Source organism: Terriglobia bacterium (assembly GCA_032252755.1).
Taxonomy (GTDB): Bacteria; Acidobacteriota; Terriglobia; order Terriglobales; family Acidobacteriaceae; genus JAVUPY01.
Genome location: JAVUPY010000052.1, coordinates 57,672 through 173,014 on the forward strand (window position 1 = coordinate 57,672; position 115,343 = coordinate 173,014).

The 115,343-nt window shown below is 58.2% G+C and carries 107 protein-coding genes (2 of these 107 cut by a window edge); 43 read left to right on the forward strand and 64 right to left on the reverse strand.

Translation table 11 applies throughout. The annotated features are described in order from the left end of the window. A protein-coding gene (cysS, locus tag ROO76_11625) for a cysteine--tRNA ligase (GenBank protein ID MDT8068801.1) crosses the window boundary here: on the forward strand, nucleotides 1-1,023 show its 3' portion. Its footprint begins 459 nt before the window's first position; only the last 1,023 of its 1,482 coding nucleotides appear in the window; the start codon falls outside the window, past its left edge; its stop codon occupies nucleotides 1,021-1,023. Between the two features lie 100 nt (nucleotides 1,024-1,123). Here the strand turns inward: cysS and ROO76_11630 are convergent, their stop codons facing one another. Then, nucleotides 1,124-2,080, reverse strand: a complete 957-nt coding sequence (locus ROO76_11630) for an EamA family transporter (protein MDT8068802.1) — start codon at nucleotides 2,078-2,080, stop codon at nucleotides 1,124-1,126. A 206-nt stretch (nucleotides 2,081-2,286) separates the two neighbouring features. On the opposite strand from ROO76_11630, the gene ROO76_11635 reads away from it, so the two are divergent. Next, on the forward strand, nucleotides 2,287-2,667 hold the full coding sequence (locus ROO76_11635; GenBank protein MDT8068803.1) for a PilZ domain-containing protein: 381 nt from the start codon (nucleotides 2,287-2,289) through the stop codon (nucleotides 2,665-2,667). A gap of 146 nt (nucleotides 2,668-2,813) precedes the next feature. On the opposite strand, the gene ROO76_11640 is transcribed toward ROO76_11635, so the two are convergent. From ROO76_11640 to tmk, 5 genes are all read right to left on the reverse strand, one after another. Continuing rightward, the gene (locus ROO76_11640; GenBank protein MDT8068804.1) at nucleotides 2,814-3,383 is read right to left on the reverse strand and encodes a CDP-alcohol phosphatidyltransferase family protein; all 570 of its coding nucleotides are present in this window, start codon (nucleotides 3,381-3,383) and stop codon (nucleotides 2,814-2,816) included. After that, entirely contained in the window at nucleotides 3,380-3,718 is a 339-nt protein-coding gene (locus ROO76_11645) for a hypothetical protein (protein ID MDT8068805.1), read from the reverse strand. The genes ROO76_11640 and ROO76_11645 overlap by 4 nt, the downstream gene beginning before the upstream one ends. 191 nt (nucleotides 3,719-3,909) lie before the next feature. Then, on the reverse strand, nucleotides 3,910-4,308 hold the full coding sequence (locus ROO76_11650; protein MDT8068806.1) for a hypothetical protein: 399 nt from the start codon (nucleotides 4,306-4,308) through the stop codon (nucleotides 3,910-3,912). A 297-nt stretch (nucleotides 4,309-4,605) separates the two neighbouring features. Beyond that, nucleotides 4,606-5,727, reverse strand: a complete 1,122-nt coding sequence (locus tag ROO76_11655; GenBank protein ID MDT8068807.1) for a DNA polymerase III subunit delta' — start codon at nucleotides 5,725-5,727, stop codon at nucleotides 4,606-4,608. A 206-nt stretch (nucleotides 5,728-5,933) separates the two neighbouring features. Beyond that, nucleotides 5,934-6,614: a dTMP kinase gene (gene tmk, locus ROO76_11660; protein ID MDT8068808.1), complete on the reverse strand. Its 681-nt coding sequence runs from the start codon at nucleotides 6,612-6,614 to the stop codon at nucleotides 5,934-5,936. A gap of 139 nt (nucleotides 6,615-6,753) precedes the next feature. Here tmk and ROO76_11665 point away from each other — a divergent pair, with 139 nt between their 5' ends. The 7 genes from ROO76_11665 (at nucleotide 6,754) to ROO76_11695 (ending at nucleotide 14,537) form a co-directional block, all read left to right on the forward strand. Next, the gene (locus tag ROO76_11665; GenBank protein MDT8068809.1) at nucleotides 6,754-7,008 is read left to right on the forward strand and encodes a hypothetical protein; all 255 of its coding nucleotides are present in this window, start codon (nucleotides 6,754-6,756) and stop codon (nucleotides 7,006-7,008) included. 332 nt (nucleotides 7,009-7,340) lie between these two features. Further along, nucleotides 7,341-9,092: a thiamine pyrophosphate-binding protein gene (locus ROO76_11670; protein MDT8068810.1), complete on the forward strand. Its 1,752-nt coding sequence runs from the start codon at nucleotides 7,341-7,343 to the stop codon at nucleotides 9,090-9,092. 62 nt (nucleotides 9,093-9,154) lie between these two features. After that, nucleotides 9,155-12,304 carry an FAD-binding and (Fe-S)-binding domain-containing protein gene (locus ROO76_11675; GenBank protein ID MDT8068811.1) on the forward strand — a complete coding sequence of 1,050 codons (3,150 nt, stop codon included), beginning with the start codon at nucleotides 9,155-9,157 and terminating at the stop codon, nucleotides 12,302-12,304. A gap of 109 nt (nucleotides 12,305-12,413) precedes the next feature. Further along, nucleotides 12,414-12,908 (forward strand): hypothetical protein, encoded by a 495-nt coding sequence (locus tag ROO76_11680; GenBank protein ID MDT8068812.1) that lies wholly within the window; start codon nucleotides 12,414-12,416, stop codon nucleotides 12,906-12,908. Then, the gene (locus ROO76_11685; GenBank protein ID MDT8068813.1) at nucleotides 12,905-13,267 is read left to right on the forward strand and encodes an EamA family transporter; all 363 of its coding nucleotides are present in this window, start codon (nucleotides 12,905-12,907) and stop codon (nucleotides 13,265-13,267) included. Before ROO76_11680 ends, ROO76_11685 begins: the two co-directional genes overlap by 4 nt. A gap of 8 nt (nucleotides 13,268-13,275) precedes the next feature. Next, nucleotides 13,276-14,283, forward strand: a complete 1,008-nt coding sequence (locus ROO76_11690; protein ID MDT8068814.1) for an EamA family transporter — start codon at nucleotides 13,276-13,278, stop codon at nucleotides 14,281-14,283. Nucleotides 14,284-14,294: 11 nt separating this feature from the next. Then, on the forward strand, nucleotides 14,295-14,537 hold the full coding sequence (locus ROO76_11695; protein MDT8068815.1) for a YtxH domain-containing protein: 243 nt from the start codon (nucleotides 14,295-14,297) through the stop codon (nucleotides 14,535-14,537). 63 nt (nucleotides 14,538-14,600) lie between these two features. Here the strand turns inward: ROO76_11695 and ROO76_11700 are convergent, their stop codons facing one another. Genes ROO76_11700 through ROO76_11710 form a run of 3 tightly spaced genes read right to left on the reverse strand, consistent with a single transcriptional unit; the run spans nucleotide 14,601 to nucleotide 19,291 of the window. Next, nucleotides 14,601-16,115, reverse strand: coding sequence for a NapC/NirT family cytochrome c (locus ROO76_11700; protein ID MDT8068816.1), 1,515 nt, complete (start codon nucleotides 16,113-16,115; stop codon nucleotides 14,601-14,603). A gap of 20 nt (nucleotides 16,116-16,135) precedes the next feature. Next, complete coding sequence (locus ROO76_11705; protein ID MDT8068817.1) at nucleotides 16,136-18,343, reverse strand: hypothetical protein; 2,208 nt, start codon at nucleotides 18,341-18,343, stop codon at nucleotides 16,136-16,138. A gap of 30 nt (nucleotides 18,344-18,373) precedes the next feature. Then, nucleotides 18,374-19,291 carry a DmsE family decaheme c-type cytochrome gene (locus tag ROO76_11710; protein MDT8068818.1) on the reverse strand — a complete coding sequence of 306 codons (918 nt, stop codon included), beginning with the start codon at nucleotides 19,289-19,291 and terminating at the stop codon, nucleotides 18,374-18,376. Between the two features lie 279 nt (nucleotides 19,292-19,570). On the opposite strand from ROO76_11710, the gene ROO76_11715 reads away from it, so the two are divergent. Further along, complete coding sequence (locus tag ROO76_11715; GenBank protein MDT8068819.1) at nucleotides 19,571-20,656, forward strand: DUF481 domain-containing protein; 1,086 nt, start codon at nucleotides 19,571-19,573, stop codon at nucleotides 20,654-20,656. Nucleotides 20,657-20,688: 32 nt separating this feature from the next. On the opposite strand, the gene ROO76_11720 is transcribed toward ROO76_11715, so the two are convergent. Together ROO76_11720 and ROO76_11725 are read right to left on the reverse strand one after the other, a co-directional pair. Continuing rightward, the gene (locus ROO76_11720) at nucleotides 20,689-21,141 is read right to left on the reverse strand and encodes a hypothetical protein (protein ID MDT8068820.1); all 453 of its coding nucleotides are present in this window, start codon (nucleotides 21,139-21,141) and stop codon (nucleotides 20,689-20,691) included. A gap of 81 nt (nucleotides 21,142-21,222) precedes the next feature. Further along, nucleotides 21,223-22,041 carry an MBL fold metallo-hydrolase gene (locus tag ROO76_11725; protein ID MDT8068821.1) on the reverse strand — a complete coding sequence of 273 codons (819 nt, stop codon included), beginning with the start codon at nucleotides 22,039-22,041 and terminating at the stop codon, nucleotides 21,223-21,225. A gap of 250 nt (nucleotides 22,042-22,291) precedes the next feature. Here ROO76_11725 and trpE point away from each other — a divergent pair, with 250 nt between their 5' ends. From trpE to ROO76_11745, 4 genes are all read left to right on the forward strand, one after another. Next, nucleotides 22,292-23,773 carry an anthranilate synthase component I gene (trpE, locus tag ROO76_11730; GenBank protein MDT8068822.1) on the forward strand — a complete coding sequence of 494 codons (1,482 nt, stop codon included), beginning with the start codon at nucleotides 22,292-22,294 and terminating at the stop codon, nucleotides 23,771-23,773. Beyond that, on the forward strand, nucleotides 23,773-24,354 hold the full coding sequence (locus ROO76_11735) for an aminodeoxychorismate/anthranilate synthase component II (protein ID MDT8068823.1): 582 nt from the start codon (nucleotides 23,773-23,775) through the stop codon (nucleotides 24,352-24,354). Before trpE ends, ROO76_11735 begins: the two co-directional genes overlap by 1 nt. Before the next feature lie 133 nt (nucleotides 24,355-24,487). Continuing rightward, nucleotides 24,488-24,820: a PilZ domain-containing protein gene (locus ROO76_11740; protein MDT8068824.1), complete on the forward strand. Its 333-nt coding sequence runs from the start codon at nucleotides 24,488-24,490 to the stop codon at nucleotides 24,818-24,820. A gap of 128 nt (nucleotides 24,821-24,948) precedes the next feature. Next, complete coding sequence (locus ROO76_11745; protein MDT8068825.1) at nucleotides 24,949-25,854, forward strand: hypothetical protein; 906 nt, start codon at nucleotides 24,949-24,951, stop codon at nucleotides 25,852-25,854. Between the two features lie 70 nt (nucleotides 25,855-25,924). On the opposite strand, the gene ROO76_11750 is transcribed toward ROO76_11745, so the two are convergent. Further along, complete coding sequence (locus ROO76_11750; GenBank protein MDT8068826.1) at nucleotides 25,925-26,473, reverse strand: dihydrofolate reductase family protein; 549 nt, start codon at nucleotides 26,471-26,473, stop codon at nucleotides 25,925-25,927. Between the two features lie 137 nt (nucleotides 26,474-26,610). Here ROO76_11750 and ROO76_11755 point away from each other — a divergent pair, with 137 nt between their 5' ends. Then, nucleotides 26,611-27,819 (forward strand): beta-ketoacyl-[acyl-carrier-protein] synthase family protein, encoded by a 1,209-nt coding sequence (locus tag ROO76_11755; GenBank protein MDT8068827.1) that lies wholly within the window; start codon nucleotides 26,611-26,613, stop codon nucleotides 27,817-27,819. Here ROO76_11755 and ROO76_11760 read toward each other — a convergent pair. Both ROO76_11760 and ROO76_11765 read right to left on the reverse strand, forming a co-directional pair. Continuing rightward, nucleotides 27,769-28,548: a lysophospholipid acyltransferase family protein gene (locus ROO76_11760; protein ID MDT8068828.1), complete on the reverse strand. Its 780-nt coding sequence runs from the start codon at nucleotides 28,546-28,548 to the stop codon at nucleotides 27,769-27,771. The genes ROO76_11755 and ROO76_11760 overlap by 51 nt on opposite strands. A gap of 10 nt (nucleotides 28,549-28,558) precedes the next feature. After that, on the reverse strand, nucleotides 28,559-29,359 hold the full coding sequence (locus tag ROO76_11765; protein MDT8068829.1) for a GNAT family N-acyltransferase: 801 nt from the start codon (nucleotides 29,357-29,359) through the stop codon (nucleotides 28,559-28,561). 358 nt (nucleotides 29,360-29,717) lie between these two features. Between ROO76_11765 and cysE the strand changes: the two genes are divergently transcribed. Continuing rightward, nucleotides 29,718-30,467 (forward strand): serine O-acetyltransferase, encoded by a 750-nt coding sequence (gene cysE, locus ROO76_11770; GenBank protein MDT8068830.1) that lies wholly within the window; start codon nucleotides 29,718-29,720, stop codon nucleotides 30,465-30,467. A gap of 124 nt (nucleotides 30,468-30,591) precedes the next feature. Then, nucleotides 30,592-31,242 carry a DUF3011 domain-containing protein gene (locus ROO76_11775; GenBank protein MDT8068831.1) on the forward strand — a complete coding sequence of 217 codons (651 nt, stop codon included), beginning with the start codon at nucleotides 30,592-30,594 and terminating at the stop codon, nucleotides 31,240-31,242. Nucleotides 31,243-31,318: 76 nt separating this feature from the next. Here ROO76_11775 and ROO76_11780 read toward each other — a convergent pair whose 3' ends face one another. The 7 genes from ROO76_11780 to ROO76_11810 all read right to left on the reverse strand — a co-directional run bounded on the left by ROO76_11780 (nucleotide 31,319) and on the right by ROO76_11810 (nucleotide 38,441). Beyond that, a complete protein-coding gene (locus ROO76_11780; protein ID MDT8068832.1) occupies nucleotides 31,319-32,488 on the reverse strand; it encodes an ABC transporter permease in 1,170 nt (389 codons plus the stop codon). Further along, the gene (locus ROO76_11785) at nucleotides 32,488-33,666 is read right to left on the reverse strand and encodes an FtsX-like permease family protein (protein MDT8068833.1); all 1,179 of its coding nucleotides are present in this window, start codon (nucleotides 33,664-33,666) and stop codon (nucleotides 32,488-32,490) included. Before ROO76_11785 ends, ROO76_11780 begins: the two co-directional genes overlap by 1 nt. Before the next feature lies 1 nt (nucleotide 33,667). Beyond that, nucleotides 33,668-34,366, reverse strand: a complete 699-nt coding sequence (locus tag ROO76_11790; protein ID MDT8068834.1) for an ABC transporter ATP-binding protein — start codon at nucleotides 34,364-34,366, stop codon at nucleotides 33,668-33,670. Nucleotides 34,367-34,372: 6 nt separating this feature from the next. Further along, nucleotides 34,373-35,572 (reverse strand): efflux RND transporter periplasmic adaptor subunit, encoded by a 1,200-nt coding sequence (locus ROO76_11795; protein MDT8068835.1) that lies wholly within the window; start codon nucleotides 35,570-35,572, stop codon nucleotides 34,373-34,375. Between the two features lie 233 nt (nucleotides 35,573-35,805). After that, nucleotides 35,806-36,546, reverse strand: a complete 741-nt coding sequence (locus ROO76_11800; GenBank protein ID MDT8068836.1) for a response regulator transcription factor — start codon at nucleotides 36,544-36,546, stop codon at nucleotides 35,806-35,808. After that, entirely contained in the window at nucleotides 36,543-37,418 is an 876-nt protein-coding gene (locus tag ROO76_11805; protein MDT8068837.1) for a HAMP domain-containing sensor histidine kinase, read from the reverse strand. Before ROO76_11805 ends, ROO76_11800 begins: the two co-directional genes overlap by 4 nt. A 135-nt stretch (nucleotides 37,419-37,553) precedes the next feature. Further along, complete coding sequence (locus ROO76_11810; GenBank protein ID MDT8068838.1) at nucleotides 37,554-38,441, reverse strand: fatty acid desaturase; 888 nt, start codon at nucleotides 38,439-38,441, stop codon at nucleotides 37,554-37,556. Nucleotides 38,442-38,692: 251 nt separating this feature from the next. On the opposite strand from ROO76_11810, the gene ROO76_11815 reads away from it, so the two are divergent. Genes ROO76_11815 through ROO76_11835 form a run of 5 tightly spaced genes read left to right on the forward strand, consistent with a single transcriptional unit; the run spans nucleotide 38,693 to nucleotide 47,138 of the window. Beyond that, nucleotides 38,693-39,409, forward strand: coding sequence for a DUF5666 domain-containing protein (locus ROO76_11815; GenBank protein MDT8068839.1), 717 nt, complete (start codon nucleotides 38,693-38,695; stop codon nucleotides 39,407-39,409). A 7-nt stretch (nucleotides 39,410-39,416) separates the two neighbouring features. Then, the gene (locus tag ROO76_11820) at nucleotides 39,417-42,782 is read left to right on the forward strand and encodes a TonB-dependent receptor (protein ID MDT8068840.1); all 3,366 of its coding nucleotides are present in this window, start codon (nucleotides 39,417-39,419) and stop codon (nucleotides 42,780-42,782) included. Further along, nucleotides 42,783-43,391 (forward strand): hypothetical protein, encoded by a 609-nt coding sequence (locus ROO76_11825; GenBank protein MDT8068841.1) that lies wholly within the window; start codon nucleotides 42,783-42,785, stop codon nucleotides 43,389-43,391. Next, nucleotides 43,318-44,931, forward strand: coding sequence for a VWA domain-containing protein (locus ROO76_11830; protein MDT8068842.1), 1,614 nt, complete (start codon nucleotides 43,318-43,320; stop codon nucleotides 44,929-44,931). The genes ROO76_11825 and ROO76_11830 overlap by 74 nt, the downstream gene beginning before the upstream one ends. 50 nt (nucleotides 44,932-44,981) lie before the next feature. Beyond that, complete coding sequence (locus ROO76_11835) at nucleotides 44,982-47,138, forward strand: prolyl oligopeptidase family serine peptidase (protein ID MDT8068843.1); 2,157 nt, start codon at nucleotides 44,982-44,984, stop codon at nucleotides 47,136-47,138. Nucleotides 47,139-47,255: 117 nt separating this feature from the next. Here the strand turns inward: ROO76_11835 and ROO76_11840 are convergent, their stop codons facing one another. The 12 genes from ROO76_11840 to ROO76_11895 all read right to left on the reverse strand — a co-directional run bounded on the left by ROO76_11840 (nucleotide 47,256) and on the right by ROO76_11895 (nucleotide 63,322). Continuing rightward, nucleotides 47,256-48,650: a heterodisulfide reductase-related iron-sulfur binding cluster gene (locus tag ROO76_11840; GenBank protein ID MDT8068844.1), complete on the reverse strand. Its 1,395-nt coding sequence runs from the start codon at nucleotides 48,648-48,650 to the stop codon at nucleotides 47,256-47,258. Next, a complete protein-coding gene (locus tag ROO76_11845; GenBank protein MDT8068845.1) occupies nucleotides 48,554-49,879 on the reverse strand; it encodes an FAD-binding oxidoreductase in 1,326 nt (441 codons plus the stop codon). Before ROO76_11845 ends, ROO76_11840 begins: the two co-directional genes overlap by 97 nt. Before the next feature lie 2 nt (nucleotides 49,880-49,881). Continuing rightward, the gene (locus tag ROO76_11850) at nucleotides 49,882-51,315 is read right to left on the reverse strand and encodes an FAD-linked oxidase C-terminal domain-containing protein (GenBank protein ID MDT8068846.1); all 1,434 of its coding nucleotides are present in this window, start codon (nucleotides 51,313-51,315) and stop codon (nucleotides 49,882-49,884) included. A gap of 198 nt (nucleotides 51,316-51,513) precedes the next feature. Beyond that, nucleotides 51,514-53,100, reverse strand: coding sequence for a citrate lyase subunit alpha (locus ROO76_11855; protein MDT8068847.1), 1,587 nt, complete (start codon nucleotides 53,098-53,100; stop codon nucleotides 51,514-51,516). Between the two features lie 65 nt (nucleotides 53,101-53,165). Next, on the reverse strand, nucleotides 53,166-54,374 hold the full coding sequence (locus tag ROO76_11860) for an aldolase/citrate lyase family protein (GenBank protein ID MDT8068848.1): 1,209 nt from the start codon (nucleotides 54,372-54,374) through the stop codon (nucleotides 53,166-53,168). 85 nt (nucleotides 54,375-54,459) lie between these two features. Next, the gene (locus ROO76_11865) at nucleotides 54,460-55,668 is read right to left on the reverse strand and encodes an isocitrate/isopropylmalate family dehydrogenase (GenBank protein ID MDT8068849.1); all 1,209 of its coding nucleotides are present in this window, start codon (nucleotides 55,666-55,668) and stop codon (nucleotides 54,460-54,462) included. Between the two features lie 47 nt (nucleotides 55,669-55,715). Next, nucleotides 55,716-57,674, reverse strand: a complete 1,959-nt coding sequence (gene lysF, locus ROO76_11870) for a homoaconitase (protein ID MDT8068850.1) — start codon at nucleotides 57,672-57,674, stop codon at nucleotides 55,716-55,718. A gap of 34 nt (nucleotides 57,675-57,708) precedes the next feature. After that, nucleotides 57,709-59,106 (reverse strand): MmgE/PrpD family protein, encoded by a 1,398-nt coding sequence (locus ROO76_11875; GenBank protein ID MDT8068851.1) that lies wholly within the window; start codon nucleotides 59,104-59,106, stop codon nucleotides 57,709-57,711. A 2-nt stretch (nucleotides 59,107-59,108) separates the two neighbouring features. Further along, nucleotides 59,109-59,516 carry a hypothetical protein gene (locus ROO76_11880; protein MDT8068852.1) on the reverse strand — a complete coding sequence of 136 codons (408 nt, stop codon included), beginning with the start codon at nucleotides 59,514-59,516 and terminating at the stop codon, nucleotides 59,109-59,111. A 25-nt stretch (nucleotides 59,517-59,541) separates the two neighbouring features. Further along, nucleotides 59,542-60,144 carry an HD domain-containing protein gene (locus ROO76_11885; GenBank protein MDT8068853.1) on the reverse strand — a complete coding sequence of 201 codons (603 nt, stop codon included), beginning with the start codon at nucleotides 60,142-60,144 and terminating at the stop codon, nucleotides 59,542-59,544. A gap of 223 nt (nucleotides 60,145-60,367) precedes the next feature. Continuing rightward, entirely contained in the window at nucleotides 60,368-60,700 is a 333-nt protein-coding gene (locus ROO76_11890) for a hypothetical protein (GenBank protein MDT8068854.1), read from the reverse strand. Between the two features lie 42 nt (nucleotides 60,701-60,742). Next, nucleotides 60,743-63,322 carry an AMP-binding protein gene (locus tag ROO76_11895; protein MDT8068855.1) on the reverse strand — a complete coding sequence of 860 codons (2,580 nt, stop codon included), beginning with the start codon at nucleotides 63,320-63,322 and terminating at the stop codon, nucleotides 60,743-60,745. A gap of 227 nt (nucleotides 63,323-63,549) precedes the next feature. Between ROO76_11895 and ROO76_11900 the strand changes: the two genes are divergently transcribed. From ROO76_11900 to ROO76_11930, 7 genes are all read left to right on the forward strand, one after another. Continuing rightward, nucleotides 63,550-63,783 carry a hypothetical protein gene (locus tag ROO76_11900; GenBank protein MDT8068856.1) on the forward strand — a complete coding sequence of 78 codons (234 nt, stop codon included), beginning with the start codon at nucleotides 63,550-63,552 and terminating at the stop codon, nucleotides 63,781-63,783. Nucleotides 63,784-63,806: 23 nt separating this feature from the next. Then, a complete protein-coding gene (locus ROO76_11905; GenBank protein MDT8068857.1) occupies nucleotides 63,807-64,592 on the forward strand; it encodes a DUF5668 domain-containing protein in 786 nt (261 codons plus the stop codon). 5 nt (nucleotides 64,593-64,597) lie between these two features. Continuing rightward, nucleotides 64,598-65,668 (forward strand): histidine kinase, encoded by a 1,071-nt coding sequence (locus ROO76_11910; protein MDT8068858.1) that lies wholly within the window; start codon nucleotides 64,598-64,600, stop codon nucleotides 65,666-65,668. Nucleotides 65,669-65,682: 14 nt separating this feature from the next. Next, the gene (locus ROO76_11915) at nucleotides 65,683-66,423 is read left to right on the forward strand and encodes a response regulator (GenBank protein ID MDT8068859.1); all 741 of its coding nucleotides are present in this window, start codon (nucleotides 65,683-65,685) and stop codon (nucleotides 66,421-66,423) included. Between the two features lie 102 nt (nucleotides 66,424-66,525). After that, nucleotides 66,526-66,924, forward strand: coding sequence for a hypothetical protein (locus ROO76_11920; GenBank protein MDT8068860.1), 399 nt, complete (start codon nucleotides 66,526-66,528; stop codon nucleotides 66,922-66,924). A gap of 254 nt (nucleotides 66,925-67,178) precedes the next feature. Continuing rightward, on the forward strand, nucleotides 67,179-68,813 hold the full coding sequence (locus tag ROO76_11925) for a M20/M25/M40 family metallo-hydrolase (protein MDT8068861.1): 1,635 nt from the start codon (nucleotides 67,179-67,181) through the stop codon (nucleotides 68,811-68,813). Nucleotides 68,814-68,971: 158 nt separating this feature from the next. Next, on the forward strand, nucleotides 68,972-69,613 hold the full coding sequence (locus ROO76_11930; protein MDT8068862.1) for a PilZ domain-containing protein: 642 nt from the start codon (nucleotides 68,972-68,974) through the stop codon (nucleotides 69,611-69,613). Nucleotides 69,614-69,631: 18 nt separating this feature from the next. Here ROO76_11930 and ROO76_11935 read toward each other — a convergent pair whose 3' ends face one another. The 11 genes from ROO76_11935 to ROO76_11985 form a co-directional block, all read right to left on the reverse strand. Continuing rightward, nucleotides 69,632-70,444 carry a M48 family metalloprotease gene (locus ROO76_11935; protein ID MDT8068863.1) on the reverse strand — a complete coding sequence of 271 codons (813 nt, stop codon included), beginning with the start codon at nucleotides 70,442-70,444 and terminating at the stop codon, nucleotides 69,632-69,634. Between the two features lie 307 nt (nucleotides 70,445-70,751). Further along, complete coding sequence (locus ROO76_11940; protein MDT8068864.1) at nucleotides 70,752-71,786, reverse strand: M48 family metalloprotease; 1,035 nt, start codon at nucleotides 71,784-71,786, stop codon at nucleotides 70,752-70,754. Nucleotides 71,787-71,987: 201 nt separating this feature from the next. Then, a complete protein-coding gene (locus ROO76_11945) occupies nucleotides 71,988-72,467 on the reverse strand; it encodes an ATP-binding protein (protein MDT8068865.1) in 480 nt (159 codons plus the stop codon). 151 nt (nucleotides 72,468-72,618) lie between these two features. Further along, the gene (priA, locus tag ROO76_11950; protein MDT8068866.1) at nucleotides 72,619-75,051 is read right to left on the reverse strand and encodes a primosomal protein N'; all 2,433 of its coding nucleotides are present in this window, start codon (nucleotides 75,049-75,051) and stop codon (nucleotides 72,619-72,621) included. 271 nt (nucleotides 75,052-75,322) lie between these two features. Beyond that, on the reverse strand, nucleotides 75,323-76,105 hold the full coding sequence (locus tag ROO76_11955; GenBank protein MDT8068867.1) for a uracil-DNA glycosylase: 783 nt from the start codon (nucleotides 76,103-76,105) through the stop codon (nucleotides 75,323-75,325). A gap of 50 nt (nucleotides 76,106-76,155) precedes the next feature. Beyond that, nucleotides 76,156-77,235, reverse strand: coding sequence for a hypothetical protein (locus tag ROO76_11960; protein MDT8068868.1), 1,080 nt, complete (start codon nucleotides 77,233-77,235; stop codon nucleotides 76,156-76,158). A 206-nt stretch (nucleotides 77,236-77,441) separates the two neighbouring features. Beyond that, nucleotides 77,442-78,659 (reverse strand): bifunctional phosphopantothenoylcysteine decarboxylase/phosphopantothenate--cysteine ligase CoaBC, encoded by a 1,218-nt coding sequence (gene coaBC, locus ROO76_11965; GenBank protein MDT8068869.1) that lies wholly within the window; start codon nucleotides 78,657-78,659, stop codon nucleotides 77,442-77,444. Nucleotides 78,660-78,872: 213 nt separating this feature from the next. Beyond that, complete coding sequence (gene rpoZ / locus ROO76_11970; GenBank protein MDT8068870.1) at nucleotides 78,873-79,118, reverse strand: DNA-directed RNA polymerase subunit omega; 246 nt, start codon at nucleotides 79,116-79,118, stop codon at nucleotides 78,873-78,875. A gap of 21 nt (nucleotides 79,119-79,139) precedes the next feature. Then, entirely contained in the window at nucleotides 79,140-79,853 is a 714-nt protein-coding gene (gmk, locus tag ROO76_11975; GenBank protein ID MDT8068871.1) for a guanylate kinase, read from the reverse strand. Next, nucleotides 79,850-80,737 carry a YicC/YloC family endoribonuclease gene (locus ROO76_11980; GenBank protein ID MDT8068872.1) on the reverse strand — a complete coding sequence of 296 codons (888 nt, stop codon included), beginning with the start codon at nucleotides 80,735-80,737 and terminating at the stop codon, nucleotides 79,850-79,852. The genes gmk and ROO76_11980 overlap by 4 nt, the downstream gene beginning before the upstream one ends. Before the next feature lie 2 nt (nucleotides 80,738-80,739). Beyond that, the gene (locus ROO76_11985; GenBank protein ID MDT8068873.1) at nucleotides 80,740-82,596 is read right to left on the reverse strand and encodes an ABC transporter transmembrane domain-containing protein; all 1,857 of its coding nucleotides are present in this window, start codon (nucleotides 82,594-82,596) and stop codon (nucleotides 80,740-80,742) included. 255 nt (nucleotides 82,597-82,851) lie between these two features. Here ROO76_11985 and ROO76_11990 point away from each other — a divergent pair, with 255 nt between their 5' ends. Continuing rightward, on the forward strand, nucleotides 82,852-83,289 hold the full coding sequence (locus ROO76_11990) for a rhodanese-like domain-containing protein (GenBank protein ID MDT8068874.1): 438 nt from the start codon (nucleotides 82,852-82,854) through the stop codon (nucleotides 83,287-83,289). 1 nt (nucleotide 83,290) lies between these two features. Further along, nucleotides 83,291-83,821 carry a TlpA disulfide reductase family protein gene (locus tag ROO76_11995; GenBank protein ID MDT8068875.1) on the forward strand — a complete coding sequence of 177 codons (531 nt, stop codon included), beginning with the start codon at nucleotides 83,291-83,293 and terminating at the stop codon, nucleotides 83,819-83,821. 62 nt (nucleotides 83,822-83,883) lie between these two features. On the opposite strand, the gene ROO76_12000 is transcribed toward ROO76_11995, so the two are convergent. Together ROO76_12000 and ROO76_12005 are read right to left on the reverse strand one after the other, a co-directional pair. Further along, entirely contained in the window at nucleotides 83,884-84,159 is a 276-nt protein-coding gene (locus ROO76_12000) for a DUF507 family protein (protein ID MDT8068876.1), read from the reverse strand. After that, nucleotides 84,156-84,434: a DUF507 family protein gene (locus tag ROO76_12005; GenBank protein MDT8068877.1), complete on the reverse strand. Its 279-nt coding sequence runs from the start codon at nucleotides 84,432-84,434 to the stop codon at nucleotides 84,156-84,158. Before ROO76_12005 ends, ROO76_12000 begins: the two co-directional genes overlap by 4 nt. A gap of 244 nt (nucleotides 84,435-84,678) precedes the next feature. On the opposite strand from ROO76_12005, the gene ROO76_12010 reads away from it, so the two are divergent. The 3 genes from ROO76_12010 to ROO76_12020 all read left to right on the forward strand — a co-directional run bounded on the left by ROO76_12010 (nucleotide 84,679) and on the right by ROO76_12020 (nucleotide 87,659). Further along, nucleotides 84,679-85,110 carry a hypothetical protein gene (locus ROO76_12010; GenBank protein ID MDT8068878.1) on the forward strand — a complete coding sequence of 144 codons (432 nt, stop codon included), beginning with the start codon at nucleotides 84,679-84,681 and terminating at the stop codon, nucleotides 85,108-85,110. 2 nt (nucleotides 85,111-85,112) lie between these two features. Further along, a complete protein-coding gene (gene recJ / locus ROO76_12015) occupies nucleotides 85,113-86,909 on the forward strand; it encodes a single-stranded-DNA-specific exonuclease RecJ (protein MDT8068879.1) in 1,797 nt (598 codons plus the stop codon). A gap of 312 nt (nucleotides 86,910-87,221) precedes the next feature. Further along, nucleotides 87,222-87,659 (forward strand): RDD family protein, encoded by a 438-nt coding sequence (locus ROO76_12020; protein ID MDT8068880.1) that lies wholly within the window; start codon nucleotides 87,222-87,224, stop codon nucleotides 87,657-87,659. A gap of 85 nt (nucleotides 87,660-87,744) precedes the next feature. On the opposite strand, the gene rapZ is transcribed toward ROO76_12020, so the two are convergent. The 6 genes from rapZ to ROO76_12050 form a co-directional block, all read right to left on the reverse strand. Beyond that, nucleotides 87,745-88,662 carry an RNase adapter RapZ gene (gene rapZ / locus ROO76_12025; GenBank protein ID MDT8068881.1) on the reverse strand — a complete coding sequence of 306 codons (918 nt, stop codon included), beginning with the start codon at nucleotides 88,660-88,662 and terminating at the stop codon, nucleotides 87,745-87,747. Between the two features lie 105 nt (nucleotides 88,663-88,767). After that, a complete protein-coding gene (gene raiA, locus ROO76_12030) occupies nucleotides 88,768-89,358 on the reverse strand; it encodes a ribosome-associated translation inhibitor RaiA (GenBank protein MDT8068882.1) in 591 nt (196 codons plus the stop codon). A 333-nt stretch (nucleotides 89,359-89,691) separates the two neighbouring features. Continuing rightward, nucleotides 89,692-91,365: an RNA polymerase factor sigma-54 gene (gene rpoN / locus ROO76_12035; GenBank protein ID MDT8068883.1), complete on the reverse strand. Its 1,674-nt coding sequence runs from the start codon at nucleotides 91,363-91,365 to the stop codon at nucleotides 89,692-89,694. Between the two features lie 299 nt (nucleotides 91,366-91,664). Further along, nucleotides 91,665-92,393: an LPS export ABC transporter ATP-binding protein gene (lptB, locus tag ROO76_12040; GenBank protein ID MDT8068884.1), complete on the reverse strand. Its 729-nt coding sequence runs from the start codon at nucleotides 92,391-92,393 to the stop codon at nucleotides 91,665-91,667. Continuing rightward, on the reverse strand, nucleotides 92,393-94,651 hold the full coding sequence (gene lptC, locus ROO76_12045; protein ID MDT8068885.1) for an LPS export ABC transporter periplasmic protein LptC: 2,259 nt from the start codon (nucleotides 94,649-94,651) through the stop codon (nucleotides 92,393-92,395). Before lptC ends, lptB begins: the two co-directional genes overlap by 1 nt. Nucleotides 94,652-94,796: 145 nt before the next feature. After that, a complete protein-coding gene (locus ROO76_12050) occupies nucleotides 94,797-96,962 on the reverse strand; it encodes an alkaline phosphatase family protein (protein MDT8068886.1) in 2,166 nt (721 codons plus the stop codon). Nucleotides 96,963-97,225: 263 nt separating this feature from the next. Between ROO76_12050 and queG the strand changes: the two genes are divergently transcribed. Then, entirely contained in the window at nucleotides 97,226-98,323 is a 1,098-nt protein-coding gene (gene queG, locus ROO76_12055) for a tRNA epoxyqueuosine(34) reductase QueG (protein MDT8068887.1), read from the forward strand. Nucleotides 98,324-98,345: 22 nt separating this feature from the next. Here the strand turns inward: queG and ROO76_12060 are convergent, their stop codons facing one another. Further along, on the reverse strand, nucleotides 98,346-98,621 hold the full coding sequence (locus ROO76_12060) for a hypothetical protein (GenBank protein ID MDT8068888.1): 276 nt from the start codon (nucleotides 98,619-98,621) through the stop codon (nucleotides 98,346-98,348). A gap of 192 nt (nucleotides 98,622-98,813) precedes the next feature. Here ROO76_12060 and ROO76_12065 point away from each other — a divergent pair, with 192 nt between their 5' ends. Next, nucleotides 98,814-100,601, forward strand: coding sequence for a hypothetical protein (locus tag ROO76_12065; GenBank protein MDT8068889.1), 1,788 nt, complete (start codon nucleotides 98,814-98,816; stop codon nucleotides 100,599-100,601). A 72-nt stretch (nucleotides 100,602-100,673) separates the two neighbouring features. Here ROO76_12065 and ROO76_12070 read toward each other — a convergent pair whose 3' ends face one another. Continuing rightward, complete coding sequence (locus ROO76_12070) at nucleotides 100,674-100,877, reverse strand: cold-shock protein (protein MDT8068890.1); 204 nt, start codon at nucleotides 100,875-100,877, stop codon at nucleotides 100,674-100,676. Nucleotides 100,878-101,272: 395 nt separating this feature from the next. On the opposite strand from ROO76_12070, the gene ROO76_12075 reads away from it, so the two are divergent. Then, the gene (locus tag ROO76_12075; GenBank protein ID MDT8068891.1) at nucleotides 101,273-102,199 is read left to right on the forward strand and encodes a YihY/virulence factor BrkB family protein; all 927 of its coding nucleotides are present in this window, start codon (nucleotides 101,273-101,275) and stop codon (nucleotides 102,197-102,199) included. Between the two features lie 23 nt (nucleotides 102,200-102,222). On the opposite strand, the gene ROO76_12080 is transcribed toward ROO76_12075, so the two are convergent. The 3 genes from ROO76_12080 to hpt all read right to left on the reverse strand — a co-directional run bounded on the left by ROO76_12080 (nucleotide 102,223) and on the right by hpt (nucleotide 106,038). Further along, nucleotides 102,223-104,586, reverse strand: coding sequence for a HEAT repeat domain-containing protein (locus ROO76_12080; GenBank protein ID MDT8068892.1), 2,364 nt, complete (start codon nucleotides 104,584-104,586; stop codon nucleotides 102,223-102,225). A 28-nt stretch (nucleotides 104,587-104,614) separates the two neighbouring features. Further along, nucleotides 104,615-105,313, reverse strand: a complete 699-nt coding sequence (deoC, locus tag ROO76_12085) for a deoxyribose-phosphate aldolase (protein MDT8068893.1) — start codon at nucleotides 105,311-105,313, stop codon at nucleotides 104,615-104,617. A gap of 209 nt (nucleotides 105,314-105,522) precedes the next feature. Further along, nucleotides 105,523-106,038: a hypoxanthine phosphoribosyltransferase gene (hpt, locus tag ROO76_12090; protein MDT8068894.1), complete on the reverse strand. Its 516-nt coding sequence runs from the start codon at nucleotides 106,036-106,038 to the stop codon at nucleotides 105,523-105,525. 313 nt (nucleotides 106,039-106,351) lie between these two features. On the opposite strand from hpt, the gene ROO76_12095 reads away from it, so the two are divergent. Beyond that, nucleotides 106,352-107,923 carry an adenosine deaminase gene (locus ROO76_12095; GenBank protein MDT8068895.1) on the forward strand — a complete coding sequence of 524 codons (1,572 nt, stop codon included), beginning with the start codon at nucleotides 106,352-106,354 and terminating at the stop codon, nucleotides 107,921-107,923. 173 nt (nucleotides 107,924-108,096) lie between these two features. Here ROO76_12095 and ROO76_12100 read toward each other — a convergent pair whose 3' ends face one another. Beyond that, on the reverse strand, nucleotides 108,097-108,315 hold the full coding sequence (locus ROO76_12100) for a hypothetical protein (protein MDT8068896.1): 219 nt from the start codon (nucleotides 108,313-108,315) through the stop codon (nucleotides 108,097-108,099). Nucleotides 108,316-108,676: 361 nt separating this feature from the next. Here ROO76_12100 and ROO76_12105 point away from each other — a divergent pair, with 361 nt between their 5' ends. From ROO76_12105 to ROO76_12115, 3 genes are read left to right on the forward strand one after another with little or no spacing between them, the layout of a single operon-like run. After that, nucleotides 108,677-109,021 carry a hypothetical protein gene (locus tag ROO76_12105; GenBank protein ID MDT8068897.1) on the forward strand — a complete coding sequence of 115 codons (345 nt, stop codon included), beginning with the start codon at nucleotides 108,677-108,679 and terminating at the stop codon, nucleotides 109,019-109,021. Beyond that, the gene (locus ROO76_12110) at nucleotides 109,018-109,578 is read left to right on the forward strand and encodes a DUF4252 domain-containing protein (GenBank protein ID MDT8068898.1); all 561 of its coding nucleotides are present in this window, start codon (nucleotides 109,018-109,020) and stop codon (nucleotides 109,576-109,578) included. The genes ROO76_12105 and ROO76_12110 overlap by 4 nt, the downstream gene beginning before the upstream one ends. Further along, complete coding sequence (locus ROO76_12115; GenBank protein MDT8068899.1) at nucleotides 109,575-110,081, forward strand: hypothetical protein; 507 nt, start codon at nucleotides 109,575-109,577, stop codon at nucleotides 110,079-110,081. Before ROO76_12110 ends, ROO76_12115 begins: the two co-directional genes overlap by 4 nt. 23 nt (nucleotides 110,082-110,104) lie before the next feature. On the opposite strand, the gene cdd is transcribed toward ROO76_12115, so the two are convergent. Then, nucleotides 110,105-110,521: a cytidine deaminase gene (cdd, locus tag ROO76_12120; protein ID MDT8068900.1), complete on the reverse strand. Its 417-nt coding sequence runs from the start codon at nucleotides 110,519-110,521 to the stop codon at nucleotides 110,105-110,107. Between the two features lie 18 nt (nucleotides 110,522-110,539). Further along, nucleotides 110,540-111,526: a nuclease gene (locus ROO76_12125; GenBank protein ID MDT8068901.1), complete on the reverse strand. Its 987-nt coding sequence runs from the start codon at nucleotides 111,524-111,526 to the stop codon at nucleotides 110,540-110,542. Nucleotides 111,527-111,694: 168 nt separating this feature from the next. Here ROO76_12125 and ROO76_12130 point away from each other — a divergent pair, with 168 nt between their 5' ends. Beyond that, nucleotides 111,695-112,543, forward strand: coding sequence for an FkbM family methyltransferase (locus ROO76_12130; GenBank protein MDT8068902.1), 849 nt, complete (start codon nucleotides 111,695-111,697; stop codon nucleotides 112,541-112,543). Between the two features lie 70 nt (nucleotides 112,544-112,613). Beyond that, on the forward strand, nucleotides 112,614-113,147 hold the full coding sequence (locus ROO76_12135) for a hypothetical protein (protein MDT8068903.1): 534 nt from the start codon (nucleotides 112,614-112,616) through the stop codon (nucleotides 113,145-113,147). Nucleotides 113,148-113,175: 28 nt separating this feature from the next. Here ROO76_12135 and ROO76_12140 read toward each other — a convergent pair whose 3' ends face one another. The 4 genes from ROO76_12140 to ROO76_12155 form a co-directional block, all read right to left on the reverse strand. After that, nucleotides 113,176-113,796 (reverse strand): thymidine kinase, encoded by a 621-nt coding sequence (locus tag ROO76_12140; protein MDT8068904.1) that lies wholly within the window; start codon nucleotides 113,794-113,796, stop codon nucleotides 113,176-113,178. 12 nt (nucleotides 113,797-113,808) lie between these two features. Then, on the reverse strand, nucleotides 113,809-114,315 hold the full coding sequence (locus ROO76_12145; GenBank protein MDT8068905.1) for a hypothetical protein: 507 nt from the start codon (nucleotides 114,313-114,315) through the stop codon (nucleotides 113,809-113,811). 181 nt (nucleotides 114,316-114,496) lie between these two features. Beyond that, a complete protein-coding gene (locus tag ROO76_12150; GenBank protein MDT8068906.1) occupies nucleotides 114,497-115,219 on the reverse strand; it encodes an NAD-dependent deacylase in 723 nt (240 codons plus the stop codon). A gap of 84 nt (nucleotides 115,220-115,303) precedes the next feature. Beyond that, a protein-coding gene (locus ROO76_12155; GenBank protein ID MDT8068907.1) for an alpha/beta hydrolase-fold protein crosses the window boundary here: on the reverse strand, nucleotides 115,304-115,343 show its final stretch. It continues 815 nt past the right edge of the window; 40 of the gene's 855 nt are visible here — the last part of the coding sequence; the start codon falls outside the window, past its right edge; its stop codon occupies nucleotides 115,304-115,306.

Below are 115,343 nucleotides of genomic sequence, written 5' to 3' on the forward strand. Positions count from 1 at the left end.
GGCAAGCTCTCGAAGAAGGACCTGTTGCGAATCGAAGATGGTGCACGTGTCGATTCCGACCGGTTCGACAAGGAAGAGGCGCGCGATTTTGCGCTCTGGAAGGCTCCAAAGGCGGGCGAAGCGTTCTGGGAGACGAAGATCGGTCCCGGACGTCCGGGCTGGCACATCGAGTGCTCGACGATGTCGATGAAGTATCTCGGGCAGACGTTCGACATTCATGCCGGCGGAGAAGACCTCATCTTTCCGCATCACGAGAACGAGATCGCGCAATCCGAGGCACTGACCGGGAAGATGTTCGCGCACTTCTGGGTTCACGTGCGCTTCCTGCTGATCGAGAGCGACAAGATGTCGAAGTCGCTCGGCAACTTCCACACGCTGCGCGACCTGATTCTTCTGGGTCACAAACCATCGTCAATCCGTTTCCTGCTCAGTTCGGTTCCCTATCGCAAGCAGCTCAACTTCACGTTCAATGGGCTTACCCAGGCGGCGAACTCGATCGAACGGCTGCGGAACTTCAAGCTGCGGCTGGAAACATCACAATTCCTCGAAGGCCGCAATGACGAGGTGGCGAAGATCGCGGAGACTGCGATCGCCGATATCGACAGCGGCATGAACGACGACTTGAACACCGCGCAAATGGTGGCTGCGGTCTTCGACATGATTCGCGATGCAAATGCTGCGGCTGATTCTGGTCAGCTTCGCAAGGATGATGTTCCGCTGCTGCTCGCGGCGCTGAAGCGGTTTGACGCGATCTTCGACGTGCTCACTGACAGCGACGGGGAAAAAATTAAGGCTGTCGTCGATTGGGCGAAAGCGGAGGGCAAGCAGATCAGCGCGGAAACTGAAGAGCTTGCGAAGTCCGCGGGGTTGAGCGAGACGCTGATTGAAGAGCTTGTCGCCAAACACTCTGCTGCCCGCAAAGCGAAAGATTTCAAAACGAGCGACGCGATTCGCAACCAGCTCGCCGAACAAGGCATCATGCTGGAGAACACGAAGGATGGGGTGAGGTGGAAACGGAAGTAATTGGTAATTGTTGATACCCAATTGACGATTGAAAAGCGTCGAGTCGCATCCGCGATATACAATCCGCAGCAGCTATCAGCGTACGTGCAAATCCTTTGAATCAGTCACCGGTGCTTTCGACGGCGGGCAATTCCACTCCGAGTTCACGCGGCCGCCTGGGGCGGGCTCCAGTGACGAGGATTACGCTGGCAATGATGATGGCGCTGCCGCCCAGCATCCACTTGTCAATGGTTTCGTTGCGGAAGAGCCAACCGAGAAAGACGGCAACGATTGGATTCACGTAGGCGTAGGTGGCAACCTTCGAGGTGGGAACGTTTTTCAGCAACCAGATGTAGGCGGTAAATCCTGCCCAGGAGCCGGCGATGACGAGATAGCTGATGGCGAGAACAGCGTCGCGATCCCAGTGGGTTCGCGGGAGTTCGCCGAGGGAGGCGCCGACGAGAAGGTTGACGATGCCAGCCATCAGCATCTCCCAGCCGCTGGCGCCATAGGCGTCGACGCCGACGTGCCATCGTTTCGAGAGGATGGAGCCGCTGGCCCAACTGAAGCTGGCTGTGAGAACCAGCGCCATTCCGAAGACTTCGCGATGCCCAAAGCTGGTGCCGAGCCGCAGTTTGGGCCACATAAGCACCGCGACACCGGCGACCCCGAAGACTATGCCGACGACGGCCCGCCCGGAGAAGTGCTCGCCCTTTCGGCTGAGGCGCTCAAGGAGCAAAAACCACAGCGGAGTAATGGCAATGAGGAGCGCGGCGAGGCCAGTGGGAATCATTTGCTCGGCCCATCCAAGAACGACGTTGCTGGTGACGAGAAGCAACGTGCCGATGATGGTGAGGCGGAGGAGTTCGCGGGCGGAGACGGCTATGGAGCTGCCGGATAGTTTGCGCCAGAGAAGCATCAAGGCTCCGGCGGTGATGAAGCGCGCGGCGCCCATCATCGGCGGGGAGACGTGATCGACAGCGACGCCGATGGCCAGGTAGGTCGATCCCCAAAGGATGTAAACCATGGCGAATGCGACGATGACCTTGAGCCGGAATTGTCGCTGAGCTTCAGACATTAGCTGGAGAGTGCCCAGAATCACGATAGCAGACAGAAAAGGGTCGCCCCAGGAAAAGAAGCCAGGGCGGGGGCCGAAAACCGCGGATCCCACGCCGCGCTCGGGACTTCGTTAGCGGGAGTACGCCCGCTAACGCCGAAGGTTACTTTCGTTCCTTGGCCGGATTGCGGTTTCGTCGTAGGGTATCGGTACAGTGGGGAAGGCGTATGACCGAAGGGACGATTCCGATATCTTCCGCAGAAGCTGAGCAGGCGCCGATGATTGAGAAGCGGCGTTATCCGCGTTACCGGATTGACGTTGCCGTCAAGGTGAAAGTCAAGACGAGCAGCGGAATCGCGAGCTATTGCTATGGACGAGGCGGCGACATCAGCGAAGGTGGAATGGCAATAGAAGTAGCGCACGAGCTTTCGCGCGGGAACCTGATTCGACTTTCAGTGACCTTGCCGCATTGCGAGCGTGCGATAGAGTGCGACGCCGTGGTGCGGCATCGCAATCAGTTTCACTATGGGCTGGAGTTTCGCGAACTCGCGGAAAAGGATCGGATGTTGTTGATGCGGGCGTGCCAGGCGATGGGAGTGGTGCAATAAAAATACACCTGAAGAACTGAGAGTCAGTCGTAATTATCCTGCCCAAAAAGAGCTTAAGCGGCGGCACGCCAAGCTCGCCTTCCTGCTGACGAAATAAAACAGAGTTAGAAAGGAATAAGGCGTGCGGGTCACTCCCGCTTCTTGCTTTATGTCGGTCGTCCCTGGTTGATGCTGTGCAGCTTTTGGCCGGTGAGCAAGATGTAGTGCACGCCAGACAAAGTGGTCAGGGCGAAGGTCGCGTACAGAAAAGACTTGCGGAGCAGAAACACGGCGTTGGCATCGCTGATATTGGCGAGCAGGACGAAGAAAATCGCACCAACCTGGGCGACGGTGTTCAGTTTGCCGAAGATGCTTGGGCGGAAGTCGTGGATGTTGGTCGTCATATAGAGCACGGCGGCGATGGCGAGGATGCAGAGATCGCGGCTGAAGACCAGCACGGTGTAACGCCATGGAATCTGGCGGGTAAATGACAACACCATAAACAAAGAGCTGAGCAGGAGTTTGTCGGCAATGGGATCAAGGAACTGGCCTACGCGGGTTCGCTGCTCGAGGACGCGGGCGAGGAGGCCATCAAGGGCGTCGCTGAGGCCGGCGGCGATAAACAGGCCGAGCGCCCAGACGTAGTCATGATCGAGGACGTTCATGACGACGAAGGGAACGAAGATCAACCGCAACAGCGTCAACTGGTTCGGCGCTGTCCAGAAGCGGTCTTTCATCCACCCACCTCGCGGTAGAAGACCTCGATGGCGTTGTGCCCGGACTTACCGAGGAAGCGCTCTGAGAGCGATGGGACATCGCCATAGCGGGCGTCGAGTTCGATGCGTTCGACGCGATGCATGGGGAAGAAGACGACGGCGGGATCGGCGTTTTCACCGGCCTTGATCTGGTGAGCGAAGTCGTCGAGGGATTCGAGCGAGATGCCGCGAACTGTGACTCCGGCGACTGTCATTGCCAGCACCGCTCCCCAGAACTTCTCGCGTGGAGAGTTCAGTGTGACCAGTACCATGGACCCGTGATCGAAGGGTGCCCCGGGCATCAGGGTGTCTGCCATATGAGAATTGTAATTCGAAGAAGGCTAACTGAGAATCGTGCCTTTAAGGATCGCTCCCATCGTGCCATTGGAAAGGCTCGCGGCAGGATCCCGATGGGATTCGTGCGCGCTTCGGGGTGCCTTAGATACGAAAGTAGAAAACCCGCGGCTTGAGCGCGGGTTCGTTGACGGCTGAACTGTCCGACAGTGGACTACTTGCGACCGGACATTTCGCCTTCCTTGTACATGTACTTGATCGACGGTTTATAAATCAGAAGATTTGCGGAATTATTGCGGGTTACCTTGATGCAGTTCTTGTCATACCACTCGATAACGCCGTGAATCTCTTCGCCGTCCTGCAGGACGAAGACCATGGACGTCTTCGACTGCATCTGCTTCTGGTAGTAGAAATTCTCGGCGTGTGTCTGATCGGGTGGCGGAGTTTTCTTGCCGGTGCCGTTTGTGCGACGCTCGCGATCGCCGTTTTCGTTGGCGCGTGGGGCGTTTTCGCGAGGCTCACGGGAAAGGGTTGGGCGAATCAGCTTGCGGTTTCCGAAGGATTCCGGCTCGGGTGCCCGCCCAACTGCGGTTGAATCCATTCCATTCTTCATGGTGACTGCTCTCCACCTGGAAATGAAACGCTCGCCCTGTCAACAACCAGGAAGAAAACCCAAGCACCACAACCAGCGCCGCTCTCCGGCGCACAGCTTTGGCTTTCCAGGAGTTTGAAGGCGTGAACTTTGGTTAAACCGTATCACAGGAGATGTGCGGTGACAATGAGGGAGAGTTACTAAAGACATGAGGAAATTGGACAATGGGAAAATTGGGCAAAAATGACGAAGGACCGATAACAAATCTTCATTCGGAAATGGCACTCGGAAAGACGCTTCTGGCGAGGGGTGCGCGAATCAGCCCTCTAGTGAGAGGGTTAGGGAGTCCAGGGAGAGGGAGCGCAGCAAGTTGCGGCGCATTCCGGATTGAACATCGGAGATGCGGTCGGTGGCGGTGGTGATCCAGTCGAAACTGGCGGATTGCGCCAACTTCCGCAGCTCCGGTTCGATGTCCACGTTACGGAGCATATCCGGCGTGTTCGAGCGAAGGAAAAGCAGGTCTTCCAGCAGGCCATAAAGAGCGGCTATCAGAGCATCGATCTTTTGTTTACCCTCGGCTCCGGCGCGATAGGCTTCGGTGGCCTTGAACAGCGCCGAGTGGTCGTTGGCGTCGATGGCGGTCTTGAGCATAGTGAGGGCATCGTTGCGTGCGGCGAGATAGACGTTCAGGTCGAAGCTGCGGGCGCGCCCTATGGCGCCGCCGCTGAGCCGGGCTACCAGTTGGCGCTGCTTCGCGTTCCAATCGGGGCGTTGTGAAAGGTCGTTTTCGATTTCGGCCAGAGGCAATGGCGCGAGATGCAGGGTCACGCAGCGCGAGCGGATGGTAGGGAGCAGCGAGGAGGCATTTTCGGCGAGGAGGAAGATCGTCGCAAATTCCGGCGGCTCTTCCAAGACTTTCAATAAGGCGTTAGCCGCCTCTTTCATGAACGCCGAGTCGGTGAAGATGTAGACCTTGTGGCGTCCTTCGCTTGGCCGGAAATAGATGGAATGAATCAGGTGCCGGACCTGGTCGACCTTGATCATCATCTGCGGCGGATCGGGCGGAATGATGAGCACGTCGGGGAAGGTCTGGACGAGGATTCTGGTTTCTTTCTTGTCAGTTTCTCGAAGGCTGTCGCGGACCTCTACGGCTTCGGCGCAACGAGATTCGAGATCGTCGGCCTGAGCGATGCGAACGCAATTGGAGCACCTTCCGCAGAAATCAGGCAGGTCGTCGGCTGGAACCGCGGCGCTGAATAATCCGCCCGGTTCGGGGCGGTCGAGGCAGTTCATCGCCTTTGCAACCATTTGCGCGAGAGTGTATTTGCCCGAGCCTCGCGTGCCGGTGAGGATCACCGCATGCGGGAAGCGGTCGTGGGCGAGCATTTCGCGGAGGCGAAGGACGATGTCGGCGTTGCCGTGGAAATCGGAAAAGGGCAAATGGACCTCAGGGGCTAAAGCCCCGTTTGCTTTTGGGTGATTCTCAATGCAGTCCTAGAGGCTTCTCCACCCGACCACATTCAAAGCGAAGCCTCAAGGCCGCTGAGGCAGAATCATTCAAAGTATAGAGCATCATGGTAAAGATCATCGGGGCTGGCGAGGCCCCGGCTCTCGAACCGCCGCCGTCGGGGGGGCCAATCCGAGGTCTAGTCAAGGACGGGTTCGAGGAGGCGTTGGCGGACGGCCTGGACGATGCGGGTGTGGGTGATGTCGGCAGCGGGTCGGGCGTCGATGATGGCGACCCGGTTGGGTTCGCGAGCGGCGATCTCGAGGTACTTCTCGTGGACTCGGGTGAAGAATGCGCGACTCTCGGTCTCGAAGCGATTCTCGTCGCCCTGCGAGACACTTCCCTTCTGCTGCTGGTTGCGGCGGCGCGCACGATTGACGCTGGCGGAGACGTCGGAATCCATAAGAATCGTCAGATCAGGTTGAAGATTGCCGCAGAGGACGCGGTGGAGAGTGAGCACGGATTCGCTGCCGAGACCGCGTCCGGCGCCCTGGTAGGCTTCCGAGGAATCGGTAAAGCGGTCGCAGAGGACCCAGACGCCGCGGTCGAGCGCAGGGACAATGTTTTCCTGAATCTGTTGGGCGCGTGAGGCGAACATCAGGGCCAGTTCGGCGAGCGGGGCAAGTCCGCGGGTGCGCGAATCGAGGACGACGGAGCGAATGCGGTCACCAATGGCAGTCCCCCCGGGCTCGCGCGTCGTCATCACCTCGAGGCCTTCCTGCTGCTGGAGCACTTTTACGAGACGCTCCATCTGGGTGCTTTTGCCGCACCCATCGAGACCTTCAAAGGTGATGAACTTGCCACGTTTTCGGGGACTCACAGGTGAATTCTAGCATTCGCTTTGCGGTCGCCGAAGCAGACGAAAGCACTGCGGGTCTTCGGCTCGCGGGCTGCGGCTGTGTTCGCAAGGACAGAACCGGGGCAGGTATTGTGCTATTCTCCGCCGATTGGAGGTTCTTATGCGGCTCGGCGATTATGTTGACGATTACTGCTCGCGGTGCAAGAGAACGACCGATCATTCGGTCGTGGCGTTGGTCGATGATCAACCCGCGAAGGTGTTGTGCCGCACGTGCAACAACGAGCACAAGTATCGCGGGAATCGAGGCAAGAAAGAGATGACGGCGCAGGAGGCTTTCCAGAAAGTCATGGCAAGCGTAACCGGGCAGATTGATGCGCTCACACCTGCGAAGCCGGGGCGAAAGAAGAAGAGCTAGAGGAAGCAAGCTGCTGGCCCGCGAGCATTCACTCGATTCGTGAGTCACTAAGTTCAGCGCTGCACGATTTCCATTTCAGCTCCGGCAGAGTTTCTGCTCCGCCGACCGGGTGTTCGCAAAGACTCTCGTGCCGCAGTCAAAATGCGCTTCTCCCCCGCCGCTGACGTTGAGTTGATCATCGAAGTGATCAAGAAACGAAGAAGGTCGCCTGAGTCACTGCAAGCGTGAGCCGCAGCCGACCAGTGTTTATCTCCTGCATTTTCACAGTTAACCAAAGAGCAGACAGCCACCCAATCGAAAATGCGGGACATCCTAAAAGATGAGGTTACGAAATGACAGCAGCAGACGTGTTGGTAGAAACACTCATCGACTGGGGTGTCGAATACATCTTTGGCCTTCCCGGAGACGGAATCAACGGAGTCTTTGAATCGCTTCGAACTCATGCCGACAAGATTCATTTTGTCCAGGTGAGACACGAAGAAGCTGCGGCATTCATGGCAACCGGCTACGCGAAGTTCACCGGAAAGCTTGGCTGTTGCATCGCCACCTCTGGCCCGGGGGGCATTCACCTGCTGAATGGACTATACGATGCAAAAATGGACGGCCAGCCGGTGCTTGCGATTACTGGAATGGCTTTCCACGATTTGATCGGTACACACGGGCAGCAGGACGTGGAAATGGATAAGTTGTACATGGACGTCGCCATTTACAACGAGCGCGTCATGGGCCCAACGCACGTGAAAAACATCACTGAGATCGCCTGCCGCACAGCCACGGCATTCCGAGGCGTCGCGCACATCGCGTTTCCGAAGGACCTGCAGGATACGGAGGTCCACTGGAAGTCACAGAGTTCCGAGCGCAATGTCAAGAACCACGTTTCCACGGTGCACGCCTGCTCTCTGCCAGTGCCACCTGAAGGCAGCCTGCATCAAGCGGCGGAGTTGCTGAACAATGCAAAGAGAGTTTGCATCCTTGCTGGGCGAGGCGCGCTCCATGCAACCGACGAATTGGAGCAAACAGCGGAGATTCTCGGGGCGCCGATTGTCAAAGCCCTGCTCGGAAAGGCAGCCGTTCCCGATGACAGTCCGTATACAACCGGTGGGATCGGTCTGCTCGGAACCAAGCCCTCTGAGGAAGCCGTCAAGAACTGCGATCTGCTGTTCATGATCGGAACGGCATTTCCCTATATAGAATTTTTGCCCAAGCCTGGGCAGGCGAAGTCGGTACAGATCGAGTTGAATCCCGCACGTATCTCGCTGCGTTATCCGGCTGACGTCGGTTTGGTTGGCGATAGTCGCGAGACGTTGCGCCGCCTGATGCCTATGTTGAAGCGAAAGAAGGACCGCAGCTTCCTGAAGAAAGCACAAGACGGCATGCGCGAGTGGTGGCAGTACATGGAGAACCTCGGAACATCGGACCACATGCCGATGAAGCCGCAGGTTGTCGCATGGCACCTTGGCAAGCGGCTCCGAAATGATGCGATTGTGTGCTGCGACAGCGGAACGATTGCGACATGGTGGGCGCGGCAGATCCCCGTTAAACGCGGACAGATGCATAGCCTGTCGGGCAATCTCGCCACGATGGCTCCCGGGCTGCCATATGCAATTGCTGCCCAAATAGCGTATCCCGACCGACAGGTGATCGCGTTCGTGGGCGATGGCGGATTCAGCATGCTCGGGTTCGAGATGCTTACGGCGGTGAAGTACAACCTTCCCGTTAAGGTGGTTGTAATCAAGAACGACTACCTCGGGCAGATCAAGTGGGAGCAGATGGTGATGGAGGGCAATCCTGAATTCGGAGTCAAGCTGCAGCCGATGGACTTCAAGATGTTCGCGGCGGCATGCGGCGCGAGCAGCCTCCGGGTGGATAACCCTGCCGACATCGCTGACGCGTTAGACCATCTGCTGGAGAGTCCGGGCCCGGCACTACTGGAAGCAGTTGTGGATCCGCTCACGGCTCCTCTGCCACCGTCGATCAAGGCCAGCCAGGCGATCAAGTTTGCAGAGTCGCTCGCCCGGGGAGAACCGAAGGCGCGGAAGATCATGCAGGAAGCGTTTATGGATCGTGCCCGCGAGCTCGTTTAATTGCATCCCGCCGATGCTGCCTCCCGGCAGCATCGGCCTTACCTGCCCAGGAGAGCCCCGCCATGAGTACACTTCGTATTCTTTCGCCCAACCTTGAGAAGCGCCATCATGCTCCTCGCGCCACCAAAGTTGACACTAAGGGATTGCAACATGAACTCGAAAAGAGCGTCGAAGGCGAAGTCCGTTTCGATCGTGCCAGCCTGGGGCTCTATGCGGTCGACGCTTCGAACTATCGTCAGGTACCGATCGGCGTTGTTGTGCCGAAGACGGTGGAAGACGTCGTCCAGACGGTTCGTGTCGCGCGAGAATTCGGTGCACCTATTCTCTCGAGAGGCGGCGGAACCAGCCTCGCCGGCCAGTGCTGCAATACGGCGATCGTTATGGACTGGAGCAAGTACGCGAACGAGATTCTAGAGATCGATCCGGTCCGGCGAATTGCGCGCGTCCATCCCGGCTGCGTGCTGGACAAGCTGCGAAAGGCTGCAAACGCTTACGGGCTGACGTTCGGTCCTGATCCAGCCACTCACGATCACTGCACGCTCGGTGGAATGCTCGGCAATAACTCTTGCGGTGTTCACGCGCAAATGAATGGCGCAGTCTCGAACAACGTGGAATCGATGGAGGTTCTGCTCTATGACGGAACTCGGATGAAAGTGGGGTGGATGACCGAGCAGGAGATGGATCGCGATATAGAGCGCGGCGGCAGGGTCGGTGAGATTCTTGCCGCGCTGAAGCGGCTGCGGATGCGTTACGAGAAACAAATACGCGACAAATATCCGCCAATTCCCCGCCGAATTTCCGGCTACAACCTTGACCAACTCATCCCTAATGCCGAAGGAAAGATCAATCTCGCGCGTGCCCTTGTCGGCTCCGAGTCAACCCTCGTGACGATTCTCGAAGCTGAACTCGAACTGATTCATAATCCGCCGTTTCAAACTCTTGTCGTTCTCGGGTATCCGGACGTGTATCAGGCCGGCGATCACATTCCCGAGGTTCTCGAGTTCAAGCCCATGGGACTTGAGGGCATCGATCAAATGCTGATCGACAATATGAAAAAGAAGGGCATGCACACGAAGTACCTGAACAAGCTGCCGCCGGGTAAGGGCTTTCTCGTTGTCCAGTTCCCGGGCGAGACCCGAGAAGAAGCCGATTCGCGGGCACACGCGTTGATGGACAAATTGAAGCACAAACGAAATCCGCCGTCGATGAAGCTCTATGACGATCCCAAGGAGGAGAAGGCCGTCTGGGAGGTTCGCGAGTCCGGATTGGGTGCAACTGCATTCGTTCCGGGACAGCCCGCGTCCTGGCCTGGCTGGGAAGATGCTGCTATCCCGCCTGACCAGGTGGGCGATTACCTTCGGGATTTCTGCAAGCTCATGCAGAAGCATGGCTACAAGGCCGCGCTGTATGGACATTTTGGCCAAGGCTGCATCCATTGCCGCATTACGTTCGACCTGACGAGCAAGGCAGGGATCAAGAACTGGCGATCGTTTTTGACGCAGGCGGCGGAACTTGTCACGGGTTATGGCGGGTCGCTCTCTGGAGAGCACGGCGATGGGCAGGCGCGCGCCGAACTGCTTCCCATTATGTTCGGGAAGGAGATCATCAACGCCTTTAGAGAGTTCAAGACTATCTGGGATCCGGATTGGAAGATGAATCCCGGCAAGGTGGTGGATCCCTATCCGATCGATTCGAACCTCCGCCTCGGCGCGAATTACAACCCGTGGGAACCGAAGACGCACTTCAAGTATCCCGAAGACGACGGCAGCTTCGCACATGCGACGCTGCGTTGCGTCGGAGTGGGCAAGTGTCGCCGGCACGAGTCCGATGTTCCGAACAACCAGACGATGTGTCCGAGTTACATGGCAACACACGAGGAGCGGCACACGACTCGCGGGCGGGCGCACCTGCTTTGGGAAATGCTGCAGGGAGATCTCATTAACAAAGGCTGGCGCGATGACAACGTCAAGGAAGCGCTCGACCTGTGTCTCTCGTGCAAAGGCTGCAAGGGCGACTGTCCCGTAAACGTGGACATGGCCACGTATAAGGCTGAGTTCCTCTCGCACTATTGGGAAGGCCGCGTTCGCCCGCGGTATGCATATGCTTTCGGCTGGATCGATAAATGGGCGCAGCTCGCTTCAATCTGGCCGGGCCTGGTAAACCTGGCTGCGACGACGCCTGGGGTTCGCGAACTGATGAAGTCGGCGGCGGGAATGGCACAGCAGCGTTCGATTCCCGAGTTTGCACCGGAGACTTTCAAGGCGTGGTTCCGGAAGCATTCCTCGCCCAAAACTCACGGGAACAAACGCGTCGTTCTCTTCCCTGACACATTCAACAACTTCCTGCTGCCTCGCACAGCACGTGCAGCCGTGCACGTTCTCGAAGACGCCGGGTACGAGGTCCTGGTACCAATGCAGCACGTCTGCTGTGGAAGACCGCTGTACGACTACGGCTTCCTGGACATGGCGAAGGAGTATCTCGAAAGGATTTTCCGCGTGCTGATGCCCTATGTCAGCCAGGGAATACCGATCGTGGTACTCGAACCGAGCTGCTGGTCGGTGTTGCGCGACGAAATCAACGGGATGTTCCCGGAACGCAAAGAAACGCACATGATCATGGAGAACACTTTCCTGCTGAGCGAGTTCCTGATCTCGAAGGCTCAGTACCGCCCACCACAGTTGCGTCTCAATGCGGTAATGCATGGACATTGTCACCACAAGGCCATCATCAAGGACATGGAGCACGAGGAGAAACTGCTCAACCAGATGGGAATGGGACTCCGGACGCTCGCCGATGGCTGCTGCGGATTGGCTGGATCGTTCGGCTACGAAGAGGGTCACTACGAGGTTTCGAAAAAGATTGCTGAGCATGCACTGGTTCCCGCCGTGGAGAAATCTGGACTGAACGAAGTGATCATTGCAGATGGGTTCAGTTGCCGCGAGCAGGTGACGCAGATGACGGAGCGGCATGCGTTGCACATCGCGGAAGTGCTCGACCTGGGGCTACGGCATGGTCCGGGCGGCCCCGGAGGAGTGCTCCCTGAAGCCGAATTGATTCGGGAGCATACGGCGGCATTGCGGAAATCGAAGTTGGAAGCCGTAGCGGTGCTGGGCGGAGTCGCGACCACCGTGGCGGCGTTGACCGCTATCTTCAAGAACTCCAACGGGAATGGCCGGGCGCGCGACCTGCACCCGGTGGACAAGATCGACTGACGACTGCTTGCGGAGAATTGCTGGCGTCTCGTCCGCGTGAATGGAAAACGATCTCAGTATCCCGTAAACTTCGACGGGAGCACCGAGATCCAGCACGACGAGGGCGAGCGTGGCGGAAATCCGTTCTGACGAAAATTCCAAGCGCAAGCCGGCGACACCGCACCATTTATCCCTGCAGGAAACCAGGAAGCTGGAAGTTGACGCCGGAATTGTCTGGAAAACCGGCATTGCCAGCGTGGTAGTGATCGCCGCGAATGTGATCGGAAGTTACGCGCTGACGCGCGGCTTGCGAAATGTGGGCGTCATCGAGAGTTGGTCGCCCGTACCGTACATAAGAGCGTTCGCGAATCCATGGGTGTTGGCGGGTGTCATCTTCATGGTTGGCTGGCTGGTCTCACGACTGGCCCTGCTCAGTTGGGCTGACCTGAGCTATGTCCTTCCTGTAACTGCTCTTTCGTATGTTCTTAGCGCCATCACCGGGGCCGTGTATTTGAAAGAGAAGGTCACTTATCTGCACTGGGTTGGGATTTCGCTGATCGCGTTGGGAGTCGCGCTGGTCGCACTCACGCCTCCGGAAACGCTTAAGGAGAACGAAAAAGAATGATTCCCCTGCTCGTGGCACTGGTGGTGATACCGGGCACAATTGGCGACTTGATGAATAGCGCCGGGATGAAGCGCCAGGGAGAGATCACCGACTGGAGTTTCCGCGGCTTGCTGCGGGTGGCCCGGAGCCTGCTGAACAACTTCTACATTATGGCGGGCATCCCGGCGATGGCAGTGTCGTTCTTTGCACTGATGGCATTGCTCTCGACCAGCGCTATGAGTTTCGCAGTTCCTATTACCGCCAGCAGCTACATCCTGGAGACTGCCCTGGCTAAGTACCTTCTGCATGAAGACGTCGAGTGGCATCGCTGGGCTGGAGCAAGCCTGGTAGCCATCGGAGTTGCACTGCTGGCCATCTAAAGAAACTCTTGTTCGACTTCATAAAGAACGGCATCTTTATCGCGATCATCGCGCACGGACTGATCGGCATATCGCTCATCTGGGATAAGGTGCTGCTCAAGAACCCCGGAACCAAGAACCTGTTCAGCTATGTCTTCTGGCTGGGAGCGATTAGCGTCTTCGGCGTCCTGTTAGTTCCGTTCGGGTATAACTCACCTTCGTGGGCGGTGATCGGGATCGGGTTTGGAGCGGGAGTGGTTCACCTCATAGGCGTCTTTTTTTATTATGCCGCGCTCAAACGAGGCGAAGCCTCCGAGTCTTTGGCAATCATGGGCGGGTTCTCGCCGGTTGCTACGGCCGGAATCTCGTATGTGATGCTGTCGCGGGTGATGGCCTCGGGCGAACTCATCGGATTCGCCCTGATGACATTCGGCGGATTCGTCATGTTCTTCTCAGAGAAACTTCCAATGAAAAGGCTACTTCCGCCAGTGCTGCTCGCTTCCGGACTCCTTGGATTGGTCAATGTGCTGGAGAAGGTAGTTTACGACCGAACGAACTTCGTCAGCGGATATGTATGGTTCACGGTCGGAACTTTCGCCGCTGCTCTTGCGCTCCTCATCCGCCGGTCGTGGCGCGAACAGATATTTTCCGAGTCCAGCCAAGATAAGCCAAAGAACCGCTTCTGGTACTTCGTAAACCGGTTCCTTTCGGGTGTGGGATCTTTCCTGATTTTCTACGCGATTAGCCTGGCACATCCCGCGATTGTCGACGCAATCTCGGGAGTGCGATACGCGGTGATTTTCATCGGCGCTTACATGCTCACCAAAATGCGACCCAACTGGCTGAGGGAGAACTTTCGCGGCGGACAATTGGTGACGAAGCTAGTCGCTACGTGCCTTGTCGTGGCGGGCCTTGTGATGGTGGGACTCCGGGGGAGAGGAAATGGCGCAAGCAGCCAAACAGCAGGAGTAAGCACCGCTCACAGCGATCGCATCCAACTGTCTGAAATCTCCAGAGTCGAACAAAAACGAAAGTAGGGGGATCACCAATGAAGTTCCTGCTTGGATTAGGGATTGGGGTTGCGCTTGGAACAGTTTTCGCACCAGCGTCCGGGGTGGAAACGCGCCGTTGGCTCAAGCAGCAAAGCCGTGAGATATCCAGACTACCGATACGGAAGGTGCGCGAGGCGTTCGAAAACACACGCGAGAAGGCTGGAGAGATGGGTGCGCGAGCCGGGCGTAAGGCCACCGAGTCAGCAATTGAGGCTGTCGAAAACAAGATCGTCGGCTAAGGCGCGAGCGCCTGTACCGGAATACCAAGAACAGACGCAGGCACGGCCCGAGAACATCTTCCGTCAGTCCATACCGGCGCCTGTGTGGCAATCGCTGCACGTCACTTGCGACAGATCGCCGATATCAACAGGGTGCTTAAATGGCTGAGATGGCGCGGTAGCCGTAACTGGCAATTGCGTTTCTGACTGTGCCAGTACGGAGTGGCAAGTATTGCAATCCTTCGGAATCACCTTGCCGTCTGCGCTGACGTGATCCCCATCGTGGCACCGGAAGCATCCAGGGAAGTAGTAATGCCCGATATTGTTCGGGTGCGTGCGCCAATCGACCTTCATGTAAGGGAAGATCGTGGTGTTGTACACACGTTCAACTTCACTAATAGCCTGCTGCAGCACCGGCGACGATGCGGAATACTGGGATGAATACTTCTGTGAATAGAAGTCCGTCAGCGATTTTGCGATGCCGGCGTCCGCCTGCTGATCGCTCTTGTAGGTTGCGGTCAGCGCGGCGACTGCCTGCTGCTTGATATAAGGCATCGAGGGATCGAGTCGATGTGCCAGAAGCGAGCTGTCGATCGATTGATCCGGCGGGGTAAAGATGTGCGACGGCCGGGTGTGGCAAGAGATGCAATCCACAAGGTGCTTCGTCCCGTTCTTCACCTGCTGCGGAGTTAAGGGCGAAGTCTTTGATTGGTAGATAGTAATGTGCCCCTGGCGGTCTTCGATCTGCACCCAGGGGATCACCTGTTGCTGCGGGTCCTTGGCAATGTACGTCACCTTGTTGCCGATGTTCATGTGCCAGTGAATACCCGAGGGCATACCGGCGCTCGGTTCCGCTCCCCCGATGTTAATCAGCATCTGGATCTGACGCGGCGTGTTCTTCTCGTCATAGCCAAAATGCGTGAAAACCTTGAGTTGCGCGCCGTAAAAGCGGCGCGGCCAATGACACTGTTCGCAGGTTTGCTGAGCTGGACGAAGGTTTGCTACTGGCGTCGGTATCGGTCGCGGATACTTATCGAATGCGGCGGCATAGACCTGGTAGGCACCGGAGAGTTTCGATCGGACGTACCAGCCCGCGCCGGGACCGACATGGCACTCAACGCAGGCGACGCGCGCGTGAGGAGACTGTAGGTACGTGGTGTACTCCGGTTTCATCACCGTGTGACAGGTCAATCCGCAGAATCGCACCGAATCCGAATATTGATATGCGCGATAGCTGCCGGCAGCGCTCAAGGCGACGAAGACGATTGCAAAGACGAAGAACGTGACGACGGATCGCCGTACCGCAGGCGAGTTCAGGTCTAATTGCGGGTAGGCCGAAACCTCGCCTGGGCGCAATCGGTGGCGCCGGCGGCGCTCCAATGCCATTCCGACCGGAATCAGCACCAGTCCGCTGATCATGATGGCCGGCCAAATCATGTAAGCGAATATCCCGACGTAAGGGCTCGGATGGAAGTAGTCTACGAACACCAGGAAGACGATGTTGATGGCAGCCAGCGACGCAATACAGATTCCAACGATTGTGATGGCGTTCCGGATAAGACTTGGCTCTCGCCCGGAGTTATTCGTTTCTTCGCTCAATGTGTGCGGCCTCAGTCAGTCTAGAATGCATACCTCGCGGACAAGAACGTGCGGTTATCGTGGAAATACCTTGGCAAAGTCGGTCCTACGAATGAGTTCTCATTGTATTGATCGTAATGCCAGTAGGCATTCAGACTTACGTTCTTGGTGACATCATAGCTGACCGAGCCGTTTGGCTGGTGATAAGTGAATGCCAGCGTTCCCAGCGGTTGCAGCGGATTCAGGATCGTCGTTCCACCATCGTTCGTTTTAACCAGTCCATAGCCGAGGCTAAGCCTGACCCGCTTCATTGGGTTCGTAATTACGCTGGCGTTGAAGTAATGCGTGTTGTCCGCGTACTTCGAGTAGATCCAGTTTGGATTGGGGTTGTCAGAAACGGCGGTCGGGTCGTAGGTCGGGCATCCCAGCGCAACTGTTCCCGGCGCGAGATACGTCCCGTTGTAACAGATGTAGGCGCTCTGCAGCGAGTCCGTATAGTTGTAGGAGAGGTCGAGGTTAAACTTCGCGCTTGGCAGCAACATCACTTCAAAACCAGCATTGCGGTAATGTTGCTTATATTCCGTGTCTGCCTCCCCGTTCCGCGATTCCCAGAAGTTCACCGATCCCGTCAGGGTGGCCGTCCGCGCGGCCTTGTAGGTTACACGCACGCGATAATTCTGCTGCTGTCGCGGGCTGATTCGCGTATAGAAGTTGTCCGCGGTAGTGAGCTCCACATCGGCGTTCGCCCGTAATTTTTCCGTCGGACGGAACCACACGCCAATGAGGCCAGTACTGTCATTCACGTCTATCGAGTCGCCCTCAAATCCTTCAAAAGGTGCTTCGGGATCCACAGTTTCGGGTTCGGACTTGAAGAGGTGCCGGTGGTAGAACCTGTATCCGATATGACCGCCTATGTGTTTCGACGGCGCATAGTCGAACTGTATCTGGTTGTAATAGGACTTCATCCCCATGAAGTTCAGGATGAAGTCGCTGGTGACGGTCGTCGGACCGAGACCGCTCAACAGTGTCGCCGGAGGAATGGCTGCGGTAGCGGTCGAGGTCGAATTCCACTGTCCTGGAATTCGGAAATTGTAGAGCCGGAAAGTATCATTCAGATTGAGGGAGTCGGTAAGCTTATAGGTGGCGCTCAACTCGGCCATCGTGGATATACGCCGTATGGAGGCTGGACCACTGAACGTGAACTGTCGTTCGCTGGTTCGAGTCACCAGACCGTCGAAGAATTCGTTGTAAGGCGAATCGCTATTTCCGGAGCTGTAGCTTGCACTTGCCACAATGTTGAGGCGTCGGAAGTAATTTGAGATGACGTTTACGCGCTCCGTGGGAGTTGTCGTGCGTACGCGTTGTGTGCGGGTGTAGGCGAAGTATCCGTTGCAGGAAGGATTGACGGTCGTGCCGATGAATGGGGTGCTGCAGGGGGAGCCCGCCAAGGGGTTCCACGGCAGTCCGAGCTCGACCGGTGTTCCGTTCGGCAATAGATACGTCGTGAATGACGCGAGCGAGTAGTCAGTGTCGTTCTTGTCGGTCATGACGAACTGGTCGTAACTGATCGTCGTTGCGCGCAAGCCGCGATAGTCAAAGCCGATCCGATACTCGTTGCTCGTGAAATTCCAAGGCTGGTTCAGAAGGACATCGGTTCCCTCGTGGAAGGTCGAATACGTTGGCCCCTCGGCGCGATTGCGCGAAAATCCAAGCCGGATACGGAACTTCGATTGCGGCAGGATCGTCAGTCCGAAGTCATACATCCTGCGGGTCGTGAACATCGAGTGCGGCGAAAAATCGACCGGGATGCTGGGTGTTGCGGTGGGCGTGTTCAGCGGATTCGCGAAGAGATTGTAATCGAAGTAGTTCTTGTCGCGTCGGAACAGAGCGGTGAAATCGTACTTCCCGTACTTCGACATGCGAGCTCGCGCCACGTTCTCCGGATCGCCGCCCCAGCCAAAGCTACTGACCGATAGATCGTCGAACAACGCACCAGTGTGCTCCGGCGAGATCATAGTCAAGCTTTGGTCGAGGATTCGGGGACCCTGATGCTCGTTCAGGAAGGTGTTATACATTTGGCTGCTGCCAGTCACATCGGTGAAGCGGTAGCCCAGTTCGATGCTCTGCTGCACCTGGTACCCGCCGAATTGACCAGCATCGTCACCGGAGGCCGAACTCTGGGACTGCGCAACTGCCGCAGCCGAGAGGGAGATCGCTAGAATTCCGCACGATAAAAACTTCCAACGCATGCATCGCCTCCAACAGTAACCCTGTATAACTCAGGGCTTGAAGAACACTTCACTGAAGTTGGACCCATGAATGAACGCGTGGCACATGGTGCACGCCTGATATTTCATCGTTTGGTTGTGCGCTGGGCCGATTGGAGGCTGCGAGGGAACGTTGCTCATGGCGAGCGTGTGGCACTGGAGGCACAGCATATTGACCTGCGCCACGCGCAACATTCGCGGATTCGTTGATCCGTGCGGCATGTGGCAGCTCGTGCATCCTTCCGTCTTCACCGGCAGGTGCTCATAGACAAACGGGCCGCGAACGTCGGTATGACACTTGACGCAAACCTGGTCCCCGGTTGAACTGGTTCGCAACTGTTTCGGAATAACGCTTCCGTGCGGGTTATGACAATCACTGCATTCGAGCAGGCCCGCTTTGATGCGGTGGCGAAATGGCCGACTGAACTCGGCGATCTGCTGCGTGTGGCATCCGAAACACAGGTCGGGCTGCTGTTGCTTCAGCAAGCTTCGCTCGATCTTCGCCTGGTGCGGCGAGTGGCACGTGATGCACCCCACACCATTCGTGAAATGGACAGAGCGCAGGAAATTCGACTGCTCCATTGCGCCTTCATGGCACGTCAGGCAGATCTTGCTTGCATCCTGGGTGCTGAGCCGCTTGAAACTGATGATTTTCGAGACGTCGCCGCCGCCCTCCACGTGCGCCGAGCCAGGACCGTGGCAATCCTCGCAGCCATGCTTTCCATTCTTGATCAGGGCATAATGCGGGGTGCCTTCGAAGTGCTTGGTATAGATATCCTCGTGGCAGGTCTTGCAAGTATCGGCGCCCACATAATGCGCATTCGGTGCGGGACTCAGAGCCAGCACGGCATTCTGCGGTGGCGACGGCTTGGGCGCTTGCGAGAGACTATTAGAAGACGCGACGAGAAAGAAGATTACGACACTCGCCAAGATGGGAATTCTTCCGTATCTGCTAAATCGGGGCCCACGATGCTCTCTCATCGGCGAGTCTCCTGTCAGTGAGAGTGGTTCTGTGGTTAGCCGCTACTTCAAGGATAGACTACTTCTCTGATCCCGGGACATAGATGCCGCGACACTTGGGACGGTTGCGCATTTTGTCGTTCCATTCAATTTTTTCATTTACAACAAATGTCCCTTTAGCTTACCCCACCTTGCGTGTAAACGCCCCAGGCTTTAAGAATGAATATATATCTTACGCCGGAGTCCCTGATGTTGCGTTGGTTGTGCTTCGTCCTGGTATTTCTTTCTTTTTCATCACGTAGTTTTGGTGACCGGATTCTGCTCAGGAATGGCGATTCCCTTTCTGGAACAGTAATTGCATGGCAAGACGGTAATTTTGACATCAAGACTGCGTTGCTCGGAGATGTGAAAGCTCCCTGGAGCGCTATCGCCTCCATTGAGGCAGAGAGTCCCCTCTATATTGTCCTCAAGGATCACTCATATCAGTGCGCCCGGATAACGGTCGAGGACAATGGGGTTCACCTTACTGGCCCTGATTGCGACGATCAGTTCATCGAAAAGACCGCGATTCGATCCATTCGGTCGGAGGCCACGGAGCGCGAAGAGGAGCACCTGGAGCATGCAGACATCCTGCAGCTCTGGAACACCGCTTTTGACCTGGGCGTGAGCGAAGCGAGCAGCAACGCCAGCAGCACCAACGTGAATGTCGGTATGAATGCAGCTCGGGCAACCCCGACCGATAGAATCACCGTGAACGCGACGTCAATCTATTCTCAGACCACCGCTGCCAATAACCAGCAACTGGAAACTACCGCCGTTCGTGCGGGCGCCCGCTATGCTCGGAACATCAGCCTCCGGTTATTCAGTTTTGGTTTCGCTGATTTCGAAACGGATGAGTTGCAACTGCTGGATCTACGTCGCGTTATGGGCTCAGGTCTTGGTTACCAGGTTACGAATTCGCCGCACGTACGCTTCGATGTGTTCTCGGGTGGGTCGTTCCTGCAGGAGTCATTTTCCGGACAGCCGCAGCGCACTGCCGGGGAACTCCTTTTCGGACAGGAACTTGCCTTCAAGCCAAAGAAGACCCAATTCGCGGAAACGTTCACCTTCTACCCGAATCTTACGGATCGGGGCGAATACCGGGCTTCGCTCGACTCATCCACGACCATAGCGTTAAACAAATGGCTGGGCTGGCATACGACCCTCAGCGAGATTTTCATTACCAACCCACCTCTCGCCACTCCCGGAAACACATTTCTCCTGACGACTGGATTGCAAGTGAAGATCGGGAAGGAACGCACGTTCAAACCGAACGCTAAGGTAGAAGGATTTTAGGGAAGGTACGGGAGTACCAAGGGGATCGCGAGTCAATCAGTAGCATTCTGATTAGGATTTTTCTTTGCCATATAGATGCCATGCTTAGCATGGCACTCCGTGTTGGGATCGTCCGTCGCGACGCCTCTCAGAGTGTCGGTAGTTGCCTCAAAGAAGAGTCCTCCGTCAACACTCTCCGGTAATCCGATGAAGCGGGCCCTGCCGTGGGAATCTGTCGCGACTTGCAGGTCCAATTGACGCCCGCCGAGAAAACCGTAACTGACATGCACACGGATCCGCGCATTGCTGACAGGCGCACCGTTTGGGCCGGTTGCCGTGAATTCGACGGTGCATGGGCCCGCGGCGCCGTCGACGGTCGGAACCGTATCCTGGGCGGAAGCGTTCGTTGACCCTCCGCAGACTATCAAGGCCGCGAAGATGGCGCCGAGGCGAATTATGTGCAGGGCTTTCGTTTTCAGAGCTCCTTCTAAATTGTATGGATGCATGACAACCAGTTCACGTTACTCAACGGCACTTTGCGGACCATTATGGCAATCTGTTGCGTTCGTGACCCGCGAAATCTGCCACTAAAGCTGGATTTCCATGCCTTCGCTGGCGGCGCGAACCTTTGGGTAGTGATCGCGCGCAGCCTTCACAATCGAATCGATACAGGCGTCATCATGGTCGGGATCATGATGAAATAACACCAGTTCTTTCGCCCCACTCTCCATCACTATGTTTACCGCTTCGCGCCAGTGACTGTGTCCCCAGCCGCGCTTCTTGGCTTCGTACTGGTCGGGCAAGTACTGCGCGTCATAAATGAGAAGGTCGGCGCCTTCCGCGAGTTTGCGAACGCTCTTGTCAAAGACCGGGTGGCCCGGCTCATTGTCGGTGGCGTAAACCAGTACGCCCTCATCCGTCTCCAGGCGGAACCCGAGGCAGCCCTGCGGGTGATTCAACCAGCGCGATTGGATCACGCAATCGTCGAAGGCGATGCGATCCTCTTCAATGTCATAAAAGTGGCGGTGCCCCGCCATCTCCGTCATATCTACCGGGAAATACGGGTCGGCCATCTGCTCTTCCAGTGCGCGCTGCAGGCCGCGCGTCCGACTGGACGAATGGAAGAAGAAGTAGTTTTCGGGCGAATCGTAAAGAGGAGAGAAGAACGGGATGCCCTGGATGTGGTCCCAGTGGAAATGCGAGATGAAGATATGGGCATAGAGCGGCTTGCCGGCGAACTCTTGGGTTAATTGCTTGCCAAGGTTCCGGAACCCCGTGCCGCAATCGAACACGTAGATGTGCCCGTTGACACGCACCTCGACACACGAGGTATTGCCACCGTACCGCATGTTCTCGAGCTGTGGGGTGGGCGTCGAACCGCGGACACCCCAGAACTTCACATGCATGCGTTACCCGCCAGAATAAGAGCTAGAGGTTGGCAAAGTATACGACATCCCTCGCCCAACCCGCTAATCATAAGGGTTTTACACGAGACCACCTCAGTGCGCCATTGGTTAGAAGGGTTCCCGTGAAACGTGCGTGGATACGGCTGTTTTACTGAAAAGTTAAAGTTTCCGATGCCACCTCAATTTATAATGAACCTTCCGAACCATTCTTCATGAAGACCCGCTGGTAAATCCTCGAAGCCGCCCCGCTATGACATCCGAGTATTCCCAGTTCGCCGAGCTCGCCAAGACCCACACGCTTATACCCGTGGTGCGCACGTTGCACGCCGACCTTCTCACGCCGGTCTCGGCATTCCTCGCCATCGCCGGGCACGAGACCCAATCGTTCCTCCTCGAGTCCGTCGAGCGCGGCGAACATGTTGGCCGTTACACCTTCCTTGGCGCACGGCCGTACATGGTGATGACCGCCACCGGCGACGAAATTACGCTTCAGCGTGGGCGCAAGAAAGAAATCCGCCGTGGACAGATATTGCCCATCGTGCGTGAACTCCTGGGCGAGTACAAACCGGCGCACATTCCCGGACTTCCACCCTTCCTCAGCGGCGCTGTCGGGTACATGGCTTACGATGTCGTCCGCCAATTCGAGCGGCTTCCTGACAATGCGAAGCAGGGCGTCAAAGTTCCCGACTGCGTACTGATGTTCTTCAATCGCGTGCTCGCCTTCGATCACGTGCGGCACCAGATTCATCTCGTCGTCTCGGCCGATGTGCGCGGCACTACTCCTAAGAAGGCATACGCACGGGCCACCCGCGAACTCGATCGGCTGCAGAAGCAACTGATCAGCGGGTTGCGGACGCAACGAATCGCACTGGAAGATCGCGCAAGTTCCGCGCCGATCCGTCCGAACTCGCGAACGAAGCAGGCTGCTTTCGAAAAAGCGGTGGAGCAATCGAAAGAGTACATTGCGGCCGGCGATATCTTCCAAGTCGTGCTATCGCAGCGCCTGGATTTCCGTCCCAAGGCCGAGCCGTTCGAGATTTATCGCACACTGCGCATGGTCAACCCTTCGCCATACATGTATTACCTGCGCCTCGGCCCTGACTTTCACATCCTTGGTTCGTCGCCGGAGATGCTGGTGCGCGTAACCGGCAGAAGGATCGAGTACGCGCCAATTGCTGGGACGCGTTGGCGCGCCGAATCGCCGGAAGAAGACCTTCGCCTAGAGCAGGAATTGCGGAATGATGAAAAGGAGCGTGCCGAACACGTGATGCTGGTCGATCTCGGGCGCAACGACGTCGGACGCGTCAGCCGCTACGGTTCCGTCCGCGTGACGGATCTCATGCGGGTTGAGCGCTACTCGCACGTCATGCATCTCGTATCTTCCATTGAAGGCGAGTTGCGCAACGATCTCGATGCGCTCGACGCTTTCGCCTCATGCTTCCCGGCAGGAACTCTTACTGGGGCACCGAAAGTTCGGGCGATGGAGATCATCGATGAGCTTGAACCGGTGCGGCGCGGCGTCTACGGCGGGTCGATCCTGTACGCCGACTTCGCAGGCAATCTCGACTCCTGCATTGCCATCCGCACCATGGTGTTGAATCGCGGGAAAGCCTACGTGCAAGCGGGCGCCGGGATAGTCGCCGACTCCGTACCGCGCAAGGAGTTCGAAGAATCCATGAACAAGGCCGGAGCACTGGTTCGGGCGGCGGAATTGGCCGGAAGAAGGAAGTAATGCGCGTCTTCGTACTCGATAACTACGATTCGTTCACCTACAACCTCGTTCAGTATCTGGGCGAGTTGGGCGCCGAAGTCGAGGTGCGTCGAAATGACCAAATCTCTCCCGAACAGATCGAAGAGCTTCATCCCGACCGCATCCTGATTTCCCCCGGGCCTTGCACTCCGCAGGAAGCCGGACAGAGCATTCCGATCATTCGTCACTTTGCTGCGAAGACTCCAATCTTGGGCGTATGTCTTGGACACCAGGCGATTGGTGCGGCGTTCGGCGGTGAAGTCGTTCGCGCTGCAAATCTTATGCATGGCAAGACCAGCGAGATCGAGCACGACGGCCGGACGATCTTCCGCGGCATTGCTTCCCCAATGACCGCAACTCGTTATCACTCGCTCATCATTTCGGAAGAATCTCTCCCGGAAGACCTCGAGATCAGCGCCCGCACAGTTGACCGCGATGGGCGCACCGTCATCATGGGCCTTCGCCACCGCAAGTTCCTGGTGGAGGGCGTCCAGTTCCACCCTGAGAGCGTCCTGACTGTCGATGGCAAACAGTTGATCGGTAACTTTCTTCGAGGCCGGTAACCCCTATCGGTAACCACTTTTTCGCGTTACTCCACATTTGGGAACCCCTACCGCGAAACCTCCACTAATTCGTTGACATTGTTGAGTATGAGGCCGCATTCTTCTCTCACTTACCAGGTTCTTGGAGGAATTCATGGTCCCGGGGCAGGAACAGAGGGCCACGCGCCGCTTTCCGCTCAAGTTGCCCGTCACCGTTAAGTCGCCCATCGGCGGCGTCGAAGCGGCGGCGATGACGCGTGATGTCAGCGCTCGCGGTGTCTGCTTCTTCCTTGAAACTGCGATCGTTGAAAAGGGATCGTTCATCGAGTTCACGCTTACGCTCCCGCCTGAGATCACGATGACCGATTCGATTCGCGTACGTTGTCGAGGCCGCGTGGTTCGCGTGGAAAGCACCGCTTACGAGGGCCGCACGGCTGTAGCTGCGCAGATCGAAAAGTACGAGTTCCTCAGCGAGCACAACGCGTAGTCCCAAATTTCATCACACGGGTTGAAGGTTCGCCCCCGGAGTAGTTCCCCGCCTGGCTTCGGAAGGCGATTCGTCCACCCACGTGCCCGTGCCTTCCGTCTATTTTTGTGGTTCAATAGACCCTTCCCATGCGGCGGGTCCTGCTCACCATCGCTGTTTGCGTGTTCGCGTTCACCACGCTGGCAAATGCCCAGGGACCTGTCGGCGAGGTCTTCGCCTCCGATGCCTCCGTGCATGGTTCGGTAACTCTCGCCGCCGGTGGCGCCCAAGTCATGAGCGGATCGCAGGTCGCTGCTGGCGACCGACCCGCCCTTCTGAGGCTTGCGCGCGGTGGAACCGTGCGCATCTGCCCAAAGACGATCGTCACGGTATCATCATCGCTAAGCGGACGGAGTCTCCTCTACAGCCTGAGCAAGGGCCAGATTGAATTCCATTTCGATCTTTCGTCGGAAGCAGATGCGGTACAAACACCCGACTACCGGGTTCAGTTCATTGGCCCAGGGCATTTCGATCTTGCGATGTGCGCTAACGATCGCGGCGAACTCCGACTGCGCGGGAAGAACAGCAGTGCCGCCATCATTATCAGTGAGATGCTCGGCGACGGCGTCTACCAGGCTCCCGCCGGCAGCTCGCTCGATTTCCACGGCGGGTCGGTACGCGACGTGACACCGCCGGATGGCACTCTTTGCGGTTGTGACGAGCCACCGGTGATCAAACCGGAAATGCCTCCGGTAGAAGTGGCGAAGCAAGAACCTCCCTCACCGCCGGCAGCAGTTGAGTTGCCACCTGAGACCCACGTCCAGGTGGACGCACCATTCGTTTACCGCGGTGACGAACCCAACGACGAAATGATGTACACGCTCGCGAAGTTGGGCACCGACGATTCTCTGGTCGCGAAACTGGCACCCACCGTTCTACCGCCGAAAAGAGGAGCCAAACTCCAGGCGGTTAGTGACACAGTCCCGCAGAAGCCAAAATCACGCGGGTTCTTCCGTAAGATTGGAAGATTCTTCGGCAAGATCTTCGGCGCGTAAGCTCGCTTCAAGAAGCGGGAACAGTCAGTGCGAACGTTTCGCAGCCTTTTTACCCGGCTTTGTTCGCACACTACCGTTCCTTGTTGCCCGCAGCGTAGACCAGTTCCGTTACCCCGCCTTTGTATTGCTTACACTCAAGTAGTCGAAGCTTCGTCTCCGGAAATCCTGTTGCAAACGTTTGTATGCCGCTGCCGATCAGGATCGGGATCACTGCCACTCTGATCTCATCCAGGGCACCTTCTCGCAACGCTTCTCTCGCAAGTTCTCCGCCCCCGCAGAGCCAGATATCCTTGCCTGGTTTCTTCTTCAATCCCGCGAGCAAGTCCCCCACGCCGTCTGCTACGAAGGTGACTCCATCTCGCTGGCCGGCCGGCAAGGTTCTTGAGAAGACATAGTTTGCCAGTCCCGGCATTCCGCTCTTTTCCATGCCCATCTTGAGCGCGATCTCGTAGGTCTTGCGCCCCATCAGCACCGTGTCGACGGTTTTGAAGAACGCTGTCATTCCGAAGTCCTCGCCCGGAACATCTTCCCGGAATCGATTCAGCCAATCCACCGAGCCATTGGAAGCGGCGATGTAGCCATCCAGGCTCGCGGCAACGGAATATCGCACTTTACGCATGACTACCTCCACGGCGAAGCTGGTGGTCACAAATGGTATCGGGAAGCACGTCGTTGGGCTAGGTCCCCGGAGGCAATTCGTTGGGGGCTTTCCACTCTCGTTATAATCACGACTTCTTCTGATTGAGGCGTGTTTCGATGCGACGCGTAGCCATTACCGGTCTTGGTGTCGTTTCGGCGCTGGGCAACAACGTGCGCGAGTTTTGGGACAACCTCTCGCACGGTGTTTCGGGGATCGCGCCGATACGCCAGGTCGACTGCTCCCGCATGAAGTTTGGCAACGGGGCCGAGGTCAAGAATTTTGATCCTGCTAATCACTTCGATCCCTCGAAGCTCGCGCTGCTCGATCGCTTTGCCCAGTTCGCGCTCGTGGCGGCACGAGAGGCCATCCGGGACTCCGGAATCGAATTTGACGCCGAAACGAAGAGGCGGACTGCGATCGTCACAGGTTCGTCGCTAGGCGGGCAAAGCACGCAAGACGAACAGTTCGTTGAAATTTACCGAAATTCTCGCGACCGTGTTCATCCCTTTACTATTGCTCGGACCATGGCGAATGCCGGGGCGAGCCAGATTTCGATGGAGTTTGGCATCACCGGCCCTGTCCTCAACATTTCGACCGCATGCTCTTCTTCCAACCACGCCATCGGGAACGCCCTCTGGATGATTCGTAATGGCCAGGCCGACGTGGCAATCACAGGTGGCAGCGAATGCCCGTTCAGCTACGGTCTGTTGAAAGGATGGGAATCGGTCCGGGTAGTTTCACCGGATACTTGCAGGCCATTTTCAAAGAATCGTTCAGGCATGATTCTCGGTGAAGGTGGCGCGATGCTCGTGCTGGAAGACTTCGAACACGCCCAAGCGCGTGGCGCGAAGGTTTATGCGGGGGTCGCCGGGGTCGGCATGTCGTCGGACGCGGGGCACATCATGGCTCCCTCGGCAGATGGAGCAGCCGCCGCCATACTACGAACCATCGAAGATGCGGGAATACCGGCGGATGCGATTGGCTATATCAATGCTCATGGTACGGCCACGCCTGCCAACGATTCCGTGGAAACCCACGCAATTCGCAAAGCGTTGGGAAACCGCGCGGACAAGTTGGCGGTCAGCTCCACGAAGTCCATGCACGGACATGCGCTTGGGGCGGCAGGCGCCATAGAGGCGGTCGCCACTGTCCTTGCAATCAAGAACGGGGTGATCCCACCCACCGCAAATTACGATGAGCGAGATCCCGAATGCGACCTGGACTACGTTCCCAACATTGCACGCAAGTTGGCGGTGGAGTATGCGCTCTCGAACTCATTTGCGTTCGGAGGTTTGAACGCAGTGCTTGTCTTTCGCGCCTTGTAGCTGCCGGTGCAGCGCCGCGACATCGGTATGCAGCAGCTTTGCCGCTGTCTTGCGGTCCTTCAAGCCGTCGCGTGATGTTCCGAAGACGATTTGAGCGTGAACGTTGCCTTTCCCCAGCAAGCCCAGGAAGTGCGTCGCAAAGGTCATCTCTCCCCAATAACAGACATCCCGTTTTGGATCGCCGCCGTCGATCGCGTAGGCGATAGCGGCTGGCGTGCTTGGAGAGCGGGCGCTGATGGCGCTTTCCAGCAGCGGCGCATGGAATGGAAGAACGGTGTCGCCGCCGGAACTGGTCCCTTCCGGAAATAGTACGACACGCATGCAGCTGCGCAGTGCATCCTCGATGGCCTTCGCTGCTCGCACCGCATCCGTCCGGCTCTTTCGATCAACATAGATCGTGCCGCCGTTCGTCGCAAGACGTCCGAAGACTGGCCAGCTACGCACCTCGGATTTGGCGACGAAAAGGCAGGGGGCAATCGAGGCGTAGCAAAGAATGTCGAGATAACTGAGATGGTTCGAGACAATGAGTCCGCGGGCCGGCATTGAGCCCTCTGTGGAGACCGTTACACCGAGGCTGGCGAGAACTCCCCGGCAGGACTCAGTCAACCACTCGGCACGTTCCGGCAAACCGGGTGGCTGCTTCGCGGTCCTGATTCCCCGGTTAAATTCGCGAAATGATTTATGAATTGCGTGCGCGAACATGGAGCCGCGCCGCAGACGCTTCCTCATGGCCTATACACTAACGCAGGAAGCGCGTTTTTGCCGCCGCCGACATCTTCTCGAAATCGAGCACGGTAAGGAAATCGATCGTCTTGAACTCGCGGTCCAGACCAGGCGTACCGCAAATCTGAGACCCAACAGCGAGATAGGCCCGCAACAACCGCGGCACTTTCGCACCTGGCTTTGGGGACCCTAACGGCATCGAAAATTCTGGTGTCGGCACAGTCTGGAGTTCCGGGTCAGACTGGAACATCGTCAGCTGCTGGTGCACAGACCAACCTTCGCCGGGATCCTGCGACGTCAGAGATGAGCAGCCGAGCAGGTAGCGCGCATCGAGGGTTTTGGCATAGATGACCAGTCCGCGCCACAGCAGATTCAGAACTTCGAAGCTGCGGTGATTGCGCTGAATGCACGCCCGGCCAAGTTCCACTATTTCGGCTCGCCTCGACTCGAATGGCGTCAGCACAAACTCACGCTCGCTGTAATAGCCAAGGTTCGCCGCCGCTGTAAGGCCGGACTGCACACGATAGGTTCCGACCACTTCGCCGGTGATCCGATGCTGCACGTACAAGTGGTCGCAAACCGAGTCGAACTCGTCCTTGTCTTCGCCGGTGGCGAATGACGCGTCCAGCCCCTCGTTCAGTTCGAGGTTGAAGACTCGAAAGCGCAGGCGATAGATCGCCGAGCGCTCCTCGTCGCTAGCGGCGAGCAGAACACTGTACTGCGGGCAGGCTGCCAGTTCTCGGGGATTCCTGGGTGTAACGACTGGTAAGGCCAGAGACTGTGATGTGATGGGGCCTGAGGGTGCCGCTGTGGTCATTCCGGTCTCCGACGGCGTGAGTTGGCGGAACTGGGCTGAGTGTAAAACGAACTCTTGGCCTGGTTCTCATTCGTGACGCGCATTTCACGGGCTTTTCACGTCCGTGCAACCACAACTTCACGCCACGTTCACAAACCGTCTCTTCCGCAACCTCTGGATACTTTGGTTCGCACGATATAGGCTAATCCACCAGAGTTCCGAAACCCAGAGTACCCTGAAGCGGGTGCCCTGACATCACACAAAGGTACATGTCACTTGCTGGTCATGCGCCGTGGATGATCTAAGAATGCCTATTTTCTGAGCCTTGGGGCCGGGCTGACCATCTGATAATGCAGGAGATATGGGATTTTTCGAGTCAATGCGCGAAGACATAGGCTCGGTATTCGAGCGCGACCCGGCAGCTACGTCCGTGTTTGCGGTACTCCTATGCTACCCGGGAATCCACGCCCTCTGGGTGCATCGGTTCAACCACTGGTTATGGACGCACAACCTCCGGCTTCTTGCGCGTTGGGGATCGCAGATTGCGCGATTTTTTACCGGCATTGAAATTCATCCGGGAGCGCGCATTGGACGGCGGTTATTCATCGATCATGGGATGGGAGTGGTGATCGGCGAGACAGCGATTGTCGGGAACGACGTTACGCTTTACCAGGGCGTGACGCTCGGCGGAACCGGCAAAGAGAAGGGCAAACGACATCCCACGCTTCTCGATGGAGTCTTCGTCGGCAACAATGCCAACATCCTTGGCAACATCACCATCGGCGAGAACTCGCGGGTCGGCGCTGGATCGGTGGTGCTGAGGGACGTCCCGCCGAATTCCACGGTGGTTGGCGTTCCGGCGCACGTGGTTTATCGCGACGGCCAGCGCGTTCTCATCACCGATCCCCGTGATATCCAGGACCCGCTGTCAAACGTGATCGTTGCGCTGGCGGAACGCGTGAACGAAATTTGCGACAAGCTTGGAATCATGGCGGCTGAGTCGGAAGCGGTGCGAAGAGAAATTTCGGCGGTTCGGGCGCTCGCTACCGAGGACGAAGAACGGGAGCAATATCGACAGAATCAGTTGACAGAGTCCGACGCCCTTCACAATTTCGGCGGTGGAATCTAGACCAGACCTATCCTCGAAGCCACGAATGCACCGTGAGTACTCACCGAGGTACACCGACCGCCGATTGCGCCAGTTCAACACGGTCGAGAGTACAATTCTGCAAAATCCTATCGGAGGATAGACAATGAAGAGCCTGGCTCGCTTCGTTGCCGCTGCACTGCTCGGAGTGCTCGCAAGTTCAGCGGCATGGGCACAGTTTGGAAATACCCGCCCGAATTCCGGCGCGTGTTTCTATGTTGATTACAATTTCCGCGGCGAGTCCTTCTGCATGAATGCGGGACAAGAAGCCGCCAGGTTACCACCGGGGTTTGGTGACAGGATCCGGTCGATACGCGTTTTCGGCCGCGCACAAGTGACATATTTCAATGATTCCGATTTTGGGGGCGCGAATGGCACAACCTCCAGCGACATCAATGACCTTCGCCAGTTCCCGCTTCCCAATGTGCCGAGCAAGAATTGGAATACGCGAATTTCGTCAGTGCGAGTTAGCGGCGGGCAGGGGAATTGGGATCGCGACCGAGGACGGGATTATGACTATCGGGGCGGCGCCCGAGATGATCGTCGGTGGCACAGCAACGATCCCATAACTACGGTTACCTGCGCGTCAGACTACGACCGCGATCGTGACTGGTGCAGAACTCCGGGGCGGATCAATAGCGTCCGTCTGGTTGAGGAGAACGGGCGTCGTGACTGCATCTGGAATCAGACCTTTGGGATTGATAATGGCCGCCTGTGGACCTCACGGGGGTGCGCGGGAACATTTGAGGTCAGATAGGGATCCAGAAGTTGATGGGCGAGTCATGAGACGCCAGCAATTCGCGCTGGCGTCTTTCTCTCGTTCTTCGAGCCATCTAAGCTTCGCGCAAGGCGATAGTAATCGGTAGGCGTGCGGCTCGAAGTGCCGGCAGCAAGCCGCCAACCAGACCCATCACGGCTGAGAACACCACACCTGCGACCAGGATTGTCGGCGTCACTCTAAACGCGAATGACAACTCGGCGAAGGCGGCCGTGTTTCCGGTCGCACCGGTGAAGCCGTTCATCGGGATCGCCAGCAGGCAGCCGAGCACGCCGCCGAGGATGGCGATCATCACAGATTCGATCAAAAACGAGAAGAGGATGCTCAGCCGGGAGAATCCGAGTGCACGCAGAGTTCCGACTTCGCGGGTGCGCGCGGCCACGATGCCGTACATGGTGTTCATGGCGCCGAAAACCGCGCCAATACCCATAACGATGGCCACGAATCCCGCCAAGGCCAACAGCGCTGTTGCGACTGGACCAGCCTGATCCGCGTAATACTTCCGCTCGCTGTCCATCTGCACCTGCATCTGGGGGTTGGCGCGCAGGTCCTTGTCGAACTGCGACAGCACATCTTTGTTCGTCAAGCGAACGGTCAGGGATTCGCAGCCGCCGTTACGGTCGAAAGCTGTGTTCATGACGTTGAAGTCGCCCCAGATTTCGCTTTCGAATGAACTGTCTCCGGCGGTGAATATCCCGACGATCTTCCAGTTACGCTTCTGCATCCAGACGTTAGAGCCGAGGTCGAATCCGCGAATGCGGTCAGCCGCTTTCTTCCCGACAATAATCTCGTTGAGACCGGGCTGGAAATTCCGGCCCTCCACGATCTGGATACCCCTTCGGACCTGGAATGCGACCTGTTGTACACCACGGACGGTGATATTCGTCATCTCGCCGTCGCTGCGACGAGGTTTGCCGGTGATGACGACGATATCGCACGCCGCGAGCGGCTGGCCGTCAGGGCCTCGCGCGACGCGCGAATCCATTATGATGGTGTTCGCATTGCTGCGGTTCATCCACGAGGTCAGTTCCGATGCTGAGCCGCGCTGCACCACGATTCCATTGTCATCCGAACCCGTCGCCGCTAGCGCGATGCGGAACCCCGAAGCCATTGCCGCGAGGCTCACGAAGACAGCGACGACCAGGGCGATACCGCCAATGGCGAGCAGCGTGGTCTTCCAGCGCTCGCGGATGTTTCGCAAGGTGTACGTGATGGGCAGTGCCATTACAGTTGCCTCAACATGTCTGTGATTCGCGCCCGGTACGCTAGTAACGCCGGAACGAATCCCGCCAGAAGTCCGAGCAGTACGGCTCCCGAGAGTCCCAGGACGACGATGCGCGGCTGAAGGCCGAAATCGGGGAAGCCACGCACCACGTCGCCGATGAATGGAATTCCGGGAAGCGCAGTGATTGCACCGCGGCTCAGAAAGACGCCAAGGGCACCGCCGATGATTGCCATTGCCAACGCTTCGGCAAGTATCAACGCCATTACCAGCCCGCCCGAGAAGCCCAGCGTCTTGAGCACGGCGATTTCGTTGCGACGCTCGCGAACCGACATGCTCATTGTGTTGGCCGTGACCAGTAGAATTGTGAAGGTCACGGCGAGCCCGATACCGCGCAACAGCAGGGCCAGGTTCCCTGCCATCGCGACGAACCCGGCGCGGAATGCAGCCTCGGTTTCCGTCCGCGTCTGCACGGCGCTGTTCTCGAACATCGCGTCGATCTTCTTGCTGATCTCTCCCGCCTTGCTGGGATCATCGACCTGCACGACGTAAATTCCGGTCTGCACCCGGCGGCCGGTGGATTCGTACAGGTATTTGTGATGGAAGTACATCATTGTCAGATCGGTACCCGGGTTTTTCTGAAGATCCGCGTCGTAGATGCCGCGAATGACAAATTCGAAGGGATGGCCGATGCGGTAGGGCGGAATAGCGCTTTCCATCTGGAAGGTGTCGCCGACCTTCCATCCCCAGCGCTCGGCGGTCTTGCGGCCGACGATACAGCCGCGCATGTCTTCGAGGAAAGCCTGTTTCTGGTCTGCCGGAAGCTGGAACTCGGGATACATCGCCAGGAAGGGTTCGGCCTCGACGGCTAGATTGGGGAAGAAATACTTGAAATCGCCTTTGTAAACGCCCATGAACCAGGATTCGCGTGCAACCGATTTCACGCCGGGAATGGTTGCGATCTCCTGTTCGTATTTCAGTGGCAATTCAAAGGCGAGGCTAACCTGGTGACGCGTAACCAACCGAGCGGCGCTTGCGCTCTTCAAACTCCAACTCACAGCAGCGAGAACCGACTCCAGCGTGCAGAGCAGGAAAATGCACAGGGCCAGTGCCAGTATCGTGCTAGTGGTGCGCACCCAGTTGCGCCGCAGATGCTTGAGGACAAACGGTAGGAAACGCATATCAGTTCGTCAGCACGCCCTTCTCGAGATGATGCTGAACGTGTGCCCTTGCGGCCGCGCGCGGGTCGTGCGTGACCATCAGAATTGTCTTCTGGAACTCGCGATTCAGGACCTCCATTAGCGCAAGAATTTCCTCCGCGCTCTTGGCGTCGAGATCGCCGGTAGGCTCGTCGGCGACGACGATCTGCGGATCGGTGACGACGGCGCGCGCAATGGCGACGCGCTGCTCCTCACCGCCGGACAATTGCCGCGGATAATGTTTGGCTCGGTGCTCCAACCCCACCACCTTGAGCGCGAGCATGGCGCGTTCGCGGCGCTGCTTACGCGAAAGGTGTGTCAGCAGGAGCGGCAGTTCGATGTTCTCAAGGGCATTGAGAACCGGAATGAGGTTGTAGAACTGGAAGATAAATCCCACGGTGCGGGTCCGCCACCTCGCGAGTTCTCCCTCGGAGAGGCGCGACAGTTCCGTGCCGGCGATGTGGAGATTGCCCGAGGTCGGCCGGTCGATGCCGGCGATCAGGTTCAGCAGCGTCGTCTTGCCCGACCCGGAGGGCCCCATAAGAGCCACGAATTCGCCCTGTTGCACCTGCAGGTTGAGCCCGTCGAGCACGGTCAGACGAATGCTGTCGCGCGTGTAGACCTTGCGCAAATCGCGCACGTCGACTGCAACTGCCCTGGTTTGTGCCCCGGTGTCAGGCATGAATTCTCATCCTTTCAGGTGAACGCGGTCGCCGCTCTTCAGTGAATCCGGCGGCTTGCTCACGAGCAGTTCCGAACCGGTGAGCCCGCCCTTGATGACGACGTTTCCGCCGCGTTCTCCGCCAAGCGTCACTGGTTTCTCCTGCACGGTTCCGTTCGAGATCTCAAATACGATTGGGTTTCCGTCCCGGGTTGCGACGGACTCTTTGGGCAAATACATCACCGGTTGCGGCTTGTCGTCTTTCGCAACAGGCCTGGTCTTCTCAAGGAAAGTGACATTTGCGCTCATCTCCGGCTTGAGGTCCTTGTCACGATCGAGGAACGCAACCTTCACAGTGACGGTGGCCTTGGTCCGGTCAGCCGTCGGAATGATCTGGCGCAACTCACCCCGGAAGCGGCGATCGCCGAAGGCCTGGACCACGATTTCGGCCGGTTGGTGCGGCTTCAGTTTCGAGACATTCGCTTCGTTGACATCAACCTCGACTTCGAGGGAGTTCATATCTGCCATCGCGACGATGGCGCCTGAAGAGGTTGAGATATTCACACCGGGAGGAATGGGGGCGACGCTCTCGCCGACCTCCGCCATCTTCTTTACAACCACGCCGGAGAAGGGCGCGCGTATCAGAGTGAAGTCGTACAGAGACCGGTTATAGGCGAGATCGGCTTTTGCCTGCGCCAGCGCGGCTTGCGCCAACCGTACCCGACTTTCGGCCGCGTCACGCTGGTCGGTGGAGAGGACCTTTTCATGCGCCAGCTTTTCGGCGATTCCGGCCTGGCGCTGCGCCTCGCCAAGATCGGCCTCCGCGTGGAGAATAGCGGCCTTGGAGCGTTCTATGTTGGCGCTGTAGTCTTCACTTTCAAGACGCGCGATCACCTCGCCTTCGCTGACGCGACTGCCTTCTTCGACACGGAGTTCCGCCAGGCGGCCTTGGATCTTCGCCGAGACGACCGCCTTGCGCCGAGCAACAACGTATCCGGAGGCGGCAAGGACGGGAGCGGCCGGTTGCGGTCCGTTCACGGTCTGAATCGACGGACGAACCACCTCCACCTCGGTGCCCGTGTGGGCGTCCCGATACTGGAGTCCAAAGCGGACTCCCGCCCCGAGCAGCATCAGGACAACTAACCAGATGAGCCATTTCCAACGGTTCGAGGGCGGCGGATTACGATCAATCTTTAATGATTGCAGTTGCTGCTTAAGGTCTTCCACAACCTTCTCCCGATGGCGAACATGCTAGCAAGCATCCGACGGTTTGGCACGAAAGTGTAATAACTCAAAAGCTGAGCCTCCGAGGCTGGTTAGAACTATGGATTTAGGTAAATGGCAGGGCGTTACCGGCGAAAGGAATCGCTCCACCGTCACCTGCAAAGGACATGCGCCGAGTCGAAAACCGTTTTCGTGGTAGCTCTAAGGCCTCACGCGCAGGCCAACTCAATTGGGGATCAGTTCTTTTGCGGTTCCGAAACAAAGCGATACCCCACCCCCCGAACGGTAAGCAGGTGCTTGGGGCTGGAGGGCTGGTCTTCCAGATACCGCCGGAGGCGGACGATGAAGTTGTCGATTGCGCGGGTGTCGGTGTCTTCGCGCAGACCCCAGACTTCGTCGAGAATCTGCTTGCGCGAGACGGCGCGGCCTTCGTTCTTGATCAGGTAGCGCAGGAGTTCGGCTTCCATCAGGGTAAGGTGCGTCTTCTGCTTGCGCGCGGTGAGTTCGAGCGCTCCGAAATCGATCTTTCGTCCGTTGAATGTGATGATCTCGGGCACGCCGTTCTTGGCGGCCTCGGGTACGCCGTTCGGAACAGAATGGCGCATCCATTCGGTGCGTCGCAGAAGGCCATTGACGCGCGCCATCAGGATGGAAAGATCGAATGGCTTGGGGAGGTAATCGTCGGTCCCGGATTCGAATCCCTTGAGCACATCTTCAGGGCGTCCGCGGGCGGTAAGCATCAGGACAGGAACGTAGTTCTTCTTGCGGCGAAGTTCACTCGCGAGCCAAAAGCCATCTTTGCCGGGGAGCATGACATCGAGCACGATGACGTCCGCGGCTTGAGGTTGGTTCGAGAGTATCTGCCAGGCGGCTTCCGCGGTCTCAAATACCTTGACTTCGTGCCCGTCGGCCTCCAGGTTGAACTGCAATCCCTGCGCCAGGTGCATTTCATCCTCAACGACGAAGACGCGGCTCAAGCTTTCACCCTCGGCAATCGAATTGTCACTGTTGCTCCTTTGCCTTCACCATCGCTCTCCGCCCACGCGGCACCGCCATGGCGCTCAGCGATCGCACGCACGATGAACAGGCCAAGCCCCGTCCCCTTCACTTTCGCGATTGTGCGCAATGGCACACGATAAAAACGTTTGAATATTCGCTTCAACTCACCGCGGGGAATGCCGACACCGTGGTCGGCAACGCGCACCAACGACTGACCGCCTTCGCTTATGAGCACAGCTTTAATTCGCTTTTGCTGTGGCGAATACTTGACCGCGTTCTCCAGCAGGTTGGTAATCGCCGTCCGGAGATCGTCAAGATCTCCACGTACAACCGATTCTTCCTGGCTGACGAAATGATTCTCGATATTCATCTCATCGGTGCTCAGGTGGTTACGCACGCGCGAAACTTCGACGCACTCCGCTGTCAGTTCTGCCAGGTCGATTTCCTGCCAATGCTCCTGGCCGCGCTTGTGCCCGGCCTTGCTGGCTCGGAGAACCTGCTCGACCGTGGACATTAGGCGATCGGTGTCGTCCAACATGATGTCGTAGAACTTCTTGCGCTGGACTTCGTCGAGCTTCCGGCTCTGCAAGGTTTCGAGATAAAGGCGGATGGAAGCGACCGGTGTCTTTAACTCGTGCGTGACCGCGTTGATGAAGCTGTCGTGTTGCTCGTTGCGCCGGATTTCGCGGACGAGAAAGATGGTGTTCCAGACGACGCCGGCAATCAGGATGGCGAAGAAGATGATTCCCAGCACGAGCGGAACAATTTCGCGCCAGTGGATGATCCACGAAATGTTCAGGACAACGGCGGTCGCGACCAGGCAAGCGCCCAGTACGATTGCGAACGCCATCGCTTTTCGCCGGCTGGTAATTTGCATAGAAAAGCCCATGGAAATTTTACTCCCATGGGCTTAAATCACTGAGCAGAGCCGATCTTCCGGCCTGCTGGAAAATGGCAGAAAGTTCAGGTGTTTGGGGCCTGAACGCTAGTCGTACGCTTGTGCGAGTCCTTCGTCTGCAACCTTAAGCTTGGGCTGTATTCGGCTATCTGGGCGAGGCAGCTTGATGTTCTTCGCCAGGCCGAGCACCCTCATTGCCTGGATTCCGTACCAGTTCAAGTCGATCTCCCACCAACGCAGCCCGTGGCGAGCCGAACTCGGATGAGCGTGGTGATTGTTGTGCCAGCCTTCACCGAAGGTGAGCACAGCGATCAACATGTTGTTCGTGGAGTCGTCGCCAGTCTCGAAGCGCTGCGAGCCCCACAGGTGCGTCGCCGAATTCACAAGCCAAGTGGCGTGCAGCCCGACGGTCGTTCGCAGGAAGATGCCCCAGAGCACGGCCTGCCAACCCATCGTGAGCAATATCACGATCCCGAGCACGGTCAATGGAACCCAGTGCCACTTGCTGATCCAGACGTGAAACTTGTCTTTGCGAAGGTCTGGGACATATGGCGCCAGTTCCGTCGTGGACTGGTGCATGGCCTTGCCCATCAGGATCCAGCCCATGTGCGACCACCACTTGCCGTCGCGTGGAGAGTGCGGATCGCCGGGCTTGTCGGTAAGCTGATGGTGGATGCGATGCGTCGCCACCCAGAATATGGGACCGCCTTCCAGCGCCAGCGTTCCGCAAAGCGTCAGGAAATATTCCATCCACTTCGGCGTGGTGTATCCGCGATGCGTCAGCAGGCGGTGATAGCCCATGCCGATTCCGAGGCTTCCGGAAACCCACCACAAGAATGCTGCGAGCGCGGCAGCTTTCCATGAGAAAAAGAAGAGCGCGATGACCGCGCCGACGTGGAAAGCCACCATGAAAGATGTCGTGATCCAGTTTATCTGGTTGCGTTCAGGACTATTCTGATCGAATACCATTGCCATCCTTACCCAAACAAGCAGTGCGGCACGTCTTCACCCGCCGTGCCTCTTGATGTAAAGATATATTTCTTAAAGCTCACGGTTTGTAATAGTTGTGTAAGTTAGGAGAACGAAAGTAGTAGCCCAGGTTCCGCCGCTGCTTGCGGGCGCAACTGGACGAAGTGCCCCGGGTTATTTCCAGTGCTCCCATCCGAGTTGCCGCTCCTCCCTCGAGAAGTTGCAAACGCGAATCGAGCAACTTGCAAGGAGATTTGATGACCCGCAAACTTACTGTTCTTCTCCTGTTCACAGCTGCCATGGCGTGGGCTCAGTCCGAGCCCGCCGCTCCGCGCGAACACTATTCCTGGCAACAGCAAGACACAACCCACACCCAGGTCGTTCGCGGACCATTCTGCGGCACGGGCGGCACGATCACCGCCATTGAAGGCGACACCATCACCATCAAGACCATGGACGGCAAGCAGGCCACGGTGAAGGTCACGCCCGAAACGCGCTATCGCCGTGACCGACAGGAAGCCAAGCTCTCCGACTTCAAAGTCGGCGACACGGTTTTCGTTCGCGGCGAACCCAGCGGCGAGAACACCTGGACGGCGCAGGGCATCATGTCTAACCAGAATATGGGTCGGGGCATGATGATGCGCGAGGAAATGGGCAAGAAGGTCATCGCGGGAGAGGTCGCGAAAATCGATGGCACCAGCCTGACGATCAATCGTCCCGATGGGCAGACGCAGGTCATCCAGGTCGATGAGACTACATCGTTCCGTAACGCGAAGCGCGAAAGCATCACGCTCGCGGATATCAAAGTTGGCGACCGTGTGTTCGGCCGAGGTGAACTGAAGGACGGCGTTTTCGTTCCCGCGGTGTTGAACGTCGGCGCTCCGGGCGAAATGCGCATGAGGCGTCGTGGAGGACCTGAGGGCCAAGGCCAGAATCCGCCACCACCCCAGGGCGGGGAGCAGCAGCCCCAGTAAGTTGCCCATGACGCTTCGCTCCATCGTTCGCCACGCAGCTTTGCTGATGTGCGCCTGTGCAGCTGGTTTTGCGCAGGCATCCCCGCCGGCCGAAGTCCAGGCCTCGACGGCTGCACCCGCGCCAGCGGCAACCCAGGAGTTTGAAATCCACGGAACGGTCGTCTCTGGGAAGATGCCTCTTCCAGGGGTCACGATCAGCGCCGCGAATTCGCTCACCGGCAAGAAGGTCACGACCTCAACCGATCCGGACGGCCGCTACGTACTCAAAGTGCCGGGACGAGGCCGCTATGTCGTGCGGGCGGAATTGACCGCATTTGCAGCCGCTACTTCGGAAGTCATCATTAACCCAACAACGCCACAGCAGAAAGTCGATCTCCAGATGGTTCTGCTCTCTCGCGTTCCAAAGGAGAACACCGACGAAACTGCCACGGCGGCGCAGCAATTGGCCGGGGCGTTGATGGGACGCAACGCACAGACTCTCTCACTTAGTGCCGACCTCGGCGCCAGCCAGAACGGTAGTGAGGGCGAAGCACCGTTGCCGGGCATGAATCCACTCGCCAGCACGGCGGATGCCGGCAATGATTCCGTATCCGTTTCAGGGCAGATGGGGAACACGCAGGATTTCGGCGTGCACAACATGGACGAACTGCGCGAACGCATTCAGGAGATGCGCGACCGAGGGGAACTCCCACAAAACGGAATGGGCCGGGGCGGCATGATGGGCGGACCCGGGGGTGGTTTCGGTGGACCAATCATGATCATGGGTGGCCCGGGAATCATGCGGGGTGGTCGCGGCGGATTCAATATCAACCGTCCGCACGGAATGGTTTATTACTCCATGGGCAATTCCGCCCTCGATGCAGCGCCCTACTCGCTAAGCGGAATTCCCGCGGATAAGCCGCAATATGGCTCGGGTCGATTCGGTGGGGTCGTCGGAGGTCCGCTGAATATACCGCACGTTTACGAGGGTGGGATGAAGACGATGTTCTTCGGCGGATACACGGGCACGCGTTCGACGACGCCGTATGACGTCTTTTCCCATGTCCCCACGCAGGAAGAACGCGCCGGCAACTTCGGCGACACAACCTACACGTCAGGGCCGAACAAAGGACTGCCGGTCCAACTGTTTGATCCGCTCACAGGCGCTCCGCTGGGCAGCAACATCAACGGCATGATCAATCCCGCGGCGACCGGGTTGCTCGCGTACATTCCCGAGCCCAACCAGACCGGCAATCCAGCTCAGAACTTCCGCTATTCTTCTTCCGCGCAGAGCAACAGCGACTCCGTTTTCTTCCGCTTGATCCACAACTTCGGCGAGATGCCAACGTTCGGCGGACCGTTCCGCATAGGCCCCAGTGGAGCGGGTGGCCCTGGCCGTGGTCGGCACGCCCGCAACAACATCGCGTTCGGCTTCAACTGTCAGCGCAGCAAGAGCGATGACCTGGTACCGTTCCCTTCCCTGCACGGCACCAATTCGACGGATGGGTACAACGGGAACGTCGCGTACAGCCTGAGCCGCGGGCACTTCAACAACCGAATCACGGCCAGCTACAACGTGCAGCGCGTGAATGTGTCGAATATTTTCGCGGGACTCACCGATGTAGCGGGAAATCTCGGCATCACTGGTGTGTCCAGCAATCCGGCCGACTACGGAGTTCCCGGCCTCTCCTTCTCCGATTACAGCAGCCTGCGCGACATCACACCGCAATACCGTTACGATCGCACATTCCGGCTTGGGGACATGTTCTTCGTGTCGCACGGAAAACATAACCTGCGCTTTGGGGGCGATTTCCGGCGACTGATGTCCAACATCCGCTCGGACAACAATCCCAACGGAACTTTTACCTTCAGCGGTTATGCCGCGGCAGCACGCGACGCGAATGGCAACCCCATCGCCGGCACCGGGTACGATCTAGCCGATTTCCTGCTTGGTTATGCGCAGCAGACGACGATCCAGTACAGCCCGCATACATTCAACCTTTCCGCAAACTCGTACGATTTTTTCGCGATGGACGACTGGCGTGCTCGTGGAAACCTGACTCTGCAACTTGGGCTGCGTTACGAATACCTCGGCCTCTACCGGGAAGCGCACAACCGGATCGTCAATCTGGCCCCGGCTCCCGGGTTCACGGCGGTCGTGCCTGTCTATCCTGACACGACGGCTCAGTATGGCGGATTCTATCCGGCCTCTCTGATCAATCCTGATCGCAACAATTTTGCCCCTCGGCTGGGCATTGCGTGGAGGCCGTTCGGCGAGAAGACCGTCGTACGCGCCGGATACGGAATCAACTACAACCTCGGACAGTACCGGCAGATGGTGACGAACCTGGCCTATCAGCCGCCGTTCTCGTTTACGCAGACCAACATCGCGAATTCACCGACAGACCTCAGCCTGCAGAACGGGTTTCCTCCGCCGAACTCCAGCACGCTCACCAACAACTATGGCGTGGATAAGAATTACCGGCTCGGGTATGTGCAGGTATGGGACCTGAACGTCCAGCGCGAAATCTTCCGCAACGTCATTCTCAACGTCGGGTACAGCGGCAGCAAAGGAACGCGACTCGATATGGTCCGCGCGCCGAATCGCGGTCCCGAGGGCTTGCTCATCCCGAACGTGCAACCCTTCCTCTGGGAGTCGTCTGAGGGTTCGTCGATCCTGCACGCGGGCACCGTAAGCCTGCGCAAGCGGATGACGAACGGTGTCTCGATCGGCGGACGATACACGTTCTCGAAATCGATCGATAACGCGTCCTCGATCGGAGGCGGAACTACGATCGTCGCGCAGAATGACCTGGATCTCGCGGCAGAGCGCGGCCTCTCCAGCTTTGACCAGCGGCAGAAGTTCACAGGCGATTTCATGTACGAACTTCCGTTTGGAACCGGCCGCCACTGGATGGCGAATCCGGGCGTGATGGAAACGATTTTTGGCGCGTGGACATGGAGCGGGAGCTTCACGCTTGCCAGTGGAAATCCTTTCACGGCTCGAGTGGTCGGCGCATTCACCGATGTGGCGCGTGGCACGAGCGGCAGTCTGCGAGCAGACTACAACGGCGCACCGATTTCGCTTACGAATCCATCGGTCGCACAGTGGTTCAACACCGCGGCATTCACGGTTCCGCCCGCGGGACAGTTCGGCACAGCAGGTCGCAACACCATCGAAGGTCCGGGCACAATCCTGTTCAACTTCGCGCTGTCGAAAGACATTCCGCTGCACGACATGATGGCCTTTGAGATACGCGCCGAGGCCAACAACGTCTTCAATCATGCGAACTTCACAGGGATTGATACGAATGTGAACTCGCCGACCTACGGCCAGGTAATTTCTGTGGGCAGCATGAGAAAGCTGCAGATCTTTACGAGGTTCCGCTTCTAGATGTCGAGACTGACGGAATTCGCGAAGCAGTGGACGACGGCGGCGCTGAGTGCCGCGATGCTCCTGAGCTCGCTCTCGGCGCAGCAATCGTCAGCGCCGCAGGAGCCGACGCGAACGCACGAGGGTCTCTATAAGTTCCATGTCACCAGTGATCTCGTCCTCGTCAGTATCACCGCCCGAGATAAGTCTGGCCAGCTCGTTCGCGATCTCAAGCAATCAGACTTCACGGTACGTGAGGATGGCAAGCCACAGCACATACTCAGTTTCGACACAGAGAATGTCGATAACTACGCCGAGAACACCGGGCCTTCGCAGACTGAATCGCAAGGTCCGATTCCGGCGGGTCTGCTCACGTCCAAGAATGTTGCAAAAGACGTTTTCCGGGACCGGCGTTTCATTGTGCTCTTTTTTGATTTCAGTGCGATGGAAGCCGATGAGGTTGAGCGCGCGATGAACTCTGCTCAGAACTTCGTAGACAAGCTAATGACACCCCGCGGATCTCGTTGCAATCGTCTCGCTGGATACGTCGCTCGTAGTGAACCAGGACTTTACGAACGACAAGGCTCAACTGGCTGCGGTTCTCCGCGGAATGCAGGGGCTCGACGCTAACGGGCAGGAACAGACGAACACGAGTGACGTTCAGGAAGATACAGGCGCGGCCTTCTCACCCGACGACTCCGAGTACAACATCTTCAACACCGATCTGCGCTTGCAGGCGATTGCGCAGGTCTCGCAGGTGTTGTCGCGGATCGACCAGAAGAAGTCGATCCTTTACTTCAGTGGCGGCATTCAGAAGACAGGCGTCGAGAACCAGGCGCAGTTGCGCGCCGCCATCAACGCCGCCGTACGTTCGAACGTTTCTTTGTACACCGTCGATACGCGAGGCTTGGAAGCGTTCGCGGCTGGCGGAAGCGCTACTTCAGCAAGTCTTCGAGGGACCGCGGCTTACTCAGGCCGAGCGGTCGAACAGCAATTCGACTCCAATTTCCAGACGCAGGAAACCCTGGCGACGCTCGCCACCGACACCGGCGGCCGCGCGTTCTTCGACACCAACGATTTCACGAAGGCTTATCAGCGCGTGCAGGATGATACCGCCCTCTACTACGTTCTCGGATATCGCAGTTCCAATCCCCGCATGGATGGCCGCTACCGTCACATTTCGGTGAAGGTGAACCGGCCTGGTGTGAAGCTCGAGTACCGCAGTGGATACTACGGCCCCCGTGACTTCCAGCACTTCACGAAAGAGGATCGCGAGCAGCAACTGGAAGACGAAATGGCATCCGATCTCCCGGATACCGATCTTCCCGTCTATCTCTCGACCGAGCTTTTCCGAGCCCAGAACGACAAATACTTTGTGCCCCTGTCCGTCGTGGTGCCCGGCTCGGCGATTCCGTTTACGCCGGCGACGGAGAAGGACAAGTCATCGCTCGACGTTCTGGGTATCGTTCGCGAAAAGAAGACCAAGTTTCCGGTAGGCACTATTCGCGACACGGTAAAGGTTCCGCTCGCTGGCATGCAGGCGCCGCATCGGCAAAACGTTCAGTACAACACAGGATTCCTGCTCGCAGCGGGCACGTATCACCTCAAACTGGTGGTTCGCGAGAACCAGAACGGCGTGCTCGGATCCTTCGAGACCGACCTGACCGTGCCCGATCTCAAGAAGGCGCCGCTTCGCATGAGTACAGTTGTTCTTGCGAATCAGAAGGAGCCCGCGCCGAAAAAGAGAACGCCGAATCCGCTCATACGCGACGGAGTCGAGCTCATCCCCAACGTCGCGCATGTGTTCCGCACCAACCAGGACCTCTACTTGTATTACGAGGTGTACGATCCCACGAAGGCGAAAATCGAAGAGAATGGCAAGTCGGTCGAAGGCATCCGTGTCATCAGCAGCGTTCAGTTCTTCCGCGGAAAAGTGAAGGCGTATGAAACACCGGCGGTCGAGGCGAAAGAACTGAACACCCCGGAGCGCAAGGCGGCCGCCTTCCAGCTCGACGTTCCGCTCTCAAAGCTTAAGCCCGGCTGGTACACCTGCCAGATCAACGTTATCGACGATGCCGGCGGCACATTCGCATTCCCGCGCTTGCCGATCCTCGTCCGCCCGGCTTCTACCCTGAAGCCGAGTCCGGCCACAGCTACTCCCGGAAACTGACGGCGGAAGCCTGTGCGGTTTATCATGTCCTTTCGTCTCAAGGACCAACCATGTTCCGTCGAATCGTACTCATGCTCATCAGTGTTCTTGCGCTCGCCTCCCTTGGAGTTCTCACCCTCAGCGTTTACGCCGGTCAGGAAAATCTGAAATACCCAGTCGCGAAAAAAGTCGCACAGGTTGACGATTACCACGGTGTCAAGGTCGCAGACCCGTATCGTTGGCTCGAGGACCCCGACGCGGCCGACAGCCGGGCATGGATCGAGGCCGAGAACAAGCTCACGTTCGGATACCTCGAACAGATCCCCGCGCGAAAAGCTATTCAAGACCGTCTCACCCAGCTTTGGAATTACGAGCGGTATGGCGTTCCCAAGCAGCAGAACGGCCGTTATTTCTACACGCACAACACCGGCCTGCAGAACCAGAATCCCGTGTATTGGCTCGACAGCTTGCAGGGCAAGCCCAAACTTCTCATCGATCCGAACACGCTTTCGTCCGACGGAACCGTCGCCCTGACGACGACTGCGGTTTCGAATGACGGCAAGCTGTTTCTTTATGGCGAATCCGCTTCGGGTTCCGACTGGCAGGAGTTCCATGTTCGTGACGTTGATACCGGCAAGGACCTTCCGGACGTAATCAAGTGGGTGAAATTCTCGGGCGCCTCCTTCACTCATGACGACAAGGGGTTCTTCTACAGCCGCTACGACGAACCGAAGCCGGACGCCATGTTGCGCGCGGCCAACTATTTTCAGAAGCTGTATTTTCACCGACTCGGCACGCCACAGTCGGAAGACGTGCTCGTATACGACCGGCCGGATGCGAAAGAGATGGGCTTTGGCGGACAAGTCACGGATGACGGGCACTACCTCATCATCAGCGTCTGGGAAGGCACCAGCCCGAAGAATCGGCTCTACTACAAAGACCTGACGCAGAAAGATGCGCCAGTCGTAAAGCTGCTCGACAACTTTGACGCCAGGTATCAGTTCATCGACAACGACGGACCGATCTTCTGGATCATGACTGACCGGGATGCGCCGCGTCAGAGAGTAATCGCGATTGACATCCGTCACCCAGAACCCGCGAACTGGAAGGTGGTCATCCCCGAATCGAGCGACAAGCTCGAAAAAATCAACATCGTCGATGACAAATTCATCGCGAGCTACCTGAAGGACGCGCACTCTGAGGTCCGCGTGTTTGATCTCGATGGAAAATTTCTGCGGGACGTCGATCTTCCAGGAATCGGAACCGTCGAAGGCCTTGACGGCAAGCGCACCGACAAGGAAACGTTCTACTCCTACACCAGTTTCACGACTCCGGCGACGATTTATCGCTACGATCCCGCCACGGGAAAGAGTTCCCTGTTTCGCGCGCCTAAGCTCAACTTCAACCCCGCCGAATACGAGACCAAACAGGTGATGTACACGAGCAAGGACGGCACGCGTGCGCCGCTCTTCATCACCTACAAGAAAGGCACCAAGTTGAATGGCCAGAACCCGACCTTGCTCTATGGCTATGGCGGCTTCGACGTCAACATGACTCCGGCGTTCCGAGTGGCACAGATCGTCTGGCTGGAGATGGGCGGCGTCTACGCGCAGGCAGTGACGCGTGGTGGCGGCGAATACGGCGAGGAATGGCACCTCGCCGGAACCAAGCTGCACAAGCAGAACGTGTTCGACGATTTCATTGCTGCGGCCGAATGGCTCGAGAAGAACGGGTACAGTTCGCGCGAAAACCTCGCTATCCAGGGCGCATCAAACGGCGGCCTGCTCATCGGCGCCTGTATCACCCAGCGTCCCGATCTGTTCGGCGCAGCGCTTCCGGCGGTCGGGGTGATGGACATGCTGCGCTTCCAGAAATTCACCATTGGCTGGGCGTGGACGAGCGATTACGGATCATCGGACGATCCCGAGCAGTTCACGGCGCTCTACGCTTATTCGCCGCTGCACAACCTGAAGCATGGAACGAAATATCCGCCGACACTGATCACCACCGCCGATCATGACGATCGCGTTGTCCCGGCGCACAGCTTCAAGTTCGCGGCTACGATGCAAGCCGACCAGGCCGGTGACGCACCCGTGCTGATCCGGATTGAAACCAAGGCCGGCCACGGCGCCGGCAAGCCGATCAGCAAATCGATCGAAGAGATCACGGATCAGTGGGCGTTCCTGGTGCGCAACCTCAACATGCATCCAACATTTGCTGCAAAGTGATTGGGTAATTCAAGAGGGGTACCCTGCTCTTTGCGCGGATTGTTGGCGCGAAGGACGGGGCCTTTTTGTTTGTGAATGGAATTCCCGGTGCCTCTGTGTCTCTGTGGTGAATTGGCTCTAGAACGCCCGATCCAGCAGTTCAACTACGTGAACCACCTCGGCGTTGAGGCGGGCGCGCTTTTCGCCGGCTTTCAACTGCAGCATGCAGCCGACATTCGCCGTGGCTATTATTTCCGGCTTCACGCTCGCAACATTCGCCATCTTCTCGTCCAGGATCTTCATCGACAACTCGTTCTGCACGATGTTGTAGGTGCCGGCGCTGCCGCAGCAATCGTCAGCGCGCGGCATCTCCACTACCTCGATCCCAATCGCCTTCATCAACTCGCGCGGGGCACTCCGCACCTTCTGCCCGTGCGCGAGATGACACGGATCCTGGTAGGTTACGCGTGATGCAAGTTTTCGCGCCGGCGCCCGCAGGCCCACCTCATAAAGGTATTCATTGACATCCCGGACCCTCGCCGCGAAATCCGCTGCCTTCACCGAATACTCCGGATCGTGTTCCAGCAGTTCGCCGTACTCTTTCAACATGCAGCCGCAACCGGCGGCGTTGCTGATGACGGCATCTACGCCGGGCGCCATCATGGCATCGATATTCTTCTTCGCCAACTCTCGGGCCTTCGGCAGTTGGCCGGCATGTGCATGCAAAGCGCCGCAGCACGTCTGTTCTTTTGGGACGACCACTTCAATCCCGTTCTTCGTTAGGACGCGCACTGTGGCACGATTCAACTCCGCGAAAGCAACGCTCGCGATACAACCGGCCAGCAGCGCCACTCGTCCGCGCCGTTCACCCACGGCGGCATAGACATTACCGAACTCCCGGAAGTAGAAATCCGACTCAATCTTCGGCGAGAGTGCATCCAGTTCTGCTACGCCGAACAGTTTCAGCAACCCTGTGGCGCGAAGCACGGCCTGGAGGCCCGAGCGCTGGTAGAACCCTACCCACTTCGCATATCGGGCCAGCTTCTTGAAATCATGCAACACCGAGCCGTAGAAATGCTCCCGCAGCTTGCGGTCGAGCCACGGCCGTTTGTAGTTCTGCTCGATCTCCGCACGCGCCCGTTCCAGGATGCGGCCGTACGATACGCCCGACGGGCATGCCGTCTCGCACGCGCGACACCCGAGACAGCGGTCAAGGTGAGTCACAAATGACTCGTCGATTGTCAGACGCCCCGCGTCTACCTGCAGGATCTGGTAAATCCGCCCACGTGGCGAATCCGCCTCGCGTCCCAGCACCCGATACGTGGGACACTGCTGCAAACACAATCCGCAGTGAATGCACCGCGAATACAATTCCCACGTGGGACGATCCGGCGTCGTGTAATTCGATCGCGTTTCGGTCTTGATCCCGGCTGTGCTCAGAACAAAAACCTCCCGCGATTCATGATCCCGTTCGGGTCCAACGCGCGCTTCACGGCTTTCATGGCTTCCATGTCGTTTGCGGTCTCGCCCCAAACGGAAAAGTACGGTTTCGCTTCGCGCGGACATCGCACCACTACGGCCGACCCATCTTTCGGCATCGACTTCCGTATGGCTGTAACCACGCTCGCATACTGGCTGACCACCGGCGGATCGACCGAGAGTGGCACCAGGGCGACAATCAGCGACGCTAACCCAGCCCGGCCCACACTGGCGAACAAGAAGTTGTGGTCTGTCGCAGCCTGCTCTGCCGCTCCCAACACTTCACAAACCGCACTCGATCGCAAATGTACTTCCATCAACATCGCATTCTGATGCTTCCTCGGCACTGCCTCGGCGAACTCCCGCACGCCATTGCAGAACCGTTTCTCTTCTGCCCCCACCAACTCCCGGTTCGTGTTCGCGCTCAACTCTCGCCGATATCGCTCGAGCACCGCGTCCGATCCCGCCGCTCGAGTCAGAACCGACCAGGCTTCGCTCGAATCCCCGATGTACTCGAGCGCCCGCGGAGAGATCACTTCCATGCAGATGGGACTCAGCGGCGAACGCCTCACGGCGCCGCAGAACTCCATCGCGGACTCACAATCCTCGAATTCTCCGATAAACGTCGCCGTCTGCTTCGGCGCTGGAAACAGCCTGAAATTCGCCGAAGTGATCACCCCGAGCGTCCCTTGGCTGCCGATCATCAACTTCATCAAATCGTAGCCGGCGACGTTCTTCACCACGCGGCCACCGGCTTTCGCGATTCGACCATCGCCGGTAACGAACGACACTCCTATGCAGTACTCACGCGCGCCGCCAAACCCGTTTTTCAAGGGTCCAAAGGACGACGTCGCCAGCGAGCCGCCTATCGTGGCCTGCGCTGCGTTCGGGGGATCAAGCGGCAGCAGCAGACCTTTTTCCGCCACGCGCACAAGGATTTCACCGAGCTTGCAGCCTGCCTCCATTCCGATTGTCAGGTCACCGGGATCGAAGTGCAGAACGCGAGTGAGGCGATGAGTGCGAAGGAGAATATTCACCTGCTCCGGAACCTTCCCGATGGATTGCCTCGTGAACCCACCCGCGACAGTAACACTCGCGTCGCGCTCGTTCGCTAGCCGAAGAATCGCAGCAATCTCTTCCGCCGACGCCGGGACCACCCACATTCCTGGCCGCACGCCGTCGATGGCAAACCCTGTCAGCGCGCCGGGATCGTCGCATACGTACGCGTCGCCGACAATCGCTGCCAGTTCGCGTCCGAGTTGGGCCGTCGCTGTGCTTGCCACCGTCATCGTTTCCTAAGCTCTGGCGGAATCGCGGCCGCGCCCGTTTCCCGGCAACTTCTCGTGGTTGGGAAAATCTTCCGCGGGTTGAAAAGCGAATCAGGATTGAAAGCTTCGCGCAGGCTCTTCATCACGTCCATATCGGTTTCGGTGAACAGCAGCGGCATCAGCTTGTCCTTCTCCATGCCCACGCCGTGTTCGCCCGTAATGGTGCCTCCCACGCTCACGCAGTAGCCCAGGATTTCCCCGCTGGCGGCGATCGTCTTTTCCAACTGCGCCGGATCTCGCAAGTCGAACAGGATCGCCGGGTGCATGTTGCCGTCGCCCGCGTGAAAGATGTTTGCGATACGCATTCCGTACTTCTCGCTGACCTTGGCGATGAACTTCAGCGTCTCCGGAATCTTCGTTCGCGGCACCACGCCATCCTGCGTGTAATACGAAGGTGCGAGCCGCCCGATCGCGGCAAACGCGTTCTTCCTTCCCTTCCACAGCAGCGCCCGCTCCGCGTCATCCTTTGCGCGCCGAACTTCCCGCGCACCGTTCACCGCGCATAGCCGCCGCACCGCCTCGGCCTGTTCTTCCACCGCTTCGCGCAACCCTTCCAGTTCGATCAGCAGCACGGCCCCGGCGTCCATCGGATACCCGGCATGCGTCGCTTCTTCCACCGTGCGCAGCGTCAGGCCATCGAACATCTCCAGCGCCGTCGGAGTAATCCCCTCCCGGGTAATGTCGACGACAGTGTTCGCGCCATCATCAATCGTGTCGTAGATCGCCAGCAGGGTCGCGATCGTTTCAGCTTTTCGTGTCAGTTTGACGGTGATCTTCGTGACGATTCCGACGGTGCCTTCCGTGCCAGTGAAGAATCCGCACATGTCATAGCCACAGGTATCGACCGACTTGCCCCCGAATTGCGCGACGCGGCCGTCGCCAAGCACAACTTCCAGGCCCGTCACGTGATTCACGGTCACGCCATGCGCCAGCGTGTGCGGGCCGCCCGAGTTCTCGCCCACGTTGCCGCCAATGGTCGACGCTTTCTGGCTCGAAGGGTCCGGCGCGAAGTACAACCCATGCTTCTCCACAGCATTCGACAATTCGAGATTCACGACGCCCGGCTGCACCGTCGCCCTCTGGTTTTCCAGATCGATCTCAAGGATCCTGTTCATGCGCGTGAAGACGAGGACGATGCCGCCATCGCGAGCGATCGACCCGCCGCTCAGCCCCGTTCCCGCACCACGCGGCACAATCGAAACCCCTTCCGCCGCCGCAATCTTCACAATCGCCGAAACATCCTCAGTCGTCGCCGGAAACACCACGGCACCCGGCGTCCCCTTGTCCACCCCCGCGTCATACTCGTAGAGCATCACGTCCCCGGCTTTATCCAGGACGTTCCCACTCCCCAGCGCTTTCCTGAGTTTCGCGATTGCCTCAACCAAGGCCATGGACACCTATCTTACTCCGTCACGGTGTCGCGTCCCACATGTACGGGTGCTCCATCCAACGCCCTTTTGGCGTTAGGGTGCGGCAGGTCAATCTTCTGCGGACGTCAACAACAGAGCGCGCCTTCTCAGGCGCGCTCGACTTCAAGCGTCAATAAGAAAATCGTCAATCGAAAATTGCTTTTCCCATTCGTCATTCCTTCATTCTTGCTTCTGCTTCCAAATCGTATCGAGCACCGTCCCATCCACCCACTTCACCACGGCCACTGGTTCGTCGGTGAGTCTCGGTTTGGCCGATTTTCCGCCGCAGATTTTCTCGACTTCTTCCTTGATCTGCTCAAGTTTGCGGACGGGCAGGCCGCTCCCCTTCACCGCATCCAGCAAATCCTGCCGTCTCGGGTTGATCGCAATTCCGCGCTCCGTCACGATCACGTCGATCAACTCTCCCGGTCCGGTCAGGGTCGTAACTTCGTCGACGATCACCGGAATACGGTCGCGGAACGAGGGCAGCGCCAGTATTGTGCATCCCGCAAAAAGGCAATTCTGCCAGCCACCGATTCCATGCAGCATCCGCCCATCCGAATGCGTTACGACGTTGCCGTTGAAATTGACGTCCACTTCCGTAGCCCCAAGAATCACTGCGTCGACCATCGACGCGAAGTTTCCCTTCCCGTGAAAGTTGTAGGACGTGAACGGCGAGGTCGGAACATGCCGCGGGTCAGTGGCAATCGACTTCACCGCATCGAGGTCGAACGTCTGCCCGTCCAGGATGTAACTCGTTAATCCTTCCTGCAGCATCTCGACCAAGTATTTCGTAGAACCGCCGCGCACGAACCGTGCCTTTACTCCGGCCTCGCGCATGTAGCGCCGCAGGTAATCGACGAACGCCAGTGCGATTCCTCCGGCGCCTGCCTGGAACGAGAACCCGTCGCGCATGATTCCCGTCACTTTCAGGAACCGCGCGACCATCTCGGCAATTCGCAACCGGTCGGGCGACCGCGTGATCTGCGTCGTCCCGCTGACGATCTTTGCCGGATCGCCGATGCTCGGCACTTCGACAACGTGGTCGACGTTATTCCCCTGGATCTGCCACGGAATACATGGAAACGGCACCAGGTTGTCGGTCACCACGATCACCTTGTCCGCATACATAGAGTCCGCCAGCGCAAATCCCAGCGACCCGCAAGCCGAGGGCCCATGCGACCCATTCGCGTTACCGAACGGGTCCGCCGTGGGCGCGGCGATCACCGCGATGTCAACGTGAACCTCGCCATCCTGGATCGCCTGCCATCGCCCGCCATGCGACCGCAGCACACCGTATCCGCGCATCTTCCCGTGCGAGCAGTAATCCCCGAGCGGCCCATTCATTGACCCCTCGATGTGGTGCACCGCGCCTTTTTCCATCAGGTCGATGACGGGCTCATGACATGGGAATGAGGCGCTGGGGAACCAGCGTAGATCCTTAACGCCCATTCGCGCGGCAACTTCCAGCGCAGGCAGCGCTACGCGATCACCTTCGCGAAGATGGTGATGCGACGAAATTGTCATTCCATCGCTCAACCCGCACAGCCGCAGCGCCGTCTCGAGATCGGGCACACGCTTGTCACCGTTCTCCGGGAAATCCGCATTCGTGCGCACCGGTGGAGATGCCTTCCGTCCAGATGGCTTGTACTTGCCGACTCCCTGGTACGCAACCTGTTCGCACCCATTCACGAATGTGGGCACCTTGCGCCCCGCCGCATTCTTGACCAACTCGACCTGCTGCTTCGCTTCAACTGTCATAGTCATTCGTCATTTCGACATTCGTAATTTCGTCATTACTTTTCAATCGTCAATGCGAAAATCGCCAATCGTCAATTCACGAGACCCATTCTTCTCGCCCGCTCCACCAGTTTCACCGCCCGATTCACCACCGGCGGATCAATCATCTTCGAGCCCAGACTTACTACTCCGAGTCCCTTCGCCTTCGCGTCCTCGAATGCCGCCACGATCTTCAGCGCCTTTTCGATCTCCGTTTTCGACGGCGCATACGCTTCGTGGATGACTTGGATCTGCAGCGGATGGATGCAGCCCATGCCCTCGAATCCCATCGCCCGCGACTGCTCGCCCCAACGGCGCAGGCCGTCCATATCGGCGACGTCCCCGAATACAGAATCGATCGCCTGCACGCCAGCGGCTTTTGCGGCATTCACTACGCGGAACCGCGCAAAAAGCGTCTCTTCACCGGTCCGCGTTCTCACGATTCCGAGATCAGCGGTGTAATCTTCCAGTCCGATGGTCAGCGCGCAAACGCGATCCGACGCCGTCGCAATCGCGAACGCATTCTCAATTCCCAGCGCCGACTCGAGGATCGGCATGATCCAGATCGGCTGCTTGATCCCCTCGCGTGTCTCGATCTCCGAAATCTTCCGATCGACCTCGAGCACTTCGCGCGCATGCTCGACCTTGGGAATGAGAATGACGTCCGGCCGCTCCGGCACGACCTCTTCCAGATCCTGGTACCCCAGCGGCAACTGATTAATCCTCACCATCCGCTCCGCCGCGCCGAAATCGACCCCCCACAGGGTGTTGCGCACCAGCACTCGCGCTGAATCCTTTTCGCTCGCGTGGACGGAATCTTCAAGATCGAGAATCACCGCGTCAGGCTCATGCAGTCCGGCATTGATGAAGTACTTGGGCTCGCTCCCCGGCAGATACAATCGCGAGCGCCGCAAACGATCCTTCGTGGAGTGCTCCGGATGCGGCACGGGTTCCGGCAACCATCGCTTCCCATTCCCCAGGCCCGACCGTCGTACCGCCGCCTCGGTCCGTGCCGCGATGACAAACGGCAAGGCGCCTTCATCAATGATCGTGAGTTTGCCGATTGTGACTCCCAGCGATGCAAGAACATTCTTCGCCTGTTCGCGAATTTGCTCGCCATAGTAAAGGCCAACCCTAGACTGCAACTCGATTTCCAGGGGCCTCTCGCCGGGTTCATAGCGGACGAACAGATCACTCCGCACGTCTGTTCCCTGCCGCCCAGCCTCACCAATCCTTGCCCTAACTTCCGCCGTCATCGCCATAGTTATCTCGTCTTCACCACTGTGGGTGCCCCATCCTAACGCGCGTTTTGTGCGCGTCAGGGTGGGATAGTTTCCTCGGTTGACCCTACGCACCAACTCCGACGCCCGCCTCAACCTTCGCCAGGATCGCATCCGTCATCTGGTTCGTCGATGCCGCTCCCTGCGCAATCGACTTTCCGCCACCGGAGAGCCGCATCATGTCGTACGTCCGAATCTTGCCTTCGGCGACGACATCCGCGATTGCCTTCCGAATGCGATTCGCCTTCTCGGTCTCGCCCACGTGGTCCAGCATCATCGCCGCCGAAAGAATCATTGCGATCGGGTTCACGATTGGCGGATGAAGTTCGGCGTACTTCGGAGCCGACCCATGCGTCGGCTCAAATACCGCAACTTCCTCGCCGATATTGCCGCTCGCCGCAAAGCCCAGTCCGCCAATCAATCCCGCAAAGGCGTCCGAGATCACGTCGCCGAACAAATTGGACGCAACGATCACGCCATACTCTTCCGGATTCTTCGTCAGCCACATCGTTTGGGCGTCGATATTCGTCGACCACAGCGCCACGCCGGGATACTGCTTGCTGACTTCCTTCGCGACCTCTTCCATCATCCCCGAGGTCTCGCGCAGCACATTCGGCTTCTCGCAAATGGTCACCGACTTGTAGCCGAACTTCTTCGCGTATTCGAACGCCGCCACGCAGATCCGCCGCGCATTCTTCCGCGTGATAACCCGAACGCTCACTGCAAGGTCCTCGCCCGGCACATCCGCAAACGGCTTGAACTTCGAGTGTGTCGCCAGCGCCGTTCGCACGTTCGCCGGAGGATTTGTCCACTCCACGCCCGCGTACAGACCCTCGGTGTTCTGCCGGAACACGACGACGTTCACCTGCGGTTCCTCGAACCCGCCATCCCCGCGTTTGCGAATGAAGTTCAGCGGATTGCCCGGGAACCCGATGCACGGCCGCATGCAGATATCGAGATTGAAAATCTGCCGCATCGAAACGATCGGACTGAAATACGAGAACCCCTTGCCCTGCAACTCCGGCTTCAACTCCGCCTCAGCAGCCTTCTTCGGCTTCGACGTAATCGCGCCAAAAAGCCCAAGCTTATGCTTCCGCAGCAACTCCACCGTGCGCTCCGGCAGCGCGTTGCCCTCGTTGCACCACGCCTCCCAGCCAATGTCCGCATGCACGTATTCGGCGTCGAATCCAACCGCATTCAGTACCCGGATCGCCTCCGGCAGGACCTGGTTCCCAATCCCATCGCCCGGCATCGTCACAACCGTGTATTTCGCCATAACCTTCGCGACCTCCGCGTTCCTCTGCGTTAATCTTTTGATACTCTCTACTTCGCAATCACTTCCGGCACTAAGCCCAGCCTCCTCGCGACGAGTTTCTCCACTCCGCCCGCGACGACCAGCGATTGCGGCACTGCTCCCATCGCTGGAAACTGGAACTTCTCATCCATGCACGTTATCGTTCCGGTAGTGAAATCAATCGCGACTTCAATCCCTGGAATAATCGTCTTCTCTTTCGCCGCAACCCTCGGCGCGAAGACCTGCTTCAACCACTTCACGTACTCCGGCGACTCAATGCACAGGAAACCGTTGTTAAATGCATTCCGCAGATACGTCTGCGAGAAACTCCCCGCGATCACCAGCGGCAACCCCTTCGCCTGCAGCGCCGTCACCGCCTGCTCGCGGCTCGACCCCGTACCAAAGTTGAATCCGCCTACGATCACATCGCCCGCCTGCGTGCGCGACGCAAATTGCGGATCGTAGTTCTCAAACACCACCTTCGCCATCAGCTCGCGCGTCATGTCCTCGCGATAGGTGTAGTCCTTGCCGTAGATCCCGTCGGTGTTCAGATTGTCCTGCGGCACGAAAATTAGCCGGCCCTTCACCACCGCCGGGAAACCCGGAAGAATCTCGACCTTCTCCGCCGTAGCAGCTTTCGGGGTTAGCTCCACGAACTCCCGTTTCGGAATCTCCTGTGCAAACTCCACCGGCCCCGTTATGTACCCAGCTACAGCACTCGCTGCGACCACGGCCGGCGACCCGAGATAGCATTTCGCATCGCGCGAGCCCATCCGGCCCTTGAAATTACGGTTCGTCGCCGAAATCCCGACCTCGCCCGCCTCGAGCAATCCCGTCCCGAGTCCGATGCACATACCGCAACTCGGCGGAAGCGCAATCGCGCCTGCTTCCATCAGCGTCTTCCAATAACCCTTCGCCTCGGCACGCGATTGAACATCCTTCGAGGCCGCTGCCACATAGAAGCTCACGGTCGGTGCGACTTTCCTTCCCTTGAGCACCTCGGCCGCGGCAGCCAAATCCTCCAGCCGTGAATTCACGCAGCTCACCAGGTACGCCCTCTGGATCGCAACCTTCTTCGGCGCGATCTCTGCCACCGACGCCATCGTCTGCACCGTATCCGGCCCGCTCACATGCGGCGTCACCGTGCTCAGATCGAGGATGATCTTCGCCGCATACTCCGCTTCCGGATCTGGCATCGGTGGATTCGCTTCCAGGTTGCGCAACTCATCTTCCGATATCCGCTCCGCCGTCGCTCCGACCGCCCGGCGCTCGCGCAAGTATGCGAAGGTCTTCGCATCCGGGGGGAACCACCCAACCAGAGCGCCCCATTCGGTGGACATATTGGCGATCGACATCCGCTCTTCCATCGAGAGCGCCGCCACGCCCTCGCCCGCGAACTCCGCCGCCGCGTTAAGCACCTCTTCCTGGTTGTAGAGCCCGCACAAGGTGATGATCACGTCCTTGCCACTCACGCCTTTGCGCAGACTGCCCGTTAGCTTTACCTGCACCGTGCGCGGAATCTGCCACCAGAACTCACCGGTCGCCCAGATCGCCGCCGCGTCCGTTCGTACCACCGGAGTTCCAATCGCCCCCAGCGCGCCATACATGTTGGAATGCGAATCGCTCGCGACAACAAAGCTCCCCGGCAGCACGTATCCCTTTTCCATCATCAACTGGTGACCGATGCCTGTGCCCGCCGGATAGAAATCGATCCCCTGCTCCTTGGCGAATGCCTCAATGGACGCATACTGCTTCAGGTTCTGCTCGCTCGTGTTCTGGATGTCGTGGTCAAGCGCAAATACTGGCTGCCGCGCATCCAGGACCTTCTTCACGCCAATCGCCTTAAACTTCTTCAGCACTGCCGCCGTGTTGTCGTGCGTCATCACGTGCTTCGGCCGGATCGACAGAAAATCTCCCGCGCGCAATGCCCGCTTCGGCCCTTCCGCCATATGCGCCTGCGCCAGCTTCTCCACAATCGTCTGTGCCATACCTTCCCTTCGTGCTCGTGGTGATTAGCTTTTCTTACGCGTGCACCGCCAACCCGACCGACATCAACTCCATCAACTCCGACACACTCTTCTGTTTCTCCAGGCCCCAGATCGCCCCACTCAACTTCTTCCGCTTTTCGGCCCCCATGATCGGCTCCGCCAACGCATGGAACTTCTCCTCGATCTCCCGATCGCTCAGCGGATTCCGCGGGTCTCCCTTCGGGAAATCCATAGTCTTCTCGAACACTCGCCCGTCAGTCGTCGAGATCTTCACGCCGACCCGTTGCAGCGCCGGAAACACCTTCTCGATCTCCGGATCCGCGACGACTTTCACTTTCTGCAGTTGCGCACGAATCGTCGGGTCCATGATCTTTCCCATAGTGAACTGGAGCGGCGTCACCTGCCGCTCCGCCACCGCCGCCGCAATGCAATAGGGCAGCGAATGATCCGCCGTCTCTTTCGTGCGCGGATCGTACTTGCTCGGGTCGCTCAGGATGTCCGCGCCACGCGCCGTCGTCCTGATATGAACTTCCTTCACCATCTCCGGCCGCAGGTCATTCGACTTCACCAGGTCCAGCACGCATGAAATCGGCGTATGCGTCAGCGCCTCCGTCGGGAAGAACTTCATCCCGCACTGCGTGATTCGCCACGATTCGCCGAGCCCATCGGTCAAGATGTTCAGCTTCCATTCCGGCCCAAACACGTGCACCAGGCCCTCTTTGCCGTCGATCACGTGTTCCGGCCCCGTATATCCCTTTTCCGCCAGCAGCGCCGCCAGCACACCGCTCTCGGTTGCCATCGGATCGACCGTGTTCTTCATCATCGTCAGTTTGCCCGCCGTCACCGCGCCCAGCGTGCACCGTGCCGACGCTGAAATCCCTATCGCGTGCTGAATCTTTTCCCATGTCAGCCCGAGCATCCGCCCCGCAACGATTGGCGAGACGAACGCCGTCAGCGTTGCATGATGCCAACCTCGTTCCCGAACCCCCGGGAACGCCACCTCGCACATGCGCTGCTCGAACTCGTGTCCTAGAACCAGGCCGACGATCAGTTCGCGCCCATCGCTCTTCGCGCGCTCGGCGCACGCCAGCGCCGCCGGAAAAATATCCGAGGGATGCGACGGATCCTGTTTCCAATAAATATCGTTGTAGTCCATGCAGCGAATCATCAGCGCGTTCGCCAGCGCCGCATGAACCACGTCCATCTTCGCTCCCGACCCGATCACCGTCGCCGGGCCGCTCTTCGCGACTTCCTCCAGCACTTCCAGCGCGATCTTCACGTCGTGCTGCTGATACCCGCCCAGCGCGCACCCAATCGAATCCAGCAGAAACCGTTTCGCCTGGTACACCGCGTCTTGCGACAAATCCTCGAACCGCACGCCCGCCGCCCACCGCGCCATCACCGCCGTAATCGTTTCCTGTTTCTCCGCCATCGCTAACTCCGCCTCCGCCATTTGTCTTCGAGCCTCGAGCTACCCGGCCGCTTCTTCTCCGGAAGGCTGACAATCCCTGAACCCGACTTCTTCGCCGTCGTAATCGCCAGGGCTACTGCCGTGATCACAAAGCCAATCCCGAATGCGATAACGACATACAGGTTCTGTTCATCGCCGTTGAGAGTAACCAGCGCCTGCGCATCCAAAGCCCAGCGATAGAGCCAAAGGCCCACAATCGCCACGCCCAAAACCACGAAACCACCCAGAACAGAGAGCAGTACGATCTCCCCCCAAGGCACATAGTTCTTCGCCATCCTCAACCTCATCCTTAAAACTTTTCCCGGCTTTTCCCCGGGCTTGAGCAACACGCCGCTGCGCCACCCCGGCGCAACAACGTCCGACTTCTTCATCTCAACAATCACTGCAACATCCGCGTCACGACTTTTGGGCTACGACTTTCGACTTTTCTGGGAACTTCACATTCTTGAACGGCAGATAGGCCATGAAATCCGCGTGGTGCACGATATATGCTTCCGTCGTGCGCTTGACCAGGTCGCCCTCCGCCGCATGGGCCGCGATGATGTGGCACACCGCATCCGGCAACCCGCATTCCATGGCAAGGGCTACTCCCGTGAACGGATGCCGCAGCAACTCGCCGCGTTCGCTCTGCACCGTCTTGCCATCCCGGTTCTCGTACTCCAGCAACTTACCAACGTCAGCGAGGATGGCTCCCGCAATCACGGTGTCGAAATCGATCTTCAGCGCATTGCCCATGAACTCCCGCATCGACTCCGCCGCGCCCCGCGCAATATGCACCACGCACCGCTTGTGCTCCATGAAAGTCGTAGGGCAATTCGGAATCAGCAGCGTGAAAGGAATTTCGTTCAGGTCGTCTGGCTTGAGTGGACTTAACTCGAAGGCGCGCTCCCAACAGCGCGTCGTCTTCTCCCGAAGCTCCGCATCCTGAATCCAGGCAAGCTCCGGCCATAGACGTAAAACGTCTTCGCGGATCAAGTTGTCCTCCACGTCATGACTCATCTCAAGGAGTCTCTGACGGAGGCTCGTGGCCCACACGTCGCCGCCTCGGTTGTGACGATATGTGGGGTCTTTCCGGCGGACTATCCCGCCATACGAGCTATTCCATTCCTAATGGAGGTGCAATCGACCCGCTGTGACCGAAATCACGAGTAGTGGTGAGGAGATAGCTTGAATAAATATGCAGTATGCAGCGGCGAACTGTATGTCTATATTGGTCAGCCTTTTAGAGCGGAACGAACTCGCGCGCAAAACCGTCCGGCCAGAGTACTTCGATCGAATCCTCGACAGTAATTGCGATGACAGCGCCTTCTTGGAGGCTTGCTGTTGCCAGGGCCTGCACCATCGCTGGGAGAGCCCGCTCAACGCTGTTCACGAAACAGAATACGTTCATCGACCGGTCGCCCATGTCGCCTCCATCACAATAGCCAAGCCCTTCCCGGCCGAGGCATTCGATCATCAGTTCTTCGACGCGAACACGTCTATCGAAATCGTCCACCGTTCCGGTTCCAAGCCTGTATTGAATAATCAGTTGATGAACTCGATCGGGTGTTGCCATTTCCGTCCTCTGTGCTCTCTGCGTCTCTATGGTGAACCGGTCCTAAAGGTTTCTGACTCTCCGCTCCAGATCCCTCGCGATGCTCTCCGCAGCCGCATTCGCCGGATACTTCACCGGCTCCCCAATCCGAACCGTGATCGTTCCCTTCCGCGAGAACCGCTGCTTCTTCAGGCGTAGCTCATACAGCCCGTCGATCCGCATCGGCAGCACTGGTAAATCCAGCTTCTGCGCGAGCAGTCCGACGCCTGATTGGAACGGCTGCATCTCGCCCGTATCCGTCCGGCGACCTTCCGGAAAGACGACGACGCTATACCCCCGATCCACGGCTTCGCCGGCGAACGCGAAGCTCTCGCGGAACCCGTACTTCTGGAATATCGGAAACACGTTGAACAACGTGACGACGAGCCCGTAGTCGAGTTTCTCGCGAATCCGCTGGAACCAGTTCATCTCTTTCGGCGGATGCCGCATAGCGACCAGCAACTCCCCGAGCATCGCCACCGCCAGGCGCGTCCGATACCGCCAAGGTAAGGCCCACAGCAGGAACCCGATATCCAAATACGCGACGTGATTGGAGATGATCAGCAGCGGCCCCTCGACGCCCTTCAGTTTGTCGCGCGCGATCACGCGCGGCCAGGTCATCAGCAGCGTCGCCGGCCACGTCACGCCCTGGTACACTAGCGCTCGCAACCACCGCAGCGGCGCCGCCAGCGCCCACGTCGGAAACTCGTAGCGAGGCCGCTCCTGCGGCGACTCGCGCAGCATCTTCTCGACCTGCGCCACCGTGGTCGCGTTCGAAAACGTCTGCTCGTTCAGCGAGACCTGGTACCGGTCCTCAATCGCCGACATCAACTCCACGCGATCGATCGAGCTCAAATTCAAATCGCTCTCCAACTTCGCGTCCGGAGCCAGCGCCTCCACCGGCTTCCGTGTGACCCGCCCAATCAGTTCCGCCAGCGCGCTCTGTGGAGTCTCACCCGTCGGCCCCGCCCCAAACTTCGCCCTTGCATACGCCTCGATCTCACCGATCTTCGGCTTCTGTGTCGACGTTCTTGGGAAATCCTCATCCGGCCACACCAGCCATCGCCGAATCTGCTGAAACTCCGCGAGCCGCGCATTCGCCGCCGCTACCGCCTGCTTGCCGTCACTCCCATCCTGCATCAGCAGCACCGCGCAAGGCTCCGCATTTCCCTCTACCGGCAGAGCGACAACAACGCAATCGCGAACCTCCGGCTGCGCCCGCAGCGCCCCTTCCAAATCCTCCGGATAAACCTTCATCCCCGCCGGCGTAACGATCACGTTCTTTCGCCGGCCCTTGAAATAAAGGTTCCCCTCGGCATCCAGTTCTCCGAGATCGCCGGTGTGGAACCATCCCTCTTCCCCGCCCACCGGCTCAAACTGTGCCCCGCTCTCGGTTGCCCTACCCTTGTCGCCGTCTTTAGGCGACAAGGTGGGGCTTTTCGCTGTCCAATACCCCGCCGCCAAATTCGCTCCGCGCACCAGGATCTCGCCGTTCTCGTCGAGCTTCATCTCCCGTCCCGGCAGCACCTTCCCAATCGATCGCTGCCCGACTTTGAACGGATGATTCAGACTGATCAGCGAAGTCGTTTCGGTCAGACCATATCCCTGCACGACGGCATACCCGAGCCGGTTCCAGAACTTCTCCGTATCAGCATCCAGCGCAGCACCGCCCGAGATGAACGCCCAGAACTTCCACCCAAGTTTTCGGTGCACATCGCGGAAGCGCCACATGCGCTTCAAGAACTTCTTTCCCTCAGCTTCTGCAAACCGCCGCAGAAACCTTTCCAGTTTCCCTTCCGCCTCGAGATCGCGTTCGAGTTTCTGGCGCAATGACGCCAACATGCGCGGCACCGCAATCAGAGCCGAAACCTTCTCGTGCTTGATCACCTCCATGATCTCGCCCGGGCTCAGCGAGTTGTGGAAGACGACCGTCGCCCCGAGCGCCTGCGGGATGAACAGCCCAAGAAACTGTCCGAACACATGGCTCAGCGGAAGCAGATTCAGGAATGCCAGCGGATGAAACCACTTTTCGTACTTCCGATACTTCGCGATTTCGCGCTCGATCGGCTCCAGGTTCGCCAGCACGTTCCCATGTGAGATCACGACGCCCTTCGGCTCCGAAGTTGTCCCCGAAGTAAAGACGATCTCCAGCATGTCCTCGCGCCCGATCTCCGGACTCGCATACGGTCCGGAATCGTGCTTCGCCACCCGCTCGCGCAAATCTTCCATGACGAGCACATCGCGGGTGCCGCACAACCCGGCGATCTCCCTCGCAACCACCATCAGTTTGGCATCGACTTGCTCCGCCACCCGCATCGCGAAGTCGTCACTCGCCACTCGATCCATTGGAACCGATACCGCGCCACGCAGCACGCAGCCAAAAAAACCCGTCGCCCACTCCGCCGAGTTGTCCCCCCACAGCACCACGCGATCGCCCTTGGCGACTCCGCGCGCCTCCAATTCGCGAGCGAACTGCCGCGCCGTGCGCAACACCTCGCCATAGCTCCACCGCTCCGTGCGATAGCCCCGCCGATGCGCATACGCTGGCCCCTCACCCCACGAAGACAGCCCTTCCACCACCGCGACCAGCGACTTACGTTCCATGGGCTCTAGTGTAAACGTCTTTGCCGTTCTCTTACCCGATTACCGGATTTCCCGATTACTCGATTTTCATTCGTCATTTCCCTCAATCGTCAACGAGAAAATCGTCAATCGTCAATTCGTTTTCCCCCACTCACCGGCCCCCACCCGCCACTCACCGAATAACCGCAGCGCCGGGCTCTTCATCCTCGTATCTTCGCCATGACAACGAAATTGCAAAGGAGTTCGTTATGGCTCACCTGACCGGTATCCGACAGATCCTCTGGACCGAAGAGAACCTCAGCGGCGTACTCATGCTTGTCGTCGGTCTCGTCACGCTCCCAGTACACGCAAAGATTCTTGTCATGATGCTCATACAGCCCTCAAGCTATAGCTGGCTGCACTGGTGGCCCGTCGTGCTTATCGCTTCCGGACTCGCCGTACTGATCAGCGAAGTCCGTTTTCAGAAGCGGCTGAAGAACTGAGCGGCCGAAAGAAAGGAACCGCCATGATCACCCTGGTCTTCATCTTCTTAGCGATACTCATCGTGGCCGCCCTGTTCGCGCGAACGACACCGGTGGGTAAATCACCGGAGAAATCCACCTGCAAACCGGCCGTTACCAGTAGCCTCATCACCGGCCTCGTGCTCATCGGCATCGGTGTTACGTTTCTTCTTGATCGCTTTGGACTCGTAAACGCCGAGCATATCTGGAACTTCTGGCCTCTAATCTTCGTGGTTCCCGGGCTCATCAAACTCACCGGTCCCGGCTCGGTCGGTGATCGCGTCTGGGGCGCTTTCCTCGTCCTCTTCGGAGCTGTCCTCATCCTCCACGAATTTGGAAAGTTTCCTTACGGATGGAACTACCTGTGGCCTCTTTTCCTGATCGTCGCCGGTGGCCTCCTGATGTGGCAGTCCTACCAGACCAAGCGCGATGGCCTTTCTTTGTCCGGCGAAGACGATGTTCGCGTCTTCAGCGTGTTCGGGGGCAGCGAACAGCACGTCAACTCGCAGCGCTTTCGCGGAGGCCAACTCGTCGCCGTCTTCGGCGGATACCAGCTTGACCTCACGCAGGCCGAAATTGAAGGCGAGCAGGCCGTTCTCGACGCCACCTCGATCTTTGGCGGCGGCGAAATCCGCATCCCTCGTCACTGGAACGTCCTGATCAAGGGCATCGGCGTCTTTGGCGGCTACGGTGATGAAACCGGAAAGTATCCGAAAGATACTTCCAAGCCCGCGAAAGCCCTGGTCGTCAAAGGCATCGCTATGTTCGGCGGAGTTTCCGTCAAGTACTAACACCTATGCACCCGATACTCAGCCACCCACGACGTCTCGGCTTGTACTTGGCAGCGTGGACCCCGATCGTGTTCCTGCTGCTCTACCTGCTCTCCAGTCGTGGTGCCCTCAGTCCCACCGAAGCCCCAATCTTCGCCATCCTGCTTTGCGTCGTCTACGCCTTCGTCTGCCTTTCCGCCTGGTACTCTTGCCGCGCCACTCCAGTTGAGTCATCCGGTTTCCTCCAATTGCTCGCCACTCACTTTCTGGCCGCCATGCTCCTGAGCGGCCTATGGCTCGCATTCGCCCACGGCGTCGCCTACGGTCTCTCCTTCGTCCAAGTCTTCCGCGGCCTGAATGAGCGTCTTCGCCAAGTATCGACGGTTCTCTGGACCATCGGCATTCTTCTCTATCTTCTATCTGTCGGACTCCACTACGTCCTGCTCGCCCTCGAACATTCCCGTCAGGCCGAGCAGCGTGAAGCCGCCGCCCGCGTTCTCGCCCGCGACGCCGAACTTCGCGCCCTCAAGGCCCAGATCAATCCGCATTTCCTCTTCAACAGCCTGCACTCCATCAGCGCTCTGACCTCGATCGACGCCGCCCGCGCCCGCGAAATGTGCATCTCGCTTTCTGACTTCCTCCGTATGACCCTCGGCCTCGGCGAGAAAACCAGCGTTCCCCTCAGCGAGGAGCTGTCCCTACTTCACAAATTTCTCGTCGTCGAAAAAATTCGGTTCGGCACCCGCCTCGACATGCAGGAACAGGTCGAGCCAGAGGTCCTCGACTGCATCGTCCCCCCGCTGCTGCTCCAGCCCCTGGTGGAGAACGCGGTCACACACGGCATCTCCGCCCTTCCCGAAGGCGGCTGGATCCGTTTGAACATCGCTCAGCCTTCCCCTGAAACCTTGCACGTCGAGGTCGAAAACACTTTTGATCCCGACGCCCCCGCACGCCGCAAGAGCGGCTTGGGCCTCAAGATCGTCCAGCAGCGCCTCGAAGCGCGCTACGGAACTCGCGCCGCCTTCGCCGTCGTCCGCGACAACAGCCACTTCCGCGTTACCATGGACTTCCCCGCCGAAAGGACACCGCTCTCGTGAACGCCCCGGCAAGAATTCGCGCCATCATCGTCGACGACGAAGAACTCTCGCGCGCCGTCCTTCGCGAACTTGTCACCCCGCACGCCGACGTCGAAATCGTTGCCGAGTGCATCAACGGTTTCGATGCCGTCAAGGCCGTCAACGAACTCCACCCCGACCTCGTCTTCCTCGACATCCAGATGCCTAAACTCGACGGCTTCGAAGTCCTCGAACTCATCGGCAGTGATCACGTAGTCATCTTCGTCACCGCTTACGATCAGTACGCGCTCCGGGCCTTCGAGGTCCACGCCGTCGACTACCTGCTCAAGCCTTTTGGCGCCGAGCGCTTCGAAGCCGCGCTCACGCGCGCCCGCCAGCGTATGGGCCAACACCAACCCGTTCCCGCCGATCTGGCAACGGCCGCGCGCGCGCCTGGACAGCACGCCGACCGGATCGTCCTCCGCGACGGCAGCGATGTGCACATCATCCCAATCGCCAAACTCGACTATGCCGAAGCCCAGGACGATTACGTCGCGCTCGCCTCAGAAGGGAAGAAGCGCCTCAAGCAGCAAACCATCTCCAGCCTCGAGCAGTCGCTCGATCCCGCGCGTTTCCTGCGCATTCACCGCTCCTACATCCTCAACCTCGACCGCCTGAAGAAACTCGAACCCTACGGCAAGGACACCCACGTCGCCATCCTCACGGATGGCACCCGCCTGCCGGTTTCGCGCAGCGGCTACTCACGCCTGCGCTCAATCCTGGACGCGAAGTCGTAACCTCTCCCTGAGCAAACCTTTCCTCAGCCTCTCGCAACGGATTTGCGGGGCCGGACGGTCCAATCGCTCGTCTTGTACAATCCGGAGTTCCAAGGAGATGAAGTGCGCTCAAAAATCCTAATGGTAACGAGCAGTATTCTCATGATCGCTGCCGGCCTCGTCGGCCTCTTCGGGCCTGCCGAAATCCTGCCCGCAATCGGATCGGCACCGACGGCCTCGCTCGCCATCCTTCTGCAACTGTTCGGCGCACTGTACTTCGGCATGGGACTTATCAACTGGATCGCGAAAGACAACGCGATCGGTGGAATCTACTCGAGGCCGCTCTGTGCGGGAAACTTCGCGCACTTCGGCATCGGCTCCCTGGTGCTGCTCCGCCCCATCTTTCACAATCCGGGAGTCGCCGTCATGGTTGGGCTCGTAATCTATGCCGTCTTCGCCATCTTCTTCGGGTCGCTGCTGTTCAGCCAGGGCCCGGTCGGCACGACGGCACCAAACCGCTGAGCATGGATTCCTGACGCGCGGCTACTCTCATCTGGTAAGCTTTCCGGCACATTCCTATGGGAGGATGAGCGTTGCATCTACTGAAAAATCGACTTGCCTCGTATTTAGCATTCACTTCTCTCTGTCTTTTGATTTCCATTCCGGGAGCCGCTCAAAAGCATAAGAAGACCGCCCCGGCCCCGGAAGGCACCCAGGTAGCCCAGACAGCCCCCTGGGAGGCTCCCCAGCCGGAAAAAGAAAAAATCGATTTACAGATGTATGACGAGATCCGCAACGAAGGTCTCGCGCACTCGCACGTGATGGAGTATGCCTCGGCGCTGATGGACGGCATCGGACCGCGCCTCACCGGCTCGCCCAACATGATGAAGGCCAACGAGTGGACGCGCGATCAACTCACCGCCATGGGCTGCTCCAACGCTCACCTCGAGGACTGGGGCGACTTCGGCATGGGCTGGCAGCAGCTCAATACTTGGGTGCGCATGACCTCACCCGATACCGCGGTGTTCATCGCGCAGGCCGCACCCTGGTCTCCGGCCACCAATGGCCCCATCCACGGCGATGCCGTCTGGATGGACGTTAAGTCGGAGAAGGACTTCGACAATTACAGGGGCAAACTCGCCGGCAAGATCGTCTTCCTCGGCCCAATGCGCGACGTGAAGCCGGTCGACAAGCCGCTCTTCCGCCGCTATGACGACAAGGATCTCAGCGATCTCGAGAACTATCCCACGGAGCGTCCGCGCGATCTCCGCGAGCGCATCGCACCATTCCTCAAACGGCTCGAACTAATGCAGAAGCTTAATGACTTCCTTGCCAGCGAACACGTTGCCGCAGTGGTCGTTCCCAGCCGCGATGGCGCGAATTCCGGAGGGTCCGGCGGCACCATCTTCGATGACAGCGGCGCCGCTCTCGGCTGGTTCGTCTATAAGCGCGAAGATGCGATGAAGGTTCCCGTCGTCGTCACTGCGATCGAAAATTATGGGCGCGTTTATCGCCTGCTCCAGGAGCACGTTCCGGTAACGATGGAAATGGACGTCCAAACCAAGTTCACCGGCGACCACCAGCACGGCTTCGATACCATTGCCGAAATTCCCGGCACTGATCCCAACCTGAAGGACCAGGTTGTAATGGTCGGTGGCCACCTCGATTCTTGGGCTTCTGGCACTGGCGCCACCGATAACGGCGCCGGCAGTGTCGTCGCGATGGAAGTCATGCGCATCCTGAACGCTCTGCACGTCAAGCCGCGACGCACCATCCGCATCGGCCTTTGGAGCGGCGAAGAAGAAGGAATTTTCGGATCCGAAGGCTACGTCAAGCAGCACTTCGGATATGCGCCTCGTTCAACCGCTCCGGACCAGATGGCATTGCCGGAGTTTATCCGCGACTATGCCGGTCCGTTGCAGTTGAAACCCGAACAGAAACTGGTCTCCGGTTACTTCAACATCGACAATGGCACCGGGAAAATTCGCGGGGTCTACCTCCAGGGCAATGCGGCGGTTGCGCCGATCTTCCGCCAATGGATCGAGCCGCTGAAAGATCTCGGCGTTACCACGTTGACTATGCGCAACACCGGCGGCACCGACCACCTGTCGTTCGACGCCGTCGGCATCCCCGGCTTCCAGTTCATCCAGGACCCGATGGATTACGACTCGCGCACGCACCACAGCAACATGGATACATACGAACGACTGCAACCGGCCGACTTGGCACAGATCGCGACCGTCGAGGCGATCTTCGTCTACAACACGGCCATGCGCGACCAGATGTTGCCTCGCAAACCGTTGCCGCATCCGGAACTCGAACGGGAGAAGATGGCGCCGTTGAAGAAAGTCATGCCGGGAGCGCCAGAGGGTGGCGTCAACGAGGTGCACCAGTCACAGCCCCAGCCGTAACTGATAGATTCACGACCAGTTGGGTACCCCATCTTGGCCTACGTCGCCAAGATGGGGCTTTTCTTGTTTTTGAAATCTTAATTCGATATTCCGTTTTCAACAGTACGCATCACTTCAGTAACGTGCACCGCTGTCCGAAACGGGCCATAGTTACACTCATGGGTGGGAACATCATCAGCCGTCTCCTGTTCGATTGCCGTCACCAGTTCTCCTGGCCACGCCGCGACGAAAATGGCGACTATTACCAGCTTTGCGTCGCTTGTGGCGCAAAGTACCAGTACGACTGGACGCGAATGCGCCGGCTCGAACCGGTCGATGACACCCCAAAACCCGAAGATAACAAGTCAGGCCTGCGGCGGTGCGGACGCAAGTCGGCGTGGACGCCGCGCGAACGCCGTCTGCGACATGAGGTCCCCGTGCAATTCCGCGTGAAGGGTACGGAAGAATGGTTGCAGGGCACCACTGAGAACATCAGCAAGTCAGGCGTGCTGTTCCGTTCGCCGCTCTCGATGGAACCGGAAACGAAGCTCGAGCTGAAGTTCGAAATGCCGAAGGAATTGACGGGCGACGCTCCAGCCGAAGTCGTCTGCCAGGGCTCGGTTCGCCGCGTCATCGCGAATCCCGCCACGAAGAAGCAGCCTCCGACGTTTAACATTGCCTGCGCCGTTGCGGGATACGACTTCATAGCCCTCAACCCGCAGCCTCAGGCCCTTGTTGACAAAGCCAAGAGCCCAGAATCGGTGTCGTCCCCCGGTGCGACAGTCGTGGAATTCATGAAGCGCCAGCGACGCGTTCGATAATTCCCTTCCACCATTTCTCTACTCCGGGGGATCCCACTTGCTCCGTTTCTTCAGCACAGGGCGCTTTTGCGGTTGCTCCGCGGCGAGTATCCTGCCGTCGAGAATCGCCCTCATGCGGGCCTGCATTTCTTCGAAGGAACTGCTCGTGACTAGGTATTGATCGCGGGCCGGCAGATAGTCCTCGATCACGCGTTGCACTTTCCTGATACGCGACTCCGTTGCCGGGTGCGACTCGAACATCTTGGTGACCACCGAAGGCTTCGACTTCTGCAGTGCCTTCACTTTCTCGAAAAGGACGACGTACTCCGCGGGATCGTAGCCCGCCGCATAGGCATATTCGACCGCCAGCAGATCGGCCTCGTCCTCCGCGCCGCGCTGCATTCTTGCAAACAGCAAATTCGCGCTGAAATCGGCGCCAACAATCTTGGGGAACTCCGCCACGGCACCCCCGGGGCTCATGACCGCGGCCGTGCGCAGAATGCTCGCCCAAAAGGTCGCCTTGCTAACCGTCCGCGTTCCGTGACGGGCTGCGATGTGTGCTACCTCGTGACCGATTACACCCGCGATCTGAGCTTCGTTATCGGCTTCGTTCAACAAGCCGGTTGTGACATACACGTATCCCCCAGGTAATGAAAAAGCATTCACCTGGTCGTCATTCACGATCTTCAGCACCAGCGGCACCTTGAGGTCTGAGTTCAACGCAATGTTTTGCGTAATGCGGTTCACGTACTCGTAAACCTCGGAATCGTTGAACAGCTTCATCGTCGTTTCCGCCGCGCGCGACAACTGCTTGCCCATCTCGCGCTCGCGATCGAGCGTAAAGAAGTTCATGCCCGACCCAATCCCGCGGTGGCCAATTCTCGATAGGTCATATCTCGCCGGTGGCTTCTTGAGAGGTCGGGATGGGCTCGGAACCGGCGCCTCAGACGCCATGGAGTCCGGCTCGAGGTTCGCCACAACTTTGTGTTCCCGCGATAGACAGGCTGAAGCAGAGCCTGCGAGCAACAGAACGAGAAAGAGCAGTCGAAATGAGATTGGGCGCATGGTAGACATTTGGGACAGTCCCAAACGCCTACATCGGCCAAGTAGTCAGAAATCTGAAATTACTTTCGTACTCCGAGGTTCGTGGTGACAGGGATCAGTTCCTATCTGCCTTCTTCAGTGCGGGCCTATCGTTCGATTCTTCGTGCTTCGCCAATTTCCTGTCGAGCAACCGGTTCATGCGCGCCTGCACCTCCTCGAATGAACTGGTCGAGACCAGGTACTGGTCACGGTCGGGGAAGTAATCATCAATGACCTTCTGCACGTGGGCGATTCGCGACTCGGTGGGCGGATGCGAGGCGAATATCTTGCCGAGGGCCGACAGTCTCTTCTTCCGCAGAACCTTGATGTGCTCGAAGAAACTTACGTACTCGCTCGGATCGTATCCGGCGGCATAAGCGTATTCCGCCGCGAGTAGATCAGCCTCCTCTTCGGCACCACGTTCCATCTTGGCGAAGATCATAATGGATCCGAGATCCGCGCCAATGATCGAGCCAATCTGGGCCGCACGACCTCCGGGCACGGCAACCGCGGCACCCCGCAGAACAATGGTCCAGAGAATACCTTTGCTGACGCTTCGGGTTCCGTGACGCGCGGCAATGTGCGCGACCTCGTGAGCGATCACGCCGGCAATCTGCGCTTCGCTATCGGCTTCGTTCAGCAACCCCGTTGTAACGTACAGATATCCACCCGGCAAGGAGAAAGCATTCACTTCGTCTTGCTTGACGATCTTCACCGTCAATGGGACCTTGGCATCCGAGTTCAACGCAATGTTCTGGCTGATCCGGTTCACGTATTCATTCACTACGGGATCTTCCAGGAGCACCATTTGCTGATCTGCCATCGCGGAGAGCTGTTTTCCGAGATTTCTCTCTTTTTCAAGAGAGTAAAAATTCATTCCGCTGCCGATGCCGCGATGTCCGATGGTTGCAAGATCGTACTTCGATGGCGGCTTCTTGAGAACTCTCGCCGGACTCGACGGCGGAAAAACATCGGGGAGAAAAACGTCCGCAGGCGGGACTGTAATCTGGAGTTCAGAAAGATCTATGAATGGGAGGTCGCTCTCGGGAGGAGGAGCGATATCCTGCGCAGAAGCAAAAGGTACGAACAGGATCGCGAATAGGATCAGCAAGAACGAACGTCTTCGACTTCGGCCTCCGCAGCGCATAATCGGGCCGCCTGCCCGGCCTGGGAACCCTGGTCGGCGTCAATATGGCGCAACGTGTGGCGGGAGTCAATCGTTCCGAAATAAACTGTGGATTAACAAGGGATAAATCTGGAGGGTGTGCTCGGCGGTACTGGATGGCCAACAGTCCGAACGAAACAGACGGGCTCAGAACTTTCGCATGTGGATCTCGGTTCCGTTCTTCTCAAACTTCACCTCGTCCATAAGTTGATTAATCATGTAGATCCCGCGGCCGTGATCATTAAAGATGGCGTCTCCTTCTGTGGGATTAGGCACCGACTTTGGATCGAAACCCTCGCCGGGATCGCGCACGATGATCAACATTCCCAGTGGCTCTTCGCAGGCGACAACGCACTCCACTTTCTTGGTCGCATCGCCCTTGGCACCGTGCCGGACCGCGTTGGCCAATGCCTCCAGAAGCGCCGTCTCGATTTCAAACTCCTTGCCTTGCGAGCACTCGATCTCGGCGACAACTTCCATAATCCGCTTTGCCGTGGACGCAATCAGACCTTCATCCGCCGGCATCAATACATCCAGCTTCATCTTCAGCTTGTCGTGGTGGAACATTACTTCGTGGGTATGGCTGCTGTCGGCAGCGGCCCCCGATCCGGGACTATTGTTCGTCACTCATCGGCTCCGTGTTCGTTATCAGGGAGGGGTGACACATTGTCTCAGGCAAATCGATTTCTGGCTAGTGGTAAGGTGCAGTTCCAAAGCACAAGCTGCAAGACTTTCGACTCGTTGTTTCTTGTTTCTTGTGCCTTGTGCCTTGCATCTCTCACATCAACGTCACCGCATCGACGTCAATCACCACATTCGTCCGCGGAATCTTCATCTTGCCCGCGTGCTGGAGCATTGCCCGCAACAGCGCATTCAGTTTCTCGCGGCTCGGAGACTTGAGCAGGAAGTGATAGCGGTAATCCCGTTTTAGGCGCACGATTGGCGCTGCGGCGGGGCCCAGCACGCGGATCCTGTCTTTGCTCTGGCTCTCAAACCATCGGCCAAGAATGCCCGAATAGTTCATCGCATCATCCAGCTTGTCGCTGCGTACCAGCACATTGGCGAGAGCCGTGAACGGCGGGTAATGCATCCAGCCTCGGAAGCGCAGTTCCTTGTCGTAGAAGCCCGCGAAGTCATGTGCGGCGGCGAATTGCACCGCGTAGTGATCCGGGAAATATGTCTGCAGGACGACCTTTCCGGGCGTGGTTCCGCGTCCGGCGCGGCCTGCGACCTGCGTCAGCAACTGGAACGTGCGTTCCGCGGCGCGGAAATCGGGCAGGCTTAGCGCTGTATCGGCGCCAACAACCCCCACCAAAGTGACCCCATGGACATCGTGGCCCTTGGCGATCATCTGAGTCCCGACGAGCAGATCGATTTCGCCGGCCTGGAAGGCTGTCAGGATGCGCTCGAAATCGTCGTGGCCACGAACCGTGTCGCGATCCATGCGGCCGACGCGCGCGGTCGGGAATGCCTTATGCATCATGTCCTCGAGCTTCTCCGAACCAGTCCCGAGGAACTGCACGTACTCGCTGCCGCACTTCGGGCAGGTCTTCGGGATTGCCTGCTGATAGCCGCAGTAATGACACATCAGCTTATGCTCGCGCTTGTGATGCGTCAGCGAGATCTCGCAATTCCGGCACTTGATCGTGTCTCCGCAAGCGCGACACATCACGAAGGCTGAATAGCCGCGACGATTCAGCAGGATCATTGCCTGCTCTCCGCGCTCCAGCCGCGCCGTGACTTCCTCAATCAGCCGTCGCGACAGGACCTGTTCGTGTCCTGTCTGCTGGAATTCGTTGCGCATGTCGATCAATTCGACCTCGGGCAGCGGCCGTTCCTGGACACGATCCGGCAATTCGATCAGCTGATACTTACCTTTTGACGTGTTGTTGTAGGACTCAAGCGATGGTGTTGCGGAACCGAGCACAACCGATGCGCCGAGCATCTTGGCGCGAACTGCAGCGACGTCGCGCGCGTGGTAGCGTGGAGTTTCTTCCTGCTTGTAGGAATGGTCGTGCTCTTCGTCGACGATGATGAGCGCAAGGTCGTGAACGGGTGCGAAGATGGCCGAGCGCGTGCCGACGACAATTCGGGCTTCGCCTCGGCGAATGCGATGCCATTGCTCGGCGCGCTCGTCGTCCGAGAGCGACGAGTGCAGGATTGCGACCTGATCACCGAAGATGCTGTGCAGATCGGCGGAAACCGCTGGTGTAAGGCCGATCTCGGGGACGAGGAGAATCGCTCCACGACCTTCCTGAAGCACTTGCTGCATGGCCGCAAGGTAAACCGCAGTCTTTCCTGATCCTGTTACTCCGTGCAGGAGCGAGACCGCGAACTGACGCTTCGCGACCGACTCGCGGATCGCCTTCAGGGCTTGCTGTTGCGCGGGAGTGAAGAGGAATTCCAGCGTCTTGCGCGGCTGCATTCCGCTGCGCGTCAGCTCTGCCGCTTCTTCCTCGATGCGGATGATTCCGCGTTTCACCAGCGTTTGCAGCGTCGTTCGCGGAACGGCGAGTTGGCGAAGCTCATCGACTGGAGTTCGTGCTGAGCGCGATTGCAGGAAGTCGATGATGGTCTGCTGGTTGGCGTTGAGTTTGCCTTTGACTTCGACGAGAACAGCGATCTTCACGACTCGTCGCGCGTCGCGAACGCCCGAGAGGTCCTCGCGAGCGATCCACTTCTTCGAGGTCAGGCTGCGCAGAAGCTGCTTTGTTGCGCCTGTGGCTGAGCGAATCGTGTCCTCGCGAACCAGTTCGCCTTCGGCGAGATAGTCGAGAACTGCGTATTCGGTGATCTGGTGTTCAGGTGAAGACTTGCTGCGGCGCGAGGAACCTAGCGTTGCGGATTCGTACAGGGCTTCCGAACCGCGCTCGGTGATGCGATATCCGGTTGCCTTGCGGAATTCCGCACCTAACGGAAGCATCGTGCGAAGGACTTCGCCGAGAGGCGCGATGTAATAGCTTGCGATCCACTCGCCGAGCGAAATCAGATGCGCGTCGAGAACGGGCTCGGAGTCGAGGACTAGTCCAATGTTTTTTAATTTGTATTTGGGTTCTTCGTCATGGAGACGAACGACGATGCCGATCAGTTTGGTGGTGCGGAAGGGGACGATGACGCGGGCGCCCACGACCGGCGACAGGCCCGGGGGGATGCGATAGGTGAAGTTCGCATCCAGCGGAACCGGAAGGGCAACGTCGCAGAACTGGGGCATGGGTCGGATTGATTCTAAACCGAGCAGGATGAGAGTTTTGCACGGGATACCCTACCCCCCCTAAATCGTGATCTATTGTTTTCATAGATTTACGGAAATTCCCGCCGTAAACCTATGATTCTGAATTACTTAAATCTGAAAATGCGGGTTGACACATAGGGGTCCGAAAATCGCGCTGGAGCGGTGGGGCTCACTGGGGGAACCCCTTCCTGCAAAGGTCCGGGGTGCCCACGTCTGTTAACTACGACAGACGTGGGGCAAGGAGAGATCACTACTTTCCCTTTAATCCCAGTTCCACCATAACCATCTGCAGGTCGCGCCAGGCTTCTTTCTTCTGGCGGGGGTCGCGCAGCAGGTAGGCGGGGTGGTAGGTGACGGCCAGTTTCGCGCCTTCCCAGGAGGGGTCGCGCTCGGAGGCGTTCTTCGGGAGCATGGGCGAGAACTCGTAGAAACGGCCGCGGAGGTTGATCATGGAGTCGTTGACGCCGAGCAGCGTTTTGGCCGCGACGGCTCCGAGGGCCACGATGACCTTGGGCCGGATGACGGCGATCTGGCGCATCAGGAACGGACCGCAGGTGTCGCACTCGTCGCGCTCGGGGGTGCGGTTCCCCGGGGGACGGCACTTCACGACGTTGGCGATGTAGACCTGCTCGCGCTGGAGTCCCATGGCGGCAATCATGTTGTTGAGCAACTGGCCGGCTCGCCCGACGAAGGGCTCGCCCTGCTCATCTTCATCCGCCCCCGGCCCCTCACCGACGAACATCAGTTCGGCATTCGGATTCCCGACGCCAAAGACGATCTGCTTGCGTCCTTGCTTGTGCAGCTTGCAGCGCGTGCAGTCGCCGAGGTCTTCGCGAATGAACGTCAAGGCCGCAGGACGATCCTGAAGTACGGGCAGTTTCTTAGGCATGGGCTCGGATTCGGACGCTGCGATTGTATCAATCACGGCAGTGTCGGTCGCGAACTCCACCGGCCGACGATAGAGATCGTAGATACCCATCTCGCGGTAGAAGCGCAGACGTTCGACTAGAGCTTCGCGGGTGGTGGAGTTCATGAGGAGGATTTTACTAGAATGCGAGGAGCCTAGTTCGGCGATCCTCCCTCTCAGTTGGGCATGATTCCCCCACAACTTATCCGGAAATAGGGAATATCAACTGTTGTAAGGCCAAGATAGACTCGCGTGTCCTTCGGCATCTGCTCATATTTGTCTGTATTGCGATCAATGAGAAGTTGGCCGTCAAAATTGCCACAGTTAACATTCAGCAGGAAGTACCGTTCGCCAGGCAGAAACACGCTGTTGTGAAGGTTTGAGCAATAAAATGGGCCTTTCATCCCCTCTCCCAATGTGAATGCCAGAGAAGACTTGTCGCCGATCAGTAGCTCCTGAGGTCCTTTCTCTTTAGGCTCCTTAAATCCGACCCCGCTTGAGAACAGCCGGTTGTAATCTCTGGAACTGAACGAAAAGAACGCGGAATCCCCAGGCATCAAACTGCTTCTGGGGATGTCATATGCATTCACGTCTCCGATGTCAGTTACTTTGTCACCATCAAAGTACCTTAAGTGCAGGTCGCCTTTTTCGGTTGGGACAGAGAAATAGATTCCCCTCCTGCCGAGGAAGTAGTCGTAAGCCGGAAACGTTTTGAGAACTGGGGTCAAGTTCCCTGAAGGGAGGTCGTAGCGCCAGAGTTCGCCCTTCTCCGAATACAGCTGCGCGCCTTTAGAGTCATAGAATTCATCTTTAATGAGATAAAGACTGTTAGAGTCTTTAGACCACTGAAACTCTCCGTCTCGAAAGAATGATTGGCCAATCGGTTTTGGTTTCCTATAGATCGAATCTACATGCGTTACTTCCTTAACGCTTTCGCCGGGACTGACAATATAAAGGACCCCGTTCGTAACCGCTGCGATTCGCTTCTTATCGGGCGAAACCAAGAAATCGGTAATACGGCCGCGCATTATAGTCGGTGCCGCCGGTGTGATCTCGTCGGAGTATTTGAGCTCGTCTCCAATGGAATAAAAGAATGAGCCCTCAGCCTTTGCGGGGAAGGTAGTCGGATGAAAATCGATGATGTTGGACGCTACGTAATTTGACTCGAATGTGAACCACAAAAACACAAAGGCGCCGGCTACAAGCACAATCACCACGCCAAGTGAGATAAATACCCACTTCCAAACCCTTCTCATGATTTGGCCTCAGCTGTACTCACCGAACGCATCGTATTGACTCTAACGCCAGAAGCGCTGCCGACAAATGATCTTTTCTCACTTTTCACCATTCTGGGTAAGAGAATGCAGGTCCCTCGACTGCGGTCGCGACGCGCTAACTACGGCGCGTGAAAAGCAGGCGCGATCCTCGCTCGGAATGACGGGTTCGTGGAGTACGTAGGGTACTAGGATGACACCGTGAGCGGCTGCTTTTTACGAAGTGTTACGGCTACGTCGAGAATATGCCGGGCGATTTCGAGCTTTGGGGCTTCGGGGAGTTCGATCGTCTGGTCGGCGGTGACGATGGTTACGGCGTTGCGGTCGGAGTTGAAGCCGATCGCGGAGTTTGAGACGTCGTTGAGGACGATGGCGTCGACGCGCTTTTTTGCCAGCTTTTTGCGGGCGTTTTCGAGGCCGTTTTCGGTTTCGGCGGCGAAGCCGATCAGGATGTGCTTGTCGAAGCGGGCGGCACCTAACTCGGCGAGGATGTCGGGGTTCGGTTCGAGTTCCAGCGAAACTGCTTTTTCGCGCTTGATCTTATGCGAGGAGGCTTCGCGCACGCGGTAATCTCCTACAGCGGCGGCCTTGATAACGATAGTTGCATCGGGGAAGCGAACCATTACGGCATCGCGCATCTGCTGCGCGGTTTCGACGGGGACGAATTCGGCGGCCGAGGGTGGTTGCAGGGCTGCGGGGCCGCTGACGAGAATTACCTTGGCGCCGCGGCGGATGGCGGCTTCGGCGATGGCGTAGCCCATCTTGCCGCTGGAACGGTTGCCGAGGAAGCGCACGGGATCGATCGGCTCGTAGGTTGGACCGGCAGTCACCAAGACGGTCTCGCCCTTCAGGTCCTGCGAGACGCCGAGGGTTTCGAGCGTAGCTTCGACGATGGTTTCGGGCTCGGCCAGGCGGCCGGCGCCGACCATGCCGCAGGCGAGATAGCCGCTGCCGGGCTCGACGATCTTCACGCCGCGCTGACGCAGGGTTTCGAGGTTCTTGCGCGTGGCTTCGTGCTCCCACATGTTGACGTTCATTGCCGGAGCGACGATTACCGGAGCCTTTGTCGCGAGATAGAGAGTCGTCAGGAAATCGTTGGCGATTCCGTTGGCGAACTTCGCGAGCAAATCAGCCGTCGCAGGAACTACGAGCAGGGCGTCGATGGACTGAGCGATGGCGATGTGCTCTACGGCGGATTCGACGTTGGGCTCGGCGTGGCCCTCGCCGAACATGTCGGTGATGACTTTTTCGCCGGAGAGAGCCGCGAAGGTTAGCGGGCGAACGAACTCCTGAGCGGCGCGGGTCATTACGACCTGCACCTGGATGCCGCGATCCTGTAACTGGCGCATGACTTCCGCCGCCTTGTAGGCTGCAATGCCGCCGCTGACGCCGAGTGCGATTTTCATAACGATATTCCGCAGTAGAACTATCAGCGGGTCCCGGATGAAGAGTGGGACCTCTAGCGATTTAGATGGTGCGGTCGCGGAAAAGTAACACAGCCAGAACCTCAGGGGCTAAAGCCCCCGCTCTTTTGCGACTCAGTACGGCACGACTGAAGCCGTGCTCAAAGCTGGGCGGTGTACGGCACGGCTGAAGCCGTGCCCTGATACAGCCCAGCGCTACGCTTCTTCCTTGTTGCTGAGCGCCTGGTCGAGCAGTTCGTTGGCTGCTTCGGCCGCCGTCTTCTGCTTTTCCGGGATGATCCACTTGACCTTGTCGGCGTGGATTTCCGCTTCGGCAATACGGCAGGGTTTGCGCGAGGTCGTTTCGACCATCGGCTTGGCGCCGTTCTGAAGCTGACGCGCGCGGCGCGCCGCCACCAGTACGTATCGATAGTTGCTGTCGAATCCTTTTACTAACTCCATACTTCTCTCCCCTTGAAAGCACTACTTGCGGATCGCCGTTGACTCTGGCGCAAAAGAAGCCAGAATCGGCTGAATCCGGTCATGAACATTGACCAACTGACGAGCGTCGGCCAATTCTTTCATCTCGCGCTCCTGGGCTGTGGGCTCGCCGCCGGCGTGCTTGCGCCGTTCGGTCAGGATGATGGCCCGCAATGCCTCGGTCGAGCGCTCGAGATCATCGTTGACGAGAATATAGTCATATTCCCGATAATCTTCAATCTCACGCGAGGCGGTCTTCAGCCTTCGCTGGATAATTTCCTGGTCGCGGACGTTCTCTGCCGAACTCCGCAGCTTCAACCTTCTTTCCAACTCATCCCGGTTCGGCGGCAGGACGAAGATGCTCACGCGCATTTTCTGAGGAAGGGCTTTACGGACCTGGGCCGCCCCTTGCACATCAATATCGAGGAGCAGGTCCCTTCCCCTGGCGTGAGCCTCGTCGACAAAACGTTTTGCGGTTCCGTAATAGTTCCCAAAGACGTCCGCGTGTTCGAGGAATGCGCCTTCGCTGATCATCTGCTCGAAGGTTTCGCGGTTCACGTAATAGTATTCGCGGCCGTTGCTTTCTCTGCCGCGCGGACGGCGCGTGGTGTAAGAGACCGAGAAGTCCAATCCCGGAACCAGGCTCAAAATTCTGCCAACCAGAGTCGACTTGCCGGAGCCTGACGGCGCCGAAATGATGAAGACCAGATCACTCATTCTATGTTCTGTACCTGCTCCCTCGATTTCTCGATATCCGCTTTCATGGCCAGCCCGAGTTCGGTGATGCGCAGAGCTTCGCCGCTTACGCCCGAGGTCTTGGACAGCATGGTGTTAGCCTCGCGGTTCATCTCCTGCAGCAGGAAGTCCATCTTCTTTCCGGCCTCGCGGGCTTCGCCCATGAACCCGAGGAAGTGCTGGATGTGCGTCTTCATGCGCACGATCTCTTCCTGGATGTCGGTGCGATCGGCGAGCAGTGCGGCCTCCTGCAAGAGGCGGTCGGGATCGCTCTGGTTACCGATGAGTTCCTGCAATCTTGATTGTACTTTCTCGAGGTAGGCCTGCAATACCACGGAGCGCAGCTTCTCGACCTCTTCTGTCCCTTTTTGGAGATGCTCCATGCGCTGTTTCAGTTCGTGAACGATCGTTTGGCCTTCCTGCAGGCGCATGTCGTCGAGCTTGCGAACGGCTTCTTCTAGCTTCGCGAGGACGGCTGCCTGCAGGCCGGTGTCGTCGGGCATCTCGTCGCCACCGGCGAGAACGCCGTTGAGCCGGAAGATGATATTTAGATCGGGCTCGCCGGTGAGGCCGAGTTCACCGCTGATTTTGCGGAAGGCTGCGACGTAACCGGCGACCATCTCGCGATTGACGCTGACGCCGGCGGTCTCGGTGCGCTCGAGCTTGATGGTGATTTCGAGGTGGCCGCGCTGCATGTGCTCTTTCACGAGCTTGCGGACGCGCATCTCGAGCGCGTCGGAGTTGGCGGGCAGGCGCAGGTGGAGGTCTAGGAAACGGTGGTTGACTGATTTCACGTTCACGGTGAACGAGAACTCGCCGTGCTGTTCCTTGGACTGCGCAAAACCGGTCATGGAGCGAATGGGCATAGTCAGTCTGCGTGCTCCGCCGGGGCACTCCTCGGCGGCTCGATATCGACGAACTGCAGGTCATAGAGCCGGCGATAGGTTCCGAGGCGGGCTACTAAATCTTCGTGAGTTCCAATATCGCTGATTTGGCCGTTCTCAAGCACGACAATTCTGTCGGCGCGTCTCACCGTCGACAACCGGTGCGCGATTACGAACACTGTCCGGTTGGCCATGAGGTTCTGCAAGGCGGCCTGGACGAGGGCTTCGGACTCGGTATCGAGCGCAGAGGTGGCCTCGTCGAGAATGAGGATGGGAGCGTTTTTCAGCAGGGCGCGGGCAATGCTGATGCGCTGGCGCTCGCCGCCGGACAGGCGGAAGCCGCGCTCGCCGATCATGGTGTCATAGCCCTCGGGCATGTTCATGATGAAGTCGTGCGCGAGAGCCGCGTGTGCCGCCTGCAACACCTTCTCCTGCGAGACGTGCGGCTGGCCGTAGGCGATGTTGTTGCGCACGGTGTCGTTGAAGAGAATGGTGTCCTGCGTGACGATGCCGATCTGTGAGCGAAGAGAGGGGAGCGTCACATCGCGGACGTCGTGGCCGTCGACGAAGATGCTGCCGCCGGTCACGTCGAAGAAGCGGGGGATGAGGTGGACCAGGGTGGTCTTGCCGGAGCCGCTTGAGCCGACGATGGCGAGGACTTCTCCGGCCGGCACATGCAGATTCACGCCGCTCAGAACCTCGCGCTCATTGCCATTCTCGCCATAGGAAAAGCTGACATTGTCGAAGGCGATCTCGCTGCAAAAGGGCTTGAGGGCGACCGCGTTCGGCTTCTGAAGAACTTCATCCTGCTCGTCCATAAAACGAAAGATGGATTCCGAGGCGCCGAGGGCCTGCTGGAAGCTGTTGTAGAAGCCGGCGTATTTGCGGACCGGATCGTACAGGGCGAAGACGGCAATGATGAAGGAGAAGAAGACTCCGAGCGACATCCGGCTGTGATTGATCTGGTCTCGCCCAAGCAGAAGCAGGAGACTGATGGCGATAGAGGCGAGTATCTGCATCAGGGGAGAACTGATTGCGGCGACGGCAATGGAACGGATGTTGGCGCTGAACAGTCGCTTGGCGGCTCCGCGGAAGCGCGTCGTCTCCCAGAGTTCCATTCCGAAGGCTTTCACGATGCGATTACCGGAGATTGTCTCCTGCAGGATGTTCTGGATCTCTGCGAGTTTGTCCTGGCCGCGGCGCGTGGTTCGGCGGACGTCGCGCCCGATGCGGGCGATGGAGAGGATGATGATCGGAATAAAGATCAGCAGGACCCAGGCTAGCTGCTTGCCAAGGATGATGGCGAGAGCGGCGGTGAAGATCAGGATGAAGGTCTGCTGGATACACTCGGCCAGAACCGTCGACATTGCGGACTGAACCTTCTCAATGTCGGTGACGATGGTCGAAATCAGGGTTCCGCTGGTGTGCTTCTGGAAGAACGCGGCGGACCGGCGCAGGAGCCTTTCGTAGAGATCGTTGCGGAGATCGGTAATCAGGCCGAAACCAGCGAAATTCACCAGATAGGTGCCGAGGTAGTCGGCGATACCCATCAGGAGGGTCGCCATGACGAGAAGGTAGGCGACGATGGTCCATGCATTCGTGAAGTGACTTGGAACGAGTTGCTGAAGGTAGAGAGTGTGCGCCTTGCCGGCTAAGTGGAAAGTGAAGAGGACGATGTCCTTGGATTGAGAGCCAGGGTTGAGGACGCGGTCCAGGATCGGCCGGACGAGAGCGATACGAAAGGCCGTGAGCAGGCCGACGCCCGCCATGAAAACTACGGACGCGGAGAACTGCCACCAGTACGGTCGTATGTATCGAATGAGCCGAAGCAGTTGCCGCATAGAGTCGAACCGGCAGGCACGTCAGGACGGCGGCTACAGGACGCCTTATGCTCTGCGAATGGGGCGCAAGCACAGGATTCCCAAGGTCTGGGCCGGTAAGCGCTTATTCTACTGGACTGGAGCAGCGAAAGCCTAGGCCATAGGCACCTATGTTGCTGGAGTTTGGCCCTAGTACGAGAACCCGCAGTGATCTCCACGGCTGTCGATTTAGGCGACCCGGAGTGTATGCTTTCATATATTCACATCGAGGATCCCGTGAAACGTGTTCTTCTCTTTTTCGCCGTGTTGTTTTCGGTCTCGGCCTTTGCCCAGTTCGTCGCCACCCAACCCGCCCTCATCCAGCCGCAGGAACTCGCAGCCATCCTAAATTCCAAACAGCCGAAGCCGCTGATCCTGAACGTCGGGCCGTACATGCTGTACGCGCAGGCGCACATTCCGGGTGCGGAATATATCGGTGAGGGAGCCGATCCGAAGGGCCGGGAGGCGCTCCGCAATCGCGTGAAGAACGTTTCCAAGAAGCAGTTCATCGTGCTTTATTGCGGATGCTGTCCGTGGAACCACTGTCCCAACGTCCACCCGGCGTACAAGGAACTGTTCGATCTCGGGTTCAGGAACGTGAAGGTGCTCTACATCGCCGACAATCTTGGCGCCGACTGGGTTTATCGCGGCTATCCTACAGTGCGAGGGCGCTGAAGTGAGCAAGCTATTTCTGTTGCCGTTACTGGCATACTTCGTCGTGGTACCTCTGCGAAAAGACTCACATCTGCCAACTGAGGCAGACGTGGGGCACCAGCACACGCCTGCTCAGTCATCGCAGGCGCCGGACTTCAGCCTTACCGATTTGAATGGGCAAAAACTCACGTTGTCGCAATTCAAAGGGAAGGTTGTACTGCTGGATTTCTGGGCGAGCTGGTGCACTCCGTGCCAGGCCGAAATACCCCAGTTCATCGAATGGCAGAAGAAATTTGGAGATCGGGGCTTCCAGGTGATCGGGATCTCGATGGATGATAACGAGAAAGCGGCGCGCAAGTTCCTGGAGCGCGTGAAACCGAACTACCCCATCGCAATGGGCAACACGAAGGTCGCCGAATCGTATGGGGGAATCCTGGGGCTACCGGCCAATATTGTGATCACGCGCAACGGCCAGATCATGGCCAGACATATCGGGGTATCGGACTTAAAGAGCCTGGAGCAGGAGATTGAATTAGGACTTGCGATGAAATGAAGAAGCCCGCGTAGTGGGCGGGCTGATCGTCAATCCGATATCAGTCAATCGTCCATTATTTCTCAGATTCCCAACTTCTTCACTTCATCGTTGTAGTACTTGCGATAGAGGATGTCCCACTCGGCCGTACCTTCGGTGATGGTGCGCTTTTGGCTTTCGATCTTCTGGCGCGCGGCCTTATCGAGCCCCTCTTCTTCGGTCAGCAGTTTCTCGAGGGTCGCGCGGATCTCCAACCGGATGGTCTGCGGATCTTCGATAAATTCGACCTCGTCGGCTTCCTTGATGGCTTCGAAAGCAGCCTTGGCGATTTTATTCGACTTGTCGCGGCTGATTCTCATAGCACCGCCTTGTATTTCTTCACCAGCTGCATTTTCACTTTCTTGAATGCTTCCTGATAATCGGCACCCATCTGTCGTGCCTCGTCTGAATACGCTTCGAGGATCGCACGGACTTCCTCATTGATGCGGTCTTCGAGGGAAAGCTCCTCGTACATCGCGGCGTTTACCTTCTCGGCGACGGCTTCCGGATGAGGAGCGTCGATAAACTCGCCTTCTTTCAATCGCCGGACAAGCTGCTTTGCCAGATAGCCGACGTACTCTCTCGAATAGATCATGTCAGTAATGTCAATAAGTTGGGAGATGAACAATTAAGTTTAGCATAGCGATTTCAGAGAACAGCCCTGCCTTCCAAGGAACAGACCCACGTTAACGCGCAATGGAAGCGCGTGAACGTTGGGCACCAATACCTTCTTCCAGCAACTCCGCAGCGGAGTATGATAGGTTTCACTATGGGACCGAGTGCAATTGGCTCGGCCCATGCCCGCTATGGTCGATGATCTAACCGCTGTTAAGGATGATATGAAGGCCTTCATCGAAGGCCACGGTATGCGCCGGTTCCAAGGCTATGTGTCGGATGAGGTGCAGAGCGTCCTTTGGGAGGGCGGGGAGAATACAGAGGCTTGGAAGGATTTCGTCGAATTGGCCAAGGCGTCCAACGCTCCGTTCCTGACCACCAACGACATGGTGCTCGACCGCAACGACGTCGACTACCTGATAACGAAGATCGAGCGGGCCAACTTCACCAATGATGAAGATGTCGAGGAAGCCCGGTGGCTTCGCACGTACGTCGGCAAGACGGGCTTCGTGCAGATCGGGTTCCCATTCCAGGGGCTGATGTTTCTCTACGAGATCTCCTGCGAGTGGTATGAGCGCTACCAGCGGCTGATGGATTTGGCCGACGACTTCGGCAGCATCACCATCGATGAGTCCGACCAGGACGACGAGCACTGACCGTGCGCTGGATCCCACGCGTCCCTGAACCCAGTGAACCTGAATTGACTTTGCGCGATCGCGAGGGTCTTGCCCTTCAGTTGGCGGATTCTCTGCGCCTGCCGGTGATGGTGGCACGGCTGCTGGTAAATCGTGGGATCCGGAACGACGAAAGTGCCTGGCGATTTTTAGATCCGCAGATCGATCAGTTGCACTCGCCTTACCTGATGTGCGGCATGAAAGCGGCGATCGAGCGCCTGCGTGCTGCGATCGAGAAGCGCGAGCGCATCCTGATCTACGGCGACTATGACGTGGATGGCACGATGGCCGTCGTGATCCTGAAGACGGCGATTGAGTTGTGCGGCGGGGTATGCGATTTCCACGTACCGCACAGGATTCTCGAAGGTTACGGCATGCGCGACGAGGTGATCGAACGCGCGGCCGCGGATGGGATCCGGCTGATCATCAGCGTCGATACCGGAATACGCGCCTTTGCTGCCGCCGAAACTGCCGAGCGACTCGGCCTCGACCTGATCGTCACCGATCACCATTTGCCGCACGAGCACGGCATCCCGAAAGCGCTGGCCGTACTGAATCCTAATCAACCCGGCTGCGAGTATCCGTGCAAGGCGCTGTGCGGAGCTGGTGTCGCGTTCAAAGTTGCGCAGGCGCTGTTTGAGGCGGCGGGGCGCGAGCGATACATCTCGTCATTTCTGAAGGTGGTCGCGATCGCGACTATAGCCGACGCTGTACCGCTGACCGGCGAGAATCGCGTTTTCGTGAAGCTCGGCCTTGAGGGATTGAGCCATCCGGTTAACCCGGGGCTGCGGGCGCTCCTCGAGGTCTGTGAGTTGCGGCAGAATCGGACGCTCACGACGACTGAGATCGCGTTCCGCGTAGCGCCGCGGATGAACGCAGCCGGCCGCATGGACATCGCGCGCGATGTAATCGACCTTTTCACGATGAAAGACGCGGAGCGTGCCCGGGAAATCGCGTTGCGACTGAATAGACTCAACGGCGACCGGCAACAGGAAGAATCACGCATCGTCGCCGAGATCCAGCAGAAGGTCGAGGATGATCCTTCGCTGCGCGAGTCGTATTGCATGGTGCTGGATGGGGACGGCTGGCATCGCGGAGTCATCGGCATCTGCGCCTCGCGTGTCGTCGATCGCTACCACCGACCGGCCCTGGTGCTATCCGTCGACAATGGAGAAGCACACGGCTCCGGCCGATCAATTCCGTCGTTTCACCTGTTGAATGCGCTGGAGTCCTGCCCGGAACTGTTCAGTCGCTATGGCGGACATGCACACGCGGTTGGGTTTGGGCTGCCATCGGAGCGAATTCCGGAACTTCGCCGCGCACTGGACGGCTATGCACGCCAGCGCCTAACCGAAGCTGATTTCGTGCCGCTGCTGGAAACCGATGGCGAGTTGCCCCTCGACGAGATCACGCCCGCGCTCTGGCAGGAGATCAATCGACTTTTGCCATTCGGGATGGGAAACCCCGAGCCGGTATTCGTCACACGCGGAGCCAAGATCCTGACCGAGCCGAAGATTGTGAAGGAGAAGCACCTGAAGCTGAAGGTCTCGCGCGGAAGCGATGGGAGCCCGTCTCTTTCTCGGGCGATGGACGCCATAGGCTGGCGCATGGCGGAGCGGTTGCAACAACAGCCGCTGGCGTTCGGCGACGCGCTGGACGTCGCTTACCGGATTGAGCGGAATACGCATCCGGACTTCGGTGGGAATCTGCAGTTGGTGCTGTGCGATTATGTGGTTTCGGTGCCTGTCCCGGTGCGCGCCGTTGCGGCGGCGACGGACTGAGTCTGAAGTCGAAAGTTAAGAGTCGAAAGGCACAACCCAAACTCGAAATCGTAGATCGCCCCAAGCTCTGATTTCAGCTTCAGACTTTCAGCTTTCGACTTTGGACCCGTCGACCCAAACGCGCGACTTTACATGCACGGCAGGCGCGGTCTATATTCCGTTCCTATGTTGGCGGTAATGGTTACCCAGTGCCCGAGCTGCGGCAAGGAGATGGTGAGTGATGCGCACTACTGTCACCATTGCGGACGACCTGTGCAGAGGCTGGCGCCGGTAGAACCGATTCGCAAACCTGAATCCAGACCTACATCCGGCATGAGTTATGCGCCCGTCTGGCGCCGTTTCGTTGCAGCCGCGATTGATATCGCCACCGTGATCACGTTTGTGCTGCCTGGAGTCCTGGCATTCTTCTGGCTGGCAGAAATCGTGACGGGCTGGTTTGGCATGGATCAGGACGACAGCCGGTTCTTCGCGGGTGTCGGTGGCGTGCTCCTTTTCCTGACCGCCGACTGGCTCTACAACGCCTACATGAACAGCTCACAGCGGCGTGCCACTTTTGGCAAGTACTTCATGGGGCTAACGGTCACCGGACTGGATGGCGAACAGGTCGGCTTCGGTCAAGCGACGGGGCGCTACTTCGCCAAATACATCTCGACGTTCCCACTCTTTGCCGGATTCTTTATCACACCGTTCACGCGAAGGAAACAGGCACTCCATGACATGGTGGCGGGGACAGTAGTGATGAGGCGGTAAGAAATGGCAAAACCAAGTCAAAAGTAGAAGGCAAAGGGTAAAACTCGAGCTGGCCTCCCTTAGACATTTGAGTGCCTGGTCGGTTTTATCTCGGGCAGTCCCTGTGCTCCACTTTCACCCGGAAACCTGCCTTCCCCAACCTCTTTGACACTTCCTCCGCGATCATGACTGAGCGGTGCTGACCGCCGGTGCAGCCGAAGGCTATCGTCAGGTAGGACTTGCCCTCCTCGATGTAGTGCGGCAACAGGTAGATCAACAGTTCCGAGATGCGGTCGATAAATTCCTGTGTCTGCGGGAAGGAGCGGATGTAGCGGGCGACCTTCGGGTGGCGGCCGGTGTAGGGGCGGAGTTCGGGTACGAAGTGCGGGTTGGGCAGGAAGCGGACGTCGAACATGAGGTCGGCGTCATCAGGCACCCCCTTTTTGAAGCCGAAGCTGATGGTCGAGACCAGGATCGTGGTCGGCTTGGGCGCCTCGGGCTTGAAGGCCTCGTGGATGTGCGCGCGAAGCTCGTGAACGTTGAACTTCGAGGTGTCGATGACGATGTCGGCGACCTTGCGGATGGGGGCGAGGCGCTTGCGCTCGTTGGTCAGCGATTGCTGGACCGAGTTGGATATGCCGAGCGGATGAGGACGGCGGGTCTCACTGTAACGGCGCAGGAGGATGTCGTCCTCGGCTTCCATGTAAACGAGGGTCGCGTTGTATTTCTGGCGAAGTTCGCGAAATATCCGCGGCAGCTTTTCCAGGCGCTCGCCTTCGCGGATGTCGACGACCAGAGCGGAGTTCCGGCGCTCCTCGGTCTGGCTCAGCAAGTCGGCTAGGTGCGGGATCAGTTCGACTGGGAGATTATCGACCGAGTAGTAGCCGAGATCCTCGAAGGCTTTGAGCACCGACGCCTTGCCGGAGCCGCTCATACCGGTGATGATGACAAGGCGTCCGGAGCCCGTAGGGCGCGGGCGAAGAGGTTCCCGATTTCGGGCGCGGGGCTTGGATGGTCGAGGCATTGGCGACATCGTACCGGATAGTCCCCATTGTTGGGTAGAGACAAGAAGAGGCAGGCCGAAGGCCCGCCTCAACCGGCGGCAAAATGGCGGCGCCACTGGGATTATTTACGCTTCGATCAACTCCAGTTTGCCGTCTTTCTTGCGGTGCAGGACCTTTACGTTCCCTTCCTTGTCGCGGAAGACGAACACTTCGCGGTCGCGAAATTCGCACTCTTTGACGGCTTCCTCCAGCGTCATCGGGCGGATTGCAACGGCGTCTTCGCTGCGCACAAGGTGCGCCTCGGTGGTTTTCTTGTTGCCCGGGAACTTGTGGACTACCACCGGAACCGCCGTTGTCGTGCTTGCGCCGACGGCCATGGTCAGTTCTACTTCCGGAGCCTCCCGCTTCCACTTTGATTTCGTCACTCGCTTGGTATCCCGTTTCCGTCCGTTGTGCTTCAGCGCCTGCTTCTCGATGTGCTCCAGTGCCTCGGAGATCGCGGCGCTCATGTCCTGCGACTCGGCGAGGCCCACGATGGGATGACTGCGGCGCTTGATCGTAATTTCAGCAATACGGCGCGACTTCTCGGCGGTAAGAATCACTTTGCTTTTGAAAGTCTCGCCGAGGAATTTGGAAATCTTGTTGAGGCCGGCTTCGACCTCTTTGCGAATGGCAGGAGTGATTTCGAACTGTCTTCCGGTATATTCCACATTCATCGATTCCCTCCTTGTGTTCGGGGGTACTCACATTGGCCAAACTCCAGCCAACGAAAATGATAACGACTGGACAGCACAATTGAAACTCGCAGAACTCGATGCTGCAAGCACCGTTCGTAACCGGGAAGAACCAACCGGGCATTCCCGATTTCAAACCCTTTAAATGCAAGGGTTGGGCGGCTGTTATATCAATCAAATGGCAAACCGGTAAAGGGAAAAACGGCAAAGCGCGGACCTCGGATGTACGCGGATTCTCGGCTTGGCAACGGCCGGTCGCAGCAGTTCGGCAGTATTGTATTCAGTTTTGCGGTTTTTCCCTCTGCCGTTTTGCCGTTAGTTCTTGATTCTTCTCTGGTGTGTGCTCGGGATCTTCATGTCTTCGCGGTACTTGGCTACGGTTCGCCGAGTGACCTGGATGCCCTGGCCTTGCAGGATGCGTGTGATCTGCTCGTCCGTAAGCGGGTGCTTCGGGTCTTCGTCTTCGATGAGCTTTTTGACGCGCCGTTTGAGTATAAGGAGCGATGTACCGCCGCCTTCGGGACCCTGCACGCTTTCGCTGAAGAAGTAGCGCAACTCGTACACGCCCTGCGGGGTGTGGACGTACTTGTTCGAAACAGCGCGGCTGACCGTCGAAGGATGCACACCGATCTCTTCCGCCACTTCCTTGATCATCATTGGCTTCAATTGATCGATACCATGATCAAGGAACTCGCGCTGCCGGGCGATGATGACAAGGCAGACTTTAAGGATCGTCTGCTTGCGCTGCTCGATGTTCTTGATGAGCTGGATCGCCGACTTGTAGCGCTCTTTAACGTAATTTTTGACGTCTTTTTCGGCCGTCTGCTGCGTCAGCATGCGGCGATAAGTCGGATTCAGCCGGAGTTGCGGCAGGTCTTCGTCGTTCATCACGACGATGTACTCGTCACCCTGCTTGATGAACGCCACGTCAGGCTCGATTAATCGCGGCTCGGTTTTGTTGTAGCGCAGGCCAGGCTTGGGGTCGAGCGTCTTGATGAAATCAACGGCCGCCTGCACCTGCTCCACGGACTTGCCCAGTGCCTTGCCGATTTCTTTCAGCTGCTTGTTCTGCACCATGGGCAGATATTTGTCGACTACGGCGAGGCAAACCTCGACGGTTTCGCCGTTGAGAATCGTGTGGGGCGAGCCATTCAGGGGTTTGTGCAGCTTCAGGTTTTCGAGCTGCGACATCAGGCATTCGCGCAAGTCGCGAGCTGCGACGCCGACGGGATCCATCTGACGAATAAGGTCTACGGCTTCGTGCAACGCATCGCGACCGAAACGTCCGACCGCGCGATGGTTGTTGTCGACCAGCGTCGGCCCCTGCGGCTCGGCCGTTGCGTCGGCGGCAATCACTGAAAGTTCGTCTGGAGAGGATGCCGGCTCGGCAGGCGCATCGAAGCTTGCTTCGTCCCCGGAACCATTTTCGTCCTGGGGTTTCTGCAAACCGTAGGCACCAAGCGTCAGCAATTCTTCGTCACTGGCCAGCAGGTACCCGTCTTCGTTGAGGTTGCCGATCACCAGTTCGGCGGCGGAGCGGACGTCTTCGCTTACGTGTATCGCACCCAACTGCCACATCAGGTGATCGGTCAGCGTGGTCGGTTTTGACAGGAAGTTCTCGAATGAGGGCCGTTCGATTTCTTCCAGTTCAACATTGCTACGATAGCCGGGATCGAGATAGTCCTGAAAAAACGAACCGAAATCGATCTCTTCGAAGGGATCTTTTTCCTCTGCCGGAGCGGGGGGCTCTTCCGCTGTCGCGGCCGCAGCGTCGCGGTCGCGCTGCTCCTCGCGCGCCCCTACCTCGTCCAGCGTAGGTACAGCCGACATGAACTCGTCAAGAACCGGGTTCTCTTCCAGTTCCGCATTGATCATGTCCTTGAGCTCCATTTTGTTGAGCGCAAGGACGCTGACCATCTGAACCAGGCCAGGGGTCAGGATCTGCTTCTGCGAAACTCTAAGGTTCAGTTTGGGCTGTAGCAATACCATTGCAGAGAAAAGGCGCTTAATGAAGCTTCACGCTAATCCGATTCTAAACCAGAATGCGTCGCTGTGCGGTGCTCCATAACGGTTTCCGCGATTACTTCCGTACATTGAAATTAGCTTGACTCGCCGGCGACATATGTCCGCGGTCCCTTGCACTCGCGTCGCTTTTTGGGGTGACGGGGGAAACAAACCGAGGATTTCGCAGAGATTCGCGAAACATAGGAACAGCGAAATCCTCTTGATCCGCAGATCAGCGGTTGTTCTTCAACGCCAGGCTCTGAGCATCCTGCCATGAAGCCCGGTTACACCAGCGAGAAGCTCTCACCGAGGTAGACGCGCTTGACTTCCGGATCGTTGCCCAGTTGCTCAGGCGTTCCGGCGCGGAAGATGCGGCCTTCGTTGATGATGTAGGCGCGGTCCGTTACCGAGAGCGTCTCGCGAACGTTGTGATCGGTGATGAGGACGCCGATACCGTTCTGCTTCAAATTGGAAATGATCTTCTGCAGATCGAGGACCGCGATGGGGTCGATACCGGAGAACGGCTCATCGAGAAGAATGAAGGTCGGCTGAATACACAGGCTGCGAGCGATTTCCACGCGACGACGTTCGCCGCCGGAGAGCGCATACCCGCGGTTCTTGCGAATGTGACCGAGGCCGAGTTCGTCGATGAGGCCCTCGAGACGCTCGCGTCGCTCGTGCCAGGAGATGTTCTGGGTTTCAAGGACGGCGAGGATGTTTTCTTCGACGGTCAACTTCCGGAATACCGAGGGCTCCTGCGGCAGGTAGCTGATGCCGTAGTTGCGCGCGCGCAGATACATGGGAACGTCGGTAATGTCGTCCTTATCGGCGAGAATGCGTCCGGTATCGGGGGGCGTAAGCCCGACGATCATGTAGAAACTGGTGGTTTTCCCCGCGCCGTTCGGTCCGAGGAGGCCGACGACTTCGCCACGATGGACGTTGAGAGAGACCCCGTTGACGACGCGACGTCCGCGATACGTTTTGCCTATCTCATCCGTCGAGAGGATCTGCATCAGCGGTTGACTCGCGTGTGGGTAACTGTCCTGGAAGACCTTTTGCTGGCTACGACAATCTTATCTTCGTGACTATAGAAGGTCAACGAATCGCCCTGGATGGTGCCGTGTTCGGCGTCAGCCACCACGGGAGGACCACCAGTCAAAATGAATTCGCCGCTCGCAGCTGTGTAAACGAGTTTTTCGCCGGTAGCATGACGGCCGGGTTGCTGAATCACGACATGGTTCTGGGCGACGATCCGGTTCAGTTGCGACGGTGAGCTTGCCGCGCGGGAACCTTGGCCGGCAGGATTCAGGATCACGTCCACTGCATCGGCAGTAACGGTCAAGTCCGCGCCCCTGGCGATGACGCCCCCGCTGAACCGTGCCCGACGATCGGCGTCGACATAGGTCAACTTCTTCGCCGTGATGAGGACGGGCGTGGTCTTGCCGGTCTTATCGGTCTGCACGAACACGGATTGGACGGGCTTCGTATTGTTCCCCTGCGCGACGATGCTGCGCCGCTGCCGGTCGAACTCGATGGCCGGCGCCTCCACGATATTTGCGCCCTGCCAGAGCCGCGCCCCGCCGGTATAGCGCGCGATACCGCTGTTGCGCTGTGCACTCATGCTCGGTGCGGTGGCGTGTACCGGATCCGAGGTCGCCAGCAGCGCGCCATTCGGATCCTGCTTCAGTTCGTTATAGGTGGATTTAACATTGCCAGTTGCAAAAGCATCGCCGGTGCGACGATTGATGCGGATCGTATCCGCGGAGAGTTGGAGCCCGCCGTCGGTCGCACGCGGTGAACCGCTCAGGCTCAGGGTCTCGTCTTCGGGGTTGTAGCGCGCACGCTCGGCGAACGCGGTACGTCCACCCGGTCCTGCGCCCTTTCCAGTCGCAGCTTCGCTGTACTCAAATGAACCGTTCATCAGGATTTCGCCGATCCCACCGGGAGCGAAGTTGACGAGCATTTCATGAGCCGTCGCGACTTTGTCCGGCTGCCCGGGAGAGCTGGCGACCATCTTAGCTTTGGGCTCGCCCTGGATCGACTTCAGCCGATTGTTACTGTCGAAAGCCGCGCGGAAACGGTCGGCGGTAATTACCGTGCGCTCGCCCAGGGCGCCTTTCTGCGGGGTCAGGATGAGTTGGCCGGGGCCGGATGTTTCGGCAGACTCGAAGCGCTTGCCATCCTTCACCACGAAATCCATGGCGCGGGTGGTGACGTCGTAGGCGTCACCGGAGTTTTGGGCCGGAAGCTGCTGCAGGTGAACTCTGTTGCTTGCGCGGACGTGGCTCAGATGATTCTGTCCCACGAAGTCGAGCGTCACAGTTCCGGCGGTCCCGTTCACGGCAGTGTTGCCACGCCCCTCAATCTGCACTCCTCCGGTGAAAACAGCGCGGTGGATAAGATTCTTCTGGGCGATGTCGAGATCCGCGCGCGGCGCCTGCACGGAAAGCTCGTTGGCTCCCTTTTCGGCTAGCCGCACATCTCCGGTCGCAACCACGCTCTCGACTTCGTTGTTAGGCCGGAAATGCACTTTCACCTTGTCAGCGTCGATGGTGCGCGTCGCCTGCACCACCTGGACACCTTCGAGCGTCATCTCCGCAGACTCTTTGCGGATGAGCCCACGATTCGCGCTGATAGTCGTCGCCTGAGAGCCGCCGGTCTCGAATTTCACGTTTGAGTTCAGGGTGAGTACGTTCGACCGGGAATCGTAGGTGGCGCCCATCGCCGATCCGCTCGCCTGCGGGACGTGGAACTCGATCTTTTGCTTGGTTTCGGCGAATCCTGTCTTCTGGTTAAACACCAAGCCGCTCGTCGTCAGGTGAATCGGATTTTTCAGCTCTTTCGGAACCTGCTGATCGGGCAGTGACGGTCCGAGTGCGTTTCCCTCGAGGTCGATGTTGACCTCGCCATTGGCCTTAACGATTCCGCTCTGCGGGTCGTACTCGAAGCCGGAACCGGAAATCTGGTCAAAGCGATTGCCCTCGCGCCCGTAAACGATGATATTGACGTCCTGCAACTCCGCCCGGCCGCCGTCCTTGTACTGGACGGCTTTGCTGGCACGGATGGTGAACAGGGTTCGGCCGCCCTCGGACTTGGAGAAGGAAAATCCTTGCGTGCTCTGCTGAATCTCTACCCCGAGCTTTTGCGGTGCCTCTTTGACGATCCTGCGAAGCTGAATCCGGGCATAGAAATAGAAACCGGCGACAACGGCCACCGTGGCGATCGCAAGAATCCCGAACCACGTTCGGAGACGGGGAACAGAAAGGGGCATTCGCTTTCTATTTTACGCTGCGAGCGCGTTCCGCCCCTCTACTTGTTTTGTGCGGGAAACACCGCACTTCTTCGTTCTTCGTTCTTCGTAAGACCGATGCGGAGACCCTCGGCTCGTCGAAGAACGAAGAACTAATAACGGCCTTTCAGAATCCCGGCGCCTTCTCCAACGAGTACGAACATGTCCCATTCGTTGGCTGAGCCGGCAGGGGCGGCGGAGTCAGGAAATGCGGGTTCGTGAAATCGAAGAACTCGGTCATATCGGGCGCATTAGCGTCGCGTGCCGTGAGCGGTGGGACATTGAAGCGCGTTTCAATCAGTTTCAGTATCGAGGTTGTTTCCATTGCCGTGTGCGAGACGTAGTGCGGCTTGCTCCACGGCGACATAACGATCAGAGGGACGCGCATACCCATCTGGTTGAACTCGGCTTTGATATCCGTCGATTTGAGGATCGGCTCCATTCCGTCCGGTTTCACTACGGACGGGGGGTTTACGTGATCGTAGAGCCCACCGGCCTCGTCGAAGGTCCAGATGAACGCCGATGACGACCATGTCGGGCTGGCCATGAGAGCATCGATAATCTGCTTCACCCGCGCCGCACCCTTTTGGACATTCTTCGTCGGATGCTCATCCAACCCCGTATTGCTCGCCCGCTCGATGAAGATGACCGATGGCAACGCGCTCGGGTCCTGGATGTCGGTGTAGTACTGGCTAATGCTCCGGACCTTGCCCTGGTCCTTCTGCCAGATGGAGAACTGCGCAAGGAAGGTGCTGTTGTCCTGATAGTAGTAGCGCCAGGAGACACCTGCGTCGTCCAGTGCTTCGAAGATGGTCTTCTGTGTGAACCCGCCGGACGGTGGAGAAACCGGCCGCACGTAGCCGAATGAGGTCGCCGTGAACAAGTACATCCGGTTTGGAATTGTTGGGGCGAGCACCGATGAGAAGAAGCGGTCGCTGGTTCCGAACTGGAAGGCCAGTTCGTAGTAGTAGGGGAGGTCCGTCCAGTCGTAATAACCCATCGCGCGGGTACCCTCGGGGTCGATCGTCGACGGCACCGAACCGGTGGTCTTCATGAAATTATCCATCTTGCCGCCATCCACGTCGTAATGGCTTTCGTTCCAACCGGGGCTGAGATTTTCATGACAGACGGTCTGGAAGTGGAACGGCGAGACAGGCTTTCCGGTGTAGGAGGGCAATGTTACGTTCAAGTTCAGGCCGTCGAAGTCGCCCGTATAGCCACGCTGGGCGCGATATTCCGGCATCATCCCGAAGTAGTTGTCGAGCGAACGGTTCTCCTGCAGCATGAAGAAGATGTGCTTGATGCTGGACAGTCCACCAGGTGGTGGTTGCGAGGTCGTGACGTTCACATACACCACCGACTTGAACACCTGCCCTGCCGAATCCCATGCCTGCACCGCGATGCGGTGCGTCCCCGTGGTTGAAATTGAAATGGACGTATTCAACTGGTTCGAGGTGGTTGAGTAGACGGAACTACCGTCGAGGTAGATCCTCATTGCCGTGACTTTGTTGGAGTCGGTCGTACCGGCCACGACGTTCACAGGGGAGGTCACCGTGGCATTGTTCGCGGGAGTACAGATCGTCACCGATGGATTCGTCGTGCTCAAAGTGCACGGTCCACCACCGCCGCTGGACGACGACACTGTTATGTAGATGGTACTTTTGAAGACGTTCCCTGCCGCATCGATTGCCTGCACCGTCACACGATGCGTGCCGCTTGCCATCGCCAGCGATGTATTCAACTGGTTGGCGCTGACCTGGTACTGCTTGGTCCCGTCAACGTAGATCTGGAGATAATTCACCGTGCTGGTGTTGTCGGTAGTTCCGGCAACGATGTTCACCGGCGAGGTGACGGTCGCATTGTTCGCGGGGGAGCAGATGGTCACGGATGGACTGGCGCTACTCAGCGTGCAGGGACCGCTGCCACCGCTTGATGACGTTGAAACAGTTATGTAGATCGTGGTCTTGAAAGTGTGCCCGGCCGCATCAATCGCCTGCACCGTCAATCGATGGCTGCCATCCGACATGGCCAGCGAAGTGTTCAACTGGCTAGAACTGATCTGGTACTGCTTGGTCCCGTCGACATAAATCTGCAGGTACTTCACGGTGCTCGAGGTGTCGGTGGTTCCGGCTACGATGTTCACCGGAGAACTTACGGTCGCGCCATTTGCAGGCGAACAGATTGTCACCGAGGGGCTGGCCGTATTCAGCGTGCACTGCGCGTGGGCGCCAATGGCAAATGTGAGAAGCAGAACGCAAAGGACGAGCGACTGGCGAGAACCGGAAATTTTCATGGCGGGGCCTGATACTCCCGCAGTTTCGGTGCAAGAAATAGACCACTCCTGAGTCTCTGAGTGCGGCGATTAAACTCTCTCTGCCGGTCGCTGATTTACGTTTGGAAGCACGTAAGCATGTCCGTGGAGGGAAGGTAGAGTTGGCAGCAGAATGGGCCTGAGCAGGCCAGAAGTGAGCATCGGAATTCCACCTGGAAGCCCCATCCACGCGCCTTTCGTGGATGTGGGTCTTTTCCGGCATTTAGAATGGACCTGGTCTTCCGATGACGCACAATTCCCTTCCCGCCGCCGTGAAACAAGCCGCCCGTGAAAACGGGTTCGACCTGGCGGGAGTCGCCGGGATTGGAGAGTTCCCGGAACTGGAGCACTTCGCCGAGTGGATTGCCGAAGGCCGGGCCGGGGAGATGAATTACCTCGAATCGCGCAACGAATCAGGTGAGTTCAAGCGGGCCGCCCTGCAGAATGCCGCGCCGTGGGCAAAATCCGTCATCGTCGTGGGAGTCAATTACAACAGCGATGAGCCGAAGTCCATCGACTCTCCCGATCTCACGCGAGGCTGGGTTTCGCGGTATGCATGGAATCGCCGCGATTACCATGACGTCATTCTGCCGAAACTGCGGAGTTTAGAAAGTCGAATCGCTGCGATGGCAAAAGATGCCGGCGAGGAGTTCCGCTCCTGGTGCTATGTCGATACCGGGCCACTAGTAGAACGTGTCTATGCGAAGTACGCGGGCATCGGCTGGATCGGGAAGAATACCTGCATCATCAACCAGGAACTCGGATCGTGGCTATTCCTGGGAGTAATCATCACGTCGTTGCCATTGCAGCCGGATCTACCCGCGCCCGATCGCTGCGGCACGTGCACGGCATGCCTGGACGCCTGCCCGACTAACGCGTTCACCGGGCCTTACGAGATGGACGCGACGCGCTGCATCGCCTATCTCACGATCGAGAAGAAAGGCTCTTTCCCCGAGGACCTCCGGGCTGGGATCGGCCGCCAGGTGTTCGGGTGCGACATCTGCCAGGACGTTTGTCCGTGGAACCGAAAGGCCCCGCCGGGAACGGAGCCCGAATTCGCGCCGCGTAAAGAACTCGTCAACCCGGCACTAGAGTGGCTCGCGGCGTTGACGCCGGAGACGTTCCGCGAGACGTTCGGTAAATCGCCGGTCAAGCGTACTAAGTTGAACGGGCTCCGACGCAATGTAGTTACTGCCATGGGAAACAGCGGAAGACTAGAATTCGTTCCAAGGTTGCGCGAACTGGCGCAGGATGAAGATCCCGCCGTCGCCGAGCACGCACGTTGGGCGCTCGACGAACTGGAGAATTCTGGGTCTTATGATCGCACGGAGGAAGACGGTTAGCTCGTACTCGCCGGTTGCCGGTTCATGGCGGCGACGGGTATCGCCACGCCGTCGCGCCGACATGCGCATCCGGTTGGCGCTTGCGACTCCGGTGCCGGTCATTCTCCACGCCCGGACGGCTGACATCAGCACCGGCGGAATCAGCATTGTTTTGCCACAGGAAGCCGTCGCCGCATCCGTTGCCATGCTCGGGATAAAGCCGCACGGTGTCGGTGACCATGTCTGGATCCGTGTTCGGCTGCGCCATCGTTCGGGGTTCCGTTGCGGTTTCGAATTCCTGGAAACTACAATTGAACAAAGGGCGCTCCTGCGGCGACTTTGCGGCTGCCCGCCAAACTGATGCCCCCACATTCGTTGTAGCGCCCGGGCCAGCCAAGCTTCGTAGTCACCGCGCATCTCTCACGGGAGTGGTAGCATCTGGTCAAAGGGGTTCGGCTGCGTACCCGAATCTGCGGTAACAAGTGGATGGGAGCTCGTACCGAAACGAATCATGAGACGCGCATTGTTCCTCTCGCTCGCGTTCCTCCTCACGTTCTCCATTAGCGGTTTGGCACAGGAGTGGATTGTCGTTCACTCTCCGAACCTGCAGATCATCTCCGACAGCGATGCGAATTCCTCGCGGACGGCTCTGTGGCGGCTGGAACAGGTGCGAACACAATTCGGCCTGCTGATGAACCGCAAAAAGATCCACCGCAATCGTCCGCTGCTCATCGTCGGCGTGCGCAATGAAGCCGAATTGAATTCCTTCGCAGGCGGCAAGCCGACACTTCCGGGCGGATTCGCGATGGCCGCTCCAGACCGCGATTATCTCTTCGTGGATCTCTCGGAGGAGAAAGACTGGAGCGCGATGTACCGGGCCTATACGCTCCTGCTGCTGAATGCGAATTATCCTGCGACGCAGCCCTGGTTCGACGAAGGAGTCGCCCAGACCCTCGCCGGGATGAATGTCACGGAAAAAACCGCCTCGCTCGACGCTCCGCCGGAAGTAGCCAGTACTCTGCAGCGCGGAGCGCTGCTCCCTGTGTCGCAACTCATCTCGAACGACGTGCAGCAGTCGGCCGAATTCCGCGCTACCGCATGGCTGCTTTTCCGCTGGCTTCGAGAGAGCAATCAACTCGACGCCGCGGCGCAGTACTTTCAGCAGGTGATGTTGCAGCACGTCGCGCCCGATCAGGCATTTGAGCAGGCGTTCTCCATCAGCCCGAGCGCCCTTGATGCCGCCTTAAACAAGTTTCGCGCCACCGCGGCGCAACCCAAGCGCATTGATGTTCCTGTTTCTCTCGATAAACAGACCTTCCCTTCCAATAAACTCAGCGACGTGGATGCCGCGGCGTATAAGGCGGAGTTCCGACTTGAACACCCGAACCAGCGCGAACAGGCGATTGCTGAGCTAAAGCAACTGCTGGCGAATAATCACGACAATGCGGAAGTGAATCGCGGACTGGGGATTGGGTACTTGCGCGATGGCGATCTGAAAACCGCCGCCGATTTTATCCGCCGCGCCATCGAACTCAACGACAGCAGCGGCATGATGCATTACCTGCTCGCTGTGTACTACAACCAGGGCTCGCGAGGCCAGGTGCAGGCTGACTCAGCCGCGCCGACGATTTTGCTCCAGACGGAGAAAGCCTTGAATATCGATCCCGAACTGGGCGACGCTTATGCGCTAATGGCTGAAGCGCAGATCTCCATGCAAAGCCCCGCCAAGGCGGCGCTGAGCATGAAACGCGCGCTTGCGCTGTGCCCGCGGGATCAGTCCATGCTTCTGCAGTTCGCGGATGTGCAGATTGCGAACAGCGAGTTCGCAGATGCGAAGGCACTGTTGACCTTCTTGAAAGGCAGTGACAACAAGGAAGTTGCACAACGCGCAGCGGCGATGCTGGTGGATGCGGACAAGCAGAAGAAGACCGAGAGCCACTGGGCGACGGAAGGCTACACAGACCCGACCGCTCCGCAGTGGAAACGGCCCGCGGAGGAGAAGACGAAACTTGCTTCCGGATCGGATGATACCCCAGGCAATAGCCCCAACAAACCCGATCCTCGGAAAGTGCAATACCTTAAGGGGACGTTGCTGAACGTGCAATGCGCCGACGAGAGTGCCACATTGAAAGTCTCGTCTGGCAAGAAGACGTGGACTTTCAATGTCCCCGATCGGTCGAAGGCCCTGCTGATTGGCGCCGACAACTTCGAGTGCGGCTGGCACGACGTGCCGGTGTCGGTTAATTTCCGCGCGAGCGGGAATGCAAGTGGGGACATTGTCAGCTTGGAAGTGGACTGAATCCGGCAGATGGTAACGAATCGACAATGAAAAACCCTCCCTTTCGGGAGGGTTCGCAATTTTGCGCGAGGCTTACCCGCGGTTTACGTTCTGTGCCTGAAGGCCTTTCGGGCCTTTTACGCACTCGAACTCCACGACCTCGCCTTCGTTCAAAGTACGATAACCGTTTTCCTGGATCACAGAGTAGTGAACGAAGACATCCTCGCCCGTGCTACGCTGAATGAACCCGTAACCTTTTGCGCCATTAAACCACTTTACTGTTCCCTTCTCTCTCACAACGAACTCCTTTCGCCTCTTATGCAACTTTGGATCCCCCACTACTCAGCCTCATCGTTCGTTGCGGCAAGGTCTGGCGTGAGGTTAACGGGTGTCGCTTCGTTTTGAGCCTGACGCAAAGAAACAAAGGCTCCCGAGTTTTAGACTGGCACCTTTCGGCCATGTCCAAAACTCCGGAGCCTGTGAATCTCTGTGCTGCACTTCCGACGAAACATCCAACCCTGATTCCCCCGGGCGGTTTCGCCCAGGACCCGTTGTGCATAACGAGTAAGGCAGAATTACTAAGAAGTTGACGGTTTGGCAAGGAAAATTAACAACTCGATGCCTTCCAAGCTATTGAAAATCCAGAGCGTACGCTCAACCTGAGATGAACTCTGCTACCATAAAAGGACTCCATGTACTCCATCGTCGAACCCGATCCGTCGGCTTCCGGTACCGGCTCTACGGCCGTAACAGCCGCTCATACCGAGTATGCGGATACGATGGGGATTGGCCAAAGCCTGCGCCGGAATGGGGTTTCCACGCTTCGGTACCTGACCAAGACCGAGGTGCACACGTACGCGTTCTCGGTGGCAGCGAATGCGATCTTATCCTTCATACCGGGTATCGTCCTCATGCTGACGCTGACCCGGAAGGTCATCCATTCGCCAGCGATGTACGACGTCGTGCTGCAACTTCTGCGCGACTATCTGCCGAGCAATCAGGACTTTGTAATCAAGAACATGAAGGCCCTGGCGGGTGCACACCGCGTGCAAATCTTCTCGCTGGTAATGCTGGTGATCAGCTCGACAGGAGTTTTCCTGCCATTGGAAGTGGCGTTGAACAGGATCTGGGGATTTGCGGCCAACCGGTCCTATGTCCGCAACCAGCTGATTTCACTGGGATTGGCGGTCGGATGTGGCCTGCTCGCACTGCTCTCGGTGGCGGCGACCGCCGGCAACTGGCATCTACTGAGCCGCTACATGCCAATGGATTGGCTGCTGGTGCGAGCCGCGGGATACATGATCATGAAGGTTTTTGCGATCCTCGCCAGCATCGCCATCTTCTTCGCTATCTACTGGGTGTTGCCGAACGGCAAGGTCCCCGTACGAAGCGTGCTGCCGGCCGCGATGGTGACCGGCATTCTGTTTGAAGTCGCCAAGCAGCTCTATGTTCTTTCCCTGCCATGGCTCGACTTCCAGAACGTCTACGGACCGTTCTCCATTTCGGTTACGCTGATGTTCTGGGCTTACATCTCGGGCATGCTGCTGCTGGGTGGAGCTTTCCTATCCGCCGCCGAGCACAACAAATTGAAAAACGGCGAAGCTGCGTTGTCTGAATAATGCAACAGTAGGGGACGTCAGGCCTAAGTTCCGACTGTCTTCGTCATCTCTACCGACATCGCATCATTGGGTGCCGATTCGGCATACTGCCGCACCGCGTAATTCACATCCGGCGACTTCAGTTTTACCAGCGTGGTCAGCGCCATGCGGCGCGCGGCTTGGATCAAGTTGGGGCTGCTGAGCACGTGCAAAAGCGCCCTCTCTGCCTCCGGGCCTGGGATCGCAGCCAGTGTCTGCGTACATGCGACCTGAAGGTTTCCCTTCGGATCGGTGAACAAGAGTCGCTCCAGGGCGGGAATGCTCGCCGGATCACGCAGGAACAGAAGTTCGCTTAGCGCTTCATCGCGAAGCTGCGGTTTCAGGAATGGCAACGCGTCCGCGATTACGACCGCTCGGCGTGGGTCGCGCGATTCGCGCACTGCGTCCAAGGCTGCTTTCTGCACGCGCTCATCCTGATGACGTAATGCCGGGGCCATCTCGGTCACCATTTGCGGATCTTTCAGTTGGAAGAGCAGCTTGCACGCGTTTCGCACGACATACCAACGCTCGTCGTGCAGGCATTTGCGAACCGTATCTAAAGCCATCGGGCCGACTCGTCCGATCAACCGGATCAACGCCAGACGGTTTGCGGCGTTCTTTTCTTCCTCGAGCAATGCGACGGCTTTGCCGATGCCGGCCGGCCCAGAGAACCGCAGAAGCGCCGACGCAGTTCGCAGCAGATTTCCTTCGTCGCGCTTCTGGACATACATTTCCAGGATTCGTTCCAGCGCCTGCGTCGATGCGAGTCCGGTTAGCGCGTTGTGGCAACATTTTTCGTGATCTGCGGGATTGACGGATGCGACGCCCTGGATCGCGGTCCCGATCGCTTCGACGATCTCGAACTGTTCAAACTTGGATACAACTCGCGAAATCGCCAGCAGGGCGTTCAGGAGTTGCTGATGGGCGAGGTCCTGATGCGCGAATCGTGGGAGGACCTCGCAGAGATGACTGCTCGTGCTCTGCCAGAAGTCGGACCTTAAGCCACCGAGTGCTTGGATCAGTTCCGGCAGGCGACCGAGGTCTTCAACCCGGAGTTCGCCATTGCTGGTAATCAGCGAGATATATCGATCAGCCAACTGGGTGGCGGTTGGGGCGTCGCCCGTCCTCACAAGCTCCTGAATGTGAAGCACCAGGCGCCGGAAATGGTTCGTCTCGAAAGTCTTGAACTGCAGGAAGCGCCGTGTTTTCTCTTTGCCGGGAACAACGGCCCATTCGAGTTCGCCGCGAATCCGCTCCGTCGTCGTCTGAGGAATGTTGAATTCGCGAACGTACTCCGCCAGTTTCTCGGCCAGGCGCGAAGCCACTTGCGTTGCCTGGAGGCTGCGCAGCAGAACGCGAATGATCTCGTCCTCGATGATCAGACCATCGGGACCGCCAGGAGCCGTACCCAGTCGTTTGGCGGCCCACTGCGCGGCGGTGTCTTCAATGACCTCGGCCGCCATCTGGTCGGGCGGCAATTTGCGGAGCGCCTCGCGACGCCTTGGCGGGAACGAGGCCAGCACTACTTCCGGTCGGGACTCAGCAATGATTCGTGCCAGGTCCACGTACGATTTCTGCGGACCATCCACGCTCTCCATCAGCGTGGCATTGAAATAACCTTCGACAACAGCGGTAATCCCCGCCGGGCCACCGCCCGGAGTTACTGGTCCGTTTCCGGTCAATCCCGCGCCAAATCCGCCCGAAGAGCCGGCCGAGAATCCGCCGTCGCCGCCATTGCCGCCCATGCCAGTTCCGTAGCCGGTCCCGCCGTCGAACCCGGCTCCAGAAGCAGCACCCGCCGTCGCTCCCGTGACGCCGGCGTTCTGCAGCAGCCAGTCGAACTTCTCCATGCCGGGAGCGCGAAAATCCGATAAAGCTTTCGACATCAGGTAGGACTCGGAGTCGGTCTCGAGTATTGTGTCGCCACTTTCGGAGCGCTGCTGGTTCTTTCCGGCTGGGATAATTCGCGCGAACTCGACGGGATTCTGTACAAGGTGCTGGTGCAGGCCGGTTGCTTCCAGTGTCTTGACCTGCACTGCGAGAACACCGATCAGTTTTCGGTAGCCGGTCATGGTTAATCCAACTTCGAAGGTGACCGCGCCAACGCCGCGCTTCAGGAACTCGTTTTCCAGGGTCTTCAGCGCAGGGTCGGTAGTCAGGATGTTGTTGATCATGACGCGCTGATCGACGAACCCGAGCGTGAACTGCCCGTGATTCTTAACGATTTCGTTGAGCTGATCGAAGCTGTGCTGCAGAGGCTGGTTCACGGCCGCATGGCCGGGAGAGAACATGATCGCGGTCTTCAGCAGGGTTTGCAGAGACCGTGCGTATTTGAGCCCAACCGCTTTCGTCTGATTCGTATCCTGCATTCAGTCCGCCCGCGGCTGGGCGTCTTGTTTAATCGGGAGCGCCCATTTCGCGCACAATCGCAACGCTTGCGCTCGCCCCGATCCGGTTCGCTCCGGCATCGATCATTCCCACTACATCCGAAGCCGTCCGGATTCCGCCCGCCGCTTTCACTCCAATCTTTGTTCCCACCACTCCCCGCATCAGGGCGACATCGGCAACTGTCGCACCGGCGGATGAGAAACCCGTCGAGGTCTTTACAAAATCCGCACCCGCATCGGCCGCCAGCTTGCACGCGAGAATCTTCTCGTCGGTGTCGAGCAGGGCCGTCTCGATAATCACCTTCAGGATCGCCCCCGAGCGATGCGCGAGGTCGGCCAGCGCCTTGATTTCCGAACTGACCACGGTGCGCTCGCCCGACTTCAGCGCCCCGATGTTGATCACCATGTCTAACTCTCTGGCGCCCAGCCGCAGGCAATCGACCGCCTCGGCCAGTTTCGCCGTGCCCGTCGTCGCTCCCAGCGGGAACCCGATCACGGTTCCAACCAGCACGGGCGAGCCCTGCACGAGGCTCACGGCCTGCGCCACGTTCGACGGGTTCACCATGACCGAGCAGAAGCCGTACTTCACCGCTTCTGCGCACAGCTTTGCGACCTGCGCCCGCGTCGCTTCCGGCTTCAACAACGTATGGTCAATGAGAGCAGCTACAGCTTTCCAATCCTGAGCTACAGGGGAGGTAGGTTCCTTCAATGCTTTTTCCATGACTCAATGGATTTTAGCATCGCACAAAGATGGTAAGCGGAAAGTGCCTGGAAGCCTAGTTACGAAAAGGACGCGTAAGAAGTAATGTTCCCTCTTTGGGATCAACAGGTGGGCGTTCCCAGGATAACGTCGCAGGATTACCGGGGGCGGCCCCCATGGGCCAGACGCCGATTCCACAGAAAACCTTGAGGAGACAGCTACGGCACGATACAGATATCCGGCAGGTTGCGATACCTCTCGGCGTAATCCATGCCATAGCCAACTACGAACTCGTCCGGGATCTCGAAGCCGACATAATCTGCCTGGATGTTCTCAATGCGCCGCGCCTTCTTGTCCAAGAGCGCGGCAATCTTGAAGCTCTTTGGTTTGTGCGCCTTCAGCACCCGGGAGAGATAAGTCAGGGTGAGGCCGGTATCCAGGATGTCCTCGACCAGGATGATGTTCTTGCCTTCCATCGACTGGTCGACGTCCTTGAGCATCTTCACTTCGCCGCTGTTCTGCTTAGCATTGCCGTAACTGGAAACCGAGATGAAATCGAAGCTGGCATCCAGGGTGACGTGCCGCGAAAGGTCGCTCAGAAAAATAGCCGCACCCTTCAAGACGCCCAGCAGGACAATCGATTCGCCGGCGTAATCTTTGCTGATCTGCGCCGCGATCTCGGCGACACGTTTCGCAATCTGCTCCCGCGATATGAAGACCTTGAGTTCCGACACAAATGCGACTCCCCGTAAATACCAGATTTCAGGAAATGACGATAGTAGAAGAGCAGGCGGGAGACTTCAACAATTTCGATTGACGATTGACGATTTTCTCATTGACGATTGTGAAGAAATGCCGAAATGACGAATGCCGGAATGACGAATGAAAAGCACCAGGCAAAGCAGTTCAATCGTCATTCCGGCATTTCGACAATCGTCATTAGTTTTCCAAACGTCAATTGCTGCTTCATTCTCATCTTGAAATTCGTCATTCGTCATTGCCTGCCGTATCATAAGCAACATTCACCGTTTTCATAGGAGCTCTCCAATGCGCGCTCGGCGCATCGCATTGAGTCTTGTTCTCGTCGCGTGCTCGTCGTTCGCCAGCGCGCAGCAGCATCCCGCCGCGGCCACTCCGGCGCATCCCGCACCGCCTCCGGCAGCCCCAACCGAATCGCCCGAACAGCGCACGGAAAAGGCGTTCGACGCGGCACGGCAGTCTCCGCCTGCGCTCTACGCTTTTCTGAGGGAGATGCCCAAAGGTGGAGACCTGCATAACCACATGACCGGCGCGGTTTATGCCGAGAGTTACGTCCGCTTCGCCGCCGAGAACAATCTTTGCGTCGATCGCAAAACGATGAACCTGACCGCTCCACCCTGTAAAGAAGGTCAGGCCGAGGCGAAAGAGGCGTTCAGCGATCCCATTCTCTACCGCGAGATGCTCGCCGCGTGGTCCATGCTCGGCTGGCCGATGTCCGGGAAGAGCGGCCACGACCAGTTCTTCGACGCATTCCCGTTGTTCGACAAGCCCGAGATCGGCCACTACGGCGACATGCTCGCCGAACTGGCGCAGCGCAACGCCGACGCCAACGTGCAGTACCTCGAACTCATGTTGTCGCCCGACGTCTTCGCCTCGCTCAGCTTCGGCCTGAAAGCCGAGTGGAACGACGATTTCGGCAAAATGCGTACAGCCATGCTCGACGGTGGCCTGCGCGACATCGTTGCCCAGACGAGCAAGAACCTCGACCAGTGGGAAGCCCGCCGGGACGCAATCCTGCACTGCCGCGACTCGAACCAATCGCTCGCCGAGCCCGGCTGCTCCGTGAAGACCCGCTATATTTTCCAGATCCTACGCGGATTCCCCAAGCAGGCTGTCTTCGCCCAACTCGTCACTGCGTTTGAAACGGCAACACAGGATCCGCGCGTTGTCGGTCTCAATCTGGTGATGCCCGAAGACGCCTACATCCCGATGCACGACTTCGAGTTGCACATGCGGATGCTGTCGTACCTGAAGGAGATCTATCCGAAGGTACACATCACGCTGCACGCCGGAGAACTCGCACCGGGATTAGTACCGCCAGATGGCCTCCGCAACCATATCCGCGACTCCATCGAGATCGGCCGCGCCGAACGCATCGGCCACGGTGTAGACATAATGTACGAAGACAACCCGCACCAGTTGCTCGCCGAAATGGCTCGTCGCAACATCATGGTCGAAATCTGCCTGACCTCGAACGACATGATCCTGGGCGTGAAAGGAAAGAACCACCCGCTGGCGCAATACCTCAAGGCTGGAGTGCCGGTCGCGCTCGCCACCGACGACGAAGGCGTTGCTCGCTCGGAGATCACGCGCGAATTCATGAAAGGCGTCTACGAACAGGACCTCGACTATCTCACGCTAAAACGCATGGTCCGCACCAGCATTGAGCACGCCTTCCTGCCCGGACAAAGCCTCTGGCAGGATGGACGACGGTTTGTAATGGGCCACGAATGCGCAGCCGACCGGCCGAACATCAAATCGGTGATGCCCTCGTGCCAGAAACTGTTAAACGCGTCCGAAAAAGCTCGCGAGGAGTGGAAGGTGGAACAGAAGTTCGCGGAGTTTGAAGCGAAGTACTAGCCCGGAGCAATTCGTGTCTGGGTACCCCTTCCCAGTCCGAAGTTCGCTGGAATGAGGTAGTTCAGCTTTTCATCGTCAATCCGGAAAATCGTTAATCGCCTGAGTGGGAATTTCCCCTCGCGAAAATCCGCAGGGTCGAAGGACTTCTGTTTCATCCGTTGATCGCAATTTTGTCATTCTTTTGCATTCTCCCTCTCGTTCTCCGGCGTATAAGTCAATGAAGGGCAATTGCGGAGCGAGATCGCAAGTCGGCTCAGATGAGGAATGCCGCTGAGGATTTCGGAGATCTGGTTCGCCAGCACCAGGCGATGGTGTTCACCCTCGCGCTCCACTTCCTCGCAGACCGCAACCTCGCTGAGGAAGTCGCGCAGGACGTGTTTTTGCAGCTTCATCGGCATTTAGGGAGGTTGCAGTCAGACGAGCACGCTGTCTTCTGGTTGCGCCGGGTCACGGTCAATCGCTGCATCAGCGAGGCGCGCCGTCGAGGAAGGCGTCCTGAAGTTTCACTGGATGCTGTGCCAGAACCAGAGGCACCAAATTTGGACTGCGATCCCATAGTCAGTCGGCAACTCCAAAGACTTGTTGCGTCACTGCCGGAGAAGGCGCGCGGCGTCGTGCTTCTTCGATATCAGGAAGATCTCGATCCGGAAGACATTGCCCGAGTGCTCGGTATATCTGTGAACACGGTCAAAAGCCAGCTCCAACGAGCCTTGCCATGCTTCGTCAGAAAGTGGAGCAGATGCAGGTGAAGAGATGATGGATTCTTTTGAACGCCAACTTAAGGATGCGTTGCGCCGCGAGGAACCACCGCCCGGCTTTGCCGCCCGGGTCGAGGACCGCGCCAGCAGGCATCGGCAACGCTCGTGGTGGCGCGCTTTGTTCGGGTCACCGCAAATACGCTGGGCCACGGTAGCCTTACTATGCTTCGCGCTGATTGGCGGCGCGCTCCTGCGGCGTGAGAGAGCGCGTCGGCGCAGCGAAGGCGAAGCCGCAAAGCAGCAGGCTTTATTGGCACTGCAGATCGCCGGGGCGAAGCTCAGGCTCGCTCAAGCGATGGTGCAGCAGATAAACGAAAGATCGTCTGGGAGGGATCAATGAAAACTCTGTGGTGCGCAGTTCTCATTGTAATCAGCGGTCTCGCCGCGTGGGCGCAGGAAATCAAAGTTCCCAGCAGTTGGGACCGACTCGCGGCCAAAGCCGATGAAGTCGTCAAAGTTACCATGGACAAAAAGATGCTGCAGTTCGCTTCGAAATTCATGGACAACGAAGGCGACGCTGAAGGAAAACGACTAGTCTCGAAGTTGAACGGAATCTACGTTCGCAGCTTGGAATTCAAGCAACCGGACGAGTTCACCGATGCTGATGTGGAGCCGATACGCGCCCAACTACAGGGGCCGGAGTGGTCGCGCATTGTGCAGGTGGAAAGCAAGCCTGACAAAGAACACGTCGAGATCTACATAAGGACCGTGAACAACCAAACGATGGGGATAGTGGTGCTCTCGCAAGAACCCAAGGAACTTGTCCTCGTTCATCTCGATGGGCCGATCAACCCCGAGGATCTCGACGACCTGAGTGGAAACTTCGGGATTCCGAAGAATATTCATGTGCCGAAGAAGTCAGCACCTGCGTCCACGCCGCCAGCGGTGAAGAAATGAACCGGCTTCGGATAGTCGGCGTGCTGTTGGCCATCGTCATGGGAGTCGCATCCACAGCGATGGCACAGACGGGGATCAAGGCAGTGGTCAGCGTATTGGAAAGGCGCTACTCGGTGCGACACCACGGCGTTCCCGGGCTATGGTTGGCGAAGCCCTTCATGTTCGGCTCCGGAGTGAGTGGGCTAAAGATGGCTGAGTTCGACGATTTTCGCATCCCGTCCAGAGATGTTAATGCGCTCCAGGCGGAGGTCGGCCGCGCGTTAGGCAGCGAATGGAGTCCTTTCGTGGAGACATGGTCCAACTCCCACCATGAGTGGTCGACAATTTACGCCCGGCAGGAAGGCAGCCATCTGGAGTTGTTGATCGTCGATTCCGACGAAGACGGTTGCATGACGGTGCTGCAGATGAAGGTTAGTGGCAAGGCACGAGCCGAATGGATCAGTCAGCCAGCAGAGTCGGCAGGGCGCGCAGATGCTAACCATGATCAGGGCGCGGAGGATTAGCTAACCGTCGTTCCCCTCGCGTCCTATCCTTCCAAGCGAAATCCCACCGGCAGCAATTCCGTGATCGTCGTCTGCACGGCTTCGCCATCATTTCCGCGATAGATCACAATCGCATTCGGACCGAACTCGAAGATCACCTGCCGGCAAGCTCCACACGGCGCGCACGAGACTCCATCGCGATTCACCACGGCGACGGCCTTGATGTCGAGTTTCCGGCCGTCGGTCTTGTCGGCAATCGCCGTGAAGATCGCGGTCCGCTCGGCGCAATTGGTTAGCCCGTAGGACGAGTTCTCGACATTGCACCCGACATAGGTCTTTCCCTCGCTGGTAAGAATCGCGCATCCAACAAAGAATTTTGAGAACGGCGCATATGCCCGCTCACTGACTTTTTCGGCTTCCTGCAGTAATCGATCCTGTTCAGATTTCGAAATCGAAATCATTCGTCACTCCGAAATTCGTCATTTCGTCATTGCTGCGACCGCCGGCTCGCACTTCCTCACCGGCTCTCTCTGCCCGCTCGGCCCATGATACGGCTCCGGTTCCACCGCGCTCTCGACCCACGCCGTGTACCACATATCGGCAAGCATCTGCGCGCCTGCAGCGAGACGGTGCCGGATGAAATCGCGCGACTCTTCCGTGCCCTCGCCGTCGAACCCGCACTTCTTGTCCAACTGATACACCGTCTCGACTTCCTTCTGCGAGGTTCGCAGGTACGCGACAAAATCATCGAACGGGTTGTCGAGTTTTTTCGCCGGGGTTACCAGGTCCGCGAATTGCAGCTTCGCCATGTTGCGCCCGACAAACGGTCCTTCCATGCGCCAGTGAATCGTCTTTCCGGTATCGTAGCCATTCGGGTTCGGACCGACCCAGCCGTTGTACTGCACGGTGGTATGCAGCGGGTTCGAGCCATCTCCAACATAGTGTCCAAGCCACCCGGCGTAATAGATCGCATTCGCCTCGGCGTCGGCAGTCGAGCGCCCCTCTTTCTGTGCCTTCCGATATTCGCGGAACGCCACCTTCAGCCGCCCGTAAACCTCCATGGTCGCGTACGGCAGGAAGCCAATCTTCTCCGGATACATTTCCGGCGTCGCGTTCTTCGGATCGGCTTCGCGATGCTCGTAGACCGCGCGAACAAAGAGGTAGCGATCCGGCGGCAGCTTGCCCCCCATCCAGTCCACCAGTTCCATGTCCATGAAGTGGTCCGGCTCCTGCGCGTACTTCAACTGCGGCTCCGACTTCTCGCGCCAGCGATCGGGCTCCGGCCCGAGATACGCCAGCCGGTCGGCGGCGTTCTTAAGGAATGCCGGCATATCGGCCGGCAACTTCGCTGCGGCAGCACGGTTGATGGCGATATGACCATCGTTTCCCCAGGAGATGGCAATAAGCGGGATGAGAGTTACGAGCAGGGCAACGGTAACGACACGAACAGCGACAGAACGCTTCATGAGAACCTCGGTAAAAAAGTGAACGGCCAGAGTAGCAGAAGAAGGGTGGCGTTTCGAGTTAAGAAATCCGCTCGAAGCGTATGTGCTCGGGGTTTGCGAACATATGTGGTGACGTCCTGAATTTCGTTCTTCTTGTCTTCGTGGCTTCGCGGTTATTCTCTTTTTTGAATGGCCCAAGTCTCCCGAGCACTCCGCCGGACCTTCCTTCGCGCGCTTCCCGCGCCGATTCGCTCGCACCTGCTATCGTCGTACCCGAACCTGCGCAAGGCTGCGCCTGAAGGAATGTCGTTCGTATTTCGCGAGTACCTCGGCGACATCTCCGTCAACATTGATACGCGCTTCAAGGTCGAGCGCATCATGTGGACCGGCACCTACGAGCCGCCCTTAGTCTGGCTGCTGCAATCGCTCAACACACGCGATTGGACATGTTTCGATGTCGGTGCGAATGTCGGAGCGATCGCGCTGGCGTTGGCGAAACTGGTCGGACCCGATGGCAAGATCTACGCTTTCGAACCCGGCCCGCCGAATCTCCGACGGCTGCGCGACAACCTGAACCTGAACCCCGAGCTGTCAAAACGGGTAGAAATGATTGCCGCGGGCGTGGGACGTGCTCCCGGCGAACTCTACTGGGCTGAAGAGAAGGGCAACCCAGGTAACGCCCTGCTCGGCGAAACCGGAACGCACAAAATCAAAATCATCACGCTCGACGACTTCGTCCGCGAGCGCGCGATCTCCAGACTTGATTTCTTGAAAATCGACGTGGAGGGAATGGAACTCGACGTCATGCAGGGGGCCGCCGATACCCTGCGCCGCTTCCACCCCATGCTCTATTTCGAAACCCTGCCGCGCTATACCGAAACCGGTGCCGGAGCCACATTTGCCGACATGCACAACTTTCTCGTGAAGGAACTGGGATACACCCTTCACCGCATCGACTCGCAGGGACAACTGCAGGCGCAAGACGCGGGGCAGCACGGCGGGTATACCGTTGCTGTGCACCTCAACCGGAAATCTTAATTCTCACGCCTCTGTTGCTCTGCCAATAACGATGGCACACTGACACTCCTGCGGTTATCATTCCGACTCAATGAATATCCGTTTCATCATAGTGATTGGCGCGTTTCTCCCAGGGATCGCTGTTTACGCGCAAACGAATTCTCAAAGCGCGAAATGGAAGGAATACATTTACCCTGAACCTGAATTCGCAATTACGCTGCCGAGCGATCCCCACCCCCATGAAAGCTCCCAGATGCCTGGAGGTACGGCTTATACAGTCAGCTTGTCGGACGGCGGTGGCTTGTCGCTTCACACGATGAATGCAGGGGATAATTGCGTTGCTGGGCTGAAGGCGCAGGAACAACAGTACGCGAAGCGTAATACAGGTGCGGCAAAATCTGAGCTCAACGGCTTCAAGGCGATCTATTTTAGAAAGGTTACTGCGGTTGAATACAACGCCATTGAATTCTTACAACAAGTCCCCAATGGCCGAATGGATTACGAGCGCTGGATTTGCGGGCACCACCGGCTTTTCGTCATTGTGGTCAGTTGGGACTCCGGCCAACAGCAACCTCGCGAGCTCGAACGAATCGTGAACTCATTTCGGCTTCTGACAAAGAAGTAGATCAGGGAAAAGCCGCATTCCGACCAGCTTACTTCTCCGCCCCTCTTCCCATCGCCACCGCAGCCGACTGCTTCATTTTTTCCAGTTTAGCCAGGTTTGGCTCGAAGCACCGACGGCAGCGCGCCTCGTACATGCCGGCCGCGCCGACCACGACCAGTTCTTCGCTCGCGACGAGTCGCTGCGTGTGCTTTGCCGGGTTGCCGCACTGCATGCAGATCGCCAGGTATTTCGTGATGTCATCGGCGACCGCCAGCAGTTCTGGCATTGGGTGGAACGGCCGACCAAGGTAATCGGTGTCGAGACCGGCGATGATGATGCGCTTTCCGAGATCGGCCAGGCGCACAACGAGATCGACGATGCCGTCGCCGAGGAACTGCGCCTCGTCAATTCCAATCACTTCCGTGCGCCAGTCGAGCTTCTTCTCGAGTTCCTGCCAGTCCTTCACGCCCTCCGACTGGATCTTGAGTTCGCTGTGGCTCACGATGTGGTCCTGCGCGTAGCGCTGGTCGATGCCCGGCTTGAAGATCTGCACCCGCTGGCGCGCGATCTCCGCCCGCCGCAGGCGGCGGATCAGTTCTTCGCTCTTGCCGCTGAACATGGGACCGCACACCACTTCAATCCAGCCGATGCTTCCCTTGGTAATGTTCATAAAAGACGGTTCTCAGTTCCCGGTTCTCAGTTCTCCGTTAACCATCAATGGGACCTTCGATGTGGAGTACTGATCCGCGAGATATTCCTTCAATTCCTCGAAATTCGAAAACACCGCCGTCGCGCAGCCCAGGATCCATCCGCTGATCTGCCCGATGGGGACCGCTGTGACCATATAGACCGGAATGCCTCGCCGGTAGGCCAGCGTCAGCTCCCCCTGCGACCCCGCTCCGCGCCCCGCGTGCTCATCCCAGAACGCGACGATGTAGTCGCACTTGCGCTCGATCCAGTCCAAGTCGTAATCGATGATCTTGCGCACGGTTCGCTGGAACCGGTCGAGGTCAATAGTCTTCCAGCGCCGGAAATCGCGCACCTCTTCTTCGGTCAGCGTCTTTTTCTCGTCGAGCGCGGGATCGTAAACATCATGCCCAAGGGATTGCAGGAACGGCGTGATTTCCGCACGCCAAGCCTTCCCGTGGTCGGGCGAGTACTCGATGGCCCCGCAAAGATAAACAAGCATGATGGGTCCGGTGCGACAGCTCCGCACAGAGGAACTTTGATTGTGGCTTGCCGATACGGATGCGTCAATTGTTAATCGGTGTGGAAAACGGGGAAAACAAATGTCGAAATGAGGAATGACGAATGAGAGGCGCCTTCCCCGGCGGTGCATTCGTCATTCCGACATTCCGTCATTTGTCATTCTAGTGGACCACCTCGAATAATCCGGAGAGCCTCTCTCCCGCCTTGCCCAGCACGCAATCATCGAACGCCGTCCGATTCGCCGGCTCCTCCGGACCAACGTAAATCGTCCGCACCGGCTCGCCGCCCGCGGCATACCTCTGCCGCGCCCAGTGCACGAAACTCGCTGCCGGATGCACAACTCCTGACGTTCCAATCACCGCCAGCACGGTACAGCGATCGAGTTCAGCCATGATGCGATCCATTTCAAACGGTACCTCGCCGAACCACACAATGTGCGGCCGAATCCGCCCGCCACACTCGCAGCGCGGGATCTCGCCGTCATATGTTCGCGTGTCTTCGAAGGGCGAGCGCCGGCAGGAATCGCATCGGGACTTGAACAGCTCGCCATGCATGTGAACCAGGCGCCGCGAACCAGCCTGTTCATGCAGGTTGTCGACGTTCTGCGTACAGAGGAAGAAGTGGTCGCCCATCTTCTGCTCCAGTTCGGCAAGTGCCACATGCGCTGGGTTCGGCCTGCACGGTGACGCTCCTGCACGCCTCAACGAATAAAACTTCCACACCAGCTTCGGATCCCGCGCCCAAGCCTCGGGCGACGCGACATCTTCAAACCGCCATCCTTCCCACAATCCATTCGCATCGCGAAATGTCGGAATCCCGCTCTCGGCACTGATGCCGGCGCCGGTAAGAACAAACAGACGGTCCGAGTTCTGGAGAGAGATCATTAAGAGAAGGCTAAACGGCAAAGGGAAGAATGGCAAAACTGAAAAGCGCGTGTCTTCAGTTTTGCCGTTTACCGGTTTTGCCGTCTACTTCAGCGCTTTCGCCTGCCACTCCAGCGATGCCGCG

Coding starts and splice junctions, on each gene's coding strand:
- ROO76_12125 (MDT8068901.1), bottom strand. CDS start 111,526: ATGAAGCGTTCTGTCGCTGTTCGTGTCGTTACCGTTGCCCTGCTCGTA.
- ROO76_12115 (MDT8068899.1), top strand. CDS start 109,575: ATGAACCGGCTTCGGATAGTCGGCGTGCTGTTGGCCATCGTCATGGGA.
- queG (MDT8068887.1), top strand. CDS start 97,226: ATGACGCACAATTCCCTTCCCGCCGCCGTGAAACAAGCCGCCCGTGAA.
- ROO76_11935 (MDT8068863.1), bottom strand. CDS start 70,444: ATGAACTTCTTTACGCTCGATCGCGAGCGCGAGATGGGCAAGCAGTTG.
- ROO76_11685 (MDT8068813.1), top strand. CDS start 12,905: ATGATTCCCCTGCTCGTGGCACTGGTGGTGATACCGGGCACAATTGGC.
- ROO76_11855 (MDT8068847.1), bottom strand. CDS start 53,100: ATGACTATGACAGTTGAAGCGAAGCAGCAGGTCGAGTTGGTCAAGAAT.
- ROO76_11640 (MDT8068804.1), bottom strand. CDS start 3,383: ATGAAAGACCGCTTCTGGACAGCGCCGAACCAGTTGACGCTGTTGCGG.
- ROO76_11790 (MDT8068834.1), bottom strand. CDS start 34,366: ATGCCTGACACCGGGGCACAAACCAGGGCAGTTGCAGTCGACGTGCGC.
- ROO76_11760 (MDT8068828.1), bottom strand. CDS start 28,548: ATGAGGAAGCGTCTGCGGCGCGGCTCCATGTTCGCGCACGCAATTCAT.
- ROO76_11735 (MDT8068823.1), top strand. CDS start 23,773: ATGCGCGTCTTCGTACTCGATAACTACGATTCGTTCACCTACAACCTC.
- ROO76_12100 (MDT8068896.1), bottom strand. CDS start 108,315: ATGAAGCTGCAAAAACACGTCCTGCGCGACTTCCTCAGCGAGGTTGCG.
- cysE (MDT8068830.1), top strand. CDS start 29,718: ATGCGCGAAGACATAGGCTCGGTATTCGAGCGCGACCCGGCAGCTACG.
- ROO76_11810 (MDT8068838.1), bottom strand. CDS start 38,441: ATGGCAATGGTATTCGATCAGAATAGTCCTGAACGCAACCAGATAAAC.
- coaBC (MDT8068869.1), bottom strand. CDS start 78,659: ATGAAAATCGCACTCGGCGTCAGCGGCGGCATTGCAGCCTACAAGGCG.
- priA (MDT8068866.1), bottom strand. CDS start 75,051: ATGCCCCAGTTCTGCGACGTTGCCCTTCCGGTTCCGCTGGATGCGAAC.
- ROO76_11905 (MDT8068857.1), top strand. CDS start 63,807: ATGATCACCCTGGTCTTCATCTTCTTAGCGATACTCATCGTGGCCGCC.
- ROO76_12110 (MDT8068898.1), top strand. CDS start 109,018: ATGAAAACTCTGTGGTGCGCAGTTCTCATTGTAATCAGCGGTCTCGCC.
- ROO76_12135 (MDT8068903.1), top strand. CDS start 112,614: ATGAATATCCGTTTCATCATAGTGATTGGCGCGTTTCTCCCAGGGATC.
- ROO76_12050 (MDT8068886.1), bottom strand. CDS start 96,962: ATGAAAATTTCCGGTTCTCGCCAGTCGCTCGTCCTTTGCGTTCTGCTT.
- ROO76_12010 (MDT8068878.1), top strand. CDS start 84,679: ATGAAGGCCTTCATCGAAGGCCACGGTATGCGCCGGTTCCAAGGCTAT.
- ROO76_12095 (MDT8068895.1), top strand. CDS start 106,352: ATGCGCGCTCGGCGCATCGCATTGAGTCTTGTTCTCGTCGCGTGCTCG.
- ROO76_12130 (MDT8068902.1), top strand. CDS start 111,695: ATGGCCCAAGTCTCCCGAGCACTCCGCCGGACCTTCCTTCGCGCGCTT.
- ROO76_11835 (MDT8068843.1), top strand. CDS start 44,982: ATGTTCCGTCGAATCGTACTCATGCTCATCAGTGTTCTTGCGCTCGCC.
- ROO76_11665 (MDT8068809.1), top strand. CDS start 6,754: ATGCGGCTCGGCGATTATGTTGACGATTACTGCTCGCGGTGCAAGAGA.
- ROO76_11745 (MDT8068825.1), top strand. CDS start 24,949: ATGCGGCGGGTCCTGCTCACCATCGCTGTTTGCGTGTTCGCGTTCACC.
- ROO76_11925 (MDT8068861.1), top strand. CDS start 67,179: ATGTATGACGAGATCCGCAACGAAGGTCTCGCGCACTCGCACGTGATG.
- ROO76_11895 (MDT8068855.1), bottom strand. CDS start 63,322: ATGGAACGTAAGTCGCTGGTCGCGGTGGTGGAAGGGCTGTCTTCGTGG.
- ROO76_11820 (MDT8068840.1), top strand. CDS start 39,417: ATGACGCTTCGCTCCATCGTTCGCCACGCAGCTTTGCTGATGTGCGCC.
- ROO76_11705 (MDT8068817.1), bottom strand. CDS start 18,343: ATGCGTTGGAAGTTTTTATCGTGCGGAATTCTAGCGATCTCCCTCTCG.
- ROO76_11955 (MDT8068867.1), bottom strand. CDS start 76,105: ATGAACTCCACCACCCGCGAAGCTCTAGTCGAACGTCTGCGCTTCTAC.
- ROO76_12150 (MDT8068906.1), bottom strand. CDS start 115,219: ATGATCTCTCTCCAGAACTCGGACCGTCTGTTTGTTCTTACCGGCGCC.
- ROO76_11755 (MDT8068827.1), top strand. CDS start 26,611: ATGCGACGCGTAGCCATTACCGGTCTTGGTGTCGTTTCGGCGCTGGGC.
- ROO76_11630 (MDT8068802.1), bottom strand. CDS start 2,080: ATGTCTGAAGCTCAGCGACAATTCCGGCTCAAGGTCATCGTCGCATTC.
- ROO76_12080 (MDT8068892.1), bottom strand. CDS start 104,586: ATGCAGGATACGAATCAGACGAAAGCGGTTGGGCTCAAATACGCACGG.
- ROO76_11885 (MDT8068853.1), bottom strand. CDS start 60,144: ATGAGTCATGACGTGGAGGACAACTTGATCCGCGAAGACGTTTTACGT.
- ROO76_11825 (MDT8068841.1), top strand. CDS start 42,783: ATGTCGAGACTGACGGAATTCGCGAAGCAGTGGACGACGGCGGCGCTG.
- ROO76_11740 (MDT8068824.1), top strand. CDS start 24,488: ATGGTCCCGGGGCAGGAACAGAGGGCCACGCGCCGCTTTCCGCTCAAG.
- ROO76_12105 (MDT8068897.1), top strand. CDS start 108,677: ATGATGGATTCTTTTGAACGCCAACTTAAGGATGCGTTGCGCCGCGAG.
- ROO76_11635 (MDT8068803.1), top strand. CDS start 2,287: ATGACCGAAGGGACGATTCCGATATCTTCCGCAGAAGCTGAGCAGGCG.
- rpoN (MDT8068883.1), bottom strand. CDS start 91,365: ATGGTATTGCTACAGCCCAAACTGAACCTTAGAGTTTCGCAGAAGCAG.
- ROO76_11785 (MDT8068833.1), bottom strand. CDS start 33,666: ATGCGTTTCCTACCGTTTGTCCTCAAGCATCTGCGGCGCAACTGGGTG.
- ROO76_12065 (MDT8068889.1), top strand. CDS start 98,814: ATGAGACGCGCATTGTTCCTCTCGCTCGCGTTCCTCCTCACGTTCTCC.
- ROO76_11930 (MDT8068862.1), top strand. CDS start 68,972: ATGGGTGGGAACATCATCAGCCGTCTCCTGTTCGATTGCCGTCACCAG.
- ROO76_11645 (MDT8068805.1), bottom strand. CDS start 3,718: ATGGCAGACACCCTGATGCCCGGGGCACCCTTCGATCACGGGTCCATG.
- ROO76_12145 (MDT8068905.1), bottom strand. CDS start 114,315: ATGCTTGTTTATCTTTGCGGGGCCATCGAGTACTCGCCCGACCACGGG.
- ROO76_11780 (MDT8068832.1), bottom strand. CDS start 32,488: ATGGCACTGCCCATCACGTACACCTTGCGAAACATCCGCGAGCGCTGG.
- rapZ (MDT8068881.1), bottom strand. CDS start 88,662: ATGCCTCGACCATCCAAGCCCCGCGCCCGAAATCGGGAACCTCTTCGC.
- ROO76_11675 (MDT8068811.1), top strand. CDS start 9,155: ATGAGTACACTTCGTATTCTTTCGCCCAACCTTGAGAAGCGCCATCAT.
- lptC (MDT8068885.1), bottom strand. CDS start 94,651: ATGCCCCTTTCTGTTCCCCGTCTCCGAACGTGGTTCGGGATTCTTGCG.
- ROO76_11725 (MDT8068821.1), bottom strand. CDS start 22,041: ATGCATGTGAAGTTCTGGGGTGTCCGCGGTTCGACGCCCACCCCACAG.
- ROO76_11715 (MDT8068819.1), top strand. CDS start 19,571: ATGTTGCGTTGGTTGTGCTTCGTCCTGGTATTTCTTTCTTTTTCATCA.
- lysF (MDT8068850.1), bottom strand. CDS start 57,674: ATGGCACAGACGATTGTGGAGAAGCTGGCGCAGGCGCATATGGCGGAA.
- ROO76_11890 (MDT8068854.1), bottom strand. CDS start 60,700: ATGGCAACACCCGATCGAGTTCATCAACTGATTATTCAATACAGGCTT.
- ROO76_11720 (MDT8068820.1), bottom strand. CDS start 21,141: ATGCATCCATACAATTTAGAAGGAGCTCTGAAAACGAAAGCCCTGCAC.
- raiA (MDT8068882.1), bottom strand. CDS start 89,358: ATGAATGTGGAATATACCGGAAGACAGTTCGAAATCACTCCTGCCATT.
- ROO76_11910 (MDT8068858.1), top strand. CDS start 64,598: ATGCACCCGATACTCAGCCACCCACGACGTCTCGGCTTGTACTTGGCA.
- ROO76_12140 (MDT8068904.1), bottom strand. CDS start 113,796: ATGAACATTACCAAGGGAAGCATCGGCTGGATTGAAGTGGTGTGCGGT.
- rpoZ (MDT8068870.1), bottom strand. CDS start 79,118: ATGGAGTTAGTAAAAGGATTCGACAGCAACTATCGATACGTACTGGTG.
- ROO76_11865 (MDT8068849.1), bottom strand. CDS start 55,668: ATGGCGAAATACACGGTTGTGACGATGCCGGGCGATGGGATTGGGAAC.
- lptB (MDT8068884.1), bottom strand. CDS start 92,393: ATGCAGATCCTCTCGACGGATGAGATAGGCAAAACGTATCGCGGACGT.
- ROO76_11695 (MDT8068815.1), top strand. CDS start 14,295: ATGAAGTTCCTGCTTGGATTAGGGATTGGGGTTGCGCTTGGAACAGTT.
- ROO76_11750 (MDT8068826.1), bottom strand. CDS start 26,473: ATGCGTAAAGTGCGATATTCCGTTGCCGCGAGCCTGGATGGCTACATC.
- gmk (MDT8068871.1), bottom strand. CDS start 79,853: ATGAGTGATCTGGTCTTCATCATTTCGGCGCCGTCAGGCTCCGGCAAG.
- cdd (MDT8068900.1), bottom strand. CDS start 110,521: ATGATTTCGATTTCGAAATCTGAACAGGATCGATTACTGCAGGAAGCC.
- ROO76_12075 (MDT8068891.1), top strand. CDS start 101,273: ATGTACTCCATCGTCGAACCCGATCCGTCGGCTTCCGGTACCGGCTCT.
- ROO76_11850 (MDT8068846.1), bottom strand. CDS start 51,315: ATGGCCTTGGTTGAGGCAATCGCGAAACTCAGGAAAGCGCTGGGGAGT.
- ROO76_12000 (MDT8068876.1), bottom strand. CDS start 84,159: ATGAGAATCAGCCGCGACAAGTCGAATAAAATCGCCAAGGCTGCTTTC.
- ROO76_11860 (MDT8068848.1), bottom strand. CDS start 54,374: ATGGCGATGACGGCGGAAGTTAGGGCAAGGATTGGTGAGGCTGGGCGG.
- ROO76_11670 (MDT8068810.1), top strand. CDS start 7,341: ATGACAGCAGCAGACGTGTTGGTAGAAACACTCATCGACTGGGGTGTC.
- ROO76_11880 (MDT8068852.1), bottom strand. CDS start 59,516: ATGAAGAAGTCGGACGTTGTTGCGCCGGGGTGGCGCAGCGGCGTGTTG.
- ROO76_11900 (MDT8068856.1), top strand. CDS start 63,550: ATGGCTCACCTGACCGGTATCCGACAGATCCTCTGGACCGAAGAGAAC.
- ROO76_11985 (MDT8068873.1), bottom strand. CDS start 82,596: ATGCGGCAACTGCTTCGGCTCATTCGATACATACGACCGTACTGGTGG.
- ROO76_11650 (MDT8068806.1), bottom strand. CDS start 4,308: ATGAAGAATGGAATGGATTCAACCGCAGTTGGGCGGGCACCCGAGCCG.
- ROO76_11875 (MDT8068851.1), bottom strand. CDS start 59,106: ATGGCGGAGAAACAGGAAACGATTACGGCGGTGATGGCGCGGTGGGCG.
- ROO76_11765 (MDT8068829.1), bottom strand. CDS start 29,359: ATGACCACAGCGGCACCCTCAGGCCCCATCACATCACAGTCTCTGGCC.
- ROO76_12020 (MDT8068880.1), top strand. CDS start 87,222: ATGAGTTATGCGCCCGTCTGGCGCCGTTTCGTTGCAGCCGCGATTGAT.
- ROO76_11775 (MDT8068831.1), top strand. CDS start 30,592: ATGAAGAGCCTGGCTCGCTTCGTTGCCGCTGCACTGCTCGGAGTGCTC.
- ROO76_11960 (MDT8068868.1), bottom strand. CDS start 77,235: ATGAGAAGGGTTTGGAAGTGGGTATTTATCTCACTTGGCGTGGTGATT.
- ROO76_11805 (MDT8068837.1), bottom strand. CDS start 37,418: ATGGCGTTCGCAATCGTACTGGGCGCTTGCCTGGTCGCGACCGCCGTT.
- ROO76_11980 (MDT8068872.1), bottom strand. CDS start 80,737: ATGCCCATTCGCTCCATGACCGGTTTTGCGCAGTCCAAGGAACAGCAC.
- trpE (MDT8068822.1), top strand. CDS start 22,292: ATGACATCCGAGTATTCCCAGTTCGCCGAGCTCGCCAAGACCCACACG.
- ROO76_11815 (MDT8068839.1), top strand. CDS start 38,693: ATGACCCGCAAACTTACTGTTCTTCTCCTGTTCACAGCTGCCATGGCG.
- ROO76_12005 (MDT8068877.1), bottom strand. CDS start 84,434: ATGATCTATTCGAGAGAGTACGTCGGCTATCTGGCAAAGCAGCTTGTC.